The following is a 108,690-nucleotide window of genomic DNA, read 5'->3' on the forward strand; positions in this document are numbered from 1 at the left end:
ACTCCGGCGCAGTCGGCGGGGAGCGTGGAGCCCTTGGCGGCCACAACCGTGACCCTGTGGCCACGCCGCACCAACCCCTGCACCAAGGATCGGAGGGTGAGCTCCACACCTCCACCCTCGCCACTACCGAGGGCCCCGATGGGCGTGTTGACGATGACGAAGTGAAGCGGCGACTCCGTCATGAGGAGGGGTCCGCAAGCGGCAGCGGCTCCCAGAACCGGCGACGTTGACTCACAAAGATCACCGACACGAGCACCATCACAACACCGATCCACTGGAGCAGATCAAGGCGCTCTCCAAGCAACCAACCACCGGTGGCCAAGGCAAACACAGGGGTGAGAAATCCAAGGCTGCTGAAACTGGTGAGATCGCGCTGATTGGCGAACCAGAAGAACAATCCGTAGGCCAGGGCGCTTCCGAGCAAACTTGCGTACCCCATGCGCGCCCAGTCCGTTGCCGTCCAGACCAAGCCGGCATCCGTGCGCTGCAGGGCATGAACCCCGAGCAAGGGAAGTCCCCCCAGCACCATGTGCCAGGCCGTAACGCTGACCGGATCACTGTGGCGTGAGGCAAAGCGAATCAACACCGTCCCAGCTGCCATGGCGACGGCCGCCAGCAACATCCAGCCCTCACCGGGCTGAAACAACTGCTGCACCACCGGCGGGTCTGCCAGCAACCACCAATGTCCCAACAGCTCAGCCGGTAGGCCGATGCAGACGATTCCAGCCAAACCGATGGCCAGCCCCATCCAGCCGATGGGATTGATCGACTCCATGAACAACGCGCGTGCCATCAGGGCCACCAACAGAGGTTGGCAATCAATCAGGACGGAACCGAGACCCGCGCCTGTGCCCTCCAACCCCCGCGCCAAGAGGCCTTGAAACAAGGTGGCATCCACCAGGGTGAACAGGAGGAACCAAGGCCGATCTCGGGAATCGATCGCCAGGCCTCGGCCGGTGCACTGGCCCCAGAGCAGAAGAGCCAAACCGGCGGGCACAAGGCGCAAGCCAGCCACCAGCCAAGGCCCTGCGCTGGCGAGCAATGGCGCCATGGCGGTCATCGCCGTTCCCCAGAGCGCGAAGGGCAACACCATCAGAAACCAGAGTCGCAACGACGGCATGGATGGGCGCTTGGGTGCTCTTTTTAAGATCTGGAGCGATGCAGATGCGCAACATGATCTGGCCCTGGCGGCGAAAATCCCGACGACGGATGGCGCGCATCGTTGTTGATGGCCCCATCACCGGTGCCACGCGGAAGCGGGTGCTCAAAGCGCTGCGGGAGGTGAAGCAAAGGGAATTTCCAGCACTGCTGCTGCGCATTGACAGCCCCGGCGGCACGGTTGGAGACAGCCAGGAGATTCATGCAGCCCTGCTGCGGCTTCGGGAACAGGGCTGTCGCGTGGTGGCCAGCTTCGGCAACATCTCCGCCTCCGGCGGCGTCTACATCGGTGTGGCTGCGGAGAAAATCGTCGCGAATCCCGGCACGATCACCGGTTCCATCGGGGTGATCCTGCGGGGCAACGACCTCTCGCGGGTGTTCGAAAAGATCGGGATTCGCTTCGACACGGTGAAGAGCGGTCCGTTCAAAGACATCCTTTCCCCGGATCGTCCGCTGAGCGATGCCGAACGTGCATTGCTTCAGGAGCTGATCGACAGCAGCTATGGCCAGTTCGTTGGTGTTGTGGCGCAGGGGCGAAACCTCGAGCTGGAAACGGTGAAACGCTTCGCCGATGGACGGGTGTTCAGCGGAGAACAGGCACAAGCGCTGGGCTTGGTGGATGAACTCGGCGACGAAGACCATGCCCGTCGCCTCGCGGCGCAACTGGCCGATCTCGACGCGGACGACATTCGCCCCGTCACCCTGGGCAAGCAACGCCGCAAGCTCAGTGGTTTGCTGCCTGGGTCCCAGCTCCTGCATCAACTGCAGCAGCGACTCTCGATTGAATTGATGGGGAGCGGTCAGGTGCTTTGGCTGTACCGCCCATGACCAGCTCACCCCTTGTTCTGAGAGGCCTGCGCGGGGCCACCACCTGCACAGAGAACAGCTCGGAGGCCATCCATGCGGCGGTCAGCGCCCTGATGGACGCCCTTGTCGATCGCAATGGTCTGACCCCCGACCAGCTGGTGTCGGTGACCTTCTCGGTCACCGCCGATCTCGACGCCTGTTTCCCGGCGGCCATTGCACGACGGCGGCCCGGCTGGGACACGGTGGCTTTGCTGGATTGCCAGCAAATGTCTGTTCAAGGCGACCTCCCCCGCTGCATCCGTGTTCTGGCCCACGCCTGGATCCCACAGGAGCAGCAACCCGTGCATCCTTATCAGGGCGACGCGCAGCGGCTCCGTCCAGACAGATCTGGTCACAACTGACAGATCAGCCTCCGACCCCTGAGATCACCGCCCACTGGTTGGACTCAGGAGAATCCCATCATCAAGATTCTTCCCATGGCCCGTTCCACCATCAGACGCTTGCTTGCTGGAGCCGGCACTGCTGCAGCTGTGTTGATGGGCTCAGCACTCACCGGAACTCCCGAGCAGATCGCCCACGCCCAGGGCACACCGGGGCTGATGGAATTCCGCTGGGACAACGACCGCGATTACCGGAAGCTGTACTACTACCAAACCTCCAGCATCGAAAACGACCGCTCGGAGTGGTACCTCACCCTGCGCGAAAAGGACCGCAAGACCGCGATTCTCAAACTCACCGTCACCGTTCCGGACTACTTCGACTCCAAGCTCAAGCCCCACCGCATGCGCATTTGCCGCACCAGCGTTGGCAGCATGATGAGCCGCAGCAAGTGCATCGAAGAGATCCCGGCGGTGATTGAGGTCAACAAAGACCAAACAGAAATCGTGGTCTTCCCCGACACGCCGCTGCCTTCAGACGGGGACTATTCGCTTCACATCAAGCTGTTCAACCCCCAGGGGAAGCGCATGTATCAGTTCAACGCCCTGGTGCAGGCCCCCGGCGATGTGCCGATGTCCGGCTACCGCGGCAGCTGGCTGATCGATGTGGACTGACTGATAAAATCCCAGATTCAGATCGGCCGGTAGCCAGGAGACGTCCATGACCAAGCGCACCCTCGGGGGAACAAACCGCAAGAGGAAGCGCGTCTCGGGTTTCCGTGTACGGATGCGCTCCCATACCGGCCGTCGTGTGATCCGCACGCGCCGCAAGCGCGGCCGCGCCCGCCTTGCCGCTTGATGGTGTGGGATGAATCCAGAGGATTCATCCCAGCCTCGGCATCCCCAAACAGGATTGGTTGATGGTCCTTCCCGCCTCCATGCGATTGCGCGGGCATCGATGCTTCAATCGTTTGCACCGGTCCTCCAAGCGCCAACACGGAACCTTGATGGTTCTGCGCGTTGCTTCAGGTGATTCCAACTTGCTTCGCCGGGAGTTGCGGGGCATCCAGGAAAGAACCTGCCGCTGCGCCTTGGTGATCAGCAACAAGGTGAGCAAGCGTTCCGTCAAGCGGAACCGGCTCAGGCGGCTTCTGCATGAACACCTGCGTCGACGTTTTGAACAGCGAAACGATTTGGCGGGCCGGTGGTTGCTAATCAGCCTTCGCCCGGAAGCCGCGGAAGCCGAACCCACACAGTTGCTCGAAGAATGCGACAGTCTTCTGAGAATCGCCGGACTGGATCCATGACCAGCATTCAGGAAGATGTCCACTACGACGGTGGACCAGCCCGCGGAGATCTGATCTTCAACATCCTGCTTGGCTTCACGCTGATCGGTCTTCCCTTCACCATCGGAGCCGTTGTTCGGGCCCTTTGGCTGCGCTTCCGCATCACCAGTCGCCGCATCTCGGTGACGGGGGGCTGGATGGGCAAAGACAAGACCCAGGTGGTGTATTCACAGATCAGCGAAGTGCGCACCGTGCCCCGGGGCTTCGGTGCCTGGGGAGACATGGTGTTGGTGCTCAAGGACGGCGCCAGGCTCGAACTGCGCTCGATGCCCCGATTCCGGGAAGTTGAGGCCTACATCCTCGAACGCATCAGCAGCCGTGCGGCCAAAGTCCAAGAGAAAACCACTGAAGGTTTCGCCGCCTGAGTGCAGCTGTTCATGCACACTGGCCTCACAACGTCCCGCCCCCCCGTTTCTTCAACGTGATCGGATACATCTCCGACAACCTGCTGATTCCAATCCTGGACTTCTTCTATGGATTGGTTCCGAGCTATGGCCTGGCCATCGTCGCCCTCACCCTCGTGATCCGGATCGCGCTCTACCCCCTGAGCGCAGGATCGATTCGCAGCGCTCGGCGCATGCGCATCGCCCAACCGGTGATTCAAAAACGTCAGGCTGAGATCAAAAGCCGGTATGCCAACAATCCTCAGAAACAGCAGGAGGAGCTGGGCAATGTGATGAAGGAATTCGGCAGCCCCCTGGCGGGATGCCTGCCGCTGCTGGTGCAGATGCCGATCCTGTTTGCACTGTTTGCAACCCTGCGGGGATCACCGTTCGCCGATGTCCCTTACACCTTGAACATGAAGGTGTTGCCGGCCGACCAGATCGCTGCCGTTGAACCCAAACCCTTCAACAGCGCAAGCCATTCCATCTTTATTGGTGAAACCGACCACGTGCCGGTGATCGCCAGCCTCCCGCGGGGCACCAAAATCGGCGTTGGCGACAGCGCCACCGTGAACCTTCATACGAAGGACGGCCGCGCCTTCAGCGACGTACTCACGGATGTTGAGAACCCTGGACGCTTCGCCCCCACCTGGGCAGTGACCAAAGGTGATGACATCGTCAGCGTCAGCGAGGACGGCACCATCACGGCGCTCGCCGCCGGTGATGCCACCGTTGAAGCGAAGATTCCGGGCCTGGCAGCCCGCAGCGGCTTCCTGTTCATCAAAGCCCTGGGCCAAGTCGGCTTCTATGCCGACGGTGCCATCAACTGGGACATCGCCATTCTCGTTGCCGGCTTCGGCATCACCCTGTTCATCTCCCAACTGTTGTCGGGCATGGGCATGCCATCCAACCCTCAGCAGGCCACGGCCAACAAAATCACTCCGGTGATGATCACGGGGATGTTCCTGTTCTTCCCACTCCCCGCCGGCGTTCTGCTCTACATGCTGATCGCCAACATCTTCCAAGGCCTGCAGACCTTCATCCTCACCAAAGAGGCACTGCCCGACAACCTGCAGAAAATTCTGGATCAGCAAATGGCCCAGAAAACAGTGACGGTCTCTGCTACCTCAGGCGGCTCACGCCTGCCCTTTGAACCGAAGAGCAAGTGATCGAGGCACTGGAGCCTGTTCCCCTCCAGGAGCTCCGGGCCCTCGGCACCGCAAAAGTCTGGGAGGTTGAGGGTGAGCTCGATGAGCTCCCCTCGCTCACACCAGTGCGAGGCCATGTTTCCGCAGAGCACCGCGGCAACGTCTTGGCGGTTGAGGGGAGACTCAACACGATCGTCACGCTCTGCTGCGATCGCTGCCTGAATCAGTTCAATCAGAAGCTCAGCTGCACGCCTTCCGAGCTGATCTGGCTGGGAGACGAGCAACCTACGGCCGACGAGCTGGAGCTCTCCGGAGAGGTGGCCGAGATGGAAGGGCTGGTGGATGTTCTCGATCCACGCGGTCAATTTGACCCCCAGCAATGGGCCTTCGAACAGCTCAACCTGCTGTTGCCGGTCGTCAACCACTGCGGTGACCACTGCCCAGGCCCAACCGGCCTCCAGCAGCAGCCCGTGATCCCGGATACCAAGACAAAGGCTGTGGATCCCCGCTGGCAGGCCCTGCAGCAGCTTCAGCAGCAGATCGATCAGCCATGAGCAGTGCCACCTGGGGACATCAGATCGACCTTCTGGTGCGGGCGCGCACACCCCTGATCTGGGTGCGGAGCAATGAGGAAGCCCGGGTGGAGAGCCTGCTGGGAGAGGCTGCTCAGCGGCTTGCACGCCAGCTGGTCTGCTGGAATTTCATCGATGGCATCAGCGGGCCGGTGAATGCCGATGGCCAGAGGAGCCGTCAACCGATGGCCATGCTGCAGTGGCTTCAGCAACGGGATGCAGGCAGCCCAACCCTTCTGCTCGCCAAGGATTTTCATCGTTTCTGCGATGACCCGGGCGTTGCCCGGATGCTGCGCAATCTCGAAGCATCCCTGCGCAGCACCCCGCACACCCTGGTGTTGTGCTGCGGGCAATGGACACCCCCCGGCGATCTGGAAGAAAGCCTCACGCTTCTCGATCTCCCCCTTCCCGACAACGACGACCTGCGCCGGCTGATCAGCAGCATCGGCACCAGCAGCGGTAGCCCCCTGCCAGCTCCTGTCCTGGATGAATTGGCTCAGGCCTGCAGCGGGCTCAGCGAGATGCGTGTACGCCAGGTGGCCGCCCGGGCCCTGGCCCGCCGCGGCCAGTTGGGATCTGAGGATCTGCAGGACGTTCTGGACGAAAAACGCCAGACGATTGCCCGCAGTGAGGTGCTGGAGTTCTGTCGCAGCGATGCGGGCACCGAAGCCATCGGAGGCCTCGATGGTCTCAAGACCTGGCTGAACCAACGGCACCGGGCCTTCTCGGAAGATGCACGGCGTTTCGGACTGCCTCTGCCCCGTGGCGTCCTGCTCGTGGGTCCTCAAGGCACCGGCAAATCCCTCACGGCCAAGGCCATTGCCTGCAGTTGGTCGATGCCCCTGTTGCGACTGGATGTGGGAAGGCTGTTCGCGGGTTTGGTAGGGGCCAGCGAGGCACGCACCCGCGAGATGATCCAACGGGCTGAAGCCATGGCACCGTGCGTGCTCTGGATCGATGAGATCGACAAGGGCTTCGGCGGGGATGGCCGCAGTGACGGCGGCACAACCCAGCGGGTTCTGGCCAACGTGCTCACCTGGATGGCGGAGAAACAGTCACCGGTGTTCGTGGTGGCCACCGCCAACGGCGTTGAGAAGCTGCCACCGGAGCTGCTGCGCAAGGGCCGTTTCGATGAGATCTTCATGCTCGATCTGCCCAGCAGCGATGAGCGCCACAGCATTCTTGAGCTTCATCTGGAACGGAGACGACCGGGGCTGAAGCTTCCCCTGGACACGGTGGTGAGCCGCAGTGAGGGCTTCTCAGGTGCCGAGCTGGAGCAGACCGTGATCGAAGCGATGCACCTGGCCTTCGCCGACAACCGTGAGTTGACGGAGCCTGATCTGATTGGAGCGGCCTCCCAGCTCATCCCCCTCTCCCGCACCGCCAGCGAACAGCTCGAGCGGCTGAAGCAGTGGGCTGCCGGCGGCCGCGCCCGCCCCGCCTCTGTTGCTGCAGGTAACGAAGCCTGACGCGGCGTAACGAACACCCGCCTTGAGTAAGGCGCTGGCCGGCGCGCTCCCTACGGTCCCATCAACAGCAGGACCAACGTGGAGAGCCGCAACGACATCGCCACTCAGCTCTGCGTGGCCTGCCTGGGTGCCGGCGTGATCACGACCATGGCCGTCGCCCAGGGGCAAAGCCCCCTCACCGCCCTTGGCATCACCCTGTTCTCGGGCATCGCAGCGGTGATGGTCGGCCAGGTGCTCTGAAACGGACTGCCATAGGCTGCCGGCGCTGACGCCCCTGAAACCGTGCTCGATCAGCGCCTTGTGCGTGACAACCCCGAAACGATCGCCCAGCAACTGGGGCGTCGAGGTAAGGCTGTTGATCTCACCCAACTGCAGTTGATTGCCCAGCAGCAGCGCGATCTGGAGCAACAACGCAGCAACCTGCAGGCGGAAGGAAACCGGATCGGCAAGGAAGTCGGCCAACGCATCAAGTCGGGCGCTGATCCCAAGGGCGACGAGGTCGCCGAACTCCGCCAACAGGGCAATGCCATCAAGCAGAAGGTGGCGGTGCTGGAGGAGGAGGAAAAGCAGCTCTCCAGTGAGCTCAAGCAGCAGCTGCTGGGTTTCCCCAACCTCCCTTCAGAGGCCTGCCCTGATGGGCGCAGTGAAGACGACAACGTCGAAGTGCGTCGCTGGGGAACCCCCCGGGTTGATGACAGCCTCGACGAGCACTGGCAGATCGCTGAGCGGTTACAGCTGTTCGACACCGAACGCTCCGTCCGCATCGCGCAGAGCCGTTTTGTCACGCTGATGGGCCAAGGGGCACGGCTGGAGCGGGGCCTGATCAATTTCATGCTCGACCTCCACACGAGCAAGGGCTACCGCGAGGTGCTGCCCCCTGTGCTGGTGAACAGCGCCAGCCTCACCGGATCGGGACAACTGCCTAAGTTCGCCGAGGAAAGCTTCCGTTGCGCAGAGGACGACCTCTGGCTGACACCGACCGCTGAGGTGCCCGTGACCTCCCTGCACCGGGACGAAATCATCCCGGCAGATCAACTGCCCCTTCGCTACGCCGCCTACAGCCCCTGCTTCCGCCGTGAGGCCGGCAGCTACGGCCGCGACACCCGTGGCCTGATCCGCCTGCACCAATTCAACAAGGTGGAGCTGTACTGGTTTGTGCACCCCGATCACTCCGAAGAGGCGCACCAACAGATCACGGCGGATGCAGAGGCCGTGCTTCAGGCGCTGGAGCTGCCCTATCGGGTCTTGGACCTCTGCACCGCCGACCTCGGCTTTTCCGCCCGCCGGACCTACGACCTCGAGGTGTGGCTGCCGGGGGCGGGGGCTTACCGGGAAATCTCCAGTTGCAGCGTCTGTGGCGATTTCCAGGCGCGACGGTCCTCCATCCGCACCAAGGAAGGCAAGGCCACAAAATTGGTGCACACCCTGAATGGAAGTGGCCTGGCCGTCGGCAGGACCATGGCGGCCCTGTTGGAGAACGGCCAGCAGCCCGACGGCAGCGTCCTGCTGCCCAAAGCGCTGGTGCCCTACGTCGGCCGCGAGCGACTCCAGCCAGAATGATCCGACCGGACTCCTGACGGACATATGAACGTGTTGGCCGCCCTTCTGGTGCTCGCCCTGCTGATCGTGGTGCATGAGGCCGGCCACTTCCTCGCTGCCACGCTCCAGGGCATCCGCGTCAGCGGTTTTTCCATCGGCTTTGGCCCAGCCCTGATCAAGCGGCAACGGCGTGGGGTGACCTACGCCCTGCGGCTGCTGCCCCTGGGTGGTTTCGTCGTCTTCCCTGACGACGATGAGGAGAGCACGGTCCCCGCTGATGATCCGGATCTGCTGCGCAACCGGCCGATCCCCCAGCAGGCCTTGGTGGTGGCTGCAGGCGTGTTGGCCAACCTGGCCTTGGCACTGGTGGTGCTGTTCGCTCAAGCGGCGTTTGTCGGCGTGCCCGCCGCGCCTGATCCAGGGGTCCTCGTGGTTCAGGTGCAACCAGGTGGTGCTGCCGCCCGCTCCGGGCTTCGGGCCGGTGACCAAATCCTCAGCCTGAATGACCAACCCCTCGCAGCAGGACAACGGGGCGTTGCCGCGATGGTGCGGGATGTGAAAGCAGCACCCGAGCAACCCATTTGTGTGGAGCGAAAGCGGGGCGACGCGACCTCCACCGTTGAACTGATCCCCGACGATCAACAGGGCACAGGAAAAATCGGCGCCCAGCTGCAGGCCAACATCAGTGGGGAGATGCGCCCCGTGCGCAATCCCGGTGAACTGGTGCTCACCACAGGCTCGCAATTCAGCCAAATGCTGGAGCAAACCGTGCGTGGCTACGCCGGCCTCCTGACCAACTTCCGAGCCACGGCAGGCCAGGTGAGTGGTCCCGTGAAGATCGTTGAGATGGGCGCTCAGCTCAGCCAGCAGGGGGGATCCGGGTTGGTGCTCTTCTCAGCCCTGATCTCCATCAATCTGGCGGTGCTCAATTCGCTGCCGCTGCCGCTGCTTGATGGCTGGCAAATGATGATGCTCGCGATTCAGTCTGTTCGTGGTCGTCCGGTGTCCGAACGGATCCAAATGGCCTTCGTGCAATCCGGTTTTCTTTTGTTGGTGGGGCTCACGCTTGTGCTGATCGTGCGTGACACCAGCCAGCTGCCGGTGGTCCAGCAATTGATGGGTCGGTAGGAGGGTGATGGCGCCCATGTATCGTTAACGATTCGTTCACTCGCTGCCCTCAGCTGCATGGCCAAGAAGTCGATGATCGCTCGCGATGTGAAGCGCAAGAAAACGGTTGAGCGCTATGCGGCCAAGCGCGCAGCACTGATGGCAGCCTTCAACGCAGCCGAAGATCCGATGGATCGCCTGGAAATCCATCGCAAGATTCAGGCTCTGCCTCGCAACAGCGCACGCATCCGTGTGCGCAACCGCTGCTGGGCCACCGGCAAGCCCCGCGGCGTTTATCGCGATTTCGGTCTTTGCCGTAACCAGCTGCGTGAGCGCGCCCACAAAGGAGAGCTGCCCGGCGTGGTCAAGTCCAGCTGGTGATCAGCTTTTGGCCATGGCGTCGTGAGGGGAGGATTCGCCTCCCCTTTCTTGTGAAGAGCAGCCATGAAATGTCAGAATTGAGATTGACAAAAGGACATAAGACGTCGTGCAAGGACAAACCCAGTCGATCTCTTTTGACGGACGCGAGATTCGACTGACCACCGGGCGCTTCGCCCCTCAGGCGGGAGGATCCGTCTTGGTGGAGTGTGGCGACACCGCCGTGCTTGTGACCGCAACCCGTTCAGGCGGCCGAGAAGGCATTGATTTCCTGCCGCTGATCTGCGACTACGAGGAGCGGCTTTATGCAGCTGGCCGCATTCCCGGCAGCTACATGCGTCGTGAGAGCCGCCCACCTGAACGCGCCACGCTCACGGCCCGGCTGATTGACCGCCCGATGCGGCCACTGTTCCCCAGCTGGCTGCGAGACGACCTGCAGGTGGTGGCCACCTGCCTGTCCCTTGATGAGCGGGTCCCCGCTGATGTTCTTGCGGTGACGGGCGCATCGATTGCCACGCTGCTGGCGGGCATCCCCTTCAACGGCCCGATGGCCGCCGTGCGGGTGGGTCTGCTCGGGGATGACTTCGTGCTCAACCCGAGTTATCGGGAGATCGAACGGGGTGATCTGGACCTGGTGGTCGCCGGCACCCCTGACGGCGTGGTGATGGTTGAGGCCGGCGCCAACCAGCTACCCGAGCAGGACGTTATCGAGGCGATTGATTTCGGCTACGAAGCGATCTGCGAACTGATCAAGGCACAGGAACAGCTGCTGAAGGATCTGGGCATCACCCAGGTGAAGCCGGAGAAGCCGGACGAAGACAGCACCGTTCCTGCCTATCTCGAGAAGCAGTGCACCAAGGCGATCAGCGCTGTCCTCAGCAAATTTGATCAGAGCAAGGACGAGCGGGACACAGCCCTGGAAACCGTGAAGGGCGAGGTGTCCGAGACCATCGCAGGTCTCAAGGAAGACCACGCCGTTCGCCAAGCCCTGTCAAGCAGCCCGAAACTGCTCGGTAACAGCTTCAAGGCGCTGACCAAGAAGTTGATGCGTCAGCAGATTCTCAAAGACGGCAAGCGTGTGGATGGACGCGGCCTCGACGAGGTTCGCCAGATCAGCGCCATGGCCGGCGTCCTGCCGCGCCGAGTGCATGGTTCTGGTCTGTTCCAGCGCGGACTCACCCAGGTGCTCTCCACCGCAACCCTGGGCACCCCCAGCGATGCCCAGGAGATGGACGATCTCCATCCCAATACCGAGAAGCTGTACCTGCACCACTACAACTTCCCTCCCTACTCCGTCGGTGAAACGCGGCCGATGCGCTCTCCCGGTCGTCGTGAGATTGGCCATGGCGCCCTGGCCGAACGAGCCATTCTTCCGGTGCTTCCCGAGAAGGACTCCTTCCCCTACGTGGTGCGTGTGGTGAGCGAAGTGCTCAGCTCCAATGGCTCCACCTCGATGGGTTCCGTCTGCGGCAGCACCCTGTCGCTGATGGATGCCGGTGTGCCTCTGAAGGCTCCGGTGAGTGGCGCAGCCATGGGTCTGATCAAAGAAGGCGATGAGGTGCGGATCCTCACCGACATCCAGGGCATCGAGGACTTCCTCGGCGACATGGATTTCAAGGTGGCCGGCAGCGAGAAGGGCATCACAGCCCTGCAGATGGACATGAAGATCACCGGACTCTCGGTGAAGACGGTGGCCGAAGCCGTCAACCAGGCACGTCCGGCACGGCTCCACATCCTCGAGAAGATGCTCGAGGCGATCGACACCCCTCGGGACAACCTGTCTCCCCATGCCCCACGTCTGCTCAGCTTCCGGATTGATCCTGAGCTAATCGGAACCGTGATTGGCCCCGGTGGACGCACGATCAAGGGCATCACCGAGCGCACCAACACCAAGATCGACATCGAAGACGGCGGCATCGTGACCATCGCCTCCCACGATGGTGCTGCGGCTGAAGAAGCCCAGAAGATCATCGAAGGCCTGACCCGCAAGGTGAACGAGGGCGAGGTGTTCTCCGGTTCGATCACCCGGATCATCCCGATCGGCGCCTTCGTGGAGATCCTCCCGGGCAAGGAAGGCATGATCCACATCTCGCAGCTCTCCGAAGCTCGCGTCGAGAAGGTCGAAGACGTGGTGAAGGTGGGCGACGAAGTGACCGTGCGGGTGCGCGAAATCGACAACCGCGGCCGCATCAACCTCACCCTGCGGGGCGTGCCCCAGGCCGGCGATGCCGCCGAAGTGGAGCCTCAACCCACCCCGGTGGCACCGCTCAGCTGATCAGGACTCAGACCTGAAAGCCGGGATCGATCTCAGCCATGGCCCGCGTCGCACGCTCTCCGAGCTCGGCGTGGGCTTTTCCATGGCTGGCGATCAGACAGCCGGCCTGACGCACATCGCCAGTGTTGTACGTGAGGTCGGCCTGATCGGCATGGGTGAAACGACCACCGGCCGCCAGCAGAACCGCCTCCGGAGCAGCCATGTCCCAATCCTTGGGAGCGCTCTTACCGGAGAGGGAAACGTAGAGGTCGGTTTCACCTCTCAGGATCGTGGCCACCTTGAAGCCAACGCTGCCCACGGCTTTAGAACCGCCGAGATTGAGGGCATCAATGAGCTTGACCAAACGGTCATCGCGGTGGCTGCGGCTGGCCACCAGGATCAGATCTGAAACCTCAGTTCTGTCGCTGAAGCGAACCGGCGACCGCTCACCCTGACGGTCTTCACACCAGGCACCCTCACCAACGATGCCGATCCAAAGTTCATCGGCTTCCGGCAGGAGCACAACACCGATCACCGGCCGCTTGTCGCGCACCAGGGCCAGATGAACGGCGTATTCGCCTGTGCCCTGCAGGAAATCCTTGGTGCCATCCAGGGGATCGAGAATCCACAGCCACTCCGCCGGCAGCGGTTGGCCTTCCGTGAGCTGCTGCTTGGCGGTCTCCTCACTGAGCAGCGTCCAGTCAGCCTTGGGGAACGCGGCGGACAGTCCATCCAGCAACCACGTGTTCACGGCCAGATCAGCCGCAGACACAGGACCCTCTCCTCCTTCATCAACACTCAACGCCTTGGGAAAACCATGCGGGGGCTGCTCGCCGCGGGCATAGGCACGCAGGATGTCGGCGGCTCCCCAACTGAGGCGACGCAATTCCGTCAGCAGAACCTCCTGGTTCACGCCAGCGGGGAGGACAGCAGAGCTGGGCATCATGATCAAGAGAGGCGCTCGCCATTGTGATGCAGCGGGATGAACCAAGCGGCGGCAGCCTTTATCTGGTGGGCACTCCCATTGGCCATCTAGGGGACCTGTCACCACGCGCCCGCGACTTGCTCCGCAGCGTGGATGTGATCGCCTGTGAAGACACCCGGCACAGCGGACAGCTGCTCAGCAGCCTTGGAGCGGGCGGCCGCAAGCTGTCCTTTCATCAGCACAACACCCGCACCCGCGTGCCCCAACTGCTGGATCTGCTGGCGGAGGGTCAAAGCCTGGCGGTGATCAGTGATGCCGGGCTGCCGGGCATCAGCGACCCCGGTGAAGAGCTGGTGGCCGCCGCGCACCAGGCCGGCCATCCCGTGATCTGCATCCCTGGCCCCTGCGCCGCCACCACTGCTCTGGTGAGCAGCGGCCTGCCCAGCGGACGCTTCTGCTTCGAAGGATTTCTGCCGGCCAAAGGCAAGGAACGGCGGGCCCGCCTTGAAGCCATCAGCCATGAACCACGCACAACGGTGCTGTACGAAGCGCCGCACCGCCTGATCACTTTGCTCGAGGAACTCCAGCACCACTGCGGAGGAGACCGTCCTCTGCAGGTGGCACGGGAACTGACCAAACGCCATGAAGAGCAGGTGGGGGCGACGGTGGATCGTGCCCTGCTGCACTTTCAGCAGCACCCTCCCCAAGGGGAATGCACGGTTGTGCTGGGGGGAGCACCGTCGCAGAACGCGGAAGACCCCAACGACGAGGATCTGCTCAGGCAGCTGCAGGCGTTGCAGGACGAAGGTGCAAGCTCGAGCGATGCTGCACGGCAACTGGCCCAGACCACGGGGCTGTCCAGACGACGCCTGTATGCCCTGTTGCACCAGGGCACGTCAAACTGAGGCCGTCGACGGTTGTGCTGTGTTGATTCGCCTGCGTCTTCTGCTGATCAGCTTTGGCGGTGGTCTGCTGCTGCTGGTGCTGCTCTGCCTTGGAGCCCAGAACCTTCAGGATCGCCACACGCTCCAACTCGGCGGGCAGCGCTCAGTGCCTCTTCCCACGGGTTTTCTCGTGGGAATGGCAATGGTGATCGGCGTGATCAGCGGCGGAACCGCAACGGCCGTTTTGCTTCCCGATCAACGCGATCGCTTCGATTGAGAGCAATCAGGCAAGAGCAATCAGCTGCGGTGCTCAGGCATCCAGCGCAATCAAGGTTCCGTCCAACACCAGTCGTGTAATTCCCCGGGCCAGCAGGTAACTGCTGGTGCGCTGAAAGACAGCCGTATCAGGAACCTTGATCACCCGCTGACTCCGTCCGCACTGGCGCTTGGCCGCGCGGGGGCTGGCAAACAGGCACAACCCTTGACGTTCCTGCTCGGCATCGTCGAGGGGGCCCAACTCGGGGAACTCCTTGAGGGGGCGCGCATCCAGCTCGACCACTTTGTCGACCAGCATGTAGGCGCTGTCCGGCAGCAGGTCGACACTGAACGGTTGGGCTTGATTCAGAGGGCGATCACTGAGATTTCCCACCCCAAGCAGGGGAACAAGCTCTGTGAACGTTTCAACGCTGCCGTTGTCATCGTCTTCGGCGAGCTCCTCCTCAGAGTCTTCGCCGAAGTCATCGGCGTCATCCAGGGCCAGGCTGCTGTCGTCTTCCTTAAGGGAGTCAACCTCTGGTTCTTCCGGCTGAGTGACGGTTGGCGGAGGAGGGGTGGCCAGCCCTTTTTGCCTGCTGGCCTTCAGCGCGGCATAAGCATCAGCTGGCAACAGTGCTTTCACCGTGCGACTCACGGTGTTGGGACTGCAGCCAAAGGTCTCAGCCAAAGCAGCTGTTGACTCGCCGGCCTTGTAACGACCGACCAGATCCTGCTTCTCGCTGTCGCTGAGACGACGCGGGGCCATGGATGCCGATCAAGAGCCCATCACCTTAGGCGGCGCAAGGCTTCTAAATCCAGCCGGCCTTGAAGCAGCCTGCCAAAATGTGGACGCTTGCTCCCTTAGCTCAGCTGGATAGAGCAACTGCCTTCTAAGCAGTCGGTCGATGGTTCGAATCCATCAGGGGGCGTCAGTTACAGCAAGGGATCTCGGGATTTCCGGGGTCCCTTTTTTGTTGCGTGCAGGGATTTGCGCTCACCTTGCACTCACCCGGCTTTTCCTGTAGACCTACTGCATTCGCACTCACTTACATGGCAGGGAAGGCCAAACAACCCTCATGGGTGCTCCGTTTACGGGGTGCCTGCCCCAAGGGTTGGTCCGTTCGAAATATGCGCGGCAAGGTTTATCTGCGCGTGACCTCCGGTGCTGCTGGAGCCGACGCAACCTGCGTCACCCTGCCGATGGCATGGGCTGCAGACACCGTTTCGGAAACGGTCCAGCTGATCACTGAGCTCCACCAACTGGTGGGTGGCGGCTACGACCTCCGCGATGCCCTGGGCCGGATCAATCAACCCGCCGCGGCCCCCAGGCCTTCATCCCCCAGCCGATGGCCGGTGCTGCTCGAGAAATTCCACGCTGATCTGAAGCTGACCAGCGGGCTGCAGGCCTCCACCTGGAAGGACAATTACGCGCCGTTCCTCGAGCTTGCTGTCGAGCTGCTGGGGGGAGCGGCTGCACCGGTGAACGCCCGTGAACTGCTGGGGCAGGTGGTGAGCCGATGGGAAGACAAACCCCGCCGAAGGGAGATTGCGGTCACGGCCGTGCGGAAGTTCCTCGAGTTCGGTGTGGAGGTACATGGCCTCCCAGCCGAAAGCTGGACCGTGACGGCACGGGTGGCCAAAGAGATGAAGGGCAAAAAAGCGAGACGCCGCACCGTGGCGACCCTCACCGATCTCGAGATCCTGCGATTGATCGACACCCTCCCCGACGATGTCCGCTGCAGTCGGTGGAAGAACGCCCTGCGGTTAATGGCCCTCTATGGGCTGAGGCCTGAAGAGCTGAGCCATCTGGTTTCACGCGAGCACCCCAGCACTGCGGAGCCGACTGTTTATTGCACCTATGAAAAGGTCTGCGGTTCCACCAAAACCGAGCCGCGGTGGCTGATGCCGCTGCCGCTGAAGGATCACATCGGTGAGCAGGTGGATTGGAACCTGGCGGGGGCCATGGCGATCGGGCAGCTCGAGCTTCCACCCCTCAGCGATAAATATGCGGTGCGGACTTTCCTCGAGCGCCAACCGTTCTGGCTCGAGCTCAAAGCGAAATACGACAAGACGGGTGAATGGCTGCGGCCCTATTCGTTCCGCAATGCGTATTCACTGCGGGCACACCGTTTGGGTCATCGCAATGACGTGATCTGCATGGCGATGGGTCACAGCCTGAGCACCCACGAAAACAGCTACGAATGGGCTCGGAGTGAATCAGTGCTGGAGCACGTTTAACTCCCCGTACACCAAATGTGGTGCAAGCAATGTCAGGCAAACGCTTGCAATGGTGTGCGGGCTGTGTCATTTTGTTCCCATCAGTTGTCGGTGACCGTCTTCGGACCCTCCCGGCCTTTGCCTGAACCCCTGGGATGGCTTCCAGCGGGAAATCGGAACTGTGACCAGCCGCTATCTCTGTTCTTTCGAGACAGCCTTGTCACGTCGTAAACGCCCAGTGCGCCTCCCCAAGGGGGCGGATTATTCCTCCTCCCTCGTCATGGAAATGATCGAGGCTGATGCTGCTGTGGGTTTCGATATTCCGGTCCCCGATGGTTGCAACTTCGTTGAGGTCTCAATGCCCTCAGCGGTGATGCGTGCTTATCAACAGGCCCGACAGGCACACCCAAACGCCGCCAATCTTCCGCCGATGCGGATCGTTGAGCGCGGGACGTTGGAGCACCTCAACGCCACCCTCCGCGGCGGTGTGGTGTACGTCAAAGAAGATCCCCGACACGGATAGCGGCAGGTCGGCCACATCCCTTTGATGTGACCGCACGATGTCTGACACCACCTGGCTCCTCACGGGCCCGATGGCCAATGAGCTCGGCATTTCTGTCCGAACCATTCACCACTGGCGAGCTTCTGAACAGTCCCCCTGGCAGGAGGGCCGCCATTACCAACGCCGCACACCGGCGGAAAAATCACCCTGGATCTGGGACCGCGATCTAACAATCAAGGCCTGGCAAGAGGCACGCAAATCCGTTGGAGGTGCTGCGTGATGACCTCCACCGATATGGATCCCCAGACCGCAGTTGTCATGGAGTTAATCCGTGGCCTGTTGGATCTCAGCCGCATGGCAGATCAAAACCGCACCTCTGCAGATCACAAGCGGGCGGTAATCGGTGCATTGCCCTGCATCACCGGGAATCTCGATGCCTTGTTTGGCCCGGACCTGATTGATGCCGTCTTCGAGCAGGAGGAAATCAAATGACCACCAAAAACGAAGCGCCTTATGGGCGCATGTCCTGGGGGATTAACTCCAGCGACTCCGCTGCCAATGAGGCCTGGCGGGAACGGATGGATCATGCCGCCAAGGTGATGAACCGGGCTTCCGATGTCTTTTATGCGGAAGCAGGCCATGACCTGGACACTCCTTATCAATCGCATCCCACCCACGTTCAGCTGGCCGCGGCAGCGGTTGCTGATCAGATGGCTGGCCAGGGATTGCACCCGCTCCACGATTCATTTGCGTGGTCCGTCTACGGCAGCAGCCAAGACGAAATGCGCGACCTCCAGAACACCCTCACCTCAGAGGAATGGCAGGAGGTTGATGACCTGGCACGGGAGACCTTGGCCCAGCAGATGGTTGCAGTCCTGCTGCACAAGGCGCTGAACGACAACAGCAACATCCCACTGGCTGACTTCATCGTTGAAGCGCTGGCACATACCAGCAGCGGCGAACTGGAGGAGCTGGTCAAGTTGGCCACCCGCACCCATCGCAGCAGGGAGGTGCGCCAATGATCACGCCAACTATCTGTCAGGTGGCGGTGGGCATGGCCACCACCAGCCTGGTGCTGCAGCTCGCCGCGGCGATGCGCGGTAGCCGTCCGACTGAAGAGGCCTCCCACCAGATGGTGGGCGCTACCCCCGTTCCGGCACCGGTGCTCACCGAACGGCCGTCCCTGAAACTCAGCCGCCAGGAATTGCTGCAGCACGCTCGAGCCCTCGGAGTGAAAAACGCTCGGTGGCGCAACGCCGCCCGGAAGACCGATCTGGTGATCGCCATCCGCGAGCACAACGAAAACCGGGAGGCCGCCTGATGCCGCTCCCGCAAATCCTCGACACCGGTGATGGCGTGACCATCGACCGGGATCTAGCCCTCGAGGCCACGCACCACATCCTCATCGCGATGAAGTTGGTGCTGGAGCTGCCCACCCTCCGGGATGAGCTCCATCTGGATCTGGCTGATCAGCACGTCAGCGAGATTCTCGGCGGTGATCACTGGCGGCCGATCGCTCATGAGCTGGTGAATGCCGCGCTCGAGCAGGAGGCCTCCAATGGCTGAGCAATCACTCCGGAGTCGGCTCTCCAACTCAACCGGTTCCGAGCGCAACTACGCCGAGGCCTTGGCCTGGGGCGCGAGATACGAGGGATTCAGAAGCGCATGGTTCAGCAGCTGCGGCCGCTGGGCTGATGCCGATGACGCCCTGGCCCGCCAATCCCGGTTCGAGCGGGAATACCGCGATGAAACAGGGGAGGAGCTCTATGGCCATTGAATCCATCGACAACGTGCTCGAGCAGCTGGTGCTTAACGGCGGCTCGAAGATCGACTGGAAAGACGGCGAATCACGCGCTGTCGGTGATGGCCAGTGGTCGATTCACGATCGACAAGATCACCAGCTGTTTGATGGCCATCTCCATCCAAGTGTCATCACTCGGATGCAGGAGTTAAGTCTCATCGTCCAGTGGCCGGACCCGCCGACAGAGCCTGATCCACAGGCTGAGTTGCTTGCCATTTTCGATCCCGTCTCCAGACGGATCGAGGCCATGGAGGTGTGGGACATGGACACCTGCACTGTCCTGCTCACGCTGTTGTTCTGGCCCGGGTTGGAATCAGCCCGAAAGCTGGTCATCGCAACGATGACCCAGTGGCAGCAGGCCATCAACAACGGATGGTTCGATGGCATTTAGACAGCAGCATTTGCCCTTGATTGGCCCCTCACCAGGGGCCTTTTTTTATTGGCAAAGCGCAGAAATCAATCAGCACCTCTTATCAAAAGGAATGAATCTCCCGACATAAGTCTGCAAGGTATTGCAGGGCCTTGCAGAGACCGGAAGAGATGACAATTTGCCGCAGCTAGTTTGAACGAGTTCGACAATCTCTTCGTTTCCAGTGACTCTTTCCGCACCAAAACTTCAAGGGAAAGGACACAGAAAATCTGGCATCACCATCTCGATGGAACCTTCCCAGCGCGACTTTCTAGAGGCTTATCGCCGGCAGCAGGGTCTGCGTTCTATCGCCGAAGCCGTCCGTGAACTCATTCACATCGGCTCCATGGCTGTCACTGATTCCAACAGCAACGCCTGAGCAAAAAAACGGCCCGCGGCACCACCCACGGACCAAATCAGCCAGCACAATGACTAACACTCGAACCTTAACTGAACCGCTGCGGGGGGCGAACACCTTCCAGCAGAAACATCTCTCTGCTCTGGCAAATGACCTTTGCAGTCAAGTCGCCAAAGATTGCTGGTCAGATAAACATCGTGACCTCTCTTTAGAGGTCATCGATCGCTTGATTGACCGTTACCCCGATCCAGTACCGATTTGGGTCCACCGGGCTGTTGATCAACTCCTCCTCGTGATGGAGGCCCAGGGCTGATGGAACATCAGATCGACCTCGCAGCTGCCCGTCACTTCCTTGCACTGATCGGGAAGAACGGTGATGCACGGTTCCGCGCCTTTGCCCACAAATCAGCACCACCAGAGCGGAAGAAATCCAGCGCCCGCAAATTTGGCCGCGATAAAGATGCGCTGCTGCAGGCCCATGAAGCAGGCCTCGACATCTATGTCGTCATCAACTCCGGTGGAGACACCAAGAGCTCGATCACCCATTGCGTTGGGTACTTCGCCGAATTTGACGGCATGGAGGAGGCCGAGCAGCACGACATCCTGTTCAAACAGGATTTGATGCCGGAGCCGTCCGTGGTGGTGCGCACCGGTGGAAGCTCCCTGCACGCCTACTGGCTGCTGTCAGAACCGCTCACTGACACCGCGCAATGGCAGGCCGACATGAAACGGCTGGCTGCTCACCTCGGCAGCGATCCATCCATCAATGACCCATCACGGGTCATGCGCCTGCCTGGCTGTTGGTACATGGACGGTGAGGGCAAACCCGTCGCCCAGGTCGAGATCATTCACGAGTCAGCCGCCCGGTACACGCGCGACGACATCGTTCGCCGTCTGCCAGAACCAGAACCCTCCACCACAACACCCGCTGCCGATGCGGTGAGGGAGCCCTCCAGCGACCGAACCGCTTCCCGTGCTCTGGATTTGCTCCGTCGAATTCCATCCCGCACTCCTGGATCCAACACCCGCCCGCAATATCTGAAGCTCCTCTGGGCACTGGCTCACATCCTTGGCCCTGAGCGTGCCGGTGCCGCCATGGCGATGCACAGCACCGAATGGGCTGCTGAGGAAGACCTCGTCGATAAGGCCAAGGAAGCCAACGGCGAAGTTCACGATGGCTCGTTCTTCGAGCTTGCCCGTGAGGTCTGGGGCATCGAGGGTTATGGCACCGACTGGATCAAGGAACAGCTTCAGGAATGCCTGGCTGAATCACTCAGCCCCGGACAGATGGCCGTGGAAGTTGCACGCATCGCCGCTGAAGCCGAAGTACACGGCGCAGCAGTTGAAAAGATCCTGGCGGGATTAACTGCCGACCAAACCGAAGCCGAAGCAGCAGAGGACATCACTGCTGTGATCTCTCAGGCCGATGCGGCCGCGGCCCAGGTGGAAACCATCCGGCTGGAGCAATACCTGCCCGCCGACATCACCGGTGCGCTCCACACCTTCAAGCAGGGCATCCCATATCAAGACCTGACGCTGCTGTTCGCACAGCTGGTCATGGCCAGCAGCTGCCTGAAGCTCGGCACCCGCATTAATGGCAACCCCTTCACTGATTGGGAGGTGCCGCTGAACCTCTACGGCATCGATGTCGGCCCATCCGGTGCCAAGAAATCACCGCTGGTAAAAGCCATCTTCACCAAGCCGTCTGAGGAGATTCGCGATCAGCTCAGCCGCGTCAATACCGATCGCTTCGAGGCATGGGAAGAGGAGTGCAAAACCAAGAAGCAGAACAAGCCGCTGCGCCCCACCGCGCTGCTCCACACAACCAACGACTACACCGCTGAGGCGTTGTCAGATCAGTTGGCTGCCCATGAAGGCAACGGCATGGCGTTGCTGGTGCTCAGGGACGAGGTGGCGGCCCTGTTTGATTCCTTCGGGAAGTACAGGCAAGGCGGCAAAGGCACCGGTGGCGATGAACAACAGCTGCTCGAAATCTTTGATGGCGAAGGGTTTAACTCCATTCGCTGCAGCAAGGGCCGCACTTACAACCGCTGTCACGTCAGCCTCTACGGCGGCATTCAGGACGACGTTCTGCGAAGGCTGATTGCCTCTGGTGATGCCAACGGCAAATGGGCCCGCTGCATCTTTGTTCCCCTGCCAGAGATGACTTATCAGCTACCCACCGTGACTCCTGAGGGGCGGCAGCAGCGACGTGATGCAGAGCGCACCCTCAAGAGCATTGCCACCGCTCTATGGCAGGAAGCGCCACGCACCTATGAGCTCGATGACGAGGGAATCAATCTGCTCAGCCAATACGACCACCTCTGCCAACAGGAACGGAACGAGGCCACCCTCAACGCGGTGAAGGCACTGAAGAACAAGTCACCGGGCAAGGCACTGCGGATCGCAGGGCTGCTGCACATCCTTCACTGCCAACAAAACGGGCAATTCCTGATTGATGTGCCGGTGGCGCGGCTCAGTGAAGCAATCCTTCTGGTCAACACCCTCGATAACTGGACCGCTGCCTTCCATGCCACTGCGCAGCTCGAGAAACACGCAGCGGATGCCATCAACGATCGGCAGAGAATCCTCCGCCGGATTCATGAAGTCGCCGGCAGATCGAAGGGGCCCGTTTCCTGGAAAGTCATCCGCCAGGGATTGAAAGGCGCTGAGAAAAAAGGCATCACCGCAGCCCTAGCGAAGGTGATGCTGCAACAGCTCCATGACATGGCCATCGGTCAGCTCGGTGAAGGCAAGCGCGGGGGGATTACTTATCAAGCTCTCGCCCCATTTCCTGATTAGGGAGGACTTCCTCGGTCCCCCCTTCAGGTCCCCCCTTACCTATCAGTGACACAAAGGGTTTTCAGAGATAAAGAAAGAGGGGACTCTATCTCTTCTATATCTACAAATACTCTCTGAATTCTTATTTACAAGGGGGTCTGGTCCCCCGTCCCCCCTTTAAGGCACAACCACAGTGAGTGACTGGGATCTATGGGAGGACAAATAGGGGGACTAAAGGGGGGATTTTGGGGAGCTAATCTTGTTGGTATGGGACAAACAGATAACAAACAGACTCGGTCTCGCCTTCGCAAATCGGAGGCAAAAGATCAGCGGAATATCGCTATCTACGAAGCCCACATGAAGGGCAACTCTGTCCGGACCATTCAGGAAGAGTTCTCCATTAAGTCAACGCAGACAGTCCATCTCGCCATCAGCAAAGGCAAAGAGTTGGTGATTGAACGCGGCATTGATCTGGAAGAACGCCGCATCTCTATTGATCAGCTGTTCTCCAACACCCTTGGCCACCTCGCCGGTGAAGTTGCACGGCAAGCCGATGAAGGTCGCATCGTTGAGATCGAACGCAATGACGGTTCAAAGGAGATCAGGCGCACCCGTGGCATCGACCCCCGCACTGCCGAAGCATTGGCCCGATCAGCTGACAGGTGGGCGCAATTCCTGGGCGTGACCGACCGTGCTGCAGAGGTGAGCAATCAGGCCACGGTGATCAACCTGAGCGCACCTGCTGATGGGGCGTCATTTGCAGACCGGTGGTCCAGCAACAGCGAGCCAGAAACCGTTGATGTCAACGCAGTGTCAACAGAAGTCGATTCAGGACTACAGAAGTCAATAGCAGCAGGGATGGGTGACCTGACCCAGACGGCTGACCCGCGTCAAAAGGAGTTGTTCTGATGAACGGCTTCATCCAGGGGCCAGGCCATCTCCTCCAGCTGATGCGTGCTGAACGTCGGGCCCCTAAGTACCGCCGCTGGCTGCAGCATCAGTGGCACCGCTTGGCCTTGAAGTGGATTCGTGGTGGCAGGGCTCAGCTGATGCGGCTTGCCCTCTGGGGCATTCCCACAACGGCATGGGCAGTGCCCATTGCCCTGATGCCTGATCGCTTCGTGGTGCGTCTGGCCGTGAACAGCTTTGACGTTGAGGACCCGGACGAATCGCAGCTCACCGCCTTGCAGGAGACGTTGTTGGAGTGGTGCCCCCACTCCCCTGCTGCAGTGCAGGTCGCGGTGGGGATTCAGCAAGAGAAGCGTGAAACCCAGCTGCGGCAATTCACAGAACTGGCCCGCCACATCCAGGCAGCAGAAGAAATCCTCGACAGCGAAGAGTCATGACCACAGCACCGGCACCAGCACCCGCCGCACCAGGGCCCGAAATCAAGGACCCGACCCTCACCCAGCAGTTGATGCTGGACGCGCCATTCGGGGATGACCTGTGCATCATCTCGGCCCGTGGCACCGGCAAAAGCTGGGGAATTGCCATGGTGCTGGCCAGGGATGCAGCCCACTTCAAAAGCAAGTTCGCGGCACTGGTCACACGCCAAACCTTCCAAGGTTTGACCGAATTACAGGGATTGCTCTGGCGGTATTTCACCCAGGCATTCCCAGGCACCACCTACAGCAGCAGTGATCTCACATTCAGGCTGGGGGGCAAGGACATGCCCTATGGCCGTGTGGAGCTGGCCTATGTGGGCAGCGGCCCCAGCGAACAAGTCAAGGCACTGGCCAGGTTGCAGGGCCGTTCATTCGTGCTGGCGGTCCACGACGAGGTTGGTGCGCACTTTGATTCCAGCTTTATCGACACGGCCGCGGCCACATTGCGTGGCCCTGCTGGAGTGCCGACACGGACGCTCCTTTTGGGCAACCCTGGTGGCCCTGCCCACCCTTGGCTGCAAGCCCGATATGGGATTCCAGCGGGCTATCCCGAACCGGGCAAGGCATCGCGGTTCTTCAGTGAAGACCTAGGCAAGCACTGCATTTTTGCCTCGTTCACGGCTGCCTCGAATCAGCACATTGATCTCGATCAGTACCTGCGAAACATCCGTGTTGCCGCTGCGGATGACCCTGCCCTGCTGGATGCGTGGCTGCATGGGCGGTTGGACGTTGATATTGCGGGTGCGTTCTTCGGCAGCAGTTTTGCCATCCGGCGATCACTGCGGGACGTGAAGCCAGGGGGGTTGAGGCCTGATCAGTTGCGGAAGGCGTTCGTCTGCATGGACTGGGGCTGCAGCGCCCCGACGGTTGCTTACTTGTGCCTGCCCGATCCGGAGGGAGCACCGAAGGGCAGCATCCATTTGTTGGATGAGTTCTATGTCGCGGCTTCTACTGCTGGGGGGCAGCGGGACTGGACCCGTGGCACTTACCTGAGCAACGCTGAACAGGCGGTGGAAATCATTGAGTGGTTGAGCCGTTGGGGGTTGAGGCCAGGGACCACGAAGGTGGTGGCTGATGACGCGGTGTTCAACGCCACGGGCAGTGATCGCGGTTCTACCGCTGGGGACTTCAAAGCTGCTGGGTGTCCGCTGTTGCGGGCCGGGAAGATGAATCAACGGGAGGCCAATGGGTTGGCGTTGGTGCGCACGATGCTGCAAGCAGCGGGGCGTGATGCGGAGACGCCATGGCTGCTGTGGACGAGGGCATGTGAGGGGTTAATGGCTACTTGGCCGACGCTGCCAAGGCATCCACGGGATGTGGAGAAGATCGCTGACGGTTGCGCGAATCACAGCCTGGATGCGGCGAGATATGGGGTGCAGTGGTGGCGGGCTAAGTGGAAGACAGGGACGAAGAACGGGCCTCATCCATTGATGTGGAGCAACTGATGGAACTGCAGAAGGGTGATGTGGTGCGGTTGGCGCAAAGCGTGACGATGGCGGAGTTTGGCTTGGCGTTATGTGATGACGACGGGGCGGGATTAGAGATTGATGGCGTGGTTGTTCAGACAGCGCCGCACATGGTGAATGTGCGCATCAGGCGGTTGATGGGATCCAGCAGCATTTGCGGCCCTACAGAGGGCAGTGTGAGCCGCTGGGTGAGGCGTCATGAAGTGCTGGAGGTGATTGAAGGTGAACCACACTTATGGCCGAATGCAGCTGGGCTGAAGGCTGTGAGTGATAAGCGTGAGGGGAAGGTGAAGCGTCAGCCTGAACCGGTGTTTTGGACGGTTGGCGTTGACGAGATTCCGGGCGACTAACCAGATGGGGGATGAAGCCCGGCTAACAAATCCCTCGGATGGGGGAGGTGGTTTCTGGCTGGAACGGCGATACTATGTTCAAAGGTCGAAGACTTCACAACACACAGGAATCAGATGACTTTTGTCTATGATCCGTCCAATTTCAATAGCAGCGGTATAGATTGGATTATTGGAAACACAGTAGAATACAACGACGGGCAAAATATTGACTTTAGCAGTGATATTTTACGAGATCAAGGCGTGGAATGGTTGAGAGAATTTAACGGCAGCGGAATTTCTTGGATTATTGGAAACACAGTAGAATACAACGACGGGCAAAATATTGACTTTAGCAGCGATATTCTTAATGAATATGGCGTAGACAGACTTAATGCTTATAATTCAAGTGGTATAGATTGGATAATCGGAAACACAGTAAAATACAGCGATGGGCAAAGCATTGATTTCGGTAGCGATTTGATGAGAGGGGTTCTTGAAAATATTTCGATTGATGCGACTACCCCAGAACCAACACCAGCACCTATTCCAACTCCAACGCCAGAACCAACTCCTGTACCTGTACCAACACCTACGCCAGAACCAACTCCTGTACCTGTACCAACACCTACGCCAGAACCAACTCCTGTACCTGTACCAACACCTACGCCAGAACCAACTCCTGTACCCGTACCAACACCTACGCCAGAACCAGTTCCAGCACCAACAAATGATGGAAATGCGACTTTCGAAATTTTTTCTGTCAGCGGTAATTTTAGTGCAAGGAATACACTAATTGCACGACAAAAACTTTCCGACCCAGATGGAGATGGATCCTTTATACATTCATGGCAAGTATCAGCCGAAGGAATTAATAGTTGGTCGACAATTGGAGGAGGATCTTTTTTTTACATTACTAGTAAGGAAGAAGGCAAAAAAATTCGCCTACTTACCACATATACTGATGGAGATGGTTTCGATGAATCATTCACTACTACAGCTATTTCAATTCCTGCATCTCCAGAGCCTGCGCCAGAACCAACTCCTGCTCCTGTACCAACACCTACGCCAGAACCAACCCCTGCTCCAGCCCCTACACCCTCACCAACTCCAGAGCCCCCAAAGGGCTTCAGTAGATTGGACGGATATGGGCAGGTTGATGCAAAAAAAGCATTTGAATTTCTACTGGATATTGATCTACCAGGCGCCAGCGATCTTGGGGGCATCCATTGGCCGTTGGATATGATCAACGTCCCTGAAATTTGGAGTGGCGCAGGGGGATTTAGTGGAGCCACCGGAAAGGGTGTGACAGTGGCGGTTATAGATACTGGAGTTGACTTAGATAACCCTGAATTTAAGAGGCGAATCGTCAGAGGTTATGATTTTGTTGACGACGATAGGAAAGCCGATGATCCGGATGGGCACGGGACTCATGTAGCGGGAACTATTGCTGGAGCCAATGATGGCAAAGGGGTCACAGGAGTAGCTTATGAAGCAAAAATTATGCCTGTACGTGTTCTAGCGGAAGACGGTGGATATACATCAGATATTATTGCTGGTATTTATTGGGCTGTTGATAATGGCGCAGATGTGATCAATATGTCACTGGGTGGATCTTGGCCTGACCGTGCATATTTAGATTCTATAGAGTACGCGAGTGACAAAGGCGTAGTGGTTGTTATGGCTTCAGGTAATGAGTATGCATCTTCTCCTGCCTATCCTGCTGCTTATGCTACCCATGCAGGAATAGCTGTTGGAGCGGTTAATAAGAAGGGAAAGATGGCATCTTTTTCTAATGAAGCTGGGCGCAAAAAACTTGATTATATAACAGCGCCAGGGGTTGATATTTACTCTTCAATGCCAGGTGGGAAGTATACCAAATTTGAGGGAACCTCCATGGCTTCTCCACATGTTGCTGGGGTTGCGGCTTTGCTCAAAGAGGCAGATAAGGGTCTGTCTGCGAGTCAGATTGAGAACCTTTTGACTTACTCCGCAGGTAACGGCAGAAAAGGATCAATCTTGAAGTCAGAGGTGCCGAAAGCAATTCCGCTTGGTAATGATGTCATAACAAAGGCAAACTACAGAACATTCGATAGAAGCGAGTTTGAGAATCCGTTGATCATAAATTTCGCCGGAAATAAGAAAAAGAGGAAAAAAAGCTTCCAGAAATTCAATAAAAAAATTGCTAAGGGTAGGGGAGCCTTCTCGCTTGTAGAAGAGCTTGAAATCATCGAATCTACGAAGTATGAGATGGGTTCAATCAATCTTGAGTTTAGCTTTAAAGACGACCCTTATAAAACTATCAAGAAACTGCTACAGGGGAAAAGCGTTGACTATCTCCAAGTGGATCAAGTCTTTGATTTGACTTAATCGCCGACGAAGTCCCGTCAGCAATAGCGGGGCTTGTAAGTGTCATATCGCCTCAGGCTCTTCCATTGAAGACAGCCAAAGAACATCAATAAAACATGGCCTGTGTTTCTTGGCTTCCAATGCAATGACTGACGAGAGGATGGATAGAGCGGATATCCCTTGACTCCTTTAGTGGATTCGGAGTTAAGATTGTGAAGATCTGACCTTCTGTAAGACTAAATATGTCCGAATTCGCCGCCAGCTTTGGCGGGACTGTCCTTGTAGCGGGGGCCTTCCTTAAACATGCAAAAACCCTACGGAGCAGCCCCTTAGCCCCGCGGTAGAGGTTGCCGTAAGCGGACTTAAGACTGCGAGGTCACAATGAGGGCATGAAAAGACTCCTTGCCCTCATCCCTTGCTTGACCCTGGCGGCCTGCGGAGGTGCTGCCGACATTTCTGGGGATGAGCCGTTCCAGATCACATGCACATGGACTCGCGGAGATAAATCCGGAGACGAAACATGGTTCATCGACCCGAAACTTGATATCGCGATCAACGAATATGTATTTGACGGAAAAGAAGAGGAGGTTGAGTACGCAGTACGCAAGGTGACACCGAGAAAGATCGTCTTAGACGATGACTGGGTGCAAGCAATTAACGAGGACGGCTCCTATGGCGATTGGTCAAGAGACGAGATCTCCATAGACCGAGGCACAGGCGAAATGACGTTCAAGACATTTGGACTGAAGAAAGGTTTGACGGCCTATCCAACCGTGGCCGCGGGATGGAAAGGGGAAGAAAAAGAGCTTGCCTTCGGATACGACTGCCAAAAGCCGACTCGCAAATAATTGTCGCAACAGGAATTACCGCAAGCCACACTGACGGCATGAAACGACTCCTCCTGCTCCTGCCGCTGCTGCTCAGCGCCTGCGGAACTCCAGTGGATTACCTCAGGTGCGATGCCATGTTTCGCGCAAAGGCGCGCGTTGAGGCGCGGCTCAGAGATGTCGCCTCTGATCCTGTTGCTTCAGCGGATCTTGTGAAGGTGACAGATGATTTGAAGGCAGAGGGCTGCTTCTGATCAGCGCCGGTAGTAGTGAGTCGGATGACCTCGAAAGCCCTTCTGGTCAGCGCCCAAGGCCATCATTCGATTCAGCGCCGTAATGGCACCGACTGCCGCTGAAAACTGACCTGCATTTTCTGCCTTGCGGGCGATGCGCTCGAGTCGTCCAACCTGCTGGAAAAGCAAGTCCCGCTGGTCGATCTTCTCAGAGCCGTAACAAGCATCCAACCAGTCCTTGTGAGCCGCAGCGACGACATCACGGGCGTTTCGGCGGCCGCACCCCCATGTTTCGGCCACAAGGGACGCAAGCTCGCTGAAACCGACGCCCTGGTCGATCTTTTTCATCGCCCATTCGAGGCGCTGCTTCTTCTGCGACTTAGTGACTCTCGTGTGGGTCATGGCTACCTACAGGGCAAGTGACTGAAGGGTCTGGGCGTGCTGTTTCTTCTTTGGTTGGTGGCGTCGGTGGTTATTGGCTTTGTCTGCTCCGTTGCTGGATCCAACAAAGGCGTGGGCGGGATCCGTTGGTTCGTTTTGGCCCTGTTGATTGGACCGTTTGCGCTGCTTGCAGTTGCAGCAATGCCCGATCTCAAAACCCGGCGAATCCTTCGCCTGATTGCTGAACAACAAGGGGGCAGCCTGACCGAAGACGGAGAGGAAACGAGCGCCGTTGATAGGGCCAACGAAATCCTCAAAAAGAAGCGGGGCTACTGAAGTCACAGCAGGCCAGCTCCGATGAACGCCTCCTCGACTTCAGCCAAGGCGGCAGGGTCTGGCGGATTTGGAAAGGCTGGAGGGCCCATGGCTTGATGGTCTGGCCACCGGTGATCCCGAAGTGGCGGCCACCACGGTGCGCCTGCTGCTGGCCCACCTGGCCTGGAACAGCAAGCGACTGCTGGGGGCGATGGTGCTGGATCGCTTGGACGCCGAATCGTTGTCAACGCGGGCCGAATCCCCAGATCGTTGTCAACGCCTTGTCAACGGACTGGATTCAGCCATCTAAAGCCACCACCAAGAACGACTGGCCTGCAATCGTTCAGGGCGAATCAGAAAGCATCAAAGCCAGTTCCTTGGTGGTGATCTTGGTCATGGCTTCTCAGCAGTAGCGGTCATGAACTGCCTGAGCAGTTGGGTCTTCAGCAATCGGTCGCCAGCCGTATTCGTAGACGTAGTTGGCGTCGCCGTTGCGGTCGAAGTCCTTATTTGCGCAGCTCAGGGTGTAGTCGAATTGGAGGGTCTTAGAGCCGCCACCTCCGTAGGTGTAGACGCCGCCAATTGCAGCGCCCATGCCGATGGTGTTGTGCAGCGTGGTGGTGCCCGTGAACTTGATCGTTTGCCCCTTCTTCACCACTGACTCCTCTTGGTAGGAGTACAGCGGCTGTCGCTTGGGCTCAACCTCAACTGTTGCCGTGTCACCAGCAGGAGCGGCGACAAGGAAAGCAGCACCGACTGCGAGGGCAGCAGATGCGCCGGCTGCAATTCGTGCCGCAGTCTTGGTGAAGAGGGGGTTAGCCATGGGCGAGAACCTCTTGGGTATGTCTCAGTAATACTCAGACCTACTAACAGCTGTCAATACCTGGTCATACCCCGGATATATCGTTAGGTTGAGCCCACCGCCCTAGAAGCGCCGCAGATGCCAGACGCAGCCCCGCTTAAAGCCATTTCCCTCAAGCTCGAACCTGAGTTACTAGATCGCATCAAATCTGAGGCCGCAGCACGCGGCACCAACGTCTCCGCCTACATCCGTGGCTGCGTTCTCAGCTGCCTGCCAGGGGCCTCAGCAGATGGCTCCCTCACCGATCAAATCCAGACGCTGGACCCCCGCGCCAAAGGCGTGATCAAGGACGTCCTGAAGCGCCTCGATGCCCTAGAGAAAGAGGTCTTTGCTGGCTAATGAAAGGCCGCCAAACTGATTGCTGTGCGCTTCCCCAGCTGATGCCCGCAGCCCAGATCCCGTGCGTGGAAATGGTGGCCCTGATGGCCCTGTCGGATCTGGAACAGCTGTAGAGGCCTTGGCTGGAGCTCATGCAATCGAAAGATCCGGAATCAGTGGCGATGGCCTTCCGCTTGGTGCTGGCCCACCTGACGCAAACCAGCAAGCGATTGCAGATGGCTAATGTGATCCAGACCACTGAGGAGCACCTGGCGGGTGATGGAGCAACTGCCTTGGAGGCAGTCCGTCATCAGCGACTGCAAGGTGCTGCAGAGTCCTGAAGGGAGATTGCAAGAAAGTGAGCGCACTGCACTCACTTTTGCGTGAAATCACGCTTGCAACGGATTGCAACCGCTTACACAGATCTGCGAAAAACCAGTCCCTGACTAGAAAAGTCCCATCAACACTGGGCTTTAAAACTGCCTTCTAAGCAGTCGGTCGATGGTTCGAATCCATCAGGGGGCGCTAGACACACCAATGGCTCTCAGCGAAAGCCGAGAGCCAATTTTTGCTACAAATCACTTTTGGTAATCCAAAGCCTTAACGGCGATGGACTTCATGAGCAGGAGAACCCAGTCCACAAAGGTGATTTAGCTCGCGAACAGCAGCAACACTTGCGCCGGCATTCCCTTTTGGAAAACCCTGCGCAGCCGCTGCTTGAAGCCAGTGAATCGGCAGCGCCAACAGCTGCATGTGTCAATCCCAACTTGATCAACGTTGTGGCGGATGGACTCCCAGGCTCTTTTCAGCAAGCGATACGCGGTTCTAGTTGAAACACCCCATTCCTCGGACGCAAAGCCAACACAGATACTGTTGCTACTGCCAACAAGGATCATTCCCTGAGGGGCAGAAACGCATTTTTTATTGTTTCGTTGGTTGCTTTGCCCATGGCCAGTCGAGTTCAACGCGCAGCAGGTAGTTGGTGAAGATTTCGCGCTGAGGGAAGTGAATCAGCGTCATCCGCAACGGGATCAGGTCACACGCTCCGTTAACAAAGGAGCCGTCATCAACCATTGATTCTGTAATCTCCACAAACGCTGCAGCTCAGAACTGATCATTCAGGAATGTTTCAAGCAGCCACCAGCCAGAACAGTAGCTTGCTTAAGTGAAAATGTTCTGGCTGCCTGATGGCAGGCAAAGAAGAACAAAACTACTTAGGCGGAAATCAAACTAAACCTTTTACTAATAGAATAGACTCTTACGTGAAGCACAAAAGCAAGAAAGATGGATAGGTGATGCACAGGGGAAATATTTATACTCGATACAGAGCCGGGCGATATTCAGTCAATGACAACATGCGCTAGGTATTGAACCAGTAGATAGGCATCTCACACAATCTCAACAATGATGTCTTCACAACATCCGATTTTTATCAACACCATGAGCAAGTACAAAAGCCACCAGGCGAGCGGTGACAGTGCAAGCAACTCAACTTTTTTGGGTAGATGCCTGCTGCTACTCACCACCCATGCCCAGCAGAGTTGCTAGGACTGCATCATCCAGTTCCACATCATTGAATGCACCAGCTTGATTCATATCATCAAGAGCAGCGCCGAGTTCTTTTTTTTCGAACTTGTAGCCCTCTCTCTTGTTTACCTGGATAATGTTCTTCAGTCCTTTTTTGCCATCAATCAATGTTTTGCCATAAAGCTTGGAGACCTTAGTGTCAGACAACTCGTCCTGCAGTGCCGTGATCTGATCCTTGATGTCGTCACCTGTGATGGCATCACCCTTGTGAGCTGAAAGCCCCTCAAGTTCTGAGCATTCAGTTCCGGCTTGCCCTTGAAATTGGCAAGCAATCCACTCTTCTTCTTGTTACCCCTACCCTTCTTCTCACCGTTGGAATTCAAATAGAGCTTGCCTTTTCTTTCGTCGTAGACCACATCCGCATCGCTCTTCATGAGCTGCTTCAGCTCCTTCTTGCTGTGAGCAATGGCAAAGCTTCCTTCAAAGGAACCCAGCTCATCCACCGAATAAATCGAATCACCATGGTGGTCCTTCACCTTGCTGACCTTGCCGATCGGCAGTTCCAGGCTGAATCCGTTGGATGGCATGAGAGGGCAGCAACTAAGGAGTAGCACCCGTTTTAGCTCGCTTCTGGCGACCAGCCCGCTTCCATTTGCGTTCAGCAGCGCGGAACGATGTGGGTCACCAAGTCAGCGCTGACCCAGTTGATGACGCCGATATCGACATCAGCCACCTGAAACAGGGTGGGCACCCTCGGGGTCCTAGCACCGCCATCGACCCAGATCACGTCCTACGTCCACCAGTCCTTCCCGTATTCAACGATCACGGTGATGGCCGCACGGATGGGATAAAGAATGCAGGAATTGAGAACAAGAAAAAGCCCTCTGGCCGAAAGCCACCTCGCCGTTGAGCGGCAACAGACTGATCTAACCCGAAAGACCTAAATGGCGTTGACCCGTGAGGTGTCGCTGCAAACGCTGACTGTGCTGGATCAAGCCGAGTCGGATATCGATCGACTGATGGGGGCAGGCCAGCCTGATCAGGTGGCGGCAGCTTTCAGGTTTCTGTTGCGTTTGCTGGCCAGCAGCTCATCACGGCTGAAGGTGGGAAGGGTGCTGGATCAGCACGACACGACAGTGGAAACCGCGCCTAAATCCGTATCCAACTCAGCTCATTTGGTGCCCACCCCCGAGATCAGCTAAGAGGACATGTTTTGGGTAAAAAACAGGAAAATACAGTCTCGGCTAGCTACTTTTTGACTTCTAAGAATACTGAAAATAGCTCGAATCAATCCAACATTTTAAACAAAACCGATCAGTAGATTTGCTCTCGAGATTTCTCGGGAGCCCTTGTTTCCTACCGCGCAAGGAAGAGGCTTCGTCAAGGTCTTCTTCGATGTGGTTACTGTTGGTGCTGATCACAACGAGATCGCAGCGCTCGATCAAATCGCCAAGGGTGTTGGCTACCAGTTCACCGCCGATACGATGGGCAACCATCTCCAGGACGGTCTCCACGTGTAAGTCGTCCATCGACGTAATTGTGCCTCTGAGAAAAGCCCCGAGGAGTTCCGTGTAGGGCGCGGGGCCAGCAGCAGGAGCCTTTCAACGTTCTGCAGGGCGGGCTTATACGCCAGCGGCACGGGATAAAGCCCCATGCTAAGGATCCCCAGCTAGCCGTTCGACAGCTCCTGTAATCTCTGGCGAATCGCGCCAGCGTCAGGCTTGGATCGAAGAAAGAGTGCGCATGCTGGCAAGACTAAACAGAATTTCTTCTTTTCCTATGAGGGGGGCTCGCTGAAAGCATGAAGTCAGATTGATCATGGGGTCTACAAAACTGAGGATTCGTAAATAACTGGAAGGTTATTAGGGTTGGATTGATTCATCCTGCTGGGTATCGACCTTGCTACTGATACAGAAATATGGCGGGCTGGCATTTCTTCCATTGCTTATATTGCAGGAATCTTTTAAACTAGGTCTTAATTTGCCTTACGCCTGCGTACTTTAGGATCACCACTACCTCTTTTTCATTCATTACGAATATGCTCAATTTTACCTATAGCTTGCTAAATTGAATTAGTTGCTTTATACCAATGGGGCGGTATTCCTGGTCGAACCGAAGGTTGAAGCTAAAAGCATCCTTAAAAAAGCTGAATCTTTCAGGATCGCGCAAGCATGAGAAAATTCTAGGCAACCGTAAACGCAATGTCTTGAGTGGAGGCAAGGGCGACGATATTATTAATGGGCGTGGTGGAAAAGATATTCTCACAGGTGGCCCAGGTGCTGATTTTTTTGTCATCAGCCAGGGCCAAGATCAAATTACCGATTTCAATCCTTCCGAGGGTGATCAGATCGTTCACCGAGGATACGATCAGATTATTCGCCTCCCTGTTAACGGTGGCACCTTGATTACCACTTTAGATCGAAAAGTGAGTACATTTGTTGCTTCTATAAAGCCAGATCAGATTGCCCTTCAATCGCAGCAGCGCCTCAAGCCAACTTATAAGGCAGTTTTTGAAGGCGGGGCCTCTGTTCGTCTTGAATCAGCTGAATCTGAATTCCAGCAATCCCTTGGAATGATGCAGCGTGAGGCACTTCCGAAACGAAGAGGAATGATGTTTCCCCAGCGAAAAGCACAGAGAAAGTCAGTCTATATGTTTAATTGCCTAGCCCCCTTGGATATTCTCTTTTTGAATGATGGCGAAATTGTTGATCTATCTGCGAAGACGCCGATCTGCATAAGTCCCGACTCTGATGACTGCCCCCTTTACAAATCAAGCCGGCCGTTTGACAATTGGATTGAACTGCGAAGTGGTTCCATTGGCCGATTCGGATTGACCATTGGAAGTCAGGTTGATTTGATTGCACTTTGATGACCATTCTTACTTTTATCATTAGCTCATCAACTTTGCCACTGCGATATTTGAATGAACGTTTTTATTGAGCAGCTCAATCTCCCTATCGAGGAAGATTGGCGCTGCTTTCTTTCGTCTGAGCAGAGTTCTTATCTAATCCAGCCCCCGTTTACTGATGCAGGACAAGAAGCGAGCTTGTTAGCTTGGGGAGTCACAATTGACAAAGAAATATCTGGAACTGGTCGTTATAAATGTGGCATGCTTGTTGGTAAGTTGATTAAGTCTATTGAGGACGATCAAACATCGTTTGTTCTAAGCATCGTCAGCATTGTGTTTACTGCTCCAAAAGTGGCCTCTCTTTTGGGCCCACTACTGTTGCAGCATGTTGTGGAATTTGCATCAGATCAAAGCTGGGCTAGTGTTCATATTTGTTGCCCTAAAAAAGGTCAATATGGAGAATTTGTGCGCCAGCTCATTGCTTCTGATACTTCTTGGTCTCGAACGCCTGGAAAAGTCGTTGTGCGAATTTCGGATGTCGAGCGTGTTGGGCCACTATTGTCGCGACTTGAGAAAGCAGTTGAGCGCAAGAAAGGATTTGCTCGGTGGACCATTGAGCCTTATGACTCAAGTGATATGGAACTGTGGAAGAATCGTATTACCTTTTCAAAGGCTCATCAGCTTGGTGTGCCCTGGGATCCGGATGATGACTCTTACGATTGGGAACCCTCACTTTTGTACAGTCGCATCCTGAAAAGTGAGGGTGAAATTATTGGTTGGCTGATCTGTCACTTTCTTTCTAACGATACTCTTCGTTATGGAAAACTTTGGGTGGATCCTGGTTGGGAACAATCTGGAGCTCCTTTGGCCATGCTCTGTGATGTGATGCGTTCTGCTCATTTTCAAGCAACGTCTTCAACAAATGAAGGTCACGCGGTGGGACACCCGATCCGTTCCGGATGTTTGATCTCGCATCCCACCAATCGCAACCTTCATCGCTTGGTGACAAGTAAATTCAAGCCCGTCTGCGATTCATGGACTGAGCTCGAAAATTACAGTTATTATTTTTAATACTTATCTAATCTAATCACGGCAAAACATTACCCTGTTGTTTATGTCTGAAGATTTTTATTGAGCCATTTTTTCAAGCAAAGCAAATCCTGAGGAGGGCTCACTGAAGCAAGCTTAAGAAAGAATTTGAAAGGCAAGCACCACAGCTGTTCTGTTTAAAATTGAAGCGAGGAAATTGATCAACATGAAAAAATCTAAATCTAGGAAAATTAAGGTGGGGTCACTTGAAGATTTTAAGAAAAAAACAGTATCAAACTCAGTCGACAATTTGTCTGCTGTTGACGTTTACTTCAGGGTAAAGGGGCGTGATCTTCTTTATTGCGATGTGTATGCATATCCAAAGGGCCGTCCCTATGGTGACTTTAATGATGATATAGGGTTGGAAATTATTCGTTTAAATGGCAAGAAAAAGTCTGAAGAATTGATCATTGAATCAGACCTTAGAGGTGGTTCATGGGAAAATGCTTTTACTATTTTGCCTAAGGGTAAATACATTGCAAGAGTCAGTCATAAGCAAAACTTAGACGGCAAAAAAAAAGCTACTCGTTTTAACTTAGAACTTGATTCCAAATCATTTAAGGAAACATCAGTAGTCCCAAATGATCCTTTGTTCCCCAATCAGTGGCACCTGCTAAATATAGGTCAATCGGGAGGTCGGCAAGGTGCAGATACTAAAGCCGTTGAAGCGTGGAAAAATCGAACCGATGCGTCGAATGTCGTTGTTGCCGTAATCGATGGAGGAGTTGATGTCGATCATCCAGATCTTGACGATAATTTATGGATCAACAAGAAAGAGAAACCAAATAATGGAATTGATGATGATAAAAATGGTTATATCGATGATGTTCATGGATGGAATTTTGTCAAGAAAACCCCTGACCCACATAAAGACATGCATGGAACGCATGTAGCAGGAATTATTGGTGCGGAAGGCGATAACAAGATTGGAGTCAGTGGCATTGCCTGGGACACTCAACTGATGACGCTTGATGTTTTCGATAAAGGTAAAACATATTCAGACGATAACTTGATTGAAGCGGTTGAATATGCTATTGACAACGGTGCAGATATTATTAACATGTCGCTAGGATATACAATCCCCCATGCTTCGCTTGATTTATATAAAAGAGCAAAGCCGGAGATGTATAAACGTTATTTAAATGTTTTTTCTAGAGCCATAAAAAATGGAGTAACAATCGTCGCTGCTGCTGGAAATGATGACGCAGAAGATAATTCAAACTTAAGCCTCCCTTCAGCGTTTAGTTCTGAAATTGATGGCTTTATCTCTGTAGCGGCTGTTGATCACAGTCAATTCATAACTGACTATTCGAACTATGGAGGAGAAATTACGATTGCTGCACCAGGTGGGTCAACGGACAGTAAAAAGTCAATGGTATTTAGTACACTTCCCCTTGCTGATCAGCTTTATGGGGGTATGCCAGGTACAAGCATGGCCGCTCCGGTTGTCTCGGGTGCAGTCGCACTGGTGCTTGCAGAAAATAAAAAGCTAACACCTTCTGGAATTGAGGCTCTGTTGAAGCACGCAGCTTATAAAGAAACGTTCTTGAAGGGTTATGTACAATCTGGCAATCTTTTAGATCTTGATAAATCGCTTCAGAAGGCAAAAGGATTTAAACCGAAGCGTGTGAAAAACAAAAACCAGGATGGCTCACAACTCATAACAGGTCAAAAACTTTCTGTACCGTATGATGAATTAGCTTATACTAACATTGCAGAAAGGCTCTGGAAAAATAGCGGAAAAGACAAAGTCATATCTTATCGATTTTCGAACAAAAAAACATCTTCTAACAGCACTTTGCTGTCACCCTGCCAGAAAAGATTTATCACTAAGTTGTTAGAGAAAATAGATAATAACACATCCTTGTTGTTCAAGGAGGCAAAAAGAAAGAAATCTGACTTTATCATTGGCGCCCAAAATAGTAAAAGTGGCGAATTGTCGCTTTCTGAAACGAGTAAGGGGATTTCATTCTCTTGGCCCTTTGACAGCAATCCCAAGTGTAAGAAGCCGATAAGTTCTTGGGATAAAAGAGCTGTCACCCAAGACCTCGGCTGGGCCCTTGGTCTTCAAACCCTGGATGAAAAGTCAGAATTCAAATACACCTTCACCGATTCAGCTATGGCATGGGATTATGAAAATGATTTTAATGGTTTTACGTCAACTGACTATGCTGTGATCAATCAGGTTTGGAGCTCATTTTAGCCCTTGAATGTCATTTTTAAAAATTCTTACAAATGATGCATAGAGCTTCAGGCGAATCAAATACTGTTAGCTAATTAGAATTAGCCCTCAATTGATTAACTCATGATTGACTTGAGAGATTGATTATAGCGAAATAGAAAGACAATAGTTTGCCCTATAGCGCGACTCCATTTCTTTTTTATAATTACTACTAGGTATATCTTTGACAATGGCTTTTCGTACAAAATGGCTTGTTGCTCCAAAGAATCAACGTCACCTCGATAAGCTTGTTAGCGGGTCTGGCGAGATTCCTTACTTCATACGCCGTAAGGCTTTTAATGGCATCTTGGAGACTGAATATGGAAATACTTTCACCTATAAAATCAAAGGGTCTGCACAGAGCAATAAAATCAGGAAGTGGATCAAAAAGTTAGTTGTTCATTTGGATTCCACTTTAGACGTAGACTTTATAGAGGTTAAGGCTGCTTCTGATGCTCGTATTCAGTTTCTAGCGGCCAAACACGTAAGTAAGCCATGGGATAAAGATACGACTGGTGAAAGTATTTGGAATCCTAGGGGAGATATTGATTCATCTGGTCTGGCGAGGGTTTTAGTTAAAAGGCAGCGGAACCGATCAAATCAAATGGCAGCAATTACGCATGATTTGGGTCATTCGTTAGGATTGAAGCATCCAAAACAAAAGCCATAAAGCCCGGAATTCAGTACAGCAAGTACAATCATGTCTTACAATGAAGCTTGGAATCCTGGCTTTGTCTATAAAGAATTTACCATTAATGACCTGAATGCATTAGCAAGCCTTTGGGGTATAGAAAGTGATCAATCAACTCTTCTCGCTACGCGAGTCCCCTTCCCCATTGGGGAGGATTACGACTCCCCAGATTTGAAGAATGATTTTTCTATGACCACGAAACTTCCAGTCGAATTTTCGACCAAAGGAGATGATTACTTGTTGGCTAATGAGATCAATGCGAATCTCTATGGTGCAGGTGGTGATGACACGATCATTGGTTCAAAGGGTCGGGACACTCTGGGTGGTGGGCCCGGTAATGATGTGCTCGATGGCGGTCCAGGAAAAGATATGCTTTATGGGCACAAGGGTAGAGATCACTTCGTGATCAGTGAAGGAGAAGGAAAAGATAAAATCCATTTTTTTGAACAAGACATTGATATTATTCACGTCAAGCATTCTGGAGGGAGGCTTGCTTTGGCAGAAGTCAAACGTGAATTATCGATTTTGCTGGACGGGAACCATCTCGCAACGATAAAGAATGTTGAGTTTGATTTTGGACCATGCCCCGAAAAGTTGGCTGTGATTGACAACCAGTTCATTGCGTAACAAATGCAAAGCTTTTACATTTGAGCGCTGCGACTTATTTTTTTGATTAATCTTCTCATCACTCTTTTCATGGAGAAGAGCTGAGGTATTGGGATTTTATTTGTTACCAATATAAATTATAGAAACCTCCGGATTGGTTCACCTCTAGGTGATAGAGGTTGAGAGCGGAGCGAGCAAAAACCACGCCTTGCGAGCGGGGATAGTGAACTCAAATCAACATCCAGCTAGCTGCGATGCCTGCTGATTGCCACCCTGTCCCATCAGAGTTGCTAAGGCTGCATCATCCAGTTCCACATCATTGAATGCACCAGCTTGATTCATATCATCAAGAGCAGCGCCGAGTTCTTTTTTATCGAACTTGTAACCCTCTTTCTTGCCTGTCTTGACGATGCTCTTGAGACCCTTCTTCGGGTTAATTAATGTCTTGCCATAGATTTTAGACATCTTGTCGTCACCCAACTCATCGCTAAGTGCCGTGATCTGATCCTTGATGTCGTCACCTGTGATGGCATCACCCTTGTGAGCTGAAAGCCCCTCAAAGTTCTGAGCATTCAGTTCCGGCTTGCCCTTGAAATTGGCAAGCAATCCACTCTTCTTCTTGTTGCCCCAACCCTTCTTCTCACCGTTGGAATTCAAATACAGCTTGCCTTTTCTTTCGTCGTAGACCACATCCGCATCGCTCTTCATGAGCTGCTTCAGTTCCTTCTTGCTGTGAGCAATGGCAAAGCTTCCTTCAAAGGAACCCAGCTCATCCACCGAATAAATCGAATCACCATGGTGGTCCTTCACCTTGCTGACCTTGCCGATCGGCAGTTCCAGGCTGAATCCGTTGGATGGCATCAGAGGGCAGGAGTAGCACCCGTTTTAGCTCGCTTCTGGCGACCAGCCCGCTTCCATTTGCGTTCAGCAGCGCGGAACGATGTGGGTCACCAAATCAGCGCTGACCCAGTTGATGACGCCGGTATCGACATCAGCCACCTGAAACAGGGTGGACACTTTCGGGTTGCTGGTCAGCAGCTCGTCATGGCTAGGGGTGAGATTGGTTATGGATCAACACGACGCACTGACTGCAAGACGGCCGGTCACAGGACACGAAAAAATGGACAAACCCGCTCATTCCTTGTCCACATCTGCCCTTTTCTCGTCTATCCCCGAAAGCCCCTAAGGGAAAAAACCCTTGGTATCACGAGCAAAAGCGCTGCCACGACTGGCCACTTTTCTACCTGCTAAACAGTCGGTCGATGGTTTGAAACCATCAGGGGGTGTCAACAGCGAAGCCAATCAAATCAAAACACCTTGGAATGGTTCATACGGGTAATGGCCCCCCCTGATTTTTGGAGGGCATCGATCCCATCAGACGATCAGCTGTAAGCCTTGGCAATCAAGGGGCCAGCTTGCTCATCTGACAGCACTGGGGTGACCTCCCAGTCAAGGCACTCGGCCCACCCCGCGGCGTGCTCGTAACAGGCATCGGCGTTGTCTGCCTCCAGGTGAATCCAGCCCTCAACAGAGCCCGGTGCGTGCCAACGCTTCCAGGACTTGCACTCAGGGAAAGGCGCACCCGTTGCCAGGAACTTCTTAGCAGCGATTTCGTGGTAGCCGGTCTTGAACGACCAGTGCATCAAAAAGGTCATGGAAAGTGTTGAAGCGAGCGAACATTCCCACAGGCCAAACAGCTTGTCTGTGAGGGCAAACATGGCGGGATGGAACGCTTCAATCCCTTCCCTCAATCGTCATCAGCAGTCGTCTTGCATCCAGCGTCATGCGCGGTTACATGGGAGCCATGCAGCCACATGGCGGAATGCCGGAGCTTCTCAAGCGTCAGATTGACCGCCTGGAAATCGCCATTGACCTCTCGACGGACTGGCTTGAAATTCAATACCTGATGGTTGAGCTCGATCAGCTCAAGGCTCTGTATGAGGAGGCGGAATCAGAGGCTGCGTAAGCGGGTTCAGCAACACGTCAGGCCAGCTTGTTCGGCGTTCTTGATCCAACCATGCCAGCGTGGGGAATCACTGACGTTCCATGGCATGAATAACGAGCAGCAGGCGGAACTCGAGCGCCTCGAACGTGTGCTTGCGGTGGCCAAGCGGAACGGGAACGAGCTGTTCATTCAGAACATTGAACGGGAGATCGCTGCCGTTCAGCGGGGTGAAAACTCCCCCCTCATCGAGGAATACCTCACAGCGGAAGAGCGGGAATCAAGGGGCGTCGACAACCAGCCCGAAGCTTGAAACCAACTGAAAGGCACGCCATCCCAACAATCGATCGTTCAGGCCCTCAAGGCAATGCGCCTTAATGCTGATGACTTTGTGCCCGGAAGGCACAAAACTATGGGCATCGAGATCGGAGGAGCCCATGACGGACGACACTCCACCCCAGCAGAACGAAGAAGCAGACTGACTTTCTGGCCCCTGCTCCAACAGTCTCAACAATGACCTGGGTTGGTCCTTTGGTGGGCACGCAATGGTCCGCCACACCAATCGACGCTCCACTTGCACCGTCTCAGGTGCCCTCGGAGAAAACGACCCAACACTCGAGTCCATGGCCCCAGGGCGCCTAGAGCCAGACGCTTCGACCCTTTCTTTCTCTAGCTGAATTGATGAGTTGAACGATGCACAAACGAGCGAGTTAGGCCGTCTTTCCACCGGGAAGGGCGGCCTAACTCTTTGGCTGATCAACCATGAAACAACACCAGCCTGATCTCATCTCGTGATCAGGTTTGAACAGTTAACGAAAGAGCCATGCCGGCAAGCATCAAGCGTCTGCATCCTCCACATCGGCCCCAGAACCAACACCTTCAGCCGCAGGATCCTGACTAGGCTGCCGACTTCATCTCAATGACTGTCGCTGATACCAGCCTTCCTGGCGAGACTCCAGTGGCTGATACTGCCTTCTCTCTAGCAGTTGAAGGTCTTACTGAGCCAACAAAAAATCAGTCAATCAACCACAAAAGACGCACAAACAAATATCTAAAACAAACATTCCAGGAGTGATTGCAAATCACGACCCGAGAGCAACCAATATCACAAACAAACAAAAGAACCAAGGCCATCATATAACCCAAAGGAGAAATTCTTGCTATCAAAAATGCAAACCACACTAAAGAGAAATATCGAATCGGGATACTTCATCTTTGGCCTCCACAGCCAACATGGAAACAAGAAGCAAATATGCCCAAAGACTTCGATCCGGACGAAGAAAATTCCATCCTTTTAGACAATGAGAACTTTGGCGCTTGAGAGGCGATTACGGTGCCGGCGGCCTTTAAAAGATAAAAAACAAAAAGGCTTCAAAAGAAATATACTTATTTCTCATACGATTCACGTATATGCAGGCAAAAAACCTTAGCAAGTCCACCAACGACGAAACCAGAGACTTCACACGAACACCCCGATCAAATATTGTCATTTTACAACATTTCTAGACAATAGCTCAAAGCATATGTATAATGGCAAGACAACGCAGCCCTTTAGATGTCCAAAAAAGCTAAAATCAAAAATATTTTTGATAATTATGGGCCTATAAAAGGAAATCTCTCGAGCGGTCAAATCACTGATGACCAAAAGCCTACTCTCTCAGGCACCTTATCCAAATCTCTTGGCAAAAAGGAAGATCTATACATTTATTCTGGAAATGAATTTATTGGCGAGGCTAAAACCAAGGGCAAAAAGTGGAATTTCACGCCAAAATCCAAGCTGGAGTCAGATCAGACCCACATCTTCAAGGCAGTTATCAGCAAGAAGGATAAATTAGTCAAAGCATCTAGCTCTAACTCCTACACAACAACCTTAGACAATACAAAACCCGCTTTGCTCATAAGCAATGACATAGATGGTGTAGCCAAAGGAGACATTGTTTTTGAGCTTGAATTTTCCGAAAATGTCAATCTCTCGAAAAAAGATATTAAATTAAAGGGCGGAAAAGGTGGCGAGTTCACTGGAGCTGATTCTTTTTATGAATACGTAGTTTCGCCCAAAAAGAATAAAAAAGGCAATATAACCCTTTCCATCGAGAAGAAAGCCTTTTCAGATGAAGCCGGCAATACGAATGCCAAGAATTATTCATTCAAACAAGCCTATGATACGAGAAAAATTGACACTACACCCCCAACTTTTGTGATTTCCAGCAATGCCAAGGGTATTACCAATAAAGATATAACTTTAAGTTTTGTTTTTTCTGAGAAAGTTAAAGATTTCACAAAAAAAGATGTAAAAGTCTCTAACGGTGACAAATCCAAATTCAAGGGCTCTGGCGACAGTTATTCACTTGTCGTTTCACCAGATAATAACTCTGAAGGAGATATTATTATTAAGACCAAGGCTGGAATAGTTTCCGATTTGGCCGGTAACAAAAATACTGAGGCCCAAAAGTTTATCCAGAAGTATGACACCAAAGCTCCAACTCTTAAAATCTCCAGCAAAGAAGCTGGAGACGGAAGCGATGACGTAAAGTTTAAATTTAACTTTTCCGAAAAGGTTGACGGATTCAAGTCTAAAGATCTGAAAGTCTCTGGCGGCAAGAAAGGTAAATTCTCTGGCTCTGGAGCCAGTTATTCATTGATTGTTTCTCCAGATCAAAATTCTAAGAGTAGTATCAAGATTAAAACGAAAGCTGGAATGGTTTCAGATTTAGTAGGCAACCAAAATTCCAAAGGTCAAAAAATTGAACACGCCTACGATACGCGTATTCAACCGATTGCTAAAAACTTCGTTTCTCCACTTGAAGCGCAAGCGGAAGACACCATTGTTAAAAACCTTAATTTTGGAGATATCTACTCTGAACTTGTTAAAGCGAAAGATTTCCCCGCGGGATCTTTTACATCTGACAACTTTAAAATAAAGAATGTTTCTATTGACGGAAGTGAAAATTTGTCTGCTTCCAAAGCTGGTATTACGGTGGACAAAAATGGTTCCATCAAAATCGATACAACAGTTGATGCTTATCAGTACTTGAACGACGGGGAAGTAGTTGATGTGGTGACTAAATTTATTGTCACTGCCAACAATGGATTGTCTGATACGGGCGAAGTTACATTCAAGGTCGAGGGTGTTGATGAGGTTGAGCCAGGTACTCGTAAGCCAGGGTTGGCCAAGAATTTTGTTTCTAAAAACCCACCTCAATTAGAAGATACAGTAGTTAAAGGTCTTAATTTTGGGGATATTTATTCAGAACTTGTAAGGGCTAAGTCTTATCCCAAAGGCACCTTCACTTCAGATAGTTTTGAAATCAAGAGTGTTTCTATAGATGAAGGACAAAAATTGTCTGCTGCTGAAGCCGGAATCACAGTTAACAAGAGCGGCTCAATCAAGATTGATACAAATGTCAATGCTTATCAAAGCTTGAATGATAATGACTTAGTGAATGTTGTTGCAACATTCAAGGTCATTGACAACAATGACCAATTCGATCTTGGTACAGTAACCTTCCAAGTTCTAGGGGTGACAGACTAACTAGATTAAAGACTAAATAAATTCAAAACGCCTTATAACTGACCCAAATCAGCTATCAGGCGATTTTGACATATTTTATGAACTAAAAATGAACCAAGTAGCGCTAATTTTTACATTATATCTTAATTCCCCAACGAAGACATGAATATCAGCAAGCCTTTTTATTAAATGTCCATGCTTGCCAATCAAGTCAACTAAAAGCTCAGACAACTCCCAATGGACCACCCATAGCACAACACTAGTTGTATTGTCTATTCACTGGATGATTTAAATTCTTGGCATAAACTCGATAAGCAATTTATAACGTTGTTAATCTAAGGCAACTCTTCTACTTCAATTCAAAAATCGTCCAAACAGCACTAACAGGTACACCATTCGAATTCCAAAACATAAAATAAAACATACAGCCATTGGATTTATAATTTAATTTCTATAGAGCCTCTTTAATTGGTTTTCTGTATATAAAACTTATATTGTAACTTAATCATGCTTCAAGCACTAATTCATTGAAATAATGCATCCAAAGACTGAGATTACGACTCTTGATAAGGTGAAATTAAACACTTGGGAAATATAATTTTTCCTTAACTGAAATAGCCTGGATTTCAAGAACTCATGGTAAATCTTGATGCAAACAGAATGGAAACAAGCTCTTCAGTCAGAACATCGAACGGGAAATCAGCGCCGTTCAACGGGGTGAACACTCCCCCCTCATCGAGAAATACCTCACAGAGGAAGAACAGGCATCAAGAGACGTCGACAACAAGTCTGAGGACTGACCAGATCGCATGCTCACGGCTCCACGTGAGATCAAGACCAGGCTTAAGGAGACGAACAGGCACGCCATCCCAACAATCGATCGTTCAGGCCCTCAAGGCAATGCGCCTTAATGCTGATGACTTTGTGCCCGGAAGGCACAAAACTATGGGCATCGAGATCGGAGGAGCCCATGACGGACGACACTCCACCCCAGCAGAACGAAGAAGCAGACTGACTTTCTGGCCCCTGCTCCAACAGTCTCAACAATGACCTGGGTTGGTCCTTTGGTGGGCACGCAATGGTCCGCCACACCAATCGACGCTCCACTTGCACCGTCTCAGGTGCCCTCGGAGAAAACGACCCAACACTCGAGTCCATGGCCCCAGGGCGCCTAGAGCCAGACGCTTCGACCCTTTCTTTCTCTAGCTGAATTGATGAGTTGAACGATGCACAAACGAGCGAGTTAGGCCGTCTTTCCACCGGGAAGGGCGGCCTAACTCTTTGGCTGATCAACCATGAAACAATACCAGCCTGATCTCATCTCGTGATCAGGTTTGAACAGTTAACGAAAGAGCCATGCCGGCAAGCATCAAGCGTCTGCATCCTCCACATCGGCCCCAGAACCAACACCTTCAGCCGCAGGATCCTGCCCAGGCCTCCAACCACTCTCCCAGATTTCACGTGTCTTGAGGTTCAACTCATCGCGAGACAGTCTCCATAGCGTGAGACATTTCTGCAAATCATCACGAATGTCATTGGCTCCAGGAAAATCAGCATATCGAGAAAATAACGCAGCAATCGTTGTCAACTGCTGCGGGCCTGGTTCACCCTCATGACCCAACACAGCATCGATTTGATCGCGATCGATGGCGTAAAGCGGATGGGTTTGCTGCGTGTCGTCGGTCATTAACCAATGATGCCTGAACTATTGAGTAGCAACTGTTCAGAGCACTACAAGCGTGACCAACATCAACAGCATGATAAGAGCAACCTACGATAGCAACATCACCGTTGCAGGCCTAGGATCCATGGAGTGTAAGGCCCGAGCTCCACAACGGCGGCATCGACTCCAACGCGGTATAGACATCACCTCAATTCTTGATTCGTTGGAAAGAATGAGGTTTGGAGACGTCCAAGAGGGCCCAATTTAGGACTCACAAGAGAACGAAAAAAAAGTAAGGACAATATTGCTGACGATTAGTCGAGATCCCAGCACTCAGACCCACGACTGGTGAGCAAGCAGACAACGTGCTTCTCCTCGCTGATCAGGCGATACGTGTGCCCATCAGCATCACTACGGGCTCGGGCATGCCAGAAGGCATTGTCTTTGGAAGCGTGTTCGGCACGATTAGACCAGCCATCAACTGTTAGCTCTTGAACAGCAAACATGCGCCTGACTCGAACTGATCAAATGCTCGAGGAGCACGCACGTTCTGTGCAGGATCAACAGAAACTCGTTGGGATCGCTTGATCAGCTGTTGTAATCAGCGCAAAGCCGAGATTTTGTCGACACTTGAACCAACTTCCTCAATAGAAAGACGCTCAGCTGAGGCGTCATTTTGAAGACGAAAGAGAAAGCCATTCACCCAAGCTGTCTCTTTATTGTTGACCTCATGGCCACGGTCAACGAATTCGGGCTGCTGCTGGAACAGATGCAGGAGAATGGTCAGAACATCCTGCGGCGAAAGATTTTCTGGGTCAATCGATGGCAGTTGATCCCTTACATCCAAATACGACATTGACCCGGTGGTCGCAACATCAAAAGCCACAGTTGACTTGCAGGCATGATCAGTCCATCCAAACAAAAAGCCCCACCGAAGTGGGGCTTCATCCCTTGAATGAAATAGGGATCAGAGCCAATTGGCACGCATGGCCTCGTAGGTCACTCCTCGGTATTTCAACTGAGTTGGAGCAACCTTCTCTTTCGCCAGCTTGACGGGAGAGAGATGTGCAGAGGTGTAGTCGCTGGATTCAGATCCGCGAGCCACGGCCTTTTTGGAGCTGTTGCGGAGCTGCACGCGCAGCTCACGCTCCTTCAGAAGCTGAAGAGCATTCATGGTGTTCCTCGTAGAAAGCTCAGGCCCCGTTCCATGCCCTGAGTCGAACTGCGCTTCGCTGTGTAGCGAAGTGAACGTTTGTAGCGATTGCTACAGACTAAATATAGGGCACCCAAGTCAAGTTGCGTTGTTCATCCCGTTACAGCCAGAAGCAATTAAATCAAGTTCAACCGCAAAAGCTGCGCCAATGCGAGCGAATTGTGGTCGTCTTCGTTGGTCGTTCTCAATTCAAGGTTGAAAAAGAGCGCTGATGGCTCCTGAACAAAAGGGCCTGCATGCCACGTTCCCGGATGGAGCTTAAAGGCTTCACCGGCCTGAAACTTGATCAGAGCGATCGAGGATGCGGGGGGCGGACAGCCGGAATCCGTGGAAGGGGCCATGGCCAGCCACCAGGGCTGGGCATCGGCAGATCCCAGACACTGACTCACGCGATGGTGCCGCGTCATCGACTTGAGCACAGGAGGCCGGCGGCGGATCCGCATCACGTAAAAGCGCGGTTGACCGTCTGCAGCGAAATACAGATCTGCATCCGCTGAACCGAACAATGCAGGATCGCTCTGCGGACGCAACAAGGTGCCACAGCGCTCCAGCCAAGGCGAGTCCGATGCAATCGGCGTCAGGCTCTGGGTTTCCTCATGATCCATCCCGTCAGGATATGAAAACCAGCCCATGCACCCGCGCAACAAATGGTGCCTTCGGCCACTGACGGCAGGGTCGGAACTCCCTATCACCTGACAAAGGTGAACCGATCATGCTGACTACCTCGACACGCTTGAAACTGCAAAACATCTGCAGCCGCCTGGCGCAGGGTGAGTTCGTGTCACTCCAGGAACGCGTCTACCTTCAAAAATTTGCCGAACGCGATCGCAGCGTGAGCACGTGGGTGAGCAGAGCGCAACGCTTTCAACGGGAAGGCACACAACAAGGCCTCGACGGCTTGATGGCCGATCTCGACCTGGGGCGACGTCATCCAGACGACCCTGAACATCCAGAAGATGATCTCGGCGACTGGTTCAGCAATGCTTCGCCGTGGCTGCGTCGCGACTGACGCGCCTTAGCTGGGATCGTCGAGGGGGCCGAAATGGTTGACGGCAACAGCCTGCAACGTCCTCAACGATTCCAGAACAGCCAGGCGTTGCTGAGCCTGAGCAAGCATCGGTTTGCCATGGGGGACGCATGATTCGATCAGAGATGCCGCCTCAGAGGCTTCAGCCTTGACCCATCCCGTGCATCGCTCAAGGCGGGTGGTGAGATCACCATCACGCAATGCGCCCGAGTAGTTCGGCCCCGCGAAAACCTCGAGAAGTGTCGCCAGCGCATCCCTGGCATGCTCCCGGTTCACCGTCATAGGGCTTGTGGAATACGGGACCACACTGGCAGCCCAGGCACAAAAAAGCCGCCTCATATGGGCGGCCGGGTGATGGGGATATCCACAGCTTACCCGAACGAACCAGTGATTGCAGGCCTTTTGAAGAAATGGCGACAACACAGACTGCCAAGGTTTTCCACCTTCCTGTGGACAAGCTGCCGCCAAGCGGTGTTTTGTGAAATTCAATCCACCACATCTGGTGGATCAGCTGCACAAACTTGACGAGAAGCACTACACTTACCGAAAAGCCGGGTGATGGGGATTACTTGGCTTATTCCTCCGTTTAACGGAGGTTTTTTTATGCCTTCTGCCACGACAAGGCAGCCCTGTCTGCAGAGCTCACATGGCCAAGGAGCATGTCCATGCAGAAGAGGCAAGCCACATCTGCACAACTTTGTTCACGGATCTGACTCATCTCAGTGAACTGAAGAGACTGATTCAGGTCTGATGACTCAGGCGATTGAAATCAAACCAATAACTTTGTCAGGCAAGACTCAGATCCACGCCAAAGGCTCCTTGCAGCAACACAACATCTCGACCGGATGCGTGCCCTGAACGGATTGCTGCTGCTAGCGATTGCTCTGAGCGTGCTCCCGACTTAAGCAGGCGCTCTTGAGCTGGGTCCTTGTGAACCGGCAAAAGCGATGAAGATCATCGATACCAACCTGGGACAAGGAAAAACGCTTCAGCAAGCCATGCAGATGATGATCAAAGCCAAAGTATTCGACGGATAGAAAGCATGAATCACCTTCATCAACGAGACCTCGATGATCATGCGAAATTCATACCCAAAGGCCTTTAAGTCACTTTGGTTGAATTAGGCATTTATGGAGTATGCATCCCTAGATATCACTAAAGTCACCAAATATGAGATCCTTCTTCAAGGATATTGAAGATAACCCTAACAACTTGAGGACAGGCGAAGCAGCATACTCAACAACAAGATGACGTCCGACTCTTTCAAGTGAAAGATCCATCTTCGGAACTTCAAATACAAGCTGATCAACGCCCACTCGGAAGTCTTTTACCTTGGCAAACGACCCAGGATTAGTGTCAATCCAGAACTGATCATGTCCACGACCACCTATTAAAATATCTCGGCCGCCGATACCACCATATAGAACATCATCGCCTTTTCGACCACACAATCGATTCGATGCCACGTTCCCAAGCAAACGATCATCCGCCGCACCACCGGTGGCATTTTCAATGATACAAAGACCAGCTGGATCCTCAGGTGTCATGCCATCCCAATCATGAGCAATCGTAAAACCACCGAAAACTCCTTCTACCGAACTGATATGACCACCAGCATTTTCACTTTGATCAAGCGTGGCATTACGTAAATCAATTGTAACAGGGGATTTAGCTCGGCTTCCATCAATTCGATCCTTACCTCCGCCATCCCAGATTGCTCGCCAACCTGTTCCCTCTTTATTAGAAGTAGGCAAGCGATAAACATTGGAACCAATTTTAAAATCTGTATTCACTCCGTAAAGCCACTGCAATGCAGCAATATCTAGCGCACCAAGAGACTTCAGGAATCCATGGTCTTGGATCGCTCGAGGCACGTAACCGTTACGAGCTCCTTTATCAACATAGCTGAGTTGGGTGAAAGGATGGGCATTTTGGTTGTAGGTGCCTTTATCACGATATTCATTGGACCAGCGCTTCAAACCGGGAAAGCGAGGTTGCCCCAACAAACCCCTTTCGTGGGGATGCTTTAAGCCAATGGCATGACACAGTTCGTGCAGAAATGTAATTCCGTAAAAGCTTCCCCTCACAATGGAATGCTTTACTTTGCCATCAGGAAACTCATACATGGAGCGATTGATGGCAACCAGTCCTTCATCAGAGTCACTTCCTGGGGTGTAGGCGAAACCATAACTATCATCCGCATTTTTATTATCGAGTGTGTAGAACCAGATTTCAACCTGATCATCAGCATCATCTCCCCGATCAATAAAGCGTAGGCCAGAGACACTTTCGATGTCGTGGATGCCATCAAGGATCAGCTGACGCTCTTGTTGACTCCAACCCAAACTTGGATAACCACCAAACGTCCCTCTAGGAGCATCTTGAGTGTTGCTGATGAAGGTGTAACCAATGGCAGGACGATCGCTGTTTGTTCCCCAGCGGTAGCCGTCCGTGAGGCCATCAATCCAAATATTCCCTGAGGGCTTGACCTTGATCGCGTGCTGATAGGTCACAAGCGAGCAGATCAATCATGCACTCGACAAGCCAGTCTAAAACCGCTTGAAGCCCATCAACTAATGTCTTTTCATTCTCAGGCAATTCTTAAGATCAGTGCGAGATGATGTCGGATTACCTTCGATCTTCAGGCTGGGGCAACGCTGAGCGGACAGACCAGACATCATCGAGTCAGGATCTCGGCCCATCATGCAAACCCCACGACGGATCAACGATCCCGCCAATAGCCTCGCCGTGGTGGTCGCCGTCGTTCTCAGCGCGCTGCTGTTGTTGGGGCAGGCTCTGTTCATCGTTCCGGCCGGCAAGGTTGCCGTGGTCACCACCTTGGGCAAGGTGAGCGGAGGTTCGAGACTCCCGGGCCTCAATCTCAAGGTGCCGTTCATTCAATCGGTGTATCCCTTTGATGTGCGCACCCAGGTCAAACCGGAGGAATTTGCCACCCTCACCAAAGACCTCCAGGTGATCGAAGCCACCGCAACCGTGAAATATGCCGTTCGCCCCAACGAAGCCGGACGGATCTACAGAACGATCGCCGGCAACGATCGCGAGATCTACCCCCGCATCATTCAGCCGTCATTGCTGAAAGCCCTGAAATCGGTCTTCTCCCAATACGAGCTAGTCACCATTGCCACCGAATGGAACGACATCTCCGCCCTGGTGGAGCGCACGGTCGCCGAAGAGCTCGACAAATTTGATTACGTGGAAGTGCGGGGGCTCGACCTCACAGGCCTGCAAATCGCCGAGGAATATCGCGCTGCAATTGAACAGAAACAGATCGCAGAGCAGCAACTGCTCCGCGCCCAGACCGAAGTGAAGATCGCTGAGCAGGAAGCCCTGCGCTACGACACCCTCAACCGCAGCCTCGACGATCAGGTGCTCTACAAACTTTTCCTCGACAAATGGGATGGGCAAACGGAGGTGGTACCGGCCCTTCCGGGCAGCAACGCCAGCACACCTCCAGTAATTGTGGGGCGACGCAGCTGAACCAACGCCAGCCGTGGTTGTTGATCAACAATCGCTTCTCGAAGACAAAGATCGTCTCGAAGAACTGCGCCGCAGTTACGACGGCGAAGCACGGCTGAACGAGTCCTTCATCGTTCTGACGGTTGGCGCCAGCCTGATCGCCAGCCTGGGTCTGGACTGCGATGCAACTCGCGGTACCAGCCCCCCTCTGGATGGGGCTTTAAGCCGTGGTGCTGGATCAGGGTTTGCATTTTTCTCATGGATGTACAGCGCGTCGTCTCATCCGTTTTGGTTGCCTCTTAACCCGGCTCGTCCACAGGACTGTTTAGTAAACGCCGACAAGCAAAAGCGGTGTGTTCTTGTGATGTCGAAGTTGCCTCGCTCCCACACTGCTGATTCGAAGTAGAGCGTTGCCGAGGTTCAGATCACACTGAGTTGTGCAGTGAGAATCTCAGATGGCTCTTCTCTGTTGATGGTTGATTGGAGCTCAATTCTGAAAGCACAACAAAAAGCCCCCTCCGAGGAGGGGGCTTTCCGATTCAGTTGATCTGAATCGTTTTTGCTGTTCCAAAAGGAACAGGTTGATTCCAGATCAACCGATGGCAGGAGCCTGCAGAGCCACAGGAGTGGACTCAGCAGCAGCCAGGTCGAGGGGGAAGTTGTGAGCGTTGCGCTCGTGCATCACTTCCATGCCGAGGCCGGCACGGTTCAGCACATCAGCCCAGGTGTTCAGGACGCGGCCCTGACCATCAAGGATGGACTGGTTGAAGTTGAAGCCGTTCAGGTTGAAGGCCATGGTTGACACGCCGAGGGCGGTGAACCAGATGCCGACAACAGGCCAGGCAGCCAGGAAGAAGTGAAGGCTACGGCTGTTGTTGAAGGAGGCGTATTGGAAGATCAGGCGACCGAAGTAACCGTGGGCAGCCACGATGTTGTAGGTCTCTTCCTCTTGGCCGAACTTGTAGCCATAGTTCTGAGACTCGCTCTCGGTGGTTTCACGCACCAGGGAGGAGGTCACCAGGGAGCCGTGCATGGCGGAGAACAGGCTGCCGCCGAAAACACCTGCGACGCCCAGCATGTGGAAGGGGTGCATCAGGATGTTGTGCTCGGCCTGGAACACCAACATGTAGTTGAAGGTGCCAGAGATGCCCAGGGGCATTGCGTCAGAGAAGGAACCCTGACCGAAGGGGTAAACCAGGAAGACAGCGGAGGCTGCAGCGACAGGTGCGCTGTAGGCAACGCAGATCCAGGGGCGCATGCCCAGGCGGTAGGAGAGTTCCCACTCACGACCCATGTAGGCGTAGATGCCGATGAGGAAGTGGAAAACAACCAGCTGGAAGGGGCCGCCGTTGTACAGCCACTCATCGAGGGAAGCAGCTTCCCAGATGGGGTAGAAGTGCAGGCCGATGGCGTTGCTGGAAGGAACAACAGCACCAGAGATGATGTTGTTGCCGTAGATCAGGGAGCCAGCGACGGGCTCACGGATGCCATCGATGTCGACCGGAGGAGCGGCGACGAAAGCGATGACGAAACAGATGGTGGCAGCCAGCAGTGTGGGGATCATCAGCACACCGAACCAACCGACATACAGACGGTTGTTGGTGGAGGTGACCCACTCACAGAAGGCCTGCCAGCTGGAAGCGCCGGAGCGCTGCTGGAGGGTGGTGGTCATGAGAACGGAAAGAAATGTTCCCGAAGGAACGGTTTAAGGAAGGGCAGGAAAGCCCTGCCTGATCGGGAGTGTAAAGGAAGTTTGCGCTGTGTGTCCACAGATTGCGAAACCAACGCCTAAGAGCCCAGGCGAGGAAAGCGATGCTTTCGAAAGACTTAAGATTCATGAGACTCATCAAGGCGCTATTGGTTCTGATCCGCTGGATGCAAGCCGGCCATCGCTTGGAGGAAACCGTTCCTCTGAGCCAGGCCCGCCACAGGCGACTGGAGCTGGAGGCTCAAGGTGCCACCGTGTATTGGAGTGAACGTCTGGCCCAGGGCCAGTTCTGTTGAGAGGCTGGGGCCAATCAGCACAGGCCCATGCAGCGTTTGATTCCCCTGATTTGTCTTGGGCTGACCTCGGTTGGTCTCACCAGCTGTGGACTGGTGAGCTCAAGCGGCGACCAACCAAACGCAAGCGCTTCGATCAAAAAGCTGGAACAACGCATCAACCAGCTGGAGCAGGAGCTGCAACAAATCAAGTCGCCCGGCGGCGATGCCGACAGCAAAACCCCGGCTGGTCCGCTGCGATCCCTCACCCTGCGGATCGGCACCGAGGACGACCGATTGCGGATGTACTGGGCCGATGGTCAGACGAGCAATCTGATCTGCTCTCAAGAAGGGAAAGGTGTTTGGGCCTGCGGTTAGGCCGCAGAGAGCAGCTGCTGCAAGGCCGGCAGCCAGGTGGGCTGCAGGGGCCACACCTCCCGGCGCGTGAGGGAGAAAGCAATGCTTTTCTCCGCGTAGGCCGCTTCATTCACAAACACCGGAATCTCCCCCTCAACCCACGCTTCACCACGATCGGTGCCATCCGCAGCACGGAACATCGCCTGGGTTGAGCTGATGTCCTGCCAATCGCGGCCCTGCAGTTTGGGATGCACAAGGGCCTGAGGCTCTCCGTTCTCCGCCTTCGGAAGATCCAGACTCCCCAGGTGACGGTGCACCACCAGAGCATCCGGCAGCCGGGCCAAGCCCTGATGTGCCTGATCCAAGGCCCTCAGGCAGGTTTCCAAGCCAAGACGGGTCTGTTCAACGACCCGGGCATTGAGCAGACCTTGCGGCACAGGGCCCACCTCGATCACCAGGCCGCAGGGCCAGGATTCAACAAGGAAGCCGGTCTGCTGAGCATCGGCTTCGTGCAGATAAATCGGCAGGCCGAGCGCTCCCTGCACCAAAGCCGCGAGGGCGAGATCAGCGGGACGCCGGCCGTACACCACCAGGGAATTGCCCATGGCCGCTGTGGTGCTGTGCAGATCGATGGCCACGGCACAAGGCTGCTCGCCGGTCGGGCCGTGCAAGCGCAGGAGTTCTCCAGCACGCTGAAACTCCAAGCCGGGGGCCCCCTGCTCCAACTGTTCCGGGAGGAAGCAGCGGTTGAGGTCACGATCGACGTAACGGCAGCGAAGGCGCAACGCTTCCGGGTTGCCGATCACCTTCTGCACCGCCAAGCCAGCAACTTTGATCAGATCAGGGTTGGCCTGCCACTGCTGCAGCAACCAAGGGGCATTGACCTCATTGCCGTGGGTGCCGGCCACCACTAGAACGCCACAGCTGCTCATGGACCACAGCGAACCAAGTTCTGACTGAAGCACGAGTCACAGCGAGGATGAAAGCGATCCAAACCGCGCCATGTCGATCCCACCTGTTGTGGTCACGGCCGCCCGTCGCAGTTGGCGATGGCAATGGCAACGGCTCATGGGTGGGCTGGGCCCAGCCGATGCGGCCGGCAATTACACCCGCCCAAGCAGCGATCCGCTCAGCCCGCCGGCTTTAAACCCCGAAGACCTGCTCCAGCGCAGCGCAGACCAACGGCCAATCCTGGTGATCGGGCGCAGCTGCCCCTGGGCCCACCGCACCTGGCTGGTGCATCAGCTGCGCCATCTGCACAACAGCCTCACCCTCGTGATGGCACGGGCGGATCACAACGCTGGACGCTGGGCCCTCGATCCAGCCTGGGAGGGGTGCAAAACGCTGCTGGAGTTGTATCAGCACTGCGGCGCCCCCCCCAGCTACCGGGCCACCGTGCCTGTGCTGGTGGATCCCAAGACGCGCACCCTGCTGGGCAATGACAGTGCACCACTGGTGGAGCTGTTGAACCGCTGGCCCCATCAAGACGCTGTTGTGGACCTGGCACAGGCGGAAGCCACCGACAGGATCCAGGCCTGGCAGCAGCGGCTGCAACCGGCCATCAACGATGGGGTGTACCGCTGCGGTTTCGCCCGCAACCAAGCTGCCTACGACCGCGCTGAAGCCGATCTCTTCGCTGCCCTCGATGCGGTGGAGCAGAGCCTCGAAACCAATGGTCCATGGCTGTGCGGCACGGAGCTGACCCTGGCGGACGTGCGCTTATTCCCCACCTTGATCCGCTGGGAACTGGTCTATGCGCCCCTGTTCGGCTGCACTCGGCAACCGCTCTGGCACTACCCACACCTCTGGGCATGGCGACAACGCTTTTACGCCTTGCCAGGCGTGGCAGACACCTGCGACGGCAACGCCTGGCGACACGACTACTTCGGTGCCCTGTTCCCCCTCAATCCCGGCGGCATCGTTCCAGCCGGTCCTGACCTGAGCACACTGGTGAACAGCACGGCGGCGTCGGGATGACCAGCGCAGATCCAACCTTTGAAGGTGTCTACGGCCCTTACTCGATCACCGCTGCCGATCGCCAGGAGGTGCGTTCCTATCGGATCGCCCTGTTGATCACAGGCCTCAGCCTGGCTACAGGAGTGCTGCAGTGGTGGCAGACCGATAGCCCCTGGGCATGGCTCTGGGTGCTGCCGATGGCCACGGCCCTGGGCCTGGCACTGCGCTGGATTCACATTTATCTCCGTCCCTTGCACCGCGCCCTTCAACTGTTCTGGCTCATTGGTTGCATCGGTTGGGGGGCCCTGCTGCTGCAGGCCGGCCCCACCGAAGCGCTTGCCGCCCTCCGGGACCAGCCGCTGTGGATCCTGGCCATCGGGCCGCTGTTTGCCGCCTTGGCGGGCATCGGCTTCAAGGAGTTTTTCTGCTTCCAACGGCCCGAAGCCATCGGCCTCACCTTGCTGTTACCGGCAGCGCTGCTGGGGCATCTGGTGGGTCTGATCAATGGCCCCCTCTGCCTGGCTCTACTGGAAAGTGCAGCATTGCTGCTGGTGTTGCTGGCCCTGCGCAAATTCGGCATGGAGGCAGCAGCGGATGTGGGCGACAAGAGCGTGTTTGCTTATCTGGACGGTCAACTGCCCGCTGGCACGCCGTGAGTCTGATCAGCCTGGTGGGTGCGGCCAAGGATTTCGGCATCCGCACCCTCTTTTCCGATCTCGATCTCCACATCGGTGAAGGGGAACGGCTCGGGCTAATCGGTCCCAATGGAGCCGGCAAATCCACGCTCTTGAAGGTGCTGGCGGGGAAAGAGCCACTCGCTGAGGGGGAACGGCGCTGCTCACCCCGGCTTCGGGTGGAGCTGGTGGGTCAGGAGAGCCGGATCACTCCGGGGCTCACGGTGCTGGAGCAGGTGCTGGAGGGCTGTGGTGCCAAACGGGATCTGCTGGTGCGCTTCAGCGCCCTCAGCGACGCCATCGCGGCAGAGCCCAGCAATGAAGCACTCATGGCGGAGCTGGGTCAGCTCAGCCAACGGATGGATGAAGAGGACGCCTGGAGCCTGGAGCAGCAATGCCGGGAAGTGCTGCAGAAACTGGGCATCAGCGATCTCCAGCGCCCGGTCGACGACCTCTCCGGCGGATACCGCAAACGGGTGGGTCTGGCATCAGCCCTGGTGGCCTGCCCCGATGTGCTGCTGCTGGATGAGCCCACCAACCATCTCGATGCCGCTGCCGTGGAATGGCTGCAGAGCTGGCTGGATCGCTATCCCGGGGCTCTGGTGCTGGTCACCCATGACCGCTACGTGCTCGATCGGGTGACGCGACGGATGGTGGAGGTGGACCGAGGCCAGGCCCGCACCTATCAGGGGAACTACAGCACCTTTCTGCAGCACAAAGCGGAAGAAGAGGCCTCTGAAGCGGCCTCAGCGGCCAAGTTCAAAAGCGTGCTTCGCCGCGAATTGGCCTGGCTACGCCAGGGCCCCAAGGCGCGCAGCACCAAACAGAAGGCGCGACTGCAACGCATCGAAGCGATGCGCGAGCAGAAACCCAATCAGGCCAAAGCCAAGTTGGAGATGACCGGCATCAGCCGGCGCATCGGCAAACAGGTGATTGAAGCGGAAGCCGTTGGGGTCACAGCCGATGGCAGCGGGGGCGGTCGCCCACTCCTCGATGGCTTCAGCTATAGCTTCAGCCCTGAAGACCGGATCGGCATCATCGGCCCCAACGGCAGCGGCAAATCCACCCTGCTTGATCTCATCGCCGGACGGCGCGAGCCAACCCAGGGCAGCCTGCTGCTTGGGGAGACCGTTCACATCGGTTACCTGGACCAGCACACCGAAGACTTCAACAAAGGCAAAGGGCTCGATCGCAAAGTGATCGAGTTCGTGGAAGAAGCCGCCAGCCGGATCGATCTGGGCGGTGAACAGGTCACCGCATCCCAGCTTCTGGAACGCTTTTTGTTTCCACCAGCCCAGCAGCACAGCCCCTTGGCCAAGCTCTCGGGAGGCGAGCGCCGCCGCCTCACCCTCTGCCGGATGCTGATCCAGGCGCCCAACGTGTTGCTGTTGGACGAACCCACCAATGATCTGGATGTTCAGACCCTCAGCGTCCTGGAGGATTTTCTTGAGGACTTCCGAGGTTGCGTGATCGTTGTTTCCCACGACCGTTACTTCCTCGATCGCACGGTTGATCGTCTGTTCTGTTTCGACCAAGGACGGCTTAATCGCTTTGAAGGGAACTACAGCGCGTTTCTGGAGCAGCAACGCCAGGAGGAACGCAGCCAAAGCCAGGCGAGCAAACCCTCCACACCCAAACCAGAGAGCAGCCGCAAGACCAAGCGCGACGGCCCGCGGCGGCGAAACTTCAAGGAAAACAAGGAGCTTGCGGCGCTTGATCAACAGCTGCCTGAACTGGAGCTGAAGAAAGAGGAGCTGGAACAGCAGATGACCCGGGAAGGCGCTGACATGGCCAAGCTGAGTCTCGATCTGGCTGAGATCATCAACCGCATTGAACAAGCGGAAGAACGCTGGCTGGAACTCAGTGAATTGGCGCCCTGATCAACGATCTGTAGCCGTGGTTGTAACCACGGCTACAACCACTTCAAATCAACGTTGTCGGATGGTCATGGGGTGGGATTCCACCACTCCAAAACCGATGAATCGCCGTAAGGTGCTGCCAGGCCACGGTCTGAATTCATGAAGTCCATCGACGAACACATCCAGAAGGATCAATCCGAAATCGAAGCTGCCAAAGCAGCTGGAGACGAGGCCAAGGTTCGTCACCTCACCGATGAGCTGAAGTCGCTGGAGGAATACAAGGAACACCACCCCGGCGACAGCCACGACCCCACGTCGCTCGAGCTGCATTGCGAGGCCAATCCCGATGCCGAGGAGTGCCGCGTCTACGACGACTGATTCAACCAGCGACGTAAATCCAACGAGGGCTCAGTAGTCCTCGTTGTAGTCGGAGGGGCTACCGGTCAGGCTGCAGACGACAGCCTCCTCCTTACGCATTGCCTTCACTTCAGCGATCGGGCGTCCCATGCGTTGAAGCACAGCAACATCTTCTTTTGTTTGGCACCGGGCGATCACGTCGCCCTTGTTGTCCAGACAGGTGTAAAAGTTCATGTCATGGGAGAGACATTCCCGTTATGGCTCCCCCGCGATCAGGCCACAAGCATCGGTGTGGCTGATCGCATGAAGATTCTCTGGAGCATCAGCTCACACTCCGAGCTCGGCCCAGGTTTCTGCCAGCAACTGATCGAGGTTGGTTCCCATGGCGGCTGAAATGCACAGCACGGGACGACCACTCGCCGCTTCAAGGTCTTGTCGCAACCTGGGGAGATCTTCTTCTGTCACCAACTCCTGTTTGTTGATCACCAACAGACGTGGCCGATCAACCAGACCATGGCCATAGGCCTCCAGCTCCTGCTGGACGACGTTCAGGTCAGCCACGGGATCCTCGGATCCTGCGTCCACGAGATGGATCAGCAGACGGGTGCGTTCGATATGACGCAGAAAGTCGTGGCCAAGACCAGCGCCCTGGGCGGCCCCCTCAATCAAGCCTGGAATATCCGCGAACACGGTTCCATCTCCACTGGGGCGGCGCACCACACCAAGGTTGGGAACCAAGGTGGTGAAAGGGTAATCGGCAATCTTGGGTCGCGCTGCCGAGAGCACGGCGATCAAGGTGCTCTTGCCGGCATTGGGAAGACCAATGATGCCCACCTCAGCCAGCAACTTGAGTTCCAGCTGCAGGGGCCATTCCTCACCCTCACGGCCCTCGGTGAATTTCTCCGGAGCGCGGTTGCGATTGCTCAGGTAATGGGCGTTGCCCAAACCACCTCGCCCACCGAAGGCAACGGTGAGACGCTCACCCGGAGTGGTGAGATCTCCCAGAAGAATGCCGGTGCGCAGATGGCGTACCTCCGTGCCGCAAGGCACCTTGATCACCAGGTCTTTCCCTGATGCACCGGTGCATTTGTTCGGACCACCGCGTCGCCCATCGTCAGCGGCGAACAGGCGTTTGTACTTGAAATCGAGCAGGGTTTGCAGGTTGCTATCGGCCTCGAGAACCACTGGAGCCCCACACCCGCCGTCACCTCCGGAGGGGCCTCCAGCGGGCACATACTTTTCACGGCGAAATGCAGCGATGCCATCGCCGCCGCGCCCGCCTCGGACCGTGATCCGTGCCTGATCGATGAACTGCACGGTGCTGCCGGCTCAATCCAATCGTTAACCCTAAGATTCAGCCGCTGCAGCTCTGTCTTTGGCCGGCGTCCGTTTCGAAGACCTCAGCAAGACCTTCCCAGGACGCGGCGGCGGTGATCCCGTTGAGGTGATTCGTCAGTTGAGTCTGACGATCAACGATGGCGAGTTTTTGGTGCTGGTCGGTCCCTCGGGGTGCGGCAAAAGCACCTTGCTGCGACTGCTCGCTGGTCTCGACAGCCCCACCAGCGGAGAAATCAGAATCGGGGCCCGGCCCATCAGCGATGTGCCGCCAGCGCGCCGCAACGTCGCCATGGTGTTCCAGAGCTATGCGCTCTACCCGCATCTCAGCGTGCGGGACAACCTCAGCTTCGGACTGCGCAGAAGCCAAGCGAGATCAACCGTCCAGCGCATCCAAGATCAAGCCTTTCGAGCCACGCGCGCCTTACGCAAACCACTGAGGGTGCGGTCGGTCAGAGAAGAACGAATCGAAGCCCGGGTGAACACCGTTGCCAGATCTCTGGAACTCACGGAATTGCTCGATCGAAGGCCAAAGGAACTGTCCGGCGGACAGAAACAACGGGTCGCCCTCGGACGCGCCATGGCGCGCAATCCCGAGGTGTTTTTGATGGATGAACCGCTGAGCAATCTCGACGCCAAACTCAGAACGAGCACGCGCCAAAGAATCGTCGAGCTGCAGCGAGAACTGGGAACAACGACGGTTTATGTGACCCACGACCAGGTGGAAGCGATGACCATGGGGGACCGCATCGCTGTGTTGAACCAGGGGCGCCTGCAGCAACTCGGGACCCCCATGGAGTTGTACAGATGGCCCTCCAACATCTTCGTGGCCCAGTTCATTGGCAGCCCAGCGATGAGCCTTTTGCCCGTCACGGTGGGACCCAATGCAACTCTGATTCTGGGGAACAAGCGCATTCAGGTTGAAGGCGCAATGGTTGAGCCTTTACTTCAACGAGAAGGCCAACACCTCACCGCAGGATTGAGGCCTGAACACTGGCATCTGGCACCGGCAACGAACCGGAATCTCCAAGCCGAGGTAAGCCATTGCGAGCGTCTGGGCAATGAGCAGATCCTCACCTGCCGGCTCCTGGATGGTGATCAACTTATCCAGGTCAGAGCTTCAACGGAGATCAACATCACTGCCGGCGATGCCATCCACCTCGACCCTGACCCCACAGGCTGGCGGTTGTTTGATGCGGATGGTGAAGCGATCCGTTAGCCACTGAAGCTCCTGAACCAGCTCAACGCACCCAGACAACGCTGCAGCCCGGTCCGCCGTCCCCCTGCTTGGCATCGGTCACCCGTTCCACATAGGGCACCGTGTCCAGCCAGGCGCGCAGGCCGCGCTTGAGCTTGCCCGTGCCGATGCCGTGGATCACCCAAACCGGCCCATTGGCACTGCGCAAGCATTCCTCAACCGCCGCTTCGGCCTCATGCACCCGCATGCCACGCACATCAAGGGTGTTGCGACTGGTGCGCACCTGTGCACCGCCGCCTCCTACGGAACGGGCTTGCACCTTCACCACCGGCTTTGGAGGCGGCTCCGGCTTACGCCCATCCAGGCTTTCCACCGCCGCCAGATCCACCGTGGTGCGCATCACCCCACAACGAACCGTCAGCTGAAGGCCGTCATCAGTGATGGCCAACACATCTGCAGCCTTGCCGAGGGCAAGCAAGCGCACGCGATCCCCCACAGACGGACGCCAACCCGGCTTGGGTGCACGCCGTTCAGGGGTTGGGCGGTGATGGTCTTCCAAGCTGCGTAACCGTTGCCCAGCCTTTCGCGCGGTTTCCCCATCCGCGCGCTCATCCCGCAGACGGCGAATCAGCGTGCGAACTTCTTTCTGGCCCTGACGGATCGACTGCTCCAAGCGTTGACGGCCCTGCTCCTGGCGTTGCGCGGTCTGCTGCTTTTGCTTCTGCCAGCGCTGCAGCAACTCCTCGTGCAGCAGCTCCGTGCGTGCCAGGAGTGCTGCAGCGTCTTCTGCCGCGGCCTGCTGGCGCTGCCGTTGCTCCTCCAAGCCACGGATCACACTGTTCACCTCACCATCACCCCCTGGGGCCAACAGCTGCTGGGCCTGGTGAAGCACATCCGAATCGAGCCCAAGGCGCGTCGCAATTGCCAGTGCATTGCTGCGTCCTGGAATTCCCCACAGCAATTCATAGGTGGGGGACAAGGTCTCAGGATTGAACGCCACAGAGGCATTCTCAAAACGGGCGTCGTCGTATTTGAGGGCCTTGAGTTCACCGAAGTGGGTGGTGGCAATCGTGAGCCGAGCCCGATCCGCAAGAGCCTTGAGCAGAGCCGTGGCCAGGGCCGTTCCCTCGCTGGGATCCGTTCCAGCACCCACCTCATCCAGGAGCACCAGGGCTGGAGAAGCACCGCGCTGCAGCGCCTCAAGAATGCGCCCGATCCGCTTCACATGACCACTGAAGGTGGACAAGCTCTGCTGGAGGGACTGCTCATCTCCGATGTCCGCCAGCACCTGGGCACACCAGGGCAGGGAAGGTTGCCCCGAACAGGGCAAAAGCATGCCGGCGCGCGCCATCAGTGCAGCGAGACCGATGCTTTTCAGGGTGACCGTTTTGCCACCGGTGTTCGGGCCGGTGATGGCCACCACCCGCAGCTGTGGCGACACCTCCACCGAAATCGGAACCACCGCAGGTCCATCCGCCCGTTTGTGCTGCCAGACCAACAGCGGGTGCCGCAGCCCTTGAAGGCTGAAGGGGGCCTCTTCATCCAAATCAAGCTGCGGCGCCACGCCGCCTAGCCAGCGGCCGTAGCGCCCGCGGGCCAGCGCCAGATCCAGCGTTCGCAGCACGACCACCACTTGATCGAGGGCGGCTGCTTCCTCCGCCACCAGACGGCTCAGCTCCGCCAACACCTTGCGTTCTTCATCCCGGATGCGGGACTCCAGCTCCACCAGCTTGTTGCCCATCGTGAGCACCGAGCGGGGTTCCACAAACAGGGTGCTGCCGGAGGCCGAACTGTCGTGCACCTGACCCTGCACCTGGCTCACCGCACCGGCCTTCACCGCCAGAACAGGACGCCCATGACGCTCGGCGATCACACTGTCCTGCAGGGATGGGGCCAGGCGCCGCAGCAGCTCCTGAAGTTTGTCGCGACGTTCCTGGCGCAGACCGTTCCATTGATGCCGAAGCGCCGACAACGCCGAGCTGGCGCGATCAGCGACGCGGCCGCCCTCTTCGAGCGCGAATTTGAGCCGCTGCTCCAACTCCGGCAGCGTCACCATCGTTTCAATCAACGCGGTGCACACCGGGCGCAGCTCGGGATCGTCGATCTGACGGCGCAGCCGACGGGCCGCTGCCAAAGTTTCCGCCACGGCCAGCAGCTCTTCACCGGAGGCCACACCTCCCTTGCTGCAGCGCAGCACAACGGGCTCGAGATTCCGCACACCGCGGAAGCTGAGCCCCCCCTCCGTGAGGTCATCGAGCACCGCCATTTCAACCGTCTGGGCAAGGCGCTGTTTCGATTCCTCCAGGCTGGCGGGCAGCGGTTGAACCCGGGCTGCATCACGACCCATGCCGGTGCTGGCAAAGCCGCTGAGATGGTCACAGACCCGATGCCACTCCAGCAGTTCAAGGGTTTCCTGCTGAGCCCGGTCCGCCCCTTGACTCAAGTCAGCTGCAGTTGGAGGGGATGCCACCGGGGGGTTCATAAAGCATTTCGAGCCAGTTGCCTTCAGGGTCTTTCAAATAAAAAGACGCCGTGCCGTCGCGGTGGTCATGGACGGCACCAACGTGCACACCCTGCGCCTTGAGACGGTCGTGAATCACATCAACCTCCGCACGATCGCGGAAATGGAAGGCGAAATGTGGGCCAGCGGCTTTGTAATCCGGGCCTAACAAGGCGAGTCCATCGCGACCTTCCCCGGCTTCCAGATAGCACCAGTCGTTGGCACGCCAGACCAGACGCATGCCCAGATCGGTGTAGAAGGCAACAGCCCGATCGACGTTCTCAACACGGATCGCAACGTGACCGAGACGATCCACACCTTTGGGTTGATCGGCTGTTGCCATCGGATCAAGCCTCCTTCAACCAAGCCGCTGCATCGCAGGCGTGGTACGTGAGGATCAGATCAGCACCGGCGCGCTTGAAGCTCAGCAACGTCTCCAGCACAACGGCTTTTTCATCGATCCAGCCCCGCTCGGCCGCGGCCTTCACCATCGAATACTCACCACTCACGTTGTAGGCAGCGATGGGGAGTTCCGACTCTTCGCGCAGTCGGTGGATGATGTCGAGATAGGCCAAACCAGGCTTCACCATCATGATGTCGGCGCCCTCCTGCTCATCGAGCTGGGCTTCGGTGATGGCTTCCCGAGCATTGGCGGGATCCATCTGATAGGTGTCTTTGTTTTTGGGGATCGGCTTGCTGCCGGCGGCACGGGGAGCGGAATCAAGGGCCTCACGGAAGGGGCCGTAGTACGCGGAGGAGTACTTCGCCGTGTAGCTGATGATGCCCACATGTTCGAAGCCTTCGTCGTCGAGGGCTTCCCTGATGGCACCGACCCGGCCGTCCATCATGTCGCTGGGACCGATCAGATCAGCGCCCGCTTCAGCCTGCACAACGGCCTGCTTGCAGAGCAGTTCAATCGTTTCATCGTTGAGGACCACGCCGTCCTCGCTGACGATCCCGTCATGACCATCGCAGGAATAGGGATCCAGGGCGACGTCGGTCATGATCGCCATCTCGGGGATGGCTTCCTTGATCTGGCGGATCGCCCGTGGAATCAGGCCATTGGCGTTGAAGCACTCAGCCCCGTCTTCGGTCTTCAGTCCCTCAGACACCTTGGGGAAAAGAACGATGCAACGCACCCCAAGGTCGTAGGCACGCTGCACTTCGCCGGTGAGGGCCGCGAGGCTCCAACGGCTGGCACCAGGCATGGCACCGATCGGCTCTACCTCAGCGCCTTCATGCACAAAGAGGGGATAGATGAAGTCTGCAGCCGAGAGGCTGTGCTCACGCACCATGGCGCGTAGGGCGGGCGTACGCCGAAGACGACGGGGGCGGTAGGTGAGCTCCATCAGACCCAAACACAAGGTGTGATCGTAAGGGTCACCCGATCAGAGGGCCGCCGAACGAAGCCACTCTTGACGTGGATGGTCCGTGCGCTTGGCACGCAGTTGCTCCAACAACCGACGCTCCTCCTCACTCCACGAGGCAGGCATGGCCAGCGTCAGCGTGAGCAGGAGGTCGCCGCGACCGGTCTTCGACGGCCAGCCTTTGCCCTTCAGCCGCAGAATGCGGCCCGGGGCGGTGCCAGCCGGAATGCTCACCTGGGCCTCACCATCAGGGGTCATCACCGAAACCATGCCTCCAAGGGCCAGTTCATCGAGGCTGACGGGGAGATCGGCCCGCAGCTGATCCGACTCCAGGCGCCAGATCGGGTGGTCCTGAATCTTGAGGTTGAGATAGAGATCGCCCCGACGTCCGGTTCCCGGTTGCAGGTTGCCCTTGCCCTTCAACCGCAGCCGCGAGCCGTTCTTCACCCCAGCGGGAATGCGCACCTGAACGCGCTCATTGTTCACCGAGAGGCTGCGTTCACCACCGCGAAAGGCCTCCGAAAAGGTCACATTCACCGATGCTTCGGCATCGAGATTCACCGGAGGGCGTGAAGCCTGGCCACCACGCGGGAAACCACCCCCTGCGAATCCCCCGCCGGGAAATCCGCCCCCAGGGAAACCACCGCCCTGGAAGCCACCGCCGGCCGGTCCACCGAAACGGCCCAACAGGTCGTTGATGAAATCATCGAAATTGCCGTAGCGACCGAAGTCGACATCCATCCCGGGTGCGGCTCCCCCGCCCATGCCACCGGCCTGGTTCCAGTACTGGCCGAATTGCTCATAACGCCGCCGCTTCTCGGGGTCGGAGAGCACTTCGTAGGCCTCACTGATTTCCTTGAACCGCGCTTCAGCCTGGGCATCACCAGGGTTGACGTCAGGGTGGTATTGGCGCGCCAGGCTGCGAAAGGCTTTCTTGATGGCATTGGCATCGGCGCTGCGATCAACACCGAGCACCTGGAAATAGTCCTTGTATCCGCTGCCTGCCATACCCATCCAGTGGTAATCCCAGTTTCACCGCAACAGGGCTTGCGTTGTTGCTTCCGCATGGAGGGAAGCCCGAACGCCTGAATGCGACCTAGCTTCAGGCCAACCACTGCATCAGCATGAGGAGCATGGCTTCATCCCTGCTGGCATCCGTGCTGGTCGCAGCTGGCGGAGCTGTTGGTGGCCCGCCTGGTTCGGCCGCTCCCTGGGCCAGCACGCTCGGAGAGCCCCTGCACGACTCAAGCCACCAGGCCCTCGAACTGACGAAGCATCTGAAGGCGATGGGGGCCAAGTTTTATGGCGCCTGGACCTGCCCGGCCTGCTTCAAGCAGATGAACCTGTTCGGCAAACAGGCCGGAGAGGACGTGACCTATGTGGAATGCCGCAAGCCGAAGCAGCTTCCGGAGCAAGCCGAAGCCTGCAACGCCGCAGAGATCCGGGCTTATCCCACCTGGGTTCTCCCCGATGGGCGCCGAAAAGTGGGAGTTCAGTCCCTGGAAGCCCTTAGCCGCTGGAGTGGTCTGAACTGAGATGGCACTGATTCACGGCCTGCATCAACGCAACATCCGAGGCGACCTTCTCGGAGGATTGACGGCCGCCGTGGTCGCGCTGCCCCTTGCCCTGGCCTTCGGCAATGCCGCACTGGGGCCGGGAGGCGCCATCTACGGCCTGTATGGCGCCATCGTGACCGGATTCCTGGCGGCCTTGCTCGGGGGAACTCCCGCCCAGGTGAGCGGACCCACCGGGCCCATGAGCGTCACCGTGGCAGGGATCGTCTCCAGCCTTGCCGCCATCGGCATTGGTCGTGATCTCAATGCCGGCGAGATGCTGCCGTTGGTGATGGCCGCTGTGGTGATCGGTGGTGTGTTCGAAACCCTGCTCGGGGTATTGCGGCTGGGGCGCTTCATCACCCTGGTGCCCTACTCGGTGGTCTCCGGCTTCATGTCGGGAATCGGTTTCATCATCCTTGTGCTGCAACTTGGACCCTTCATCGGGGTGAGCACCGGGGGCGGCGTGGTTGCGTCCCTGAGTTCGCTAATCGATGCCCCGAGCTGGAATCCAGCCGCGCTCGCCGTTGGATTGATGACACTCGCTGTGGTGTTTCTGACCCCCCTGCGAATCCGCCAATGGGTGCCAACGCCTCTGCTGGCGCTGCTGATTGTGACGCCGTTGTCGCTGCTGCTGTTCAACGACAACCGACTGCTGGAGCTGGGCCTTGAACCCATCGCCCGGATCGGAGCCATCCCGGAGGGGGGCTTGCAACTGGTGGTTCCCGATTTCAGTCAGCACCTACCGGAGTTGGTGAAAGCCGGCATGGTTCTCGCCCTGCTCGGGGCGATCGACTCGTTGCTCACCTCCCTGGTGGCCGACAACATCACCCAGACCAACCACGACTCCAACCGTGAGCTGATCGGCCAGGGCATCGCCAACACCGCGGCCGGGTTTCTCTCCGGCCTTCCCGGTGCCGGAGCCACCATGCGAACGGTGATCAACATCAAATCCGGAGGTCAGACGCCCTGGTCGGGCATGACCCATTCCCTGGTGCTGCTGCTTGTGCTGCTGGGGGCAGGCCCCCTTGCGGCACAGATCCCCACGGCGCTGCTGGCGGGAATCCTGATCAAAGTCGGCCTCGACATCATCGACTGGGGCTTTCTGCTTCGCGCCCATCGCCTGTCGGCGAAAACAGCCGCGCTGATGTACGCCGTGCTGTTGATGACGGTGTTCTGGGATCTGATCTGGGGCGTTTTGGTCGGGATGTTCGTGGCCAACCTGTTGACCGTTGATGCGATCACGCGGTCACAACTGGAAGGGATGGAAGAGGACAACCCCTCCGATGCCACGGATGCACTGCACGCCAATCTTTCCCCGGAGGAGGAAGCCCTGATCCTGCGCTGCGGCAAGGCCTTGATGCTGTTTCGTCTGCGCGGCCCTCTGAGTTTTGGCGCCGCCAAAGGCATCAGTGCCCGAATGGGATTGATCCAGAGCTACAGGGTTCTGATCCTTGACCTCACTGATGTGTCCCGCATCGGTGTCACCGCAACCCTCGCCATCGAACGCATGGTGGAGGAAGCACGATCAGCGGGCCGCACCCTGTTCATCGCCGGAGCCAACCACAGCCTCGAACAACGGCTGCGCCAATTTGGCGTGGAGGGGGTGCTTCGGCCATCCAGGCTGGAGGCCTTGCAGGAGGCGGCTCAGCTGATCTGACTGCTGATCTGTTGGGCATCCACACCACAGGAATGCATCCGCACGTCTTCAGGGCCTTCTAACTCCCCTTCCAGCGCCTTCACTTCGGCCAGGGCCAGCACTTCGAGGCGCTCAACGATCAGCTCCCGCGGATAGCGCTGCTCACACAACACCCAATACAGACCGAAGTGGCGGGCTTCACTCGCCAACAGATCGCTGTAAAGCTCCCTCAACTGAGGATCCGGGCTGTGCTCCGCCAGCAGTGCCATGCGCTCATGGCTGCGGGCTTCGATCAGACCCGCCACCAGAAAGGAGTCGAGCATTCTCTGCGGCTCACCTTTACGGATCTGCCGGGCCAGATCAGCGCCATAGCCCGGGGAAGGCAGCGGTTCCAGGTAGCGCCCACGGGCCTTGATCAACGCCAGCACCTGCTCAAAGTGCTCCAGCTCTTCCCGCGCCAGAGGGCTGAGGGCTTCACCCAGACCCGGTTCGCAGAGGTAGCGGAACATCATCTGCACCGCAGCCCCGGCAGCCTTGCGTTCGCAGTGGGCGTGATCGATCAGCACCTCCATCGGCCTGGCGTTGGCCTGCTCCACCCAGCTCCAGCTGGTGGGCGCAGCCAACCAGCGGATCGACGCCACTGTCTTTGACGGAACTGTCTTGGTGGGAGCTGTCTTGGAGGAAACAGTTTGTGCTGGAGCAGTGCTGGTCATGCGTTCCGGCGCAGATGGCTGAGCAATCCGCTCAAGGCAAGGCTGTAGCTAGCGGGTCCGAAGCCGCAGATCACACCCACAGCGCGCTCAGCCAGAAACGAGTGATGGCGGAACTTTTCCCGGGCATGGGTGTTGCTGAGATGCAATTCCACATAGGGGATCGCGACACCAACCAGGGCATCACGGATGGCGATGGACGTGTGGGTGTAGGCCCCGGCGTTGATCAAGATTCCATCGCATCGGCCCATGGCCTGGTGAATCCGGTCCACCAGGGCACCTTCGAAATTGCTTTGAAAGCAGTCCAGCTGCACTGATTCCTGCTCCGCCTCCCGGGTCAGCGCCGCTTCGATGTCCGCCAGGGAGGAATGGCCATAGATCCCAGGCTCACGCTGGCCCAAAAGGTTCAGATTCGGACCGTTCAGCAGCAGAACGTGCATGGCTGGAGATCGGTTCAGCTCGGCAGATCGTATCGAGATCGTGGGGAAGGACACACCGACTGGTAAGTTCTTGCGGTGTGGTTCGGGTCGGTGCCCGAGTGGTTAATGGGGGCGGACTGTAAATCCGCTGGCTCTGCCTACGTTGGTTCAAATCCAACCCGGCCCATCCCCACATGCCCTTGTAGCTCAGCGGTAGAGCACTCCCTTGGTAAGGGAGAGGTCTCGAGTTCAAGTCTCGACAAGGGCTTTCTTGCTCCCCAAGGCACCGGGGGAGAGGGGTGAAGACCCCAGAACAGCCGCCGATTGCGGGCTGATGCTTTGGTTGTCAACAAGCCCCAGCGTCCATACGAGGGATTGTCCCGACTCGATGGTTAGGGGCACAGGGGTGGAGCGACTGCGGTTGATCACGACCCGCAGGCCATCCGCAACGCCCTCCAGCACGTCAGCCCCTGGGGCTGACCAGCGCAGACCATCCCTGCGCAAGACCCCATGGGCAGAGCGGAGTGCTGCGAGGGACTGGATGAATGGGCGTAGATCAGCACTCCAGGGAACGTCCCAGGGATAGGCCTCACGGCAGGCCGGCCCAGGACCGCTGGAGGGGCCCGGTTCAGGACCACCCGCCAGGGCAGCTTCAGTGCCGTAATAAATGCACGGCGCTCCCGGATGGAGGAAGAGCAGCAGCAGGGCCAACTTCAGGGCCGCAACGTCGTTGTTGAGGCTGTGAAGTGCACGGGGCACATCATGGCTATCGAGCAGATTCATCTGGGCCCTGTTCACCACCTCCCGGTAGGAACGCGTTGTGGTCGTCCAGATGGTCAACAAAGCCTGCCCATCCAGGGGGTCGAGGGGATAGTCGGAATTGCGGTAGTCCTGCCGCAACGCTTCAGCGGCGGCCCAGCAAAGGCTGCTCCATCCCAACCGGTAATTCATCACGCCATCGAAGTGGTCGCCCTTCAGCCAGGGGGTCGCATCACCCCACACCTCGCCAACAATCCAGGTCTCCGGGTTGGTGGCCCGCACCATCTGCCGGAACTCAACCCAGAAGTCGGCCGGCACCTCGGCAGGGACGTCGAGACGCCAGCCGTCAATCCCCTGCTCGAGCCAGTGACGGCCCACCGCCAGCAGATGCTCCCGAACCCCAGGATTGGCATGGTTGAACTTGGGTAGATCCGGCAAGGCCCACCAGCCGTCGTAACCACAGTCCTCGCCAGGGGCGGGATAGGGCTGCAGGGGCCAACGGTGCACATGGAACCAATCCCGGTACGGCGAATCCGCACCGTTTTCCACCACGTGATGAAAGGCCCAAAAGCCGCGGCCGCAGTGGTTGAACACCCCATCCAGCACCAACTTCATGCCGCGCCGATGCACAGCATCGATCAGGTCCCTGAGTGCTGCATTGCCCCCCAGCAGGGGATCCACCTCGAAGTAGTCGTAGGCGTGATAGCGATGGTTGGCGGCTGAACTGAAAATCGGCGTGAGGTAAAGGCAGGTGATGCCCATGCCTTGAAGCTCATCCAGGGCATCGATCACGCCATAGAGATCCCCGCCCTGGAATCCCTCCTCGCAAGGGTCGGAACCCCATGGCTTCAAGGCGAGATGGCTCTGAGCCTCGACCCGCCCACTGCGCCGGAAACGATCGGGAAAGATCTGATAGATCACCGCATCCGCCACCCAGGCGGGGGGATCGCAAAACGGCGTGGTCGCTGCCAAAACCTTTGCAGTCAGCCATCTCCTGGCTAGCAGGAGAGAAAGACATTGGCCATGGCTGAGCAGGCTCTCCTTCTTGCCCTCGATCAGGGCACCAGCAGCTCCAGAGCCGCTCTGTTCAGCAGCTCCGGAGATCTGGTGCTCAGCGCCAGTGCACCGCTGCCGATTTCCTACCCCGCCGATGGATGGGTGGAACAGGACCCGATCGAGATCTGGACCAGCCAGCGGCAGGCCCTGGTGCAGCTCGATTCGAAGCTCAGTGAGGGGCAGCGCAAGGCAGTGGTGAGCTGCGGCATCACCAACCAACGGGAAACCACCGTGCTCTGGCGCCGCAGCAATGGCCTCCCCTGTGGCCCGGCCCTCGTCTGGCAGGACGGCCGCACCGCCGCCATCTGCGACGCCTGGAAGCAGCAGGGACTGGAGCAGGAGTGGTGCCGGCGCACGGGCTTGTTGCTCGACCCCTACTTCAGTGCCAGCAAGATCCGCTGGATGCTCGACCACTACGACGACGCCAAGGCTGCCGCGGCCAGCGATGACCTCTGTTTCGGCACGGTGGAAAGCTGGCTGCTCTGGCAACTCACCGGCGGCCAGCGCCACGGCAGTGACATGAGCAATGCCAGCCGAACGCTGCTGATGGACCTGGAGCAGCAGCGCTGGGTGGATGAGTTCCGAGAGCCCACAGGGCTCCCCGCCAGCGCTCTGCCCGAACTGCTGCCCTGCCGCGGAGAATTCGGGCGCATGGCTGCGGACCTTCCCTTTGCAGGCTTGCCGATCCAGGCCATGCTCGGCGACCAGCAGGCCGCCACCCTGGGCCAGCTCTGTCTGCAGCCCGGAGAAGGGAAGTGCACCTACGGCACGGGGGCTTTTCTGGTGATCAACACCGGCGATGTCGTCCGCCGCTCAGATGCAGGGCTGCTCAGCACCCTCGGCTGGACGGATGCCGCTGGAACACCCAGCTTTTGTCTTGAGGGAAGTCTGTTCAACGCCGGCACCGTCATCCAGTGGCTCCGGGATGGGCTGCAGATCATTGATCAAGCCCCCCAGGTGAATGAACTGGCGCGCTCGGTGCCGGATTCAGGGGGGGTGATGCTCGTGCCCGCCTTCACCGGCTGGGGGACACCGCACTGGGATCCCCAGGCACGCGGTGTTCTGGTGGGCCTCACCCGTGATAGCGGACGCGGTCACATCGCCCGCGCTGCACTTGAGGGGATCGCCCTGTCGGTAGCGACATTGGTGGAGCTTGCCGAACAGGCCCTCGGGAGCGGCTTGGGTGAACTGGCGGTGGATGGTGGCGCCGCGGCCTCCGATCCTCTGCTGCAGGCGCAGGCGGATTGCACCGGTCTGACGGTGCGGCGACCCGCCAGCCTCGAGAGCACGGCCCGGGGGGTGGCGCTGTTCGCAGGCCTCCAGGCGGGGGTGATCAGCGACCTGGAGCAGCTCGCAACCGCAAGGAGGGACGGAGCGGAATTGTTCCACCCGCAGATAGATGCATCCCAGCGTGACCGCTGGCGCACACGCTGGCAAGACGCCGTCTCCAGAAGCCTGGGGTGGCATGGCTGATCACCAGGTGGACCTGCTGGTCATCGGCGCCGGTGCCAGCGGTGCCAGCGTGGCCTATGAGGCAACACGACGGGGGCTGAGCGTGGCCCTGCTCGAGGCCGGAGACATCGGCGGTGGCACCAGTTGCCGCAGCACGAAGCTGCTCCATGGCGGGGTGCGCTACCTGGAGCTGGCCTTTAAAACTCTGGACCTGGCCCAGCTGAGGCTGGTGCGGGAAGCCCTGCTCGAACGGAGCCACTGGTTGACCCAGGCACCGTTCCTGGCCCAACGACTCGAGCTGGCCCTGCCCACACAACAGATCTGGGGACAGGCCTACTACCGACTTGGTCTGGGGATGTACGACGCCCTGGCCGGTCAGCAAAGCATCGGGCACAGCCGACTGCTGTCCCAGCGGCAGATGCGTCAGGCCCTGCCTCTGCTGAAGCCGTGTCAAGGCGGCGTGGCCTACAGCGACGGGCAGTTCGACGATGCACGCCTCAACCTGCTGTTGGCCCTCACCGCCGAACAACGGGGGGCAACCCTGCGCACCCGTTGCCGGGTGGTGGAGATGGAGACCGACGGCACGGGCCAGCTCAAGGCCGCCATCAGTGAATCCGCCACAGGCCAACGGGAACGCTGGTGCGCCTCAGCATTTGTGAATGCCACGGGCATCCGGGCGGATGAGATCCGCCAGATGGCGGAGGCTGATGCTCCCCCAAGGCTGCTCACCAGCCGTGGGGCCCACATCGTGCTGGAGCAGAACCTCTGCCCGGGAGGGCTTGGGCTTCTGGTGCCATCCACCGCGGATGGACGCGTGCTGTTCATGCTGCCCTTCCACGGCCGCACCCTGGTGGGGACGACGGATGAAGCCTGCACCAAGGAGAACGCCACATCCCCTTCTCCAGAGGAGGAGGCCTACCTGCTCAACTACGTGCGTGATTGGTTTCCCCAGCTCCAGCATCCGCAGGTGAGCAGCCGATGGGCGGGGGGACGGCCGCTGCTGAAGCCAGCGGACCAGGCCATGGACAGCAGCCGTGTGGTGCGGGAGCACGAGGTGGAAACCCTGGCCTGCGGCCTGGTGAGCGTGATGGGGGGCAAATGGACCACCTGCCGGCCGATGGCTGAAGACACCCTGACCGCGGTGGAACGCCAGCTAGGGAAGGCGCTGCCCACCCCTGAAGCAATGCCCTTGCGGGGTGCAGCGGAGTCGCTGGAAGCCACCCAGGACGGGCTCCGCCTTCAGAAACAACAACTCGAAGCCCTGCTTCCCGACACCGCCCTCAAAGCCTCACAAGTCGCCCACCTCCAAAGCACCTATGGCTTGGAGGCAGTGGCCTTAATCGAGCCCGCGGAGCCCAGCCGACGCGAACCCCTCAGCCCGGTGATCCCCCTCTGCAGCGCAGAACTGGACCATTCGATTCAGCGGGAACATGCGCGAAGCAGCAGCGATGTGCTGGCCCGCCGCTGCCGTCTGGCCATGGTGGATTTGAACGAGGCCGAACGATTGAGGCCTCAGGTGGAGGAGCTGCTGAATCAGGCGGGCGTGGCTGCGGGCTCCACTTCTCCGATCAACCACCAGTTGAATCCATAGGGCGGAAGGTTCACGAACCACTCCGCCGCCGCGGGCGGGAATTCACAGCCCCACATCACCTCACGGGTGCGCTGACCAGCCCACTCCGAAAGATCCAGACTGAGCGAGGCTCCGGCTGCGGTGACATTGGCGGCCACGAGCACCGTCATCGCCTCGGTGCAGCGGAGGTACACCAGCACTCCGGGGTGGGGGCTGTACAACAACCGGAAGCTTCCATGCCGCAGAGCTGGCAGCAGCCGGCGGCAGGTGAGCATGCGCCGGTGCCAATTCAGCAGCGACCCCGGCAGCTGCTTCTGCACCTCCACATTCACCACGCGGTAGTCGTAACCGGGAGCGGTGATCGGTGGCAGCACCAACAGCGGATCGGGGGCCGTGGAGAAGCCACCGTTGCGGGCCGGCGTCCAGGCCATCGGCGTGCGGTTTGGATCACGGTCCCGCAGACCGGGCCAGTCGCCCATGCCCAGTTCATCGCCGTAATACAGGCAGGGCATCCCTGGAAGGCTGTAGAGGAGCCCATGCAGCAACCGGTTGGAGCGTGGATCGCCATTGAGAAGAGGAGCCAGGCGTCGGTTGATGCCCCAGTTCAACCAATGCCCCTGTCCCTGGGGCAGGCCCACCCGGATGGTCTGAATCACCTCATCGCTGATGAGATGGCCATCCCCCAACCAAAGTTCATCGTGATTGCGCAGGGGCAGGGCCCAGCGAGCACCAGATACCGCCTGCTCGGCTTGCATCAGACACTCCCCGAGCTGCTGGGTGCGGCCACTGGCAATGGCGGCAAACAGATGGGCGGTGAGCACGAAGTTGAACGCTCCATGCAGTTCGTCATCCGACAGGTATGGAGCGGCCTCCTCCACCGGCTGAATCGCCTCTCCCAGCAAGAGCACATCACGGCCATGGGCATCCACCCGCTCCCGCAATCGCTTGAGGAAGGCGTGGGTCTCCAGCAACCCCTCGCAGCGGGTGCCCTCTGACTCGAACAGGAACGGAACCGCATCCAAACGGAACCCGTCAACGCCGCGATCCAGCCAGAAGTCGACCACCTCCAGCATCGTGTCCTGCACCCAGGGATTCTCGTAATTGAGATCGGGTTGATGACGCAGAAAACGGTGCAGGTAGTACTGCTCGGCAACCGGATCCCACTCCCAGTTGGAAGCCTCGAAGTGCCGGAACAGAACCGGTGCCTCGGCGTAGCGCTTGGGGTCGTCGCTCCAGACGTACACATCCCGTTCAGGACTGCCCTTGGGAGCCCAGCGGGCCCGCTGGAACCAGGGATGCAGATCACTGGTGTGGTTCAGCACCAGGTCCAAAATCACGCGCATGCCCTGGCTGTGGGCCGCCGTGAGGAACCGATGGAAGGAGGAGAGATCCCCCAGGTCTGGATGGATTCCGGTGAAATCGGTGATGTCGTAGCCCCCGTCCCGCAGGGGGGAGGGATAGATCGGAGTCAGCCAGAGGGTGTTGACCCCCAGCCAGCGCAGATAGGGCAACCGCGCCGCAAGCCCCTTGAAATCACCGGTGCCATCGCCATTCCCATCGGAATAGCTGCGAACGATCAGCTGGTAGATGACCGTCCCTGACCACCACGGAAGCGCTGGGGTCATCCCCCGGTTGCAGATTCACCACTGCTAGACCCGACTGGCCTGATCGTCAGCCCTGTGGCCCTCACCCAAACGCAACTGAGCCGGATGAAGGAGCTCGTGGGAGCTGGGCTGACCCGTCCCTTGGCCTGGCGTCGAGAGCAATTGCAACGGCTCTCCGCCCTGGTGGAGGAGCACGAATCGGAGGTGCTCGAGGCCCTCGCCGCCGACCTCGGCAAACCACCCACCGAAGCCTTTTTTGAGCTGGTGGCCCTGCGACAGGAGCTCAATCTCACTGGGCGGCAGCTGGAGCGGTGGATGCGCCCGCGCCGCGTGGCTGTCCCTCTCTCACTGCGCCCCGGCCAGGCCAAGGTTGTGCCGGAACCACTCGGGTGCGTTCTGGTGATCGGACCTTGGAACTATCCCTTTCAACTGACGCTGCGGCCCTTGATCAGTGCCCTGGCTGCTGGCAACACGGCCGTGCTCAAGCCTTCAGAACACGCCAGTGCCATCGCAGATCTGATTGCACGGCTGATCCCTCAGCACTTCGAGCCTGATGTGGTGCAGGTGGTGCAGGGAGATGGTGCCGTCGCAGCCAACCTAGTGGCCATGCCCTTCGACCACATCTTTTTCACCGGTGGCGGCAGCATCGGCCGAAAGGTACTTGAGGGGGCCGCTGCCCACCTCACACCGGTGACCCTGGAACTGGGGGGCAAGAGCCCCGCCATCGTTCTTGAGGGGGCTGACCTCACGGTGGGAGCGCGTCGTTTGATCTGGGGCAAGGGGATCAATGCCGGCCAGACCTGCATCGCTCCAGACCATCTACTGGTGCCACCCGCGCTGCATTCACCGCTGCTGAAGGCGATGGAGGAGGCCCGAACGGAGATGTATGGCTCCGATCCCCTCATCTCGAATCAGCTGGGGCAGATCATCAATGAACGCCAGTTCAATCGGCTGGAGCAGCTGCTGGAGTCCGCCAGAGCGGATTGGCGCATCCTGATCGGAGGTGAAATCAGCCGGGAGCAGCGGCGCATCGCCCCCACCGTGATTCGTGTGGATGACCGCAATGATCCGCTGATGGCCGAGGAACTGTTCGGACCTCTCCTGCCCGTGCTGGTGCTGGACGACCTCACCACAGCCCTTCAGGAGATCCGCCAGGGCCCCAAACCGCTGGCGCTGTACTTGTTCGGCGGTAGTGAAGCCCAGCAACAGCAGGTGCTCACCACCACCAGCTCAGGCGGGGTCTGCCTGAACGATGTTGTGATGCAGGCCGGGGTGCCACAACTGCCCTTCGGCGGCGTCGGCGCCAGCGGGATGGGCAGCTACCACGGCCAAAGCGGCTTCGACACGTTCAGCCACCACAAGGCGGTGCTCAAGCGCCCCTTCCGTTTTGATTTCAAGCTGCGCTACCCGCCCTACAAGGTGGATCTCAACCTGCTGAAGCGGCTGGCGGGATAAGGCCCACGCATCACCAGCACATCCCTTCTGCAGCAGGTGCTCTGGGGGGCTGGCGCTTTACCTCAGGCACCGTATGTTGCGGGCATCTGCCGGAGACGAATGCGCCGTACCGCTCTTGCCGCCCTGCTGCTGACGGCCTGGTTCCCCCTGTCAGCCACGGCTGCCTCGGTGACGGTGCGGTCCGGCGAAACACTTTCCGATATCGCTAACCGCTATGGGGTGAGCGTCGGCACGCTGATGCGGATGAATGGGATCCGCAATCCAGACCTTGTTCAAGCCGGGAGCCGCCTGCAGGTGCCAGGCCCCACCGTGACGGCAGGAACGGGCCGCCATCGCGTCAACAGCGGGGAAACCCTCAGCAGCATTGCCAGCCGATACCAGGTCCGCAGTCGCGACCTGATGGCCCTCAACAACCTGCGCAATGCCAACCACGTTGAGGTCGGCCAGACCCTGCGACTTCCCAGCAATGCCGTGATGCCCCGTCCGGCATTCAAGCCGGTGGCTGTAACCCCGATCCCGGGAGCCACGGAACACACCGTTGCCAAAGGGCAGACCCTCACGCAGATCGCCAAGGCCTACAAGCTGCCGGTGGCCAGCCTGATCAGCATCAACCAGCTGAGTGACCCCAACAAAGTGGAGGTGGGCACGCGCCTCTACCTGACCGATCCCTCCTTCCAGACCGCCATCACCACCCAGGCGCAGCCGGCAACAACGAAACCGGTTCAAGCCAAGGCCAAGCCCGTCCAAACCAAGGCAGTCCAAACCAAGGCAGTGCAAACGAAACCGGTTCAGGCCAAAAAACCGGTGGTCAAGGCCAAGCCGGTCGAGGCCGCCAAGCCCAAGCAGACCCATGCCAAATCGGCTGACTGGCGCACCTATGGCCCGCTCCAGGTGGACTGGGGCAACTGGCAAGCCATGGGTGGCAGTCAAGTGGTGCCCACCCTCAATGCCCAAGGGCAGGCGCTTTATCTGGCCGTGAACTGTTCCGCCAAGAAGATCAATGCCACCGGTGCCGATGGGAGCTGGAAAACCTGGGAAGCACCGAAGAGCCGCTTCGAAAAAGACCTGGTGAAGGACCGTTGTCAGCTCAAGGCCTGATCTGAATCAGGCGGCGTAATCGAGCGGCCAGGGGGAATCCAGGAATCTCCGGCCGCTTTCGCGGAGATAGAGCCGCTGAGCACCGTCGTTGCTTTCCTGGATCAACTCCTCTTGAACGAGCCGACGGGCCAACCAGGTCCAGCGGTCATGGCGTCCGGGTTCATGCAGAGCCAGGTGCTCTCCGAGGCGACGCATTTCCGTGCCGTCCTGCTCGGCCAAATGGGCCAGGAGCGTTTCCACCTGAGCTGACCAGTCGCGTCGTTTGGGGGAGTCCAAGCAGCGATCGCAGCGACCACAGGGACCCACCAACTCACCGACGGCCAGCAGCAATGCCTGTTCACGGCACATTTCACCCTCAGCGACGGCCTCCATGCGACGCAGCTGCTGCTGTGCCAGGTCTAGGCGGCGACGGTCCTCCAAGGCATCGCTGCCCCGGGCCGAAGCCCGCATAGCCCAGCCCAGGCTGGTGCGATCACCCGGCGAAAACAGCACATGGCAATGGGCCGGATTGCCGTCTCTGCCGGCGCGGCCCGATTCCTGCAGATAGCCCTCAGGTGTGGCCGGCAGATCGAGATGAAGCACCAGGCCCACATCGCCACGGTCAACGCCCATACCGAAAGCCACCGTGGCCACCAGGACGGGCCGCTCGTGCTCAAGAAACAGCTTCAGAGCCTGCTGGCGGGTCTCCGGATCCAGACCGGCGTGATAAGGAGTAGCGGCAACCCCTTGGTCAGTCAGGCGTTCCGCCCACTGCTCCACCGAACGACGGGTGCGGGCATAGATCAGCGCAGCACCACGGGACATTTCCAGTGCCTCCAACACTTGCGGCATGGGGTCCCTGGGGCGCCGCTGCATCGTGTAGTGGAGGTTGTCCCGGCGGGCCGAACTCACCTGCACGAGCGGGCGACGCAGATCCAGTAGGCGAATGATGTCGGCCCGCACCCTTGGGGCTGCCGTCGCGCTGAGGGCCAGCATCGGCACTCCCGGGCAGAGGCTGCGGATCTGACCCAGGCGGCGGTAATCGGGGCGGAAGTCATGCCCCCAGGCACTGATGCAATGGGCTTCATCCACCGCCAGGGCCACCAATCGGCCCTCCGTGGCATGACGTTCCAGCATCAGCCGGGTCTGCTCACCCTGAAGTCGTTCCGGCGCGATGTAGAGCAGACGCAGCGTGGCGTCCTGCAGTTGCTCCAAGGCCTGCTGTCTTCGAGCTGGCTCGAGTCCGGCATGCAGGCAGGCCGCAGCGATACCCCGTCGCTGCAGGGCCATCACCTGGTCCTCCATCAGCGCCACCAACGGTGAGATCACCACCACCAGGCCCTCGCGCACCAGGGCCGGCAGCTGATAGCAGAGCGATTTACCTCCACCGGTGGGCAGCACCGCCAGTGCGTCCCGGCCAGCCAGCACTGCATCCACCACGGGCCGTTGCCCGGGGCGGAAGCGATCCCAGCCGAAGTGGGTCTGCAGTGCACGCTCGAGCGAAGCCAGAACACACCAGATGTGGAGACTTCAGATTATCGAGCACAAGATCTGGAGTCAGGCCAGCGGCGGGGGATCCAATTGATCGGGGGACTCCTCCACCAGCTGGAGCCGCACCCGCTTGCCGCCCGCGAGCTCTCCCAACGACACCCGCAGGGTTGCACCGCTGAGGGTCTGCAGGGCGTTCAGCACATCGCGCAGATAGGGCGTGCTGCTTCCGCTCTCAACCCAGAGCCGCTCCTGAAGCCCCCCCAAGCGCCGCCAGGAGGTGTGCAGCTTCAGCACCGCCGACTCAAGGGCCTGGGCCTGGCCCACCGCATCAGCCAGCAGGCCGAGGGCATCCAGGCGCTGGGCCTCCTGCATGGCACGGTCCAGGTCCAGTTCCCCCTGCTGGAAAGCCCGCACGGCAACACCCGACTCGGTTGCCTTGGTGATCCAGCGCGCTGTGCTGGTGACGTCCTTGATCCGATCGAGTTCGGGCTCATCGCGGAGCACCTTGCGCAGATCTTCCTGCTGCGGCTCAGGAAGCTTGGCCAATTCCCGCACCAGAGGGGCCACCGCACGGGGTGGCAGCAGGTTCTCCTGGGTGCGCTGACGAATTTCCTCCGGCAACAAAGGGCTGGTAGCCGCCGTGAATTCATCCGTGAGACGGCGCACCTGCTTGCGGGTAATTTCCTGACCTTCGTTGGCGGCTTCGGAAATCATCAGCTGCACCTCAGGAACCGCCTGAGCGGTTTCCATGAAGGCCCGCTTGGAGAACAGATTGACGCTGCTCTCCTCCAGGGTGCCGTCGCTGAGCATGCTGTCGGCGGATTCCGCCAACTGAATCAAGCCATAGGCGCGCGTCTTGCTGATTTCTTGCTCCCGCAGCCACTGCAGAAAACCTGCGCCCCGGCCTTCACCGCCGCGCTTTTCCTTGTCGCGCACCGCGCGGAGGATGCGACCACGCCAGATTTCCGTCTGGAGGTCAAAGCGGTCGCAAACGGCCCAGGCCTGTTCCAGGCGGGCCAGAAATTCCATCGTGCTGATGTCGTCCTGCTCCGGGTCCGGCAAATCCAGCTGAAGCAGCGACGGATCTGGATCAAGGGCGATGGAACTGGTCAAAGGGACGCCGACGACGAAGGGACGACATTCTGTGACGCAGCGGTCATCAACATCCATTCCACGAGATACGCTCCGATTGCATTTCCTTATGCCCAGCGATGGCGATCACCCGCGGCGCCAAGGTGCGCATCAAGCGTCCTGAGTCCTACTGGTTCAACGAAGTTGGCACCGTTGCCTCCATCGACACCTCGGGAATCCGCTACCCCGTTGTCGTTCGCTTCGAAAAGGTCAACTACAGCGGCCTGCAGGGCGTTGACGGTGGCATCAACACCAACAATTTCGCCGAAGCGGAACTCGAGCCGGCCTGAGGCCGTTGCCTGAACTCCCTGAAGTCGAGACGGTCCGTCGGGGACTGGCAGACCGTCTTGTGGACTTCAAAATTGCGCAGGTTGAAGTCTGCAGACCAAGGGCCATTGCCAGCCCTGGAGGTCCTGATGATTTTGTTGCTGGCCTCTGCGGAATGACGGTGGGGCAGTGGCAGCGCAGAGGGAAATATCTGATGGCAGCCCTGGAGCCCGAAGGCGGTGTTTGGGGTGTGCATCTGCGCATGACCGGGCAATTCCAATGGCATGAGCAGCCCTCAGAACCGTGCAAACACACCCGTGTTCGCTTCTGGAACTCAAAAGAGCAGGAGTTGCGCTTTGTGGATGTGCGCAGCTTCGGAGAAATGTGGTGGGTTCCTCCGGGCCAGCCGATGGAAGAGGTCATCACAGGCTTAACGCGACTCGGCCCTGAACCCTTCAGCACCGACTTCTCCGCCAGTTATTTGAAGCAGAAACTCAAGGGCAGCAGCCGACCGATCAAAACAGCGCTGTTGGATCAAGCCCTGGTGGCTGGAGCTGGCAACATCTACGCGGATGAATCCCTTTTCGCATCAGGCATCGCCCCTTTCACGCCCGCAGGGCAGCTGGAGCTCAAACAACTGGAGAGGTTGCGGGATGCCCTGGTGAATGTTCTCACCATCAGCATTGGAGCCGGTGGCACCACCTTCAGTGATTTCCGCGATCTCGAGGGGGTGAATGGCAACTACGGCGGCCAGGCCTGGGTCTACCGACGTGGAGGAGAACCCTGCCGCAGCTGTGGGACGCCCATTCAAAGGGAGAAGCTGTCGGGCCGAAGCACCCACTGGTGCCCGACCTGTCAAAGCTGATTGGGCAGCGGAAGCGCAGAGAGAACCTCCCGATAGGGAGGACGAAGCACGCCGAATTCGGTGATGAAACCCGTCACCAGATGAGCTGGAGTGATGTCGAAGGCGGGGTTCCAGGCCTGGGCCCCAGGAGCCGCGACCTCCACTCCCTTTGCGTGGGTGATCTCCTCTGCATCGCGTTGCTCAATCGTGATCGCGTCCCCATCAATCGTCGCTCGATCAATGCTGCTGCCAGGGGCGCAGACATAAAAGGGAATGCCGTGGGCTCGGGCCACAAGCGCCAGGTTGTAGGTGCCGATCTTGTTGGCAACATCGCCGTTAGCAGCAACACGATCACAGCCCACCATCACGGCGTCCACCTCCCCCCGACGCATCAGCAAACCACTGGCACCATCGACGATCACGGTGCAAGGCACACCAAGACAGCCCAACTCCCAGGCAGAAAGAGCAGCCCCTTGCAAGCGGGGACGCGTTTCATCCAGCCAGGCATGGCGAAGCATGCTACGGGCATAGGCGGCTGCGATCACACCAAGGGCGGTTCCCACCCCTCCCGTTGCAATCGCACCGGTGTGGCAATGGTGCAAGACCCGAGATCCCTGATTCAGCAGGGAAACGCCGTGATCCACCAGCCGCTGCGTCAGCAAACGATCCTCGCTCTGAATCGCATCGGCCACAGCGGCGAGTGCTTCAACATCAACCAAGCCTGAGGAGGCAATGGCCGCTCGCATCCGGTTAAGAGCCCAGCCAAGGTTGACGGCGGTGGGCCGTGATGCACGTAAGCCTCGGATGGCAGTGAACAGATCGTCACCGGAGCGTGCAGCCAGCACAACCCCCCAGGCCGCCGCTATGCCAATGGCAGGTGCACCGCGCACAGCCATGGAGGAAATCGCCTCAGCAACCTCCTGCCATCGGTGCAATTGCATGAAGACCACAGCACCGGGAAGTTGTCGCTGGTCCAGCAACTCCAGATGATCACCGCTCCAGCGGGAACTGGGGGGAAGCGTCAATGCACGTCGGCCTCTGTGTCCTGTATAGAAGACGAAGGGATCAGCGGATTGTGAGCGCAAACCATACCCAGCGCGAACGATTGACTGAGGTGATGCAAGGCATCCACCGACGCGGCTGGTGCGATGGCACCGGAGGGAACTTCAGCATGGTGTTGCAGCATCAGCCCCTGCAGTTGCTCATGGCACCCAGTGGTGTGGACAAGGGGCAGGTACCTGCCGATCAGCTGATTGTTGTGGATGAGCAAGGCAAGGTTTTAACGGGCAAGGGAAAAGCCAGTGCCGAAACAGCGCTGCATCTGCGCATTGTTGAAGCGACCCAAGCAGGAGCTGTACTGCACACCCATTCCGTCCCCGGAACAGTGTTGTCCCGCCATTACGAAAACACAGGGGGGATTGCCTTGGAGGGCTGGGAAATGCTGAAAGGCCTGGTCGGCATCAAAACCCACGCCAGCAGCATCACCATCCCTGTGATCAGCAACAGTCAGTCGATGCATGAGCTGGGCGAAGCCGTCGCACCCTTTTTGGAAACCTCGCCCTGCGGATTTCTCGTGGCGGGGCATGGCCTTTACGCGTGGGGGGCTGACCTGGATGCGAGCAAACGACACCTGGAGATCCTGGAATTTCTCTTGAAGGTGAGATTGACCCAAATGCAAATTGGAGATCAATGATGAATCAACAACATCTTCTGCTCGACATCGAGGGAACAACATGCCCAGTGAGCTTTGTCAGCGACGTTTTGTTCCCCTTCGCCAAGCAAGAACTGAGCCACTACATCAAACAACACTGGCACAAAAACCCTCACAACAAGTCCATCCAAGCGGCCAAGAAGGAATGGCTGGACGACCAATCTCACGAGAGCATCCAAATCAAACAGCAGGCAACGAAGGGTGAAACCGAGGAGATAGACGCGTTGATTCAATACCTCAAACACTTGATTGGCATCGACAAGAAGTCGACAGCACTCAAAGACCTACAGGGAAAAATCTGGGAATACGGATACAATAACGGAGATCTCAAATCTCAACTATTTCCAGAAACGGCTGAATGCCTACGGGAATGGCGCGAGCAAGGAATAACCTTATCCGTCTATTCATCGGGCAGCATTCAAGCTCAAAAACTGCTTTACAGGCACAGCCCTGCCGGTGACCTTGAAAAACTTTTCAGCCACTGGTTTGACACCCATACAGGCCCTAAAAAATCTACGAAGAGCTACACAACAATCGCCAAGCAGCTCCAAAGCTCGCCCAACAAGATTTGGTTCGTGAGTGACAACGGAGCTGAATGCGATTCCGCGCGTTCGGCAGGAATGCACACCCTCTTCAGCCTTCGCGAAGGGAATCCTGACCGGGACCCACGGGATCACACAGTGGTTCAATCACTCCGCGAAGTAAGTGCTCACCTAACAGCAGAAAAATAGCCAACAAAAAAGCCACCTCAAGGAGAGGTGGCTTCTTCGCGGGTGATGATGGTGATCGCTACAGCAATCAGCACATCATCAACCTATTTGGAGAATGTTTTACCTGGCATCGAGCTATTTTCTCAGGGGGCTACCCCCCAAATATCGTCGCCGCTGATGCGTTTCACAACCGAGTTCGGGATGGATCGGAGTGGGACCACACCGCCATGGACACCAGGATAGATGAACATTCTCAAGGGATGAACCCTGAGAACTGCATAGGATCTGCAGCGAATGCTGCACGTCTGAATCAAACAAAGAAATGAGTCTTCAGGCAAGAACCAAAATGTTGGTCAAGCCCTCGGTCTATTAGTACTCCTCTGCTGCATCCATTACTGGACTTCCACATAGAGCCTATCAACGGGTGTTCTTCCCGTGACCTTACTGGGTTACCCCATGGGAACACTCATCTTGAGGTGGGCTTCCCACTTAGATGCTTTCAGCGGTTATCCACTCCGCACATGGCTACCCAGCGTTTACCGTTGGCACGATAACTGGTACACCAGAGGTGCGTTCCTCCCGGTCCTCTCGTACTAGGGAGAAATCCTCTCAATGTTCCTGCGCGTACACCGGATATGGACCGAACTGTCTCACGACGTTCTGAACCCAGCTCGCGTACCGCTTTAATGGGCGAACAGCCCAACCCTTGGGACCGACTTCAGCCCCAGGTTGCGATGAGCCGACATCGAGGTGCCAAACCTCCCCGTCGATGTGAACTCTTGGGGGAGATCAGCCTGTTATCCCTAGAGTAACTTTTATCCGTTGAGCGACGGCCCTTCCACTCAGAACCGTCGGATCACTAAAACCGACTTTCGTCCCTGTTCGACTTGTAGGTCTCACAGTCAAGCTTCCTTCTGCTTTTGCACTCGTCAGCTGATTTCCAACCAGCCTGAGGAAACCTTTGTGCGCCTCCGTTACCTTTTAGGAGGCGACCGCCCCAGTCAAACTGCCCACCTGATACTGTCCGCTCCCCGGATAACGGGTGAACGTTAGAACCCTAGCTCTGAAAGAGTGGTATCTCACCAGTGACTAACTCATAGCCGCAACCATGAGATCAACGTCTCCCACCTATCCTGCGCATTCAGAGCCCGGGCACAATACCAAGCTACAGTAAAGCTTCATAGGGTCTTTCTGTCCAGGTGTACGTAGTCCGCATCTTCACAGACAATTCTATTTCGCCGAGCCTCTCTCCGAGACAGCGCCCTGATCGTTACGCCTTTCGTGCGGGTCGGAACTTACCCGACAAGGAATTTCGCTACCTTAGGACCGTTATAGTTACGGCCGCCGTTCACCGGGGCTTCAGTCGCCAGCTTCGCTTACGCTGACCGGCTTCCTTAACCTTCCGGCACTGGGCAGGCGTCAGCCCCCATACATCGTCTTGCGACTTAGCGGAGACCTGTGTTTTTGGTAAACAGTCGCCAGGGCCTCTTCACTGCGACCACCTTGCGGTGGCACCCCTTCTCCCGAAGTTACGGGGCCATTTTGCCGAGTTCCTTAGAGAGAGTTACCTCGCGCACCTCGGTATTCTCTACCACCCCACCTGTGTCGGTTTCGGGTACTGGCAGTCATGCCTTAACGGGTATAGAGCTTTTCTTGGAAGCTTGACGTCACCAACTTCGCTGCCGTAGCAGCTCGTACTCACGCCTCAGCTCGGAACGTTTTCACCGCTCCTCAACGCCTCGAACGCTTGAACCAGTAACCAACATCTGGCTTGGCTAGCCTTCTCCGTCCCTCTTCCCAAAACATGACCGGTACAGGAATGTTGACCTGTTATCCATCGACTACGCCTTTCGGCCTCGCCTTAGGTCCAGACTAACCCTCCGCGGACGAGCCTGCCGGAGGAACCCTTAGGGTTTCGGTGCATGGGATTCTCACCCATGTTTTCGCTACTCAAGCCGACATTCTCACTTCTATGCAGTCCACGCCCGCTCACGCTAACGCTTCGCCCCACATAGAACGCTCCCCTACCATAAAAATCCGCAGCTTCGGTACAACACTTAGCCCCGTTCATTTTCGGCGCAGGATCGCTCGACCAGTGAGCTATTACGCACTCCTTTGAGGATGGCTGCTTCTAGGCAAACCTCCTGGTTGTCTATGCAATCCCACCTCCTTTATCACTTAGTGTTGATTTGGGGACCTTAGCTGGCGGTCTGGGCTGTTTCCCTCTCGACCATGGAGCTTATCCCCCACAGTCTGACTGCCTCGCTACACACAGGGTATTCAGAGTTCATCTCGATTTGGTACCGCTCTCGCAGCCCGCACCGAAATGGTGGCTTTACCCCCCTGCTGGAGCACGAGACGCTACGCCTCAACGTATTTCGGGGAGAACCAGCTAGCTCCGGGTTCGATTGGCATTTCACCCCTAACCACAGCTCATCCGCTGACTTTTCAACGTCAGTCGGTTCGGACCTCCACTTGGTATCACCCAAGCTTCATCCTGGCCATGGTTAGATCACCCGGGTTCGGGTCTATAAACACTGACAAACGCCCTATTCAGACTCGCTTTCGCTATGGCTCCACCATTTCCGGTTTAACCCGCCAGTGCCTATAAGTCGCCGGCTCATTCTTCAACAGGCACACGGTCACCCTATAAGTAGGGCTCCCATTGCTTGTAGGCTCACGGTTTCATGTTCTATTTCACTCCCCTCCCGGGGTTCTTTTCACCTTTCCCTCGCGGTACTGTTTCGCTATCGGTCACACAGTAGTACTTAGCCTTACGAGGTGGTCCTCGCGGATTCACACGGAATTTCACGTGCTCCGTGCTACTCGGGATACAGCTAGCTCAGTTCAGTTTTCGGTTACGGGGCTTTCACCCTCTGTGGCGTGCCATTCAAGCACTTCTCCTAACTTCCCTGATACACGTTGCTGTCCCACAACCCCGATACTCGAAAGTATCGGTTTAGGCTCTTCCCCGTTCGCTCGCCGCTACTTAGGGAGTCGTTTTTACTTTCCTTTCCTCCAGCTACTAAGATGTTTCAGTTCGCTGGGTTGGCTCGTGCCAGCCTATGGATTCAGCTGGCCGTATTAAGGGTTGCCCCATTCGGAAATTCCCGGATCAAAGCGTGCTTCCAGCTCCCCGAGACTTATCGCAGGTAACCACGTCCTTCATCGCCTCTGTGTGCCAAGGTATCCGCCGTGAGCCCTTTGTAGCTTGACCAATTAACCTCCTGAACGCTTACCGCCGTTGAAAGCAGATTCTCAAGTTTTTATTGCTAAAAACAAGATCAAACTCTGATTGGCTCGACACCAATCAAAGAACGCTCAAGAGTCTCGGCTCTTGCTCAAAAGAATTTTCATTGTTCTAGATCCAATCTCCCTTTCAGAAGATCAGATTCAAAACAATGCATCTGTAAGATGCTTTGTTTTTTCCAGACTCACCTATGCAGTTGTCAAGGTTCTGCTAGAACTTCAAATCAAATTATCAATTGCTTGATCATTTGATCTGAGCCCAGCATCTTATCAACCAAATTCAAGGCATCAACCTAAAACTTGGAATGACAGGAAGCTGGGGTCATCCAGCGGACACATCTAAATCACACTCCAATCGAGCTCAACTCCAAAAAAATTGGAGATGGGAATCAAGTTCGGTCAGTGGAGGTTAGGAGACTCGAACTCCTGACATCCTGCTTGCAAAGCAGGCGCTCTACCAACTGAGCTAAACCCCCAACACCGAATGGGCCATCCTGGACTTGAACCAGGGACCTCACCCTTATCAGGGGTGCGCTCTAACCACCTGAGCTAATGGCCCAGGAGTCTCATCCCTTTTGGGGTGTGACCTAGACAAAGTTTAGGAACTGAAAATCTCCATCAAGCAATCAACATTGCTGCTGATCCTTGACTTCAAAGCTGAGGTACCGATCGACCTAAGGTGACAGGATTTCGGCCTAAGAATAAAAGTACTCAGGCATCAAAATCATTGTGTTGTCTCCCTGTTAGGAGGTGATCCATCCGCACCTTCCGGTACGGATACCTTGTTACGACTTCACCCCAGTCATCAGCCCCACCTTCGACGTCCTCCTCCACAAGGGTTGGAGTAACGGCTTCGGGCGTGGCCAACTTCCATGGTGTGACGGGCGGTGTGTACAAGGCCCGGGAACGTATTCACCGCAGTATGCTGACCTGCGATTACTAGCGATTCCGCCTTCACGTAGGCGAGTTGCAGCCTACGATCTGAACTGAGCCACGGTTTATGGGATTTGCTTGTCCTCGCGAACTTGCTGCCCTTTGTCCGTAGCATTGTAGTACGTGTGTAGCCCAGGATGTAAGGGGCATGATGACTTGACGTCATCCACACCTTCCTCCGGTTTATCACCGGCAGTCTCTCTAGAGTGCCCAACTAAATGCTGGCAACTAAAGACGTGGGTTGCGCTCGTTGCGGGACTTAACCCAACATCTCACGACACGAGCTGACGACAGCCATGCACCACCTGTCACTGCGTTCCCGAAGGCACTCTCCTGTTTCCAAGAGATTCGCAGGATGTCAAACCCTGGTAAGGTTCTTCGCGTTGCATCGAATTAAACCACATACTCCACCGCTTGTGCGGGCCCCCGTCAATTCCTTTGAGTTTCACACTTGCGTGCGTACTCCCCAGGCGGAACACTTAACGCGTTGGCTACGACACCGAGGGGGTCGATTCCCCCGACACCTAGTGTTCATCGTTTACGGCCAGGACTACAGGGGTATCTAATCCCTTTCGCTCCCCTGGCTTTCGTCCATGAGCGTCAGTGATGGCCCAGCAGAGCGCCTTCGCCACTGGTGTTCTTCCCGATATCTACGCATTTCACCGCTACACCGGGAATTCCCTCTGCCCCTACCACACTCAAGCCCAACAGTTTCCACTGCCATGATGGAGTTAAGCTCCACTTTTTAACAGCAGACTTGAAGGGCCGCCTGCGGACGCTTTACGCCCAATAATTCCGGATAACGCTTGCCACTCCCGTATTACCGCGGCTGCTGGCACGGAATTAGCCGTGGCTTATTCATCAAGTACCGTCAGATCTTCTTCCTTGATAAAAGAGGTTTACAGCCCAGAGGCCTTCATCCCTCACGCGGCGTTGCTCCGTCAGGCTTTCGCCCATTGCGGAAAATTCCCCACTGCTGCCTCCCGTAGGAGTCTGGGCCGTGTCTCAGTCCCAGTGTGGCTGATCATCCTCTCAGACCAGCTACTGATCGATGCCTTGGTGAGCCATTACCTACACCAACTAGCTAATCAGACGCGAGCTCATCCTCAGGCGAAATTCATTTCACCTCGCGGCATATGGGGTATTAGCAGCCGTTTCCAGCTGTTGTCCCCCTCCTGAGGGCAGATTCTCACGCGTTACTCACCCGTCCGCCACTAACCCGAAGGTTCGTTCGACTTGCATGTGTTAAGCACGCCGCCAGCGTTCATCCTGAGCCAGGATCAAACTCTCCGTTGTAGATCATTTCCTCTTAGACGTTTTCACGTCCTCAAAATGATTTGCGTCACCCATTACTCAGTAAAACTGGCAACAGTTGAGGCCTCCTTTCGCTGACACAAAAGGGTTCTTAAGAGTGCATCTCTAGATTTCTCTGTCAATGACTTTCCGGGATCTCAGATCCGGTTGTTGCTCCACAATTCGCACACCGGCAACAAGAGAGCTCGTGAAAACCCTCCCGTTGCAGCGAATTGCTTCTTCGCAACGAAATATTTTGACGGGACCTCACACCTTTATCGCAATATCATTCGGTTCCTCACCTCACCTTGCGGTTCGGCTCAGAACCAAACGCGATAAAAGCGTCAGTTCCTAAACTTTTCAATTGTCCAGGTGCGACCAAACGTCTCTTCACTCCCTCTCAGGAGATCGGTTGGCTGGTCATCGCGGCCTCTCGCGACCGCTTGATGAACTTACAACACCGTGGGATCGCTCCCTCTGGTCTCGTAAGTCGCCTCAGACACATCAAGGCTTTCGCCTCAAGCGCTTCGGCCTGCACAGCAGCCTCTCAGCTCCCGCGCAAGACAAAACACTAACACCACCCACTCCGCTCGCGCAATGCCAATTCCTCAGCGCTGGACCAAAGCCTCCCCCCAGGGAAGGAAACGCGCCAGATGAGCCCATGAACCGGCCGCCAACATCGGGAATCCACGGTCAGCCACGTCTTCTCCAGGAGAGAGCTGTGCTGGATCCGCATCCAACCAACGAATCGGACAACCCAATTCATCCAGCACCAACCAAGCCGCCGCCAGATCCCAGATCTTGGGCGTGGCTTCCAGTGAAGCGATGGTCTGCCCCACTGCAACGCTCACCAAATTGAGGCTGGCGACACCAAGCAGACGGATCTTCCCAGGAAAACGCTGATCAGGTTTGCGTTGCAGCACACGAATCGAGCGGCTGCAAAGGGAGACGCAAGCACTGGTGGCCAGGGCTCGGGTCTCCGAAGTGAGCGGCTGATTGTTTCGAGTTGCTCCGCGGCCCCGCAAGGCGACAAAGCGTTGGTTCAGCGCTGGCACATCCAGGAAAACCTCACTGGGACGGCCATCGACAAAACGGGCCACGGAAATGGCCCAATAGGGGATGCCCGCCGCAAAGTTGGTGGTCCCATCGAGGGGATCCACCACCCAATAGGCCCGGGTGTTTGGGACTGTTTTCGATCCTTCTTCACTAAGGACACCCTCACCAGGGGCGATGCTGGCCAAACCCTCCACCAGAGCGGCATCACTCCAGCGATCACAGTCAGTGATCAAGGAGCCATCGGGCTTCACGTCAGAACCGATCTGACCAAAGTCCTGCAGCTGACGAGCGCGAATGCGATCCAGCAACAGATGAACAGCGCCCAGTTGATCGTCACTGAGCACCGAGGTCACCACAGAGGCTGAACAGGACTGCCCTCAGTTTGATCGACCGACGAACCATCGGTTGCCAACGACGGGCAAGCGGTCTTCAGCGGCGTGGGCTCAATTGGAATCAGTGGTTGATCAAGTTCCGGCTTGGTAGATGGCAGTGAAACCGCATTGCAGGCAACCAAGGCATCCAGACCTGTACGGCGCTGCAGCAGCGCCAAATTGGTGTTGTAGCTGTTGATCGCGCGTGCATATTTCAGCTCTGCCTGGGTGACATCACGCTGGTTGTTCACCACTTCCCTCTGCACGCCAACGCCCGCCTGAACCCTCAGCTGGGAGAGACGCAGAGATTCTTTTGATGAAAGAACTTCGATCGCTGTGGTTTCGATGCTCTGAATGGCAGCTCTTAGGCCGAAAAAGCTCTGCTCCACCTCGTAGCGGATCTGGTCTCGAAGATCGGCGAAATCAAAGCGGCTCTGCTCAGCGGCCTGCTTGGAGCGCCGGTATTCAGCACGAGCTCGACCACCATCAAACAAGCGCCAGCTCGCCCTCAGGGCCGTGCTGTTCTCCACGCCATAGGTGTAGTCACCCATGTCGATGTCACTGATGGATGGCTGACCGCTCTGCCCTTCCGACCGGGACGCCGAGGTGGAGTTGACAAAGCTCAGGACAGGTTGCACTGCTGCCAAAGATGCATTGGCCTGACTGTTGTTGATCGAAATATCGAGAATCAGTTGATCGAGCTCTTCGCGGTAGTTGTAGGCGGCAACAATGCTTTCCTGCAGTGATGGCTCCCACAGGCCCAAGGGTCGAGCGGGCGTCGCAGCCGTCGGAGTGACGTCCTGAGGAAGGTCCAGCACCCGGGCAAGGTTGCGACGCTGGTCGTTCTGATCGCGAAGATTGGTCGTCAGGGTGTCGCGGTCACGCGCGAGTTGCGTCTCCGCCTCGAGAACATCCAACTTGGTGTTCACCCCCGCATTGAAACGCGCCCGCGCGTCTCGGTAACTCACCAATGAAGCTTTGACAGAGTCCTGGCCAATGCGTACACCCGCATCAGCCCGCTGCAGGTCGAAGTAGGCCCTCTGCGCTTCCAAACGAAGATCACGAAGTGCGATCAGGTAGGCGTCACCGGCGCGCTCGAAACGATCCCGAGCTGCTGCGATCTGAGGAACCCGGGCAGGATTGATCAGATCCCAACTCACCTGCAGGCTGACGTTGGCGCGCCACTCACGGCCATAGCGCTCGTTGTAACCATCGCGGGTGACTGGACGGGTGATCTCCTCACCTGTGATCGGATTGATCTGACCCGTTGGCCTCTGGACAATCCGATCGGGAACGAAATCTGGATTTCGGTAGGAGTACGACTTGAAGTATTCAGGAAGTCCGCTGGCCGAAAGGTCAACAGTGGGGTACCAGGCGGCGATGGCTGCACGCAGCGCGGATTTGGCCTGATCCACCCGACTGGCCGCTGCTTTGAGCTGAGGGCTATTGACCTCTGCCAGCTGAAGGGCTTCTTCGAGGGTGAGGGGACGCAGCTCATGGATACGCACCTGAGATGGTGCATCAGGGAGAGCCAGGCTTGGGGGAGCCGCCAAAGGAAGAAGCGGAGGCGGCAGCGCATCAAGCGCAGGAGAGATCACAGACGGATCAGCCTTGGGACGGGCACCCTTCGAGTCGATCGCATTCGGCAGCGTGGCCTGATCAATCAAGGCCGACTCAACTTGAACGGTGTCTTTGCTGAGCGCAGGGGGAACACCGGAAGAGACAACGCCCGCTACGAGACAAATACCCGCGGTGATCCGGCGCACAGCAATCAAGGAATTTCACGGAGCTTAGGGACTTTTTCCTATGGCACCCAAAACTGAGTCCACGACGTCAGCCGCCCCATGCACGATCTTAATGGGGACAGGCAACTGCGCGGCCAGGGATTCCAGGGTCATGTCATCCAGAAAAACGGGCTCCCCTTGCCGCAACATCACCGATGGCAGCAGCAGCTCATCGCCCAGCTCTCGGCCCTGCAGGCCAGTGAGCAGATCCTGTCCCGTCAGTAATCCAGTCACCACTTGCTCCTGCCCCCAATAGGGACTCGGCAACCCGATCAGATGAAACTCAACGCCATCAACAGCATTGAGCCGTTCAGCCACGGGCTGCAAAGCCTGGGCCACGATCTGACCAACCACCCAGCTGCAACGCCGGGGCTCAGAGACCGCAGTGGGCAAATCGTCAGTCGCTGCATCCAAGGATTCAAGGAAAGCGCGGATGCTGCCCACGCCGTTTTCCTGCTGCGGCAGATCCTCGTAGTTGTCCCGGGGCGGCAAGGGCAACCCCGCCACCAGGTACCACTCATCGGAAAGCCAGGCAAAACGGGTGCCCAAAACCTCCTGAAAGTGCTGCTGCATGGGTTCCACCTGAGCAATCACCCTGCGGGCGCATTCCGGATCCACAGGAACCAAGCCGTCATCCGCCGGCCTGAAGCGGGTGAGCCCCACCGGCACCACCGCCGCAGACAGCACCGCCGGCCAGGGGCCAGCTGCGAAGGAGGCGAGGTCGTTCAGCGTTCTCTCAAGAGCAGGGCCGTCGTTCAGCCCCGGACAAACCACCACCTGAGCATGGATCTGCAAATCACGCTGGTCAAACCAGGCAAGCTGGTCCATCACCTGGGCAGCACGCGGATTGACCAGCAATCGTGAGCGCAGCTCGGGATCCGTGGTATGCACCGACACAAACAAAGGTGACAAGCGCTGCTCCTCAATCCGCTGCCAGTCGGCCTCACCCAGGTTGGTGAGCGTCAGATAGGAGCCATAGAGAAAACTCAGCCGGTAATCGTCGTCTTTGAGATAAAGGCTGTCGCGCCGCCCCGGGGGCTGCTGATCGATGAAACAGAACGGACAGTTGTTGTTGCACTGACGCAAGCCATCAAACAGAGCCTCGGTGAAGGCCAGCCCAAGGCCGTCATCGGCATCTTTTTCCAGCTCTACCCGATGCAGCTCACCCTTGGCATCACGCACCTCAAGGCAGAGCTCCTCCTCCACGCACAGGTAGCGGTAATCGATCAGATCGCGCGGGCGAATGCCATTGATGCTGAGCAACTGATCGCCCGGCTCAAAACCCAGCTCCTCCCCGATCGAGCCGGACTCCACTGACGCCACCACCGCGGGCTGCGGTTGACGACCACTGCTGCTTGGATCCAGGGCTGCCACGGCAACCCCGGCAGATGGCTCATTCCACACAAGCCGGCTTCATCTGAACTCAGTGTGCGCCGTGGATGCCCCACCAGACCAGTAAAAGCAGACCGAACAGCAGCCGGTAGGCGACAAAAAGCCAGGTGCTGTTGCGCTGCAAGAACTTCAGCAACCAATCGATCGCCAGCCACGACACCACTGCAGCCGAACTAATGCCCACCAGCAACGGCAGGGGACCGTTGCCAGGGCTGGCGGCCAAAGCATCCTTGAGCTCTACCAAACCCGCGATGGTGATGGCGGGAATGCCCAAAAGGAAGGAAAAGCGGGCCGCATCAGCACGCTGCCAACCGTCGAACAGGGCCGCCGTGAGGGTGCTGCCGGAACGCGACACCCCCGGAAGCAAGGCAAGCGCCTGGGCCAGGCCCACCAGAAGGCCGTCTCGGCCTGAAACCAGTTGAAGCTGCTTGCGTCGAGCACCGACCTGTTCGGCCAGTGCCAGCAACAGCGCCATCAGAATGGAGACGATGGCAATTGAGGGAAGGCTGCGCAGCGGTGACTGTTCGTAGCCCTGAGACCAGGCGAATTTGATCCCCAAACCGATGACCAAGATCGGCAGGGTGCCCACCACCATGGCGAACCCGAGACGCGCCTCGGGTTCCCGCCACTGGCCATAGCGAAAAGCGCGGCTGACACCCCGCAGAACCTGGCTGAGATCAGTGCGGAAGTAGGCAATCACAGCAACGATGCTGCCCAGCTGAATGGCGGCGGTCACGGAAACACCCGGATCACCCCAACCCAGGAGCTCAGGAACCACCTTCAAATGAGCAGTGCTGCTGATCGGCAGGAATTCAGTGAGTCCTTGGACCACCCCAAGCACCAGATCACGCCAGCAGGCCTCAACCAGGGTGAGGGATGCAGAGGGGTCCGCCATCAACGAATGAGTGTCGTTTTGACGGTATCCCCGGCGGGCGAAGCGGGCATGTCGGCCGCGTCACTTGGAGATGTCTTCTAAGGTTCCGTGACTTTCTTCACAAAGGACATTTGATCGGCGGCACCTGGCAAACATCAGCCCCCGCTAGGTCGTGGTCCTTTCCCATGGCCCGCATCGCCGCGGCCATGGTGGTGCTGCCGGTGTTCCTGCAAGCCCCCTGGGTAAGGCTGAATCCGTTCTCAGCCACCGTTTTCACCGGAGTTCTGGTTGCAGCCGGCCTGGTGATGCATCAGAGCCGCTCCCAGACAACATCTGACCTGGGTTCCCTACTGGTGGGTTTCAGCGGCAGCTGGCTCGCGGGGTGCATTTTCTGGGGTTGGCTGCGGGCCCATCCCGTTCTTCATCTGCCTGTGGAAGCCTTCGCCCTGCCCGTGGCCTTGGGCGGCCTGCAGGGGCGCTGGCGCTTGGCGGCAACGTTTTATTTGTCGTCCCTGGTGGGCACAGCTTGCACCGACCTGGCCATGGCAGCCACCGGCGTGATGCAGTTCTGGCCCGCAGTGGTGACAGCCCCCCTCGATCAAGCGCCACTGCTGCTGCATCAAGCGGGGACGCATCTGCTTGAGCCCCTACCTTTTATCACCCTGGTGTTTTCAGCCGTCCTTGTGCTGTCGGCTGGGCGGCGCCTGAGCAAGAACAACAGCGGTTTCACCGGTGATCCTAGGTCCATGGCTGCTGCTGTCTTGATCACAACCCTTTGGGTGGATGGCTTGTTCCTGCTCTCGGCCTTGCTGCAGCCCGGGCTCAGTGGCCTGATCGAGTGAAACGAACTGCAAAAGCTGCACCGATTCCGGGGCTTCAAGGGCGCAACGACTTGTAGTCTTCCGAAGCCGGCACAGCCGGTCGACCCGTTCTGACCCCTGATCGAGAGTTGAGATGAAGCGGCTTCTGAGCTGGCTGACCGGCGCACTGGTGATGGCGAGCCTGATGGCAGGCCTCGTGCTGCCGAGCAGCGTCTATGCCGACGACGACCTTCGCAACAAGTATTCCGGCAATGAGATCCGCAACATCGCGGACGACAAAATTGCGGCACGGGACGGCAAGGTGGATTTGAACAACTCCTCCGTGCGTCGTTTCCAGCAGTTCCCCGGGATGTACCCGACCATGGCTGGCAAGATCGTTCTGGGTGGCCCTTACGACAGCGTTGATGACGTGCTGTCTCTTGACCTCACCGAACGTCAGCAGGAGCTGTTCGCAAAGTACCGCGACAACTTCACCGTCACCCCTCCCTCCATCGCTCTTAACGAAGGTGACGACCGCATCAATGACGGCCAATACCGTTAAGACCTACAGCCCGTCACACTGGTTGTGACTGCCCGAACCGCCGGACCACCGGCGGTTTTTTTGTCCCTGTGATGGCCCTGCCCCGCTGCTCTGACCCCATCCCCTCAGGTCCCTGGGACGTGGTGGTGATCGGTGCCGGGGCCGCTGGCTTGATGACCTGCCTTGATCTGCCGCCGGAGCTCAAGGTGTTGCTGCTCAACCGCAACACGGGGCGGCGTTCCTCCAGCCGCTGGGCCCAGGGGGGCATCGCCGCGGTGACCCGCAAGGAGGACAGCGCCGAAAGCCATGCGGAGGACACCGTTCTGGCTGGAGCGGGCCTTTGCGATGGTGATGCGGTGCGGCTGTTGGTGCAGGAGGCGCCGCATTGCGTGGAGCGCCTCGGGCAGCTGGGGATGGCCTTCGACCGGGATCAGGACGGTCTGGCGACGACCCTGGAAGCAGCCCACAGTCACAGACGCGTGCTGCATGTGCAGGACCGCACGGGGCGAGCACTGGTGGATGTGCTGCGGGATCGTGTCGAGCAACGGCCTGGGCTACTGCATCGCCGGGGCGTTCGCGTAACGCAGCTGCTGGTGCGCCATGGGCGCTGTTGCGGCGTGCAGGTGCTGGATGGGGCGCATCTTCACGGAATCGAAGCTCGCGCCGTGGTGCTGGCCAGCGGCGGCGGGGGCCATCTGTTTGCTAATACCACCAATCCAGCCCAGGCCTGCGGTGAAGGCATCGCCCTCGCCTGGCAGGCGGGTGCAGCCGTGGAAGATCTGGAATTTGTTCAGTTCCATCCAACGGCCATCCGGCTGGATGACGCCCCCTGCTTTCTGATCTCCGAAGCCGTTCGCGGAGAGGGCGGGGTGCTGGTGGATTCCCTAGGGGGCAGCCCTGTGGCCCACCTGCCCCAACGCGACCTCTCACCGCGGGACCAGGTGAGCCGAGCCTTGATGCAGGCCATGCAGCGGCAGCGGGTGAAACAGATGTGGCTCGACTTCGCCGCCATCCCGCGCGACCAGGCGGAGCGACGCTTCCCAACGATCCTGGACCGCTGCGACGAACTCGGACTGAATCCATTGGAACGGCCAATCCCCGTGGCACCAGCCGCCCATTACTGGATGGGAGGGGTGGCCACGGACCTGCAGGCCGCCACCACGCTGCCCGGGCTCTATGCCGTGGGGGAAGTGGCCTGTACAGGCCTGCATGGCGCGAACCGACTGGCCAGCAACTCCCTGATGGAATGCCTGGTGTTCGCCCATCGCCTCAAAGAGATCGAGCTCGGCCCCGTCCCAACGGCCCTCGGCAGCAGCACAACGCAACCGCTTGACTTGGACCTCAACGGCAGCAGCAGTTCGCAGTTGATCGACGCCATCGAGCAGCTGCGGCAACTCTGCTGGCGACGGGCGGGGGTGGAGCGATCCGCCGCTGGACTGCGCCAGGCCCTCGGCAACGTGAAAGCTCACGAACAAGAGCTGGAGCAGCAGGCGCTGCTCCAGGCCCTGCTACGGGACGACCCCTGTGCTCCCAGGCTGTTGGCTGAAAGCAGCCGACGCGATCTGAACCTGTTGCTGGATCTCCACCACAGGTTGCTGACCAGCCATCTGATGCTGGAAGCCTGCCTATTTCGAGGAGAAAGCCGGGGAGGCCACTACCGCAGTGATGCTCCTGCACCGCTACCGCAATGGCGGCAGCATTCCCGGCAACAACGGCAGCGGGGGATCTTCACCCGTGCCGTCCGGGACTAAGGAGCATCTCTTTTTCAGAAGTCGGTGTCGCCCTCATAGCCGCTGAGTTCAGCCAGTGTGTCGAGCCCTTTCACCCCGGAATCGATGCTGCCGTTGATCTCCCAGCTGGGGAAACCCTCCAATCCTTTGCTGCGGCACAGGTCGGACTGGTTGTTCTCACCATCCGGCGCACACTCCACCACGTTCAACTGATCCGAGGCCTGCTTGCCGAACAGCTCCTTCTGTTCGTGGCAGTGGGGGCACCAGTAGGCGGAGTACATCACAGCTCCGCTGCTGGTGAGGTGCTCAGCCAAGGAGATCGAAGCTGGCGTGCTCACGGTGGTGACAAGCGGTGCGACGCCTGATCCATTGGCCACGGCCTCGGGCCGATTCGGATCCACCACGGACGCCCAGATCAAGCCCCCTAGCAGCACCGCCAAGGCCAGGAGCACGCCGCGGAAGAGCAGCTGCCCGAGTTCATCCCAGCCGCCACCGACGATGGAGAGAACCAACAACGCCAAAGAGAGCCCGGCGGAGAGGACGCAGAAGAAACAGAAGGCCTGAATCTTGAGCAGCATCACCCCCAGCAGCACGCCGCTGAAGACGGCCATCCCCAGGGACACGGTGAACAGGCCCCACCAGGTGCGTCGGGACAGATCGCTCTTGTTCTCCTGCAAGCCGGGCAAAAGAGGCAGCAGGGCCATCAGCAGCACGGCGCCGTAGGCCAGCACCCCCACCAACGACAGAGGAATCCCGGCAAAGACTGTTCCCCAGGCACTGTTGAGCACCTTGTCGCAACCGTCGGCCCCCATCGGACAGGTGAGGTTGCCAAGCAAACCCCAGCGCTTGAGGGTGATCGAACCGGTATCGATCAACCCCGCGGTGGCCAGCACCGCCATGGCGATGCGGGCCCATTTGGCGCCGGAATCCTGGCGGCGACGGCTGACGAGACGGGTGGTGCCCATCCTTGATCTTCAAGTAATCGGATTCTGTCAGTTCCGGCGTGATCAGGCCGCTTCGTAGGGTGATCTTTGGCCTGACGGCGACGTGATGAAAAGCACCCCGACGAAACCGACGGTCGCCTTCGCCCACCTGGGCTGCGAGAAGAATCGGGTGGACACCGAACACATGGTGGGGCTGCTGGCGGAAGCGGGCTACGGCGTCAGCACCGATGAACGGGATGCTGCCGTGGTGGTGGTGAACACCTGCAGCTTCATCCAGGACGCCCGCGAAGAATCGGTGCGCACCCTGGTGGGACTGGCGGAACAGGGCAAGGAATTGATCATCGCGGGATGCCTGGCCCAACATTTCCAGGAGGAGTTGCTGGAATCGATCCCCGAGGCCAAAGCCATCGTGGGAACCGGCGACTACCAGCACATCGTGGATGTGTTGCAGCGGGTGGAAGCGGGGGAGCGGGTGAACCAGGTGAGCGCCGTTCCCACCTTTGTCGGTGACGAACACCTGCCACGCCAACGCACCACCGACCAGGCGGTGGCCTTCCTCAAGGTGGCCGAGGGCTGCGACTACCGCTGCGCCTTCTGCATCATTCCGAAACTGCGAGGTGATCAGCGCAGTCGACCGATCGAATCCATCGTGGCAGAAGCCCACCAACTGGCGGAACAGGGGGTGCAGGAGCTGATCCTGATCAGCCAGATCACCACCAACTACGGCCTCGACCTCTACGGCAAACCCAAGCTGGCGGAACTGCTACGAGCCCTTGGCGACGTGGAGATCCCCTGGATCCGGGTGCATTACGCCTATCCCACCGGGCTGACCCCTGATGTTCTGGCGGCCTACCGGGAGGTGCCCAATGTGGTGCCTTATCTGGATCTGCCGTTGCAGCACAGCCATCCGGAGGTGCTGCGGGCGATGAACCGCCCCTGGCAGGCGGATGTGAACGACCGCCTGCTGGATCAGATCCGCGACCAACTCCCCGATGCGGTGCTGCGCACCACGTTGATCGTGGGGTTCCCCGGCGAAACCGAAGAGCACTTCCAGCACCTGATGGGCTTCCTCGAGCGCCAACGCTTCGATCATGTTGGTGTGTTCACCTTCTCTCCGGAGGACGGCACAGCAGCGGCGGACCTGCCCGATCGCGTCGATCCCGAGGTGGCCCAAGCCCGCAAGGATGCCCTGATGGCTCTGCAACAACCCATTTCGGAGGAACGCAACAGCCGCTGGGTGGGGCGCACTGTTGACGTGCTGATCGAACAGCACAACCCGCAAACCGGCGAGATGATCGGGCGCTGCGCCCGCTTTGCGCCCGAAGTGGATGGTGAAGTGCGGGTGCAACCCGGCGCCGATGGTCAACAGGCCGCGCCGGGCAGCCTGGTGCCGGTGGAGATCACCGGGGCTGACATCTACGACCTCAGCGGGAGGATTGTTGGTGCCCGCGCCATGGTGGCCGCAGCGAAACGCCAGGGTTGACCCTTCTCAAACTGCGGGCCGAGCAGCAACGCCAGCTTTTTCTGATCGCCTCCGGCGTGAGCACGGCGGGTTCGTTCGCCGGCATCACCGCCAAGGGCTGGATTCTGATGAAAGGGGGCGTGGACCCCTTCGTGCTGGCGTTGAACTTCGCCGCTCTTTCACTTCCAACCTTGCTGGTGAGTGGTCCAGCGGGGGTGCGCACCGACCGGGTGGGCTGTGAACGGGTGCTTGTGCAGGCGCAATGGGCACTGCTGACTGCCTCTGGCCTGGGGGCCCTGGCGATTCCCCTGTTGGAGGGCACAGCCCAGGTGCTGCTGCTGCTCTGCAGCACCCTGCTGGTGGGCATCGCCGGTGCCTATGAGTTGACGGCACGCAACAAGTACTGCTCGATCCTGGTGGAGCGGCCGGAACAGCTTGCGGGCTACCTCACCAGCTTTTCGGTGGTCTTCAACGTGGGCAAGCTGGTCGGCCCCCCAATCGGCGGGTTGTTGTTGGCGGCCACTGGCCCGGCCTGGGCTCTGGGCATTGATGCGGCCAGCTATCTGCTGCCAATCGCCAGTGTGATGTTCTTGCTCAACCCGAATCGGGATCGGGAAGTGCGCAGCAGCATTGGTCAAGACGCCAGCCTGCTTAATGCCTGGCGCCACTGCGGTAGCACCCTTCAAGGGGTGCTCAGCTTCACCGCTGTGCTGTGTCTGATCGGGTTCTATCACCCGGGACTGGCCCCGTTGATCGCCTTCGATCAACTGGGGCCCAATCCCACAGATCTGGGGCTGTTCACCAGCGTGCTGGCGGGCGGCAGCATTGTGGGAGGGCTAGTGCTGCAACGCAACAGCCAGCGTTTCTGCCGGCGACCTTTCCTCACTCTCGGGGGGTTTGGCTTGATTACCGCAGTGGCCCAGCTGGGAATGGCCTGTACTCCAGGGCCTGTGTTAAGTCTGGCCATGGCCTTTTTGATCGGCGCTGGCACCGCCGGGCTGCTGAGCAGCTGCAACCTGATCAGTCAGATCGGATCACCACAAGTGATGCGTGGCCGGATGGCTGGGCTCAGCCAGATCGCCTTCTTGGGCGGAGGCGGGCTCAGTGGATTAATCGTTGCCCTGATGGTGATGTTCACCAATCTCTCCACTGCTTTCAGCGTCACGGGGGGCCTCAGCGCAGCTGTGGCTGTGCTCTGGATACGAAAGCGAGGAGCGAAAACGTTGGAACCGCTTAGATGAGCTTGATTCCCTTCAGCAGCTTGGTGAGCACAAAAGCCGTCACCAGACCGGAACCAACAAGGCCGAGATAGATGCCGACGCCCATGTGCAAGTACGGAGGTGACCACCATTAGATCAGACACCGGCCTGAGTTCAGGCCATTGCGCTTAGGGTTTGTTAACAGCTGATACCGACTGAAAGGTATCTCCAGCCGGGCTGACCGGACGTCCATCCACCAACGCCCGAAGCCATGCGCACGCTTTTCGTTTATCCCGAGTTCCCGAAGACCTTCTGGAGTTACGAAAAGATTCTCGAGCTGGTGAATCGCAAAGTGCTGCTGCCTCCCCTGGGGTTGGTCACCGTGGCGGCACTTCTCCCCCAGGAGTGGCAGATGAAGCTAGTGGACCGGAACGTGCGGGAGGTGACTGACGAGGAGTGGAACTGGGCCGAGCTGGTGATCATTTCGGGAATGATCGTCCAGAAGGACGACATGGCTATGCAGATCAGCAAGGCCAAGCAGAGAGGTCTTCCTGTAGCCGTTGGTGGCCCCTTCGCAAGCTCCACACCGGATGCACCGGAACTGGATCTGGCGGACTTCAAGATCCTTGATGAAGGGGAAATCACCCTGCCGATGTTCCTGGATGCCCTGGAACGGGGAGAAACCGGTGGTCGCTTCACCGCCGAAGGAGACAAGCCAGACGTCACCGCCACCCCGATTCCACGCTTCGATCTGCTGCAACTCGAGGCCTACGACTCGATGAGCGTGCAGTTCTCACGGGGCTGCCCCTTCAACTGCGAGTTCTGCGACATCATCGTTCTCTACGGCCGCAAGCCCCGCACCAAGACCCCCGAACAGCTGGTGGCAGAGCTGCAATATCTGCACGACCTGGGCTGGCGGCGCTCGATCTTTCTGGTGGACGACAACTTCATCGGCAACAAGCGCAACGCCAAGTTGCTGCTGCCGCAGATCCGCACCTGGCAGGAGGAGAGGGGCTACCCCTTCAGCTTCTCCACTGAAGCCTCCGTTGATCTGGCCGACGACGAGGAAATGATGCGGATGATGCACGACGCGCGCTTCGAAAGCGTCTTTCTGGGCATCGAAACCCCGGACGAAGCGAGTTTGGAAACGGCTCGCAAAGTGCAGAACACGCGCAACCCACTGGATGCCGCCGTGGATCGGATCACCGCCAACGGAATCCGCGTGATGGCGGGTTTCATCATCGGTTTCGACGGCGAGAAGGATGGCGCAGGCCACCGCATCGTGGACTTTGTGACCCGCACCGGTATCCCCGCCGCGATGATGGGCATGTTGCAGGCCCTGCCCAAAACAGCCCTTTGGGCACGGCTAGAGCGGGAAGGCCGCTTGATTCAGGGAGAAGACGCTGCCAAGGGTGTGAACCAGACCAACCTGCTCAACTTCAAACCCACCCGACCGATCCGCGACATTGCCAATGAGTACGTGGACGCGTTCTGCGCGCTGTACGAACCCAACGCCTACATGGACCGGGTTTACAGCTATTACCTGAAGATGGGCGCACCCCGCTGGAAAGCCGCGGCCAAACTGCCCAGCCTGGTGGACCTCAAGGCGCTGAGCATCGTGGTGTGGCGGCAGGGCATCAAGCGCAACACCCGCACCCGTTTCTGGCGTTACCTGCTCGGCATGGCACGCAACAATCCTGCCCTGCTTGAACAGTTCCTATCGGTGCTGGCCCACAACGAGCACTTCCTCGAATACCGCTCGATCGTTCAGCAGGAAATCCGCGAACAGCTGGAATCGCTGCCCCCAGAAGAACCCACAGCAGCCAAAGAACTGCAGCCGGCCTGATCCTCAGTCCTGCACATAGACCGTGCCGTCACGCAGGCACTGCTCAGCCTTCTGCAACTCCCGCCCCAAATAAAGGGCATGGTCGAGGCGACTGACCGGGTGTGGGACTTCCCCTTCCGTGAGCTGGATGCCCAGCTGTTTGGCCGTACTGCCGCGATAAACCGCTGAAGGGCGCCGAGGAGCATTGCCCCCGTCGCAGCGCAACACCTCACCGGTCTCGGAATCTCGGGCCAACCCCTTGTCATCGATGGTGTTGCCGTAGTGCTCAAGCACCAATTCGGCCGCATCACGATCCAGTTTGATCAAGAAATAGCCACTGGGATCCAGAGCGATGAACCGCTGGGACAGGCGCTGATCAAGAGCATCCATTGCCGCAGCGGTGGATGCCGGTGCTTCTGGGGTTGTGGTCATGACTTCAACCTACAAAGCCAAGGCCGGAGGTTCTGCTTTGAAGGGCAGCTCCGCATTGATCGCCTCGATCTCCTCAAGCATCAAGCCATTCACCTTGGGCAACCAGGCACGGATCAACTGATCCATCTGGGGCTGATACCAGCGGTGCAGGCTGGCGTGGGGACGGGCCACAAAGCCTCGCCGGCGTTTATGGCTGCCACCGGCTCCAGGGTCAAAGCTGACGATGCCGTTGGCCAAGGCCCATTCGATCGGAGCGTAGTAACAGACTTCGAAGTGAAGACAATCGATCTCCTCGTGGCTGCCCCAGTAGCGGCCCCAGAGCTGCCGGCCGTCCTGCACGCACATCGACATCGCCACCGGATCGCGCGGGTCACCTCGATGGGCAGAAAAAAGCACCAGCTGATCGCGGTGCAGCCGCGCCAACGCTTCAAAGAAGCCCTCTTCCAGGTACTTGCTGCCCCACGGTCCCCAGCGAGCACAGTGCTGCTCGTAGAAGCGATGCATGGATTGCAACAGCGGCAGATCCAGCTGATCGCCGCTGAGGGGTGTCACGGTGATCCCGGCCTTGGCCACAGCCTTGCGTTCCCGCTTGATGTTGCGGCGCTGGTTGGCATTGAAACCCTTGAGGTAATCCTCAAACGTCTGGTCGTCGCCGCGGCTCCACAGGCTCTGCTGGTTCAGCCAGGCGGCACAGCCGGCGGCCTCCGCCAGGGGCCGCCACTGCGGATCCACGTAGAGGAAATTGCAGCTAAGGATGCCGTTCTGTTCGCAGAAGCGATCGATCGCTCGCAGCAACTCCCGGGTGAGCAGAGCTTCATCTTCTCCAGATCGCACATGGAAGCGGTAACCCAGCACTGGGCTGACCGGACTCATGCCCAGGAGCTTGGGGTAATAGCGGAGCCCCAGATCCGCCGCCAGACGGGCAAAGGTCTGGTCGAACACAAACTCGCCATAGCTGTGGCCCTTGAGAAACAGCGGAGCCACCGCAATCGGGATGTCATTACGCCAGAGGGCCAGATGCAGGGGCTGCCAGCCCTGCTCGGGGATGATGCTTCCGGAGCTTTCCAAGGCCTCCAGCCAACTCCAGCGGTAGAAGGGGATCGCGGCGTCTCCAACCAGGCTGTTCCACTGCTGCTCCGGTATTTCTTTGATGGAGCGATGCCAGCGGGCGATCAAAGACGACATTCAGGCGGTGCCGCTAGCCAACACCGCCCGACCTTAACGAGGCGTTCGGCTCGGCCGATCAGGCCAGGGGATCAGCAGCGGGCGTCATCAGGGTGATCATTCGGCCGGTGTAATCCACCTCAATGTCATCGGCATCAACGCCTTTGATCACCGCTTTAACGTCATCACCCTTGATGATCCACACGTTCTTGCCGCGCTGCTCCTTACGCGTGTTGGCGCAACCACAGAACTGGATCCGATCACCCACCTCAAAATCCATGATCTTGACGTGGCCCTCACCGCCGTCTTCGGTCACGAACAGATCCTTCCCCTTGCCCCCCCAGGCTTTATCCATACCGATGCCGGTGGTGATCACATCGTCACCCTTCCCGCCGTAAACCTTGTCATTGCCTTCAAAGGTGGTGAGCACGTCATCACCTTTGAGGCCCCAGAAAATATCTTTTCCGGATGTCCCCGTCAGTTTGTCAACGCGCTTCGTGCCGCGTTTTTTGTTCTTTTTGCCCATGGGAAAGGGAATAAATCGCTCGTTGATGCTGGGAATTTAGGAGAAAACACCTATCCATCCATCCCCCAAATGGAGGAGAACACCACACTCAGCAAGATCTCAGTGACGTTGGCGGCGGTAACGCACCAGCAACTCTTCACCCCCCAGCGGTTCTGCCCCCGTCAACGTCCAGGCGCCGCGTTCGCTCAACGTCAGAGGCAGGGCTGCCGACGTCGACGGCAGCCAACTGTTCTCTCCCCCCAACAGGGCCGGCACCAGGGTGAGTTGCAGCTCATCCACCGCATCAGCCATCAACAGATTCGAGGCCAAGGCGGCCCCCCCCAACAGCACCAACCGCGCAACACCAGCATCAGCCAGGGATTGCAACCGCTGCGACCAGTTGTTCCCCAATGGCAACCAGCGCTCAAACCCCTGATGCGGTGCATTGGGGGCCAGCAGCCAACGCTGCAACGGTTGCTGAAAGAAGCGCCAATCCGCTGGAAATTCATGGCTGTTGCTCACCACCACCGCCGTTGGCTGTTGGGGTCTGCCGGCCTCAGCCCGTTGCTTCAGCAGCTGCTGATCACGAATCAAACACGTGCACCGGTGAGCCCGGAGCGTGCCGGCACCGATCAAGCAGGCATCCGCCCAGGCCAATGCCTGCTCCAGGGCACGACGGTCACCCTCACCCCCCAGCTGGGCAGCACCCCCTACCGGCGGTGCCAAGCGACCATCAAGGCTGATGGCCAGCACCAACCGCACGAAAGGGCGTGATGGGGCAGGGCGTTGGGGCATCAAGCCGTCGATCAGACGGCAGCCACGGCATCAAGAGCAGCTGGGGACATCTCCAGTTGCGGTGCTTCGGCGTAAACCTCGGCCGCATTGTTCGGGCTCTCCTGCAGTCGCACCTTGTGCAGGCTGGCGCCGATGGCCTTGATCGGACTGGAAAGACGATCAGCGATGTGCAGGGCAATGTTCTCAGCCGTGGGCACGCACTCCTCAAAGAAGGGGACGTCCTTGTTGAGGAAGGTGTGGTCGAAGGGCTCGACCACCAGATCATCCACGAGGCGCTGCAAGGCAGACAGGTCACAGACCATGCCGGTGCGGGGATCGATCTGACCACGCACGGTCACGTCCACCAAATAGTTGTGGCCATGG

The 108,690-nt window shown here is 57.8% G+C and carries 118 protein-coding genes, 5 tRNA genes, 3 rRNA genes and 2 pseudogenes (2 of these 128 cut by a window edge); 75 read left to right on the top strand and 53 right to left on the bottom strand.

The features are described from left to right. Together SynRS9902_RS11210 and SynRS9902_RS11215 are read right to left on the bottom strand one after the other, a co-directional pair. Positions 1–182: the start of a glycosyltransferase gene (locus SynRS9902_RS11210; protein WP_186509167.1), read on the bottom strand. It extends 928 nt beyond the left edge of the window; 182 of the gene's 1,110 nt are visible here — the first part of the coding sequence; it begins with the start codon at positions 180–182; the stop codon falls past the left edge of the window. Next, positions 179–1,120, bottom strand: a complete 942-nt coding sequence (locus SynRS9902_RS11215) for a DMT family transporter (protein WP_114988229.1) — start codon at positions 1,118–1,120, stop codon at positions 179–181. Before SynRS9902_RS11215 ends, SynRS9902_RS11210 begins: the two co-directional genes overlap by 4 nt. Before the next feature lie 53 nt (positions 1,121–1,173). Here SynRS9902_RS11215 and sppA point away from each other — a divergent pair, with 53 nt between their 5' ends. The 14 genes from sppA (at position 1,174) to SynRS9902_RS11285 (ending at position 12,559) form a co-directional block, all read left to right on the top strand. After that, complete coding sequence (gene sppA / locus SynRS9902_RS11220) at positions 1,174–1,986, top strand: signal peptide peptidase SppA (protein WP_115010417.1); 813 nt, start codon at positions 1,174–1,176, stop codon at positions 1,984–1,986. After that, the gene (aroH, locus tag SynRS9902_RS11225) at positions 1,983–2,366 is read left to right on the top strand and encodes a chorismate mutase (RefSeq protein ID WP_186509168.1); all 384 of its coding nucleotides are present in this window, start codon (positions 1,983–1,985) and stop codon (positions 2,364–2,366) included. Before sppA ends, aroH begins: the two co-directional genes overlap by 4 nt. A gap of 75 nt (positions 2,367–2,441) precedes the next feature. Continuing rightward, positions 2,442–3,017, top strand: coding sequence for a DUF2808 domain-containing protein (locus tag SynRS9902_RS11230; protein ID WP_186509169.1), 576 nt, complete (start codon positions 2,442–2,444; stop codon positions 3,015–3,017). A gap of 46 nt (positions 3,018–3,063) precedes the next feature. Continuing rightward, positions 3,064–3,201: a 50S ribosomal protein L34 gene (rpmH, locus tag SynRS9902_RS11235; RefSeq protein ID WP_011363584.1), complete on the top strand. Its 138-nt coding sequence runs from the start codon at positions 3,064–3,066 to the stop codon at positions 3,199–3,201. A 61-nt stretch (positions 3,202–3,262) separates the two neighbouring features. Continuing rightward, positions 3,263–3,649 (top strand): ribonuclease P protein component, encoded by a 387-nt coding sequence (locus SynRS9902_RS11240; protein WP_186509170.1) that lies wholly within the window; start codon positions 3,263–3,265, stop codon positions 3,647–3,649. Then, positions 3,646–4,053 carry a PH domain-containing protein gene (locus SynRS9902_RS11245; protein ID WP_186509171.1) on the top strand — a complete coding sequence of 136 codons (408 nt, stop codon included), beginning with the start codon at positions 3,646–3,648 and terminating at the stop codon, positions 4,051–4,053. The genes SynRS9902_RS11240 and SynRS9902_RS11245 overlap by 4 nt, the downstream gene beginning before the upstream one ends. A gap of 56 nt (positions 4,054–4,109) precedes the next feature. Further along, a complete protein-coding gene (yidC, locus tag SynRS9902_RS11250; protein WP_186509172.1) occupies positions 4,110–5,240 on the top strand; it encodes a membrane protein insertase YidC in 1,131 nt (376 codons plus the stop codon). Further along, positions 5,237–5,773 carry a DUF177 domain-containing protein gene (locus SynRS9902_RS11255; protein ID WP_186509173.1) on the top strand — a complete coding sequence of 179 codons (537 nt, stop codon included), beginning with the start codon at positions 5,237–5,239 and terminating at the stop codon, positions 5,771–5,773. The genes yidC and SynRS9902_RS11255 overlap by 4 nt, the downstream gene beginning before the upstream one ends. After that, on the top strand, positions 5,770–7,260 hold the full coding sequence (locus SynRS9902_RS11260; RefSeq protein ID WP_186509174.1) for an AAA family ATPase: 1,491 nt from the start codon (positions 5,770–5,772) through the stop codon (positions 7,258–7,260). The genes SynRS9902_RS11255 and SynRS9902_RS11260 overlap by 4 nt, the downstream gene beginning before the upstream one ends. Before the next feature lie 78 nt (positions 7,261–7,338). Further along, positions 7,339–7,500 (top strand): hypothetical protein, encoded by a 162-nt coding sequence (locus tag SynRS9902_RS11265; protein ID WP_006852120.1) that lies wholly within the window; start codon positions 7,339–7,341, stop codon positions 7,498–7,500. A 42-nt stretch (positions 7,501–7,542) separates the two neighbouring features. After that, the gene (serS, locus tag SynRS9902_RS11270; RefSeq protein WP_186509175.1) at positions 7,543–8,820 is read left to right on the top strand and encodes a serine--tRNA ligase; all 1,278 of its coding nucleotides are present in this window, start codon (positions 7,543–7,545) and stop codon (positions 8,818–8,820) included. 24 nt (positions 8,821–8,844) lie between these two features. After that, positions 8,845–9,927, top strand: coding sequence for an RIP metalloprotease (locus SynRS9902_RS11275; RefSeq protein WP_186509176.1), 1,083 nt, complete (start codon positions 8,845–8,847; stop codon positions 9,925–9,927). 57 nt (positions 9,928–9,984) lie between these two features. Further along, positions 9,985–10,287 carry a 30S ribosomal protein S14 gene (gene rpsN / locus SynRS9902_RS11280; RefSeq protein ID WP_011363576.1) on the top strand — a complete coding sequence of 101 codons (303 nt, stop codon included), beginning with the start codon at positions 9,985–9,987 and terminating at the stop codon, positions 10,285–10,287. Between the two features lie 106 nt (positions 10,288–10,393). Further along, a complete protein-coding gene (locus SynRS9902_RS11285; protein ID WP_186509177.1) occupies positions 10,394–12,559 on the top strand; it encodes a polyribonucleotide nucleotidyltransferase in 2,166 nt (721 codons plus the stop codon). A gap of 7 nt (positions 12,560–12,566) precedes the next feature. Here the strand turns inward: SynRS9902_RS11285 and SynRS9902_RS11290 are convergent, their stop codons facing one another. Further along, positions 12,567–13,484 (bottom strand): 3'(2'),5'-bisphosphate nucleotidase CysQ, encoded by a 918-nt coding sequence (locus SynRS9902_RS11290; RefSeq protein ID WP_186509178.1) that lies wholly within the window; start codon positions 13,482–13,484, stop codon positions 12,567–12,569. A gap of 26 nt (positions 13,485–13,510) precedes the next feature. Here SynRS9902_RS11290 and rsmI point away from each other — a divergent pair, with 26 nt between their 5' ends. Continuing rightward, positions 13,511–14,368, top strand: a complete 858-nt coding sequence (gene rsmI, locus SynRS9902_RS11295; RefSeq protein ID WP_186509179.1) for a 16S rRNA (cytidine(1402)-2'-O)-methyltransferase — start codon at positions 13,511–13,513, stop codon at positions 14,366–14,368. Between the two features lie 19 nt (positions 14,369–14,387). Next, positions 14,388–14,624 (top strand): hypothetical protein, encoded by a 237-nt coding sequence (locus tag SynRS9902_RS11300; protein ID WP_186510645.1) that lies wholly within the window; start codon positions 14,388–14,390, stop codon positions 14,622–14,624. A gap of 33 nt (positions 14,625–14,657) precedes the next feature. Here the strand turns inward: SynRS9902_RS11300 and SynRS9902_RS11305 are convergent, their stop codons facing one another. After that, positions 14,658–15,368 (bottom strand): helix-turn-helix domain-containing protein, encoded by a 711-nt coding sequence (locus SynRS9902_RS11305; protein WP_186509180.1) that lies wholly within the window; start codon positions 15,366–15,368, stop codon positions 14,658–14,660. 89 nt (positions 15,369–15,457) lie between these two features. Between SynRS9902_RS11305 and SynRS9902_RS11310 the strand changes: the two genes are divergently transcribed. The 19 genes from SynRS9902_RS11310 (at position 15,458) to SynRS9902_RS11395 (ending at position 29,277) form a co-directional block, all read left to right on the top strand. Beyond that, positions 15,458–15,531: transfer RNA gene (locus SynRS9902_RS11310), tRNA-Arg, on the top strand. A gap of 151 nt (positions 15,532–15,682) precedes the next feature. Next, positions 15,683–16,840 (top strand): hypothetical protein, encoded by a 1,158-nt coding sequence (locus SynRS9902_RS11315; RefSeq protein ID WP_186509181.1) that lies wholly within the window; start codon positions 15,683–15,685, stop codon positions 16,838–16,840. A 196-nt stretch (positions 16,841–17,036) separates the two neighbouring features. Then, positions 17,037–17,342 carry a hypothetical protein gene (locus SynRS9902_RS11320; protein WP_186509182.1) on the top strand — a complete coding sequence of 102 codons (306 nt, stop codon included), beginning with the start codon at positions 17,037–17,039 and terminating at the stop codon, positions 17,340–17,342. 37 nt (positions 17,343–17,379) lie between these two features. Further along, on the top strand, positions 17,380–17,601 hold the full coding sequence (locus SynRS9902_RS11325; RefSeq protein ID WP_186509183.1) for a hypothetical protein: 222 nt from the start codon (positions 17,380–17,382) through the stop codon (positions 17,599–17,601). After that, a complete protein-coding gene (locus SynRS9902_RS11330; protein ID WP_186509184.1) occupies positions 17,601–17,813 on the top strand; it encodes a hypothetical protein in 213 nt (70 codons plus the stop codon). Before SynRS9902_RS11325 ends, SynRS9902_RS11330 begins: the two co-directional genes overlap by 1 nt. Beyond that, positions 17,810–18,343 (top strand): hypothetical protein, encoded by a 534-nt coding sequence (locus SynRS9902_RS11335; RefSeq protein ID WP_186509185.1) that lies wholly within the window; start codon positions 17,810–17,812, stop codon positions 18,341–18,343. The genes SynRS9902_RS11330 and SynRS9902_RS11335 overlap by 4 nt, the downstream gene beginning before the upstream one ends. Beyond that, positions 18,340–18,642 carry a hypothetical protein gene (locus SynRS9902_RS11340; protein WP_186509186.1) on the top strand — a complete coding sequence of 101 codons (303 nt, stop codon included), beginning with the start codon at positions 18,340–18,342 and terminating at the stop codon, positions 18,640–18,642. Before SynRS9902_RS11335 ends, SynRS9902_RS11340 begins: the two co-directional genes overlap by 4 nt. Then, entirely contained in the window at positions 18,642–18,887 is a 246-nt protein-coding gene (locus SynRS9902_RS11345) for a hypothetical protein (RefSeq protein ID WP_186509187.1), read from the top strand. The genes SynRS9902_RS11340 and SynRS9902_RS11345 overlap by 1 nt, the downstream gene beginning before the upstream one ends. Beyond that, the gene (locus SynRS9902_RS11350; protein WP_186509188.1) at positions 18,880–19,098 is read left to right on the top strand and encodes a hypothetical protein; all 219 of its coding nucleotides are present in this window, start codon (positions 18,880–18,882) and stop codon (positions 19,096–19,098) included. Before SynRS9902_RS11345 ends, SynRS9902_RS11350 begins: the two co-directional genes overlap by 8 nt. After that, positions 19,088–19,513 carry a hypothetical protein gene (locus SynRS9902_RS11355; RefSeq protein ID WP_186509189.1) on the top strand — a complete coding sequence of 142 codons (426 nt, stop codon included), beginning with the start codon at positions 19,088–19,090 and terminating at the stop codon, positions 19,511–19,513. The genes SynRS9902_RS11350 and SynRS9902_RS11355 overlap by 11 nt, the downstream gene beginning before the upstream one ends. 265 nt (positions 19,514–19,778) lie before the next feature. Continuing rightward, positions 19,779–19,910: a hypothetical protein gene (locus SynRS9902_RS13755; protein ID WP_255446128.1), complete on the top strand. Its 132-nt coding sequence runs from the start codon at positions 19,779–19,781 to the stop codon at positions 19,908–19,910. Between the two features lie 291 nt (positions 19,911–20,201). Further along, on the top strand, positions 20,202–22,691 hold the full coding sequence (locus SynRS9902_RS11360; protein ID WP_186509190.1) for a DUF3987 domain-containing protein: 2,490 nt from the start codon (positions 20,202–20,204) through the stop codon (positions 22,689–22,691). A 189-nt stretch (positions 22,692–22,880) separates the two neighbouring features. Then, positions 22,881–23,579: a hypothetical protein gene (locus SynRS9902_RS11365; RefSeq protein ID WP_186509191.1), complete on the top strand. Its 699-nt coding sequence runs from the start codon at positions 22,881–22,883 to the stop codon at positions 23,577–23,579. Then, positions 23,579–24,016: a hypothetical protein gene (locus tag SynRS9902_RS11370; RefSeq protein WP_186509192.1), complete on the top strand. Its 438-nt coding sequence runs from the start codon at positions 23,579–23,581 to the stop codon at positions 24,014–24,016. The genes SynRS9902_RS11365 and SynRS9902_RS11370 overlap by 1 nt, the downstream gene beginning before the upstream one ends. Beyond that, a complete protein-coding gene (locus SynRS9902_RS11375; protein WP_186509193.1) occupies positions 24,013–25,500 on the top strand; it encodes a hypothetical protein in 1,488 nt (495 codons plus the stop codon). Before SynRS9902_RS11370 ends, SynRS9902_RS11375 begins: the two co-directional genes overlap by 4 nt. Next, on the top strand, positions 25,500–25,871 hold the full coding sequence (locus tag SynRS9902_RS11380) for a hypothetical protein (protein WP_222929462.1): 372 nt from the start codon (positions 25,500–25,502) through the stop codon (positions 25,869–25,871). The genes SynRS9902_RS11375 and SynRS9902_RS11380 overlap by 1 nt, the downstream gene beginning before the upstream one ends. A gap of 114 nt (positions 25,872–25,985) precedes the next feature. Beyond that, a complete protein-coding gene (locus SynRS9902_RS11385) occupies positions 25,986–28,217 on the top strand; it encodes a S8 family peptidase (RefSeq protein ID WP_186509195.1) in 2,232 nt (743 codons plus the stop codon). Positions 28,218–28,585: 368 nt separating this feature from the next. Continuing rightward, complete coding sequence (locus SynRS9902_RS11390; protein ID WP_222929463.1) at positions 28,586–29,044, top strand: hypothetical protein; 459 nt, start codon at positions 28,586–28,588, stop codon at positions 29,042–29,044. Between the two features lie 38 nt (positions 29,045–29,082). Continuing rightward, positions 29,083–29,277, top strand: a complete 195-nt coding sequence (locus SynRS9902_RS11395) for a hypothetical protein (RefSeq protein ID WP_186509197.1) — start codon at positions 29,083–29,085, stop codon at positions 29,275–29,277. On the opposite strand, the gene SynRS9902_RS11400 is transcribed toward SynRS9902_RS11395, so the two are convergent. Further along, the gene (locus SynRS9902_RS11400; protein ID WP_186509198.1) at positions 29,278–29,658 is read right to left on the bottom strand and encodes a hypothetical protein; all 381 of its coding nucleotides are present in this window, start codon (positions 29,656–29,658) and stop codon (positions 29,278–29,280) included. Between the two features lie 36 nt (positions 29,659–29,694). Here SynRS9902_RS11400 and SynRS9902_RS11405 point away from each other — a divergent pair, with 36 nt between their 5' ends. Next, positions 29,695–29,973, top strand: a complete 279-nt coding sequence (locus SynRS9902_RS11405) for a hypothetical protein (RefSeq protein ID WP_186509199.1) — start codon at positions 29,695–29,697, stop codon at positions 29,971–29,973. 67 nt (positions 29,974–30,040) lie between these two features. Beyond that, positions 30,041–30,262, top strand: a complete 222-nt coding sequence (locus SynRS9902_RS11410) for a hypothetical protein (RefSeq protein ID WP_186509200.1) — start codon at positions 30,041–30,043, stop codon at positions 30,260–30,262. 93 nt (positions 30,263–30,355) lie between these two features. Here SynRS9902_RS11410 and SynRS9902_RS11415 read toward each other — a convergent pair whose 3' ends face one another. Beyond that, positions 30,356–30,775, bottom strand: coding sequence for a hypothetical protein (locus SynRS9902_RS11415; RefSeq protein ID WP_186509201.1), 420 nt, complete (start codon positions 30,773–30,775; stop codon positions 30,356–30,358). A 117-nt stretch (positions 30,776–30,892) separates the two neighbouring features. On the opposite strand from SynRS9902_RS11415, the gene SynRS9902_RS11420 reads away from it, so the two are divergent. Beyond that, positions 30,893–31,153, top strand: coding sequence for a CopG family transcriptional regulator (locus SynRS9902_RS11420; protein ID WP_186509202.1), 261 nt, complete (start codon positions 30,893–30,895; stop codon positions 31,151–31,153). 152 nt (positions 31,154–31,305) lie between these two features. On the opposite strand, the gene SynRS9902_RS11425 is transcribed toward SynRS9902_RS11420, so the two are convergent. The 5 genes and pseudogenes from SynRS9902_RS11425 to SynRS9902_RS11445 form a co-directional block, all read right to left on the bottom strand. Continuing rightward, positions 31,306–31,443 carry a hypothetical protein gene (locus SynRS9902_RS11425; RefSeq protein WP_186509203.1) on the bottom strand — a complete coding sequence of 46 codons (138 nt, stop codon included), beginning with the start codon at positions 31,441–31,443 and terminating at the stop codon, positions 31,306–31,308. A 610-nt stretch (positions 31,444–32,053) separates the two neighbouring features. Further along, positions 32,054–32,206: a hypothetical protein gene (locus SynRS9902_RS11430; RefSeq protein WP_186509204.1), complete on the bottom strand. Its 153-nt coding sequence runs from the start codon at positions 32,204–32,206 to the stop codon at positions 32,054–32,056. 441 nt (positions 32,207–32,647) lie between these two features. Further along, positions 32,648–32,866: a hypothetical protein gene (locus SynRS9902_RS11435; protein WP_186509205.1), complete on the bottom strand. Its 219-nt coding sequence runs from the start codon at positions 32,864–32,866 to the stop codon at positions 32,648–32,650. Next, the gene (locus SynRS9902_RS11440) at positions 32,824–33,246 is read right to left on the bottom strand and encodes a hypothetical protein (protein ID WP_186509206.1); all 423 of its coding nucleotides are present in this window, start codon (positions 33,244–33,246) and stop codon (positions 32,824–32,826) included. The genes SynRS9902_RS11435 and SynRS9902_RS11440 overlap by 43 nt, the downstream gene beginning before the upstream one ends. A gap of 71 nt (positions 33,247–33,317) precedes the next feature. Beyond that, positions 33,318–33,503 (bottom strand): annotated as a pseudogene (locus tag SynRS9902_RS11445) (DUF3104 domain-containing protein). Positions 33,504–33,603: 100 nt separating this feature from the next. On the opposite strand from SynRS9902_RS11445, the gene SynRS9902_RS11450 reads away from it, so the two are divergent. The 7 genes from SynRS9902_RS11450 to SynRS9902_RS11480 all read left to right on the top strand — a co-directional run bounded on the left by SynRS9902_RS11450 (position 33,604) and on the right by SynRS9902_RS11480 (position 40,135). Next, positions 33,604–33,861, top strand: coding sequence for a hypothetical protein (locus SynRS9902_RS11450; protein ID WP_186509208.1), 258 nt, complete (start codon positions 33,604–33,606; stop codon positions 33,859–33,861). Between the two features lie 147 nt (positions 33,862–34,008). Then, entirely contained in the window at positions 34,009–34,179 is a 171-nt protein-coding gene (locus tag SynRS9902_RS11455) for a hypothetical protein (protein WP_186509209.1), read from the top strand. 569 nt (positions 34,180–34,748) lie between these two features. Beyond that, on the top strand, positions 34,749–35,528 hold the full coding sequence (locus tag SynRS9902_RS11460) for a DUF192 domain-containing protein (RefSeq protein ID WP_222929464.1): 780 nt from the start codon (positions 34,749–34,751) through the stop codon (positions 35,526–35,528). A 54-nt stretch (positions 35,529–35,582) separates the two neighbouring features. Continuing rightward, on the top strand, positions 35,583–36,578 hold the full coding sequence (locus tag SynRS9902_RS11465; RefSeq protein ID WP_186509211.1) for a hypothetical protein: 996 nt from the start codon (positions 35,583–35,585) through the stop codon (positions 36,576–36,578). A 184-nt stretch (positions 36,579–36,762) separates the two neighbouring features. Further along, on the top strand, positions 36,763–38,799 hold the full coding sequence (locus SynRS9902_RS11470; RefSeq protein WP_186509212.1) for a S8 family peptidase: 2,037 nt from the start codon (positions 36,763–36,765) through the stop codon (positions 38,797–38,799). 208 nt (positions 38,800–39,007) lie between these two features. Continuing rightward, positions 39,008–39,487 (top strand): matrixin family metalloprotease, encoded by a 480-nt coding sequence (locus tag SynRS9902_RS11475; protein WP_186509213.1) that lies wholly within the window; start codon positions 39,008–39,010, stop codon positions 39,485–39,487. A gap of 30 nt (positions 39,488–39,517) precedes the next feature. Next, positions 39,518–40,135, top strand: a complete 618-nt coding sequence (locus SynRS9902_RS11480) for a hypothetical protein (RefSeq protein ID WP_186509214.1) — start codon at positions 39,518–39,520, stop codon at positions 40,133–40,135. 213 nt (positions 40,136–40,348) lie between these two features. Here the strand turns inward: SynRS9902_RS11480 and SynRS9902_RS11485 are convergent, their stop codons facing one another. The 3 genes and pseudogenes from SynRS9902_RS11485 to SynRS9902_RS11495 all read right to left on the bottom strand — a co-directional run bounded on the left by SynRS9902_RS11485 (position 40,349) and on the right by SynRS9902_RS11495 (position 41,769). Next, a complete protein-coding gene (locus SynRS9902_RS11485; protein WP_186509215.1) occupies positions 40,349–40,975 on the bottom strand; it encodes a hypothetical protein in 627 nt (208 codons plus the stop codon). Positions 40,976–41,038: 63 nt separating this feature from the next. Then, positions 41,039–41,140: pseudogene (locus SynRS9902_RS11490) on the bottom strand (DUF3104 domain-containing protein); the annotation flags it as partial. Between the two features lie 356 nt (positions 41,141–41,496). After that, positions 41,497–41,769: a DUF3303 domain-containing protein gene (locus SynRS9902_RS11495; protein ID WP_186509216.1), complete on the bottom strand. Its 273-nt coding sequence runs from the start codon at positions 41,767–41,769 to the stop codon at positions 41,497–41,499. A gap of 128 nt (positions 41,770–41,897) precedes the next feature. On the opposite strand from SynRS9902_RS11495, the gene SynRS9902_RS11500 reads away from it, so the two are divergent. From SynRS9902_RS11500 to SynRS9902_RS11510, 3 genes are all read left to right on the top strand, one after another. Next, a complete protein-coding gene (locus tag SynRS9902_RS11500) occupies positions 41,898–42,080 on the top strand; it encodes a hypothetical protein (protein ID WP_186509217.1) in 183 nt (60 codons plus the stop codon). Between the two features lie 85 nt (positions 42,081–42,165). Beyond that, entirely contained in the window at positions 42,166–42,369 is a 204-nt protein-coding gene (locus tag SynRS9902_RS11505; RefSeq protein WP_186509218.1) for a hypothetical protein, read from the top strand. A gap of 1,242 nt (positions 42,370–43,611) precedes the next feature. Further along, complete coding sequence (locus SynRS9902_RS11510; protein WP_186509219.1) at positions 43,612–45,588, top strand: Ig-like domain-containing protein; 1,977 nt, start codon at positions 43,612–43,614, stop codon at positions 45,586–45,588. 1,348 nt (positions 45,589–46,936) lie between these two features. Here SynRS9902_RS11510 and SynRS9902_RS11515 read toward each other — a convergent pair. The 5 genes from SynRS9902_RS11515 to SynRS9902_RS11535 all read right to left on the bottom strand — a co-directional run bounded on the left by SynRS9902_RS11515 (position 46,937) and on the right by SynRS9902_RS11535 (position 49,048). Beyond that, positions 46,937–47,254, bottom strand: coding sequence for a DUF3288 family protein (locus SynRS9902_RS11515; RefSeq protein WP_186509220.1), 318 nt, complete (start codon positions 47,252–47,254; stop codon positions 46,937–46,939). A 290-nt stretch (positions 47,255–47,544) separates the two neighbouring features. Beyond that, positions 47,545–47,736, bottom strand: a complete 192-nt coding sequence (locus SynRS9902_RS11520; protein WP_115132220.1) for a hypothetical protein — start codon at positions 47,734–47,736, stop codon at positions 47,545–47,547. A gap of 95 nt (positions 47,737–47,831) precedes the next feature. Beyond that, positions 47,832–48,116: a hypothetical protein gene (locus tag SynRS9902_RS11525; protein WP_255446129.1), complete on the bottom strand. Its 285-nt coding sequence runs from the start codon at positions 48,114–48,116 to the stop codon at positions 47,832–47,834. Positions 48,117–48,197: 81 nt separating this feature from the next. After that, positions 48,198–48,404 (bottom strand): hypothetical protein, encoded by a 207-nt coding sequence (locus tag SynRS9902_RS11530; protein ID WP_186509221.1) that lies wholly within the window; start codon positions 48,402–48,404, stop codon positions 48,198–48,200. Positions 48,405–48,559: 155 nt separating this feature from the next. Then, positions 48,560–49,048, bottom strand: coding sequence for a hypothetical protein (locus SynRS9902_RS11535; RefSeq protein WP_255446130.1), 489 nt, complete (start codon positions 49,046–49,048; stop codon positions 48,560–48,562). A gap of 107 nt (positions 49,049–49,155) precedes the next feature. Here SynRS9902_RS11535 and SynRS9902_RS11540 point away from each other — a divergent pair, with 107 nt between their 5' ends. Beyond that, positions 49,156–49,452, top strand: a complete 297-nt coding sequence (locus tag SynRS9902_RS11540) for a hypothetical protein (RefSeq protein WP_115010336.1) — start codon at positions 49,156–49,158, stop codon at positions 49,450–49,452. Between the two features lie 6 nt (positions 49,453–49,458). Here SynRS9902_RS11540 and SynRS9902_RS11545 read toward each other — a convergent pair whose 3' ends face one another. Both SynRS9902_RS11545 and SynRS9902_RS11550 read right to left on the bottom strand, forming a co-directional pair. Continuing rightward, positions 49,459–49,752, bottom strand: a complete 294-nt coding sequence (locus tag SynRS9902_RS11545; RefSeq protein ID WP_186509223.1) for a hypothetical protein — start codon at positions 49,750–49,752, stop codon at positions 49,459–49,461. An 863-nt stretch (positions 49,753–50,615) separates the two neighbouring features. Further along, positions 50,616–51,983: a M10 family metallopeptidase C-terminal domain-containing protein gene (locus tag SynRS9902_RS11550; protein WP_186509224.1), complete on the bottom strand. Its 1,368-nt coding sequence runs from the start codon at positions 51,981–51,983 to the stop codon at positions 50,616–50,618. A 190-nt stretch (positions 51,984–52,173) separates the two neighbouring features. On the opposite strand from SynRS9902_RS11550, the gene SynRS9902_RS11555 reads away from it, so the two are divergent. Further along, a complete protein-coding gene (locus tag SynRS9902_RS11555; protein WP_115081715.1) occupies positions 52,174–52,968 on the top strand; it encodes a prohibitin family protein in 795 nt (264 codons plus the stop codon). A gap of 107 nt (positions 52,969–53,075) precedes the next feature. Here the strand turns inward: SynRS9902_RS11555 and SynRS9902_RS11560 are convergent, their stop codons facing one another. After that, complete coding sequence (locus SynRS9902_RS11560) at positions 53,076–53,207, bottom strand: cupin domain-containing protein (protein WP_370586304.1); 132 nt, start codon at positions 53,205–53,207, stop codon at positions 53,076–53,078. 332 nt (positions 53,208–53,539) lie between these two features. Further along, on the bottom strand, positions 53,540–54,619 hold the full coding sequence (gene psbA, locus SynRS9902_RS11565) for a photosystem II q(b) protein (protein WP_006850357.1): 1,080 nt from the start codon (positions 54,617–54,619) through the stop codon (positions 53,540–53,542). A gap of 164 nt (positions 54,620–54,783) precedes the next feature. Between psbA and SynRS9902_RS11570 the strand changes: the two genes are divergently transcribed. Next, complete coding sequence (locus tag SynRS9902_RS11570) at positions 54,784–54,951, top strand: hypothetical protein (protein WP_186510685.1); 168 nt, start codon at positions 54,784–54,786, stop codon at positions 54,949–54,951. 27 nt (positions 54,952–54,978) lie between these two features. Beyond that, the gene (locus SynRS9902_RS11575; RefSeq protein ID WP_186509225.1) at positions 54,979–55,305 is read left to right on the top strand and encodes a hypothetical protein; all 327 of its coding nucleotides are present in this window, start codon (positions 54,979–54,981) and stop codon (positions 55,303–55,305) included. On the opposite strand, the gene SynRS9902_RS11580 is transcribed toward SynRS9902_RS11575, so the two are convergent. Continuing rightward, on the bottom strand, positions 55,302–56,216 hold the full coding sequence (locus tag SynRS9902_RS11580; protein ID WP_186509226.1) for an aspartoacylase: 915 nt from the start codon (positions 56,214–56,216) through the stop codon (positions 55,302–55,304). The genes SynRS9902_RS11575 and SynRS9902_RS11580 overlap by 4 nt on opposite strands. A gap of 70 nt (positions 56,217–56,286) precedes the next feature. On the opposite strand from SynRS9902_RS11580, the gene SynRS9902_RS11585 reads away from it, so the two are divergent. The 4 genes from SynRS9902_RS11585 (at position 56,287) to SynRS9902_RS11600 (ending at position 60,151) form a co-directional block, all read left to right on the top strand. Continuing rightward, complete coding sequence (locus tag SynRS9902_RS11585; RefSeq protein ID WP_186509227.1) at positions 56,287–57,261, top strand: glutathione S-transferase C-terminal domain-containing protein; 975 nt, start codon at positions 56,287–56,289, stop codon at positions 57,259–57,261. Further along, positions 57,258–57,896: a DUF2301 domain-containing membrane protein gene (locus SynRS9902_RS11590; RefSeq protein ID WP_186509228.1), complete on the top strand. Its 639-nt coding sequence runs from the start codon at positions 57,258–57,260 to the stop codon at positions 57,894–57,896. Before SynRS9902_RS11585 ends, SynRS9902_RS11590 begins: the two co-directional genes overlap by 4 nt. Continuing rightward, a complete protein-coding gene (locus SynRS9902_RS11595; protein ID WP_186509229.1) occupies positions 57,893–59,794 on the top strand; it encodes an ABC-F family ATP-binding cassette domain-containing protein in 1,902 nt (633 codons plus the stop codon). The genes SynRS9902_RS11590 and SynRS9902_RS11595 overlap by 4 nt, the downstream gene beginning before the upstream one ends. 138 nt (positions 59,795–59,932) lie before the next feature. Then, positions 59,933–60,151, top strand: a complete 219-nt coding sequence (locus tag SynRS9902_RS11600) for a CP12 domain-containing protein (RefSeq protein ID WP_115131683.1) — start codon at positions 59,933–59,935, stop codon at positions 60,149–60,151. 30 nt (positions 60,152–60,181) lie between these two features. Here SynRS9902_RS11600 and SynRS9902_RS11605 read toward each other — a convergent pair whose 3' ends face one another. Both SynRS9902_RS11605 and cgtA read right to left on the bottom strand, forming a co-directional pair. Next, positions 60,182–60,364, bottom strand: a complete 183-nt coding sequence (locus SynRS9902_RS11605; RefSeq protein WP_186509230.1) for a hypothetical protein — start codon at positions 60,362–60,364, stop codon at positions 60,182–60,184. 93 nt (positions 60,365–60,457) lie between these two features. Then, the gene (gene cgtA, locus SynRS9902_RS11610) at positions 60,458–61,447 is read right to left on the bottom strand and encodes an Obg family GTPase CgtA (protein ID WP_115010312.1); all 990 of its coding nucleotides are present in this window, start codon (positions 61,445–61,447) and stop codon (positions 60,458–60,460) included. A gap of 58 nt (positions 61,448–61,505) precedes the next feature. Between cgtA and SynRS9902_RS11615 the strand changes: the two genes are divergently transcribed. Next, positions 61,506–62,684 carry an ABC transporter ATP-binding protein gene (locus SynRS9902_RS11615; RefSeq protein WP_186509231.1) on the top strand — a complete coding sequence of 393 codons (1,179 nt, stop codon included), beginning with the start codon at positions 61,506–61,508 and terminating at the stop codon, positions 62,682–62,684. A 22-nt stretch (positions 62,685–62,706) separates the two neighbouring features. Here the strand turns inward: SynRS9902_RS11615 and SynRS9902_RS11620 are convergent, their stop codons facing one another. From SynRS9902_RS11620 to SynRS9902_RS11635, 4 genes are read right to left on the bottom strand one after another with little or no spacing between them, the layout of a single operon-like run. Further along, on the bottom strand, positions 62,707–65,145 hold the full coding sequence (locus SynRS9902_RS11620; RefSeq protein ID WP_255446132.1) for an endonuclease MutS2: 2,439 nt from the start codon (positions 65,143–65,145) through the stop codon (positions 62,707–62,709). Beyond that, positions 65,108–65,506: a VOC family protein gene (locus SynRS9902_RS11625; RefSeq protein WP_114988940.1), complete on the bottom strand. Its 399-nt coding sequence runs from the start codon at positions 65,504–65,506 to the stop codon at positions 65,108–65,110. The genes SynRS9902_RS11620 and SynRS9902_RS11625 overlap by 38 nt, the downstream gene beginning before the upstream one ends. A gap of 4 nt (positions 65,507–65,510) precedes the next feature. After that, the gene (gene hemB / locus SynRS9902_RS11630) at positions 65,511–66,512 is read right to left on the bottom strand and encodes a porphobilinogen synthase (protein ID WP_186509233.1); all 1,002 of its coding nucleotides are present in this window, start codon (positions 66,510–66,512) and stop codon (positions 65,511–65,513) included. A 39-nt stretch (positions 66,513–66,551) separates the two neighbouring features. After that, positions 66,552–67,538, bottom strand: a complete 987-nt coding sequence (locus tag SynRS9902_RS11635; protein ID WP_186509234.1) for a DnaJ C-terminal domain-containing protein — start codon at positions 67,536–67,538, stop codon at positions 66,552–66,554. A 125-nt stretch (positions 67,539–67,663) separates the two neighbouring features. On the opposite strand from SynRS9902_RS11635, the gene SynRS9902_RS11640 reads away from it, so the two are divergent. After that, positions 67,664–68,065 (top strand): vitamin K epoxide reductase, encoded by a 402-nt coding sequence (locus tag SynRS9902_RS11640; RefSeq protein ID WP_186509235.1) that lies wholly within the window; start codon positions 67,664–67,666, stop codon positions 68,063–68,065. A 1-nt stretch (position 68,066) separates the two neighbouring features. Next, positions 68,067–69,743, top strand: coding sequence for a SulP family inorganic anion transporter (locus SynRS9902_RS11645; protein ID WP_186509236.1), 1,677 nt, complete (start codon positions 68,067–68,069; stop codon positions 69,741–69,743). On the opposite strand, the gene SynRS9902_RS11650 is transcribed toward SynRS9902_RS11645, so the two are convergent. Together SynRS9902_RS11650 and aroQ are read right to left on the bottom strand one after the other, a co-directional pair. Then, entirely contained in the window at positions 69,731–70,435 is a 705-nt protein-coding gene (locus SynRS9902_RS11650) for a tRNA-(ms[2]io[6]A)-hydroxylase (RefSeq protein ID WP_255446133.1), read from the bottom strand. The two genes, SynRS9902_RS11645 and SynRS9902_RS11650, sit on opposite strands and share 13 nt — an antisense overlap. Continuing rightward, a complete protein-coding gene (aroQ, locus tag SynRS9902_RS11655; protein WP_186509238.1) occupies positions 70,432–70,872 on the bottom strand; it encodes a type II 3-dehydroquinate dehydratase in 441 nt (146 codons plus the stop codon). Before aroQ ends, SynRS9902_RS11650 begins: the two co-directional genes overlap by 4 nt. An 84-nt stretch (positions 70,873–70,956) precedes the next feature. On the opposite strand from aroQ, the gene SynRS9902_RS11660 reads away from it, so the two are divergent. Continuing rightward, positions 70,957–71,038: transfer RNA gene (locus SynRS9902_RS11660), tRNA-Tyr, on the top strand. A gap of 9 nt (positions 71,039–71,047) precedes the next feature. Beyond that, positions 71,048–71,119: transfer RNA gene (locus SynRS9902_RS11665), tRNA-Thr, on the top strand. On the opposite strand, the gene SynRS9902_RS11670 is transcribed toward SynRS9902_RS11665, so the two are convergent. Beyond that, positions 71,101–72,582 (bottom strand): glycoside hydrolase family 13 protein, encoded by a 1,482-nt coding sequence (locus SynRS9902_RS11670; RefSeq protein WP_186509239.1) that lies wholly within the window; start codon positions 72,580–72,582, stop codon positions 71,101–71,103. The two genes, SynRS9902_RS11665 and SynRS9902_RS11670, sit on opposite strands and share 19 nt — an antisense overlap. A gap of 51 nt (positions 72,583–72,633) precedes the next feature. Between SynRS9902_RS11670 and glpK the strand changes: the two genes are divergently transcribed. Continuing rightward, positions 72,634–74,139, top strand: a complete 1,506-nt coding sequence (gene glpK / locus SynRS9902_RS11675) for a glycerol kinase GlpK (protein WP_186509240.1) — start codon at positions 72,634–72,636, stop codon at positions 74,137–74,139. Continuing rightward, the gene (locus SynRS9902_RS11680; RefSeq protein ID WP_186510647.1) at positions 74,132–75,709 is read left to right on the top strand and encodes a glycerol-3-phosphate dehydrogenase/oxidase; all 1,578 of its coding nucleotides are present in this window, start codon (positions 74,132–74,134) and stop codon (positions 75,707–75,709) included. The genes glpK and SynRS9902_RS11680 overlap by 8 nt, the downstream gene beginning before the upstream one ends. Here the strand turns inward: SynRS9902_RS11680 and SynRS9902_RS11685 are convergent. Continuing rightward, a complete protein-coding gene (locus tag SynRS9902_RS11685; RefSeq protein WP_186509241.1) occupies positions 75,652–77,313 on the bottom strand; it encodes an alpha-amylase family protein in 1,662 nt (553 codons plus the stop codon). The genes SynRS9902_RS11680 and SynRS9902_RS11685 overlap by 58 nt on opposite strands. Before the next feature lie 54 nt (positions 77,314–77,367). Here SynRS9902_RS11685 and SynRS9902_RS11690 point away from each other — a divergent pair, with 54 nt between their 5' ends. Then, complete coding sequence (locus SynRS9902_RS11690) at positions 77,368–78,747, top strand: aldehyde dehydrogenase family protein (protein ID WP_186509242.1); 1,380 nt, start codon at positions 77,368–77,370, stop codon at positions 78,745–78,747. A 99-nt stretch (positions 78,748–78,846) separates the two neighbouring features. After that, entirely contained in the window at positions 78,847–79,845 is a 999-nt protein-coding gene (locus SynRS9902_RS11695; RefSeq protein WP_186509243.1) for a LysM peptidoglycan-binding domain-containing protein, read from the top strand. Positions 79,846–79,851: 6 nt separating this feature from the next. Here the strand turns inward: SynRS9902_RS11695 and SynRS9902_RS11700 are convergent, their stop codons facing one another. Further along, entirely contained in the window at positions 79,852–81,312 is a 1,461-nt protein-coding gene (locus SynRS9902_RS11700) for an ATP-dependent DNA helicase RecQ (protein ID WP_186510648.1), read from the bottom strand. Between the two features lie 69 nt (positions 81,313–81,381). Next, positions 81,382–82,485, bottom strand: coding sequence for a hypothetical protein (locus SynRS9902_RS11705; RefSeq protein WP_370586305.1), 1,104 nt, complete (start codon positions 82,483–82,485; stop codon positions 81,382–81,384). Between the two features lie 41 nt (positions 82,486–82,526). On the opposite strand from SynRS9902_RS11705, the gene SynRS9902_RS11710 reads away from it, so the two are divergent. Together SynRS9902_RS11710 and SynRS9902_RS11715 are read left to right on the top strand one after the other, a co-directional pair. Continuing rightward, on the top strand, positions 82,527–82,736 hold the full coding sequence (locus SynRS9902_RS11710; protein WP_006851563.1) for a photosystem I reaction center subunit IV: 210 nt from the start codon (positions 82,527–82,529) through the stop codon (positions 82,734–82,736). Between the two features lie 5 nt (positions 82,737–82,741). Continuing rightward, the gene (locus SynRS9902_RS11715) at positions 82,742–83,578 is read left to right on the top strand and encodes a DNA-formamidopyrimidine glycosylase (protein ID WP_186509245.1); all 837 of its coding nucleotides are present in this window, start codon (positions 82,742–82,744) and stop codon (positions 83,576–83,578) included. Here the strand turns inward: SynRS9902_RS11715 and mtnA are convergent. Next, on the bottom strand, positions 83,569–84,582 hold the full coding sequence (mtnA, locus tag SynRS9902_RS11720; RefSeq protein ID WP_186509246.1) for an S-methyl-5-thioribose-1-phosphate isomerase: 1,014 nt from the start codon (positions 84,580–84,582) through the stop codon (positions 83,569–83,571). The two genes, SynRS9902_RS11715 and mtnA, sit on opposite strands and share 10 nt — an antisense overlap. On the opposite strand from mtnA, the gene mtnB reads away from it, so the two are divergent. Together mtnB and mtnC are read left to right on the top strand one after the other, a co-directional pair. Beyond that, the gene (mtnB, locus tag SynRS9902_RS11725; RefSeq protein WP_186509247.1) at positions 84,582–85,250 is read left to right on the top strand and encodes a methylthioribulose 1-phosphate dehydratase; all 669 of its coding nucleotides are present in this window, start codon (positions 84,582–84,584) and stop codon (positions 85,248–85,250) included. The two genes, mtnA and mtnB, sit on opposite strands and share 1 nt — an antisense overlap. After that, entirely contained in the window at positions 85,250–85,999 is a 750-nt protein-coding gene (mtnC, locus tag SynRS9902_RS11730) for an acireductone synthase (protein ID WP_186510649.1), read from the top strand. The genes mtnB and mtnC overlap by 1 nt, the downstream gene beginning before the upstream one ends. Before the next feature lie 101 nt (positions 86,000–86,100). On the opposite strand, the gene rrf is transcribed toward mtnC, so the two are convergent. The 9 genes from rrf to SynRS9902_RS11775 form a co-directional block, all read right to left on the bottom strand. Continuing rightward, a 5S ribosomal RNA gene (gene rrf, locus SynRS9902_RS11735) occupies positions 86,101–86,217 on the bottom strand. Positions 86,218–86,327: 110 nt separating this feature from the next. After that, positions 86,328–89,195: ribosomal RNA gene (locus SynRS9902_RS11740) — 23S ribosomal RNA — on the bottom strand. 435 nt (positions 89,196–89,630) lie between these two features. Then, positions 89,631–89,703 (bottom strand) — tRNA-Ala (locus SynRS9902_RS11745). Positions 89,704–89,712: 9 nt separating this feature from the next. After that, positions 89,713–89,786 (bottom strand) — tRNA-Ile (locus SynRS9902_RS11750). Between the two features lie 184 nt (positions 89,787–89,970). Next, positions 89,971–91,456, bottom strand: a 16S ribosomal RNA gene (locus tag SynRS9902_RS11755). The 16S, 23S and 5S rRNA genes sit together here with 2 tRNA genes alongside, the layout of an rRNA operon. Before the next feature lie 605 nt (positions 91,457–92,061). Further along, positions 92,062–92,865, bottom strand: a complete 804-nt coding sequence (locus tag SynRS9902_RS11760) for an inositol monophosphatase family protein (protein WP_186509248.1) — start codon at positions 92,863–92,865, stop codon at positions 92,062–92,064. Further along, positions 92,859–94,646, bottom strand: a complete 1,788-nt coding sequence (locus SynRS9902_RS11765; protein ID WP_186510650.1) for a TolC family protein — start codon at positions 94,644–94,646, stop codon at positions 92,859–92,861. Before SynRS9902_RS11765 ends, SynRS9902_RS11760 begins: the two co-directional genes overlap by 7 nt. Positions 94,647–94,670: 24 nt before the next feature. Continuing rightward, positions 94,671–96,068, bottom strand: coding sequence for a TIGR03279 family radical SAM protein (locus tag SynRS9902_RS11770; RefSeq protein ID WP_186509249.1), 1,398 nt, complete (start codon positions 96,066–96,068; stop codon positions 94,671–94,673). A gap of 19 nt (positions 96,069–96,087) precedes the next feature. Next, complete coding sequence (locus SynRS9902_RS11775; protein ID WP_186509250.1) at positions 96,088–96,951, bottom strand: undecaprenyl-diphosphate phosphatase; 864 nt, start codon at positions 96,949–96,951, stop codon at positions 96,088–96,090. Positions 96,952–97,115: 164 nt separating this feature from the next. On the opposite strand from SynRS9902_RS11775, the gene SynRS9902_RS11780 reads away from it, so the two are divergent. From SynRS9902_RS11780 to nadB, 3 genes are all read left to right on the top strand, one after another. Then, the gene (locus tag SynRS9902_RS11780; protein WP_255446134.1) at positions 97,116–97,772 is read left to right on the top strand and encodes a DUF3120 domain-containing protein; all 657 of its coding nucleotides are present in this window, start codon (positions 97,116–97,118) and stop codon (positions 97,770–97,772) included. Between the two features lie 112 nt (positions 97,773–97,884). After that, on the top strand, positions 97,885–98,292 hold the full coding sequence (gene psbU, locus SynRS9902_RS11785; protein WP_186509252.1) for a photosystem II complex extrinsic protein PsbU: 408 nt from the start codon (positions 97,885–97,887) through the stop codon (positions 98,290–98,292). Positions 98,293–98,363: 71 nt separating this feature from the next. Continuing rightward, positions 98,364–100,022 carry an L-aspartate oxidase gene (gene nadB / locus SynRS9902_RS11790; protein WP_186509253.1) on the top strand — a complete coding sequence of 553 codons (1,659 nt, stop codon included), beginning with the start codon at positions 98,364–98,366 and terminating at the stop codon, positions 100,020–100,022. 14 nt (positions 100,023–100,036) lie between these two features. Here nadB and SynRS9902_RS11795 read toward each other — a convergent pair whose 3' ends face one another. Next, a complete protein-coding gene (locus SynRS9902_RS11795) occupies positions 100,037–100,966 on the bottom strand; it encodes a vitamin K epoxide reductase family protein (RefSeq protein ID WP_186509254.1) in 930 nt (309 codons plus the stop codon). An 85-nt stretch (positions 100,967–101,051) separates the two neighbouring features. Between SynRS9902_RS11795 and rimO the strand changes: the two genes are divergently transcribed. After that, on the top strand, positions 101,052–102,428 hold the full coding sequence (gene rimO / locus SynRS9902_RS11800) for a 30S ribosomal protein S12 methylthiotransferase RimO (protein ID WP_186509255.1): 1,377 nt from the start codon (positions 101,052–101,054) through the stop codon (positions 102,426–102,428). Then, on the top strand, positions 102,425–103,648 hold the full coding sequence (locus tag SynRS9902_RS11805; RefSeq protein WP_186509256.1) for an MFS transporter: 1,224 nt from the start codon (positions 102,425–102,427) through the stop codon (positions 103,646–103,648). Before rimO ends, SynRS9902_RS11805 begins: the two co-directional genes overlap by 4 nt. Here SynRS9902_RS11805 and SynRS9902_RS11810 read toward each other — a convergent pair. Beyond that, positions 103,641–103,733 carry a hypothetical protein gene (locus SynRS9902_RS11810; protein WP_011365270.1) on the bottom strand — a complete coding sequence of 31 codons (93 nt, stop codon included), beginning with the start codon at positions 103,731–103,733 and terminating at the stop codon, positions 103,641–103,643. The two genes, SynRS9902_RS11805 and SynRS9902_RS11810, sit on opposite strands and share 8 nt — an antisense overlap. Before the next feature lie 144 nt (positions 103,734–103,877). Between SynRS9902_RS11810 and SynRS9902_RS11815 the strand changes: the two genes are divergently transcribed. After that, complete coding sequence (locus SynRS9902_RS11815; protein ID WP_186509257.1) at positions 103,878–105,452, top strand: B12-binding domain-containing radical SAM protein; 1,575 nt, start codon at positions 103,878–103,880, stop codon at positions 105,450–105,452. Between the two features lie 3 nt (positions 105,453–105,455). On the opposite strand, the gene SynRS9902_RS11820 is transcribed toward SynRS9902_RS11815, so the two are convergent. The 5 genes from SynRS9902_RS11820 to SynRS9902_RS11840 all read right to left on the bottom strand — a co-directional run. Beyond that, the gene (locus SynRS9902_RS11820; protein WP_186509258.1) at positions 105,456–105,863 is read right to left on the bottom strand and encodes a DUF4346 domain-containing protein; all 408 of its coding nucleotides are present in this window, start codon (positions 105,861–105,863) and stop codon (positions 105,456–105,458) included. A gap of 9 nt (positions 105,864–105,872) precedes the next feature. Further along, positions 105,873–107,048 carry a GNAT family N-acetyltransferase gene (locus tag SynRS9902_RS11825; RefSeq protein WP_186509259.1) on the bottom strand — a complete coding sequence of 392 codons (1,176 nt, stop codon included), beginning with the start codon at positions 107,046–107,048 and terminating at the stop codon, positions 105,873–105,875. A 58-nt stretch (positions 107,049–107,106) separates the two neighbouring features. After that, on the bottom strand, positions 107,107–107,553 hold the full coding sequence (locus tag SynRS9902_RS11830) for a hypothetical protein (RefSeq protein WP_186509260.1): 447 nt from the start codon (positions 107,551–107,553) through the stop codon (positions 107,107–107,109). Positions 107,554–107,652: 99 nt separating this feature from the next. After that, on the bottom strand, positions 107,653–108,327 hold the full coding sequence (locus SynRS9902_RS11835) for a RibD family protein (protein ID WP_186509261.1): 675 nt from the start codon (positions 108,325–108,327) through the stop codon (positions 107,653–107,655). A gap of 11 nt (positions 108,328–108,338) precedes the next feature. Further along, on the bottom strand, positions 108,339–108,690 hold the final stretch of the coding sequence (locus tag SynRS9902_RS11840; RefSeq protein WP_115009310.1) for a 6-carboxytetrahydropterin synthase. 569 nt of this gene lie beyond the right edge of the window; 352 of the gene's 921 nt are visible here — the last part of the coding sequence; its start codon lies off the right edge, out of view; it ends in the stop codon at positions 108,339–108,341.

Source organism: Synechococcus sp. RS9902, from assembly GCF_014279635.1.
In the GTDB taxonomy this organism is placed as follows: domain Bacteria; phylum Cyanobacteriota; class Cyanobacteriia; order PCC-6307; family Cyanobiaceae; genus Parasynechococcus.

Excerpts from the sequence above, each read along its gene's own strand:
- SynRS9902_RS11570 (WP_186510685.1), top strand. The coding sequence starts at position 54,784 with ATGAGACTCATCAAGGCGCTATTGGTTCTGATCCGCTGGATGCAAGCC.
- rsmI (WP_186509179.1), top strand. The coding sequence starts at position 13,511 with ATGCAGCGGGATGAACCAAGCGGCGGCAGCCTTTATCTGGTGGGCACT.
- SynRS9902_RS11245 (WP_186509171.1), top strand. The coding sequence starts at position 3,646 with ATGACCAGCATTCAGGAAGATGTCCACTACGACGGTGGACCAGCCCGC.
- SynRS9902_RS11555 (WP_115081715.1), top strand. The coding sequence starts at position 52,174 with ATGCAAACCCCACGACGGATCAACGATCCCGCCAATAGCCTCGCCGTG.
- rimO (WP_186509255.1), top strand. The coding sequence starts at position 101,052 with ATGAAAAGCACCCCGACGAAACCGACGGTCGCCTTCGCCCACCTGGGC.
- SynRS9902_RS11395 (WP_186509197.1), top strand. The coding sequence starts at position 29,083 with ATGAAACGACTCCTCCTGCTCCTGCCGCTGCTGCTCAGCGCCTGCGGA.
- SynRS9902_RS11600 (WP_115131683.1), top strand. The coding sequence starts at position 59,933 with ATGAAGTCCATCGACGAACACATCCAGAAGGATCAATCCGAAATCGAA.
- SynRS9902_RS11625 (WP_114988940.1), bottom strand. The coding sequence starts at position 65,506 with ATGGCAACAGCCGATCAACCCAAAGGTGTGGATCGTCTCGGTCACGTT.
- SynRS9902_RS11385 (WP_186509195.1), top strand. The coding sequence starts at position 25,986 with ATGACTTTTGTCTATGATCCGTCCAATTTCAATAGCAGCGGTATAGAT.
- nadB (WP_186509253.1), top strand. The coding sequence starts at position 98,364 with ATGGCCCTGCCCCGCTGCTCTGACCCCATCCCCTCAGGTCCCTGGGAC.
- SynRS9902_RS11340 (WP_186509186.1), top strand. The coding sequence starts at position 18,340 with ATGATCACGCCAACTATCTGTCAGGTGGCGGTGGGCATGGCCACCACC.
- SynRS9902_RS13755 (WP_255446128.1), top strand. The coding sequence starts at position 19,779 with ATGGAACCTTCCCAGCGCGACTTTCTAGAGGCTTATCGCCGGCAGCAG.
- SynRS9902_RS11425 (WP_186509203.1), bottom strand. The coding sequence starts at position 31,443 with ATGACGGACTGCCTCCAAGGCAGTTGCTCCATCACCCGCCAGGTGCTC.
- SynRS9902_RS11370 (WP_186509192.1), top strand. The coding sequence starts at position 23,579 with ATGAACGGCTTCATCCAGGGGCCAGGCCATCTCCTCCAGCTGATGCGT.
- SynRS9902_RS11810 (WP_011365270.1), bottom strand. The coding sequence starts at position 103,733 with ATGGGCGTCGGCATCTATCTCGGCCTTGTTGGTTCCGGTCTGGTGACG.
- SynRS9902_RS11775 (WP_186509250.1), bottom strand. The coding sequence starts at position 96,951 with ATGGCGGACCCCTCTGCATCCCTCACCCTGGTTGAGGCCTGCTGGCGT.
- SynRS9902_RS11325 (WP_186509183.1), top strand. The coding sequence starts at position 17,380 with ATGTCTGACACCACCTGGCTCCTCACGGGCCCGATGGCCAATGAGCTC.
- sppA (WP_115010417.1), top strand. The coding sequence starts at position 1,174 with ATGATCTGGCCCTGGCGGCGAAAATCCCGACGACGGATGGCGCGCATC.
- SynRS9902_RS11215 (WP_114988229.1), bottom strand. The coding sequence starts at position 1,120 with ATGCCGTCGTTGCGACTCTGGTTTCTGATGGTGTTGCCCTTCGCGCTC.
- SynRS9902_RS11835 (WP_186509261.1), bottom strand. The coding sequence starts at position 108,327 with ATGCCCCAACGCCCTGCCCCATCACGCCCTTTCGTGCGGTTGGTGCTG.
- SynRS9902_RS11620 (WP_255446132.1), bottom strand. The coding sequence starts at position 65,145 with ATGAACCCCCCGGTGGCATCCCCTCCAACTGCAGCTGACTTGAGTCAA.
- SynRS9902_RS11450 (WP_186509208.1), top strand. The coding sequence starts at position 33,604 with ATGGCGTTGACCCGTGAGGTGTCGCTGCAAACGCTGACTGTGCTGGAT.
- SynRS9902_RS11430 (WP_186509204.1), bottom strand. The coding sequence starts at position 32,206 with ATGGTTGATGACGGCTCCTTTGTTAACGGAGCGTGTGACCTGATCCCG.
- SynRS9902_RS11480 (WP_186509214.1), top strand. The coding sequence starts at position 39,518 with ATGTCTTACAATGAAGCTTGGAATCCTGGCTTTGTCTATAAAGAATTT.
- SynRS9902_RS11795 (WP_186509254.1), bottom strand. The coding sequence starts at position 100,966 with ATGGGCACCACCCGTCTCGTCAGCCGTCGCCGCCAGGATTCCGGCGCC.
- mtnB (WP_186509247.1), top strand. The coding sequence starts at position 84,582 with ATGCACGTCGGCCTCTGTGTCCTGTATAGAAGACGAAGGGATCAGCGG.
- SynRS9902_RS11815 (WP_186509257.1), top strand. The coding sequence starts at position 103,878 with ATGCGCACGCTTTTCGTTTATCCCGAGTTCCCGAAGACCTTCTGGAGT.
- SynRS9902_RS11355 (WP_186509189.1), top strand. The coding sequence starts at position 19,088 with ATGGCCATTGAATCCATCGACAACGTGCTCGAGCAGCTGGTGCTTAAC.
- SynRS9902_RS11685 (WP_186509241.1), bottom strand. The coding sequence starts at position 77,313 with ATGACCCCAGCGCTTCCGTGGTGGTCAGGGACGGTCATCTACCAGCTG.
- SynRS9902_RS11465 (WP_186509211.1), top strand. The coding sequence starts at position 35,583 with ATGAACGTTTTTATTGAGCAGCTCAATCTCCCTATCGAGGAAGATTGG.
- SynRS9902_RS11390 (WP_222929463.1), top strand. The coding sequence starts at position 28,586 with ATGAAAAGACTCCTTGCCCTCATCCCTTGCTTGACCCTGGCGGCCTGC.
- SynRS9902_RS11230 (WP_186509169.1), top strand. The coding sequence starts at position 2,442 with ATGGCCCGTTCCACCATCAGACGCTTGCTTGCTGGAGCCGGCACTGCT.
- aroQ (WP_186509238.1), bottom strand. The coding sequence starts at position 70,872 with ATGCACGTTCTGCTGCTGAACGGTCCGAATCTGAACCTTTTGGGCCAG.
- SynRS9902_RS11585 (WP_186509227.1), top strand. The coding sequence starts at position 56,287 with ATGTCGATCCCACCTGTTGTGGTCACGGCCGCCCGTCGCAGTTGGCGA.
- SynRS9902_RS11590 (WP_186509228.1), top strand. The coding sequence starts at position 57,258 with ATGACCAGCGCAGATCCAACCTTTGAAGGTGTCTACGGCCCTTACTCG.
- SynRS9902_RS11305 (WP_186509180.1), bottom strand. The coding sequence starts at position 15,368 with ATGGCCCCGCGTCGTCTCAGCGACAGCGAGAAGCAGGATCTGGTCGGT.
- SynRS9902_RS11335 (WP_186509185.1), top strand. The coding sequence starts at position 17,810 with ATGACCACCAAAAACGAAGCGCCTTATGGGCGCATGTCCTGGGGGATT.
- SynRS9902_RS11350 (WP_186509188.1), top strand. The coding sequence starts at position 18,880 with ATGGCTGAGCAATCACTCCGGAGTCGGCTCTCCAACTCAACCGGTTCC.
- SynRS9902_RS11510 (WP_186509219.1), top strand. The coding sequence starts at position 43,612 with ATGTCCAAAAAAGCTAAAATCAAAAATATTTTTGATAATTATGGGCCT.
- SynRS9902_RS11680 (WP_186510647.1), top strand. The coding sequence starts at position 74,132 with ATGGCTGATCACCAGGTGGACCTGCTGGTCATCGGCGCCGGTGCCAGC.
- SynRS9902_RS11780 (WP_255446134.1), top strand. The coding sequence starts at position 97,116 with ATGGCCCGCATCGCCGCGGCCATGGTGGTGCTGCCGGTGTTCCTGCAA.
- SynRS9902_RS11380 (WP_222929462.1), top strand. The coding sequence starts at position 25,500 with ATGGAACTGCAGAAGGGTGATGTGGTGCGGTTGGCGCAAAGCGTGACG.
- SynRS9902_RS11485 (WP_186509215.1), bottom strand. The coding sequence starts at position 40,975 with ATGCCATCCAACGGATTCAGCCTGGAACTGCCGATCGGCAAGGTCAGC.
- SynRS9902_RS11580 (WP_186509226.1), bottom strand. The coding sequence starts at position 56,216 with ATGAGCAGCTGTGGCGTTCTAGTGGTGGCCGGCACCCACGGCAATGAG.
- SynRS9902_RS11460 (WP_222929464.1), top strand. The coding sequence starts at position 34,749 with ATGGGGCGGTATTCCTGGTCGAACCGAAGGTTGAAGCTAAAAGCATCC.
- hemB (WP_186509233.1), bottom strand. The coding sequence starts at position 66,512 with ATGGAGCTCACCTACCGCCCCCGTCGTCTTCGGCGTACGCCCGCCCTA.
- SynRS9902_RS11650 (WP_255446133.1), bottom strand. The coding sequence starts at position 70,435 with ATGACCAGCACTGCTCCAGCACAAACTGTTTCCTCCAAGACAGCTCCC.
- mtnC (WP_186510649.1), top strand. The coding sequence starts at position 85,250 with ATGAATCAACAACATCTTCTGCTCGACATCGAGGGAACAACATGCCCA.
- SynRS9902_RS11290 (WP_186509178.1), bottom strand. The coding sequence starts at position 13,484 with ATGATGCCCAGCTCTGCTGTCCTCCCCGCTGGCGTGAACCAGGAGGTT.
- SynRS9902_RS11505 (WP_186509218.1), top strand. The coding sequence starts at position 42,166 with ATGAATAACGAGCAGCAGGCGGAACTCGAGCGCCTCGAACGTGTGCTT.
- SynRS9902_RS11470 (WP_186509212.1), top strand. The coding sequence starts at position 36,763 with ATGAAAAAATCTAAATCTAGGAAAATTAAGGTGGGGTCACTTGAAGAT.
- SynRS9902_RS11330 (WP_186509184.1), top strand. The coding sequence starts at position 17,601 with ATGACCTCCACCGATATGGATCCCCAGACCGCAGTTGTCATGGAGTTA.
- SynRS9902_RS11635 (WP_186509234.1), bottom strand. The coding sequence starts at position 67,538 with ATGGCAGGCAGCGGATACAAGGACTATTTCCAGGTGCTCGGTGTTGAT.
- SynRS9902_RS11540 (WP_115010336.1), top strand. The coding sequence starts at position 49,156 with ATGCTGACTACCTCGACACGCTTGAAACTGCAAAACATCTGCAGCCGC.
- SynRS9902_RS11500 (WP_186509217.1), top strand. The coding sequence starts at position 41,898 with ATGCGCGGTTACATGGGAGCCATGCAGCCACATGGCGGAATGCCGGAG.
- SynRS9902_RS11535 (WP_255446130.1), bottom strand. The coding sequence starts at position 49,048 with ATGGATCATGAGGAAACCCAGAGCCTGACGCCGATTGCATCGGACTCG.
- SynRS9902_RS11420 (WP_186509202.1), top strand. The coding sequence starts at position 30,893 with ATGCCAGACGCAGCCCCGCTTAAAGCCATTTCCCTCAAGCTCGAACCT.
- SynRS9902_RS11605 (WP_186509230.1), bottom strand. The coding sequence starts at position 60,364 with ATGAACTTTTACACCTGTCTGGACAACAAGGGCGACGTGATCGCCCGG.
- SynRS9902_RS11360 (WP_186509190.1), top strand. The coding sequence starts at position 20,202 with ATGGAACATCAGATCGACCTCGCAGCTGCCCGTCACTTCCTTGCACTG.
- SynRS9902_RS11260 (WP_186509174.1), top strand. The coding sequence starts at position 5,770 with ATGAGCAGTGCCACCTGGGGACATCAGATCGACCTTCTGGTGCGGGCG.
- SynRS9902_RS11710 (WP_006851563.1), top strand. The coding sequence starts at position 82,527 with ATGGCGATCACCCGCGGCGCCAAGGTGCGCATCAAGCGTCCTGAGTCC.
- SynRS9902_RS11545 (WP_186509223.1), bottom strand. The coding sequence starts at position 49,752 with ATGACGGTGAACCGGGAGCATGCCAGGGATGCGCTGGCGACACTTCTC.
- SynRS9902_RS11345 (WP_186509187.1), top strand. The coding sequence starts at position 18,642 with ATGCCGCTCCCGCAAATCCTCGACACCGGTGATGGCGTGACCATCGAC.
- glpK (WP_186509240.1), top strand. The coding sequence starts at position 72,634 with ATGGCTGAGCAGGCTCTCCTTCTTGCCCTCGATCAGGGCACCAGCAGC.
- SynRS9902_RS11705 (WP_370586305.1), bottom strand. The coding sequence starts at position 82,485 with ATGGATGTTGATGACCGCTGCGTCACAGAATGTCGTCCCTTCGTCGTC.
- SynRS9902_RS11645 (WP_186509236.1), top strand. The coding sequence starts at position 68,067 with ATGGCACTGATTCACGGCCTGCATCAACGCAACATCCGAGGCGACCTT.
- SynRS9902_RS11575 (WP_186509225.1), top strand. The coding sequence starts at position 54,979 with ATGCAGCGTTTGATTCCCCTGATTTGTCTTGGGCTGACCTCGGTTGGT.
- SynRS9902_RS11640 (WP_186509235.1), top strand. The coding sequence starts at position 67,664 with ATGGCTTCATCCCTGCTGGCATCCGTGCTGGTCGCAGCTGGCGGAGCT.
- SynRS9902_RS11440 (WP_186509206.1), bottom strand. The coding sequence starts at position 33,246 with ATGCCATCCAACGGATTCAGCCTGGAACTGCCGATCGGCAAGGTCAGC.
- aroH (WP_186509168.1), top strand. The coding sequence starts at position 1,983 with ATGACCAGCTCACCCCTTGTTCTGAGAGGCCTGCGCGGGGCCACCACC.
- psbU (WP_186509252.1), top strand. The coding sequence starts at position 97,885 with ATGAAGCGGCTTCTGAGCTGGCTGACCGGCGCACTGGTGATGGCGAGC.
- SynRS9902_RS11365 (WP_186509191.1), top strand. The coding sequence starts at position 22,881 with ATGGGAGGACAAATAGGGGGACTAAAGGGGGGATTTTGGGGAGCTAAT.
- SynRS9902_RS11415 (WP_186509201.1), bottom strand. The coding sequence starts at position 30,775 with ATGGCTAACCCCCTCTTCACCAAGACTGCGGCACGAATTGCAGCCGGC.
- SynRS9902_RS11830 (WP_186509260.1), bottom strand. The coding sequence starts at position 107,553 with ATGGGCAAAAAGAACAAAAAACGCGGCACGAAGCGCGTTGACAAACTG.
- SynRS9902_RS11695 (WP_186509243.1), top strand. The coding sequence starts at position 78,847 with ATGCGCCGTACCGCTCTTGCCGCCCTGCTGCTGACGGCCTGGTTCCCC.
- psbA (WP_006850357.1), bottom strand. The coding sequence starts at position 54,619 with ATGACCACCACCCTCCAGCAGCGCTCCGGCGCTTCCAGCTGGCAGGCC.
- SynRS9902_RS11475 (WP_186509213.1), top strand. The coding sequence starts at position 39,008 with ATGGCTTTTCGTACAAAATGGCTTGTTGCTCCAAAGAATCAACGTCAC.
- SynRS9902_RS11275 (WP_186509176.1), top strand. The coding sequence starts at position 8,845 with ATGAACGTGTTGGCCGCCCTTCTGGTGCTCGCCCTGCTGATCGTGGTG.
- SynRS9902_RS11530 (WP_186509221.1), bottom strand. The coding sequence starts at position 48,404 with ATGAATGCTCTTCAGCTTCTGAAGGAGCGTGAGCTGCGCGTGCAGCTC.
- SynRS9902_RS11375 (WP_186509193.1), top strand. The coding sequence starts at position 24,013 with ATGACCACAGCACCGGCACCAGCACCCGCCGCACCAGGGCCCGAAATC.
- SynRS9902_RS11240 (WP_186509170.1), top strand. The coding sequence starts at position 3,263 with ATGGTCCTTCCCGCCTCCATGCGATTGCGCGGGCATCGATGCTTCAAT.
- SynRS9902_RS11515 (WP_186509220.1), bottom strand. The coding sequence starts at position 47,254 with ATGACCGACGACACGCAGCAAACCCATCCGCTTTACGCCATCGATCGC.
- SynRS9902_RS11560 (WP_370586304.1), bottom strand. The coding sequence starts at position 53,207 with ATGAGAAAAATGCAAACCCTGATCCAGCACCACGGCTTAAAGCCCCAT.
- SynRS9902_RS11400 (WP_186509198.1), bottom strand. The coding sequence starts at position 29,658 with ATGACCCACACGAGAGTCACTAAGTCGCAGAAGAAGCAGCGCCTCGAA.
- rpmH (WP_011363584.1), top strand. The coding sequence starts at position 3,064 with ATGACCAAGCGCACCCTCGGGGGAACAAACCGCAAGAGGAAGCGCGTC.
- SynRS9902_RS11520 (WP_115132220.1), bottom strand. The coding sequence starts at position 47,736 with ATGTTTGCTGTTCAAGAGCTAACAGTTGATGGCTGGTCTAATCGTGCC.
- rpsN (WP_011363576.1), top strand. The coding sequence starts at position 9,985 with ATGGCCAAGAAGTCGATGATCGCTCGCGATGTGAAGCGCAAGAAAACG.
- SynRS9902_RS11820 (WP_186509258.1), bottom strand. The coding sequence starts at position 105,863 with ATGACCACAACCCCAGAAGCACCGGCATCCACCGCTGCGGCAATGGAT.
- SynRS9902_RS11825 (WP_186509259.1), bottom strand. The coding sequence starts at position 107,048 with ATGTCGTCTTTGATCGCCCGCTGGCATCGCTCCATCAAAGAAATACCG.
- SynRS9902_RS11495 (WP_186509216.1), bottom strand. The coding sequence starts at position 41,769 with ATGACCTTTTTGATGCACTGGTCGTTCAAGACCGGCTACCACGAAATC.